This is a genomic window from Ruegeria sp. ANG10 (genome assembly GCF_040705255.1).
In the GTDB taxonomy this organism is placed as follows: domain Bacteria; phylum Pseudomonadota; class Alphaproteobacteria; order Rhodobacterales; family Rhodobacteraceae; genus Ruegeria.
Genome location: NZ_JBFCVU010000001.1, coordinates 801,212 through 889,905, shown reverse-complemented (window position 1 = coordinate 889,905; position 88,694 = coordinate 801,212). Strand labels below are relative to the sequence as shown.

Annotated in this window: 76 protein-coding genes (1 of these 76 cut by a window edge); 31 read left to right on the top strand and 45 right to left on the bottom strand. The window is 58.4% G+C overall.

Going from position 1 to position 88,694, the window contains the following annotated elements:
* The first annotated feature begins 203 nt into the window (after positions 1-203).
* The 4 genes from AB1A64_RS04025 to AB1A64_RS04010 all read left to right on the top strand — a co-directional run bounded on the left by AB1A64_RS04025 (position 204) and on the right by AB1A64_RS04010 (position 4,536).
* Positions 204-1,202 carry a helix-turn-helix domain-containing protein gene (locus AB1A64_RS04025; protein WP_366550232.1) on the top strand — a complete coding sequence of 333 codons (999 nt, stop codon included), beginning with the start codon at positions 204-206 and terminating at the stop codon, positions 1,200-1,202.
* Positions 1,203-1,325: 123 nt separating this feature from the next.
* Complete coding sequence (locus tag AB1A64_RS04020) at positions 1,326-2,891, top strand: DUF4173 domain-containing protein (protein ID WP_366550231.1); 1,566 nt, start codon at positions 1,326-1,328, stop codon at positions 2,889-2,891.
* Complete coding sequence (locus AB1A64_RS04015) at positions 2,888-3,565, top strand: response regulator transcription factor (protein ID WP_366550230.1); 678 nt, start codon at positions 2,888-2,890, stop codon at positions 3,563-3,565. Before AB1A64_RS04020 ends, AB1A64_RS04015 begins: the two co-directional genes overlap by 4 nt.
* Positions 3,562-4,536, top strand: a complete 975-nt coding sequence (locus AB1A64_RS04010) for a HAMP domain-containing sensor histidine kinase (RefSeq protein ID WP_366550229.1) — start codon at positions 3,562-3,564, stop codon at positions 4,534-4,536. Before AB1A64_RS04015 ends, AB1A64_RS04010 begins: the two co-directional genes overlap by 4 nt.
* A gap of 87 nt (positions 4,537-4,623) precedes the next feature.
* Here the strand turns inward: AB1A64_RS04010 and AB1A64_RS04005 are convergent, their stop codons facing one another.
* From AB1A64_RS04005 to AB1A64_RS03995, 3 genes are all read right to left on the bottom strand, one after another.
* Positions 4,624-6,429, bottom strand: coding sequence for a BCCT family transporter (locus tag AB1A64_RS04005; RefSeq protein ID WP_366550253.1), 1,806 nt, complete (start codon positions 6,427-6,429; stop codon positions 4,624-4,626).
* Positions 6,430-6,514: 85 nt separating this feature from the next.
* Entirely contained in the window at positions 6,515-9,637 is a 3,123-nt protein-coding gene (locus AB1A64_RS04000) for an efflux RND transporter permease subunit (RefSeq protein ID WP_366550228.1), read from the bottom strand.
* An 8-nt stretch (positions 9,638-9,645) separates the two neighbouring features.
* Entirely contained in the window at positions 9,646-10,746 is a 1,101-nt protein-coding gene (locus AB1A64_RS03995; protein ID WP_366550227.1) for an efflux RND transporter periplasmic adaptor subunit, read from the bottom strand.
* A 183-nt stretch (positions 10,747-10,929) separates the two neighbouring features.
* On the opposite strand from AB1A64_RS03995, the gene AB1A64_RS03990 reads away from it, so the two are divergent.
* The 4 genes from AB1A64_RS03990 to sstT all read left to right on the top strand — a co-directional run bounded on the left by AB1A64_RS03990 (position 10,930) and on the right by sstT (position 13,761).
* Entirely contained in the window at positions 10,930-11,343 is a 414-nt protein-coding gene (locus tag AB1A64_RS03990; protein ID WP_366550226.1) for a VOC family protein, read from the top strand.
* Between the two features lie 19 nt (positions 11,344-11,362).
* Positions 11,363-11,830 carry a cysteine hydrolase family protein gene (locus AB1A64_RS03985; protein ID WP_366550225.1) on the top strand — a complete coding sequence of 156 codons (468 nt, stop codon included), beginning with the start codon at positions 11,363-11,365 and terminating at the stop codon, positions 11,828-11,830.
* 38 nt (positions 11,831-11,868) lie between these two features.
* Positions 11,869-12,387 (top strand): hypothetical protein, encoded by a 519-nt coding sequence (locus AB1A64_RS03980; RefSeq protein ID WP_366550224.1) that lies wholly within the window; start codon positions 11,869-11,871, stop codon positions 12,385-12,387.
* Positions 12,388-12,531: 144 nt separating this feature from the next.
* A complete protein-coding gene (gene sstT / locus AB1A64_RS03975) occupies positions 12,532-13,761 on the top strand; it encodes a serine/threonine transporter SstT (protein ID WP_366550223.1) in 1,230 nt (409 codons plus the stop codon).
* A 33-nt stretch (positions 13,762-13,794) separates the two neighbouring features.
* On the opposite strand, the gene AB1A64_RS03970 is transcribed toward sstT, so the two are convergent.
* A complete protein-coding gene (locus AB1A64_RS03970) occupies positions 13,795-15,114 on the bottom strand; it encodes an adenylate cyclase (protein ID WP_366550222.1) in 1,320 nt (439 codons plus the stop codon).
* A gap of 122 nt (positions 15,115-15,236) precedes the next feature.
* On the opposite strand from AB1A64_RS03970, the gene AB1A64_RS03965 reads away from it, so the two are divergent.
* The 5 genes from AB1A64_RS03965 to AB1A64_RS03945 all read left to right on the top strand — a co-directional run bounded on the left by AB1A64_RS03965 (position 15,237) and on the right by AB1A64_RS03945 (position 20,971).
* Positions 15,237-15,488: a hypothetical protein gene (locus AB1A64_RS03965; RefSeq protein WP_366550221.1), complete on the top strand. Its 252-nt coding sequence runs from the start codon at positions 15,237-15,239 to the stop codon at positions 15,486-15,488.
* Positions 15,489-15,498: 10 nt separating this feature from the next.
* Positions 15,499-17,136, top strand: coding sequence for a sulfatase-like hydrolase/transferase (locus tag AB1A64_RS03960; protein ID WP_366550220.1), 1,638 nt, complete (start codon positions 15,499-15,501; stop codon positions 17,134-17,136).
* Positions 17,137-17,243: 107 nt separating this feature from the next.
* The gene (locus AB1A64_RS03955) at positions 17,244-18,911 is read left to right on the top strand and encodes a sulfatase-like hydrolase/transferase (RefSeq protein ID WP_366550219.1); all 1,668 of its coding nucleotides are present in this window, start codon (positions 17,244-17,246) and stop codon (positions 18,909-18,911) included.
* A gap of 19 nt (positions 18,912-18,930) precedes the next feature.
* The gene (locus AB1A64_RS03950; protein ID WP_366550218.1) at positions 18,931-20,175 is read left to right on the top strand and encodes a DUF3179 domain-containing (seleno)protein; all 1,245 of its coding nucleotides are present in this window, start codon (positions 18,931-18,933) and stop codon (positions 20,173-20,175) included.
* Between the two features lie 49 nt (positions 20,176-20,224).
* Entirely contained in the window at positions 20,225-20,971 is a 747-nt protein-coding gene (locus AB1A64_RS03945; protein ID WP_366550217.1) for an outer membrane beta-barrel protein, read from the top strand.
* Positions 20,972-20,996: 25 nt separating this feature from the next.
* Here the strand turns inward: AB1A64_RS03945 and AB1A64_RS03940 are convergent, their stop codons facing one another.
* The 13 genes from AB1A64_RS03940 to AB1A64_RS03880 form a co-directional block, all read right to left on the bottom strand.
* Entirely contained in the window at positions 20,997-21,392 is a 396-nt protein-coding gene (locus tag AB1A64_RS03940; RefSeq protein ID WP_366550216.1) for a RidA family protein, read from the bottom strand.
* Positions 21,389-21,796, bottom strand: a complete 408-nt coding sequence (locus AB1A64_RS03935) for a thioesterase family protein (protein ID WP_366550215.1) — start codon at positions 21,794-21,796, stop codon at positions 21,389-21,391. Before AB1A64_RS03935 ends, AB1A64_RS03940 begins: the two co-directional genes overlap by 4 nt.
* Positions 21,796-22,482: an ABC transporter ATP-binding protein gene (locus AB1A64_RS03930; RefSeq protein ID WP_366550214.1), complete on the bottom strand. Its 687-nt coding sequence runs from the start codon at positions 22,480-22,482 to the stop codon at positions 21,796-21,798. Before AB1A64_RS03930 ends, AB1A64_RS03935 begins: the two co-directional genes overlap by 1 nt.
* The gene (locus AB1A64_RS03925; protein WP_366550213.1) at positions 22,479-23,228 is read right to left on the bottom strand and encodes an ABC transporter ATP-binding protein; all 750 of its coding nucleotides are present in this window, start codon (positions 23,226-23,228) and stop codon (positions 22,479-22,481) included. Before AB1A64_RS03925 ends, AB1A64_RS03930 begins: the two co-directional genes overlap by 4 nt.
* A complete protein-coding gene (locus tag AB1A64_RS03920) occupies positions 23,221-24,207 on the bottom strand; it encodes a branched-chain amino acid ABC transporter permease (protein WP_366550212.1) in 987 nt (328 codons plus the stop codon). Before AB1A64_RS03920 ends, AB1A64_RS03925 begins: the two co-directional genes overlap by 8 nt.
* Entirely contained in the window at positions 24,204-25,124 is a 921-nt protein-coding gene (locus tag AB1A64_RS03915; protein WP_366550211.1) for a branched-chain amino acid ABC transporter permease, read from the bottom strand. Before AB1A64_RS03915 ends, AB1A64_RS03920 begins: the two co-directional genes overlap by 4 nt.
* A 52-nt stretch (positions 25,125-25,176) precedes the next feature.
* A complete protein-coding gene (locus tag AB1A64_RS03910; RefSeq protein ID WP_366550210.1) occupies positions 25,177-26,307 on the bottom strand; it encodes an ABC transporter substrate-binding protein in 1,131 nt (376 codons plus the stop codon).
* Between the two features lie 110 nt (positions 26,308-26,417).
* Positions 26,418-28,049 (bottom strand): AMP-binding protein, encoded by a 1,632-nt coding sequence (locus AB1A64_RS03905; protein WP_366550209.1) that lies wholly within the window; start codon positions 28,047-28,049, stop codon positions 26,418-26,420.
* A complete protein-coding gene (locus AB1A64_RS03900) occupies positions 28,049-29,200 on the bottom strand; it encodes an acyl-CoA dehydrogenase family protein (RefSeq protein ID WP_366550208.1) in 1,152 nt (383 codons plus the stop codon). The genes AB1A64_RS03905 and AB1A64_RS03900 overlap by 1 nt, the downstream gene beginning before the upstream one ends.
* The gene (locus AB1A64_RS03895; protein WP_366550207.1) at positions 29,200-30,000 is read right to left on the bottom strand and encodes an enoyl-CoA hydratase family protein; all 801 of its coding nucleotides are present in this window, start codon (positions 29,998-30,000) and stop codon (positions 29,200-29,202) included. Before AB1A64_RS03895 ends, AB1A64_RS03900 begins: the two co-directional genes overlap by 1 nt.
* Entirely contained in the window at positions 29,990-30,457 is a 468-nt protein-coding gene (locus tag AB1A64_RS03890; RefSeq protein ID WP_366550206.1) for a MarR family transcriptional regulator, read from the bottom strand. The genes AB1A64_RS03895 and AB1A64_RS03890 overlap by 11 nt, the downstream gene beginning before the upstream one ends.
* On the bottom strand, positions 30,454-31,185 hold the full coding sequence (locus AB1A64_RS03885) for an SDR family NAD(P)-dependent oxidoreductase (RefSeq protein WP_366550205.1): 732 nt from the start codon (positions 31,183-31,185) through the stop codon (positions 30,454-30,456). The genes AB1A64_RS03890 and AB1A64_RS03885 overlap by 4 nt, the downstream gene beginning before the upstream one ends.
* Positions 31,182-33,476, bottom strand: a complete 2,295-nt coding sequence (locus AB1A64_RS03880) for a bifunctional salicylyl-CoA 5-hydroxylase/oxidoreductase (RefSeq protein ID WP_366550204.1) — start codon at positions 33,474-33,476, stop codon at positions 31,182-31,184. The genes AB1A64_RS03885 and AB1A64_RS03880 overlap by 4 nt, the downstream gene beginning before the upstream one ends.
* A 141-nt stretch (positions 33,477-33,617) precedes the next feature.
* On the opposite strand from AB1A64_RS03880, the gene AB1A64_RS03875 reads away from it, so the two are divergent.
* Positions 33,618-35,579, top strand: a complete 1,962-nt coding sequence (locus AB1A64_RS03875) for a 3-hydroxyacyl-CoA dehydrogenase NAD-binding domain-containing protein (RefSeq protein ID WP_366550203.1) — start codon at positions 33,618-33,620, stop codon at positions 35,577-35,579.
* A gap of 6 nt (positions 35,580-35,585) precedes the next feature.
* Here AB1A64_RS03875 and AB1A64_RS03870 read toward each other — a convergent pair whose 3' ends face one another.
* Genes AB1A64_RS03870 through AB1A64_RS03860 form a run of 3 tightly spaced genes read right to left on the bottom strand, consistent with a single transcriptional unit; the run spans position 35,586 to position 38,744 of the window.
* A complete protein-coding gene (locus tag AB1A64_RS03870) occupies positions 35,586-36,308 on the bottom strand; it encodes an MbnP family protein (protein ID WP_366550202.1) in 723 nt (240 codons plus the stop codon).
* Entirely contained in the window at positions 36,308-37,426 is a 1,119-nt protein-coding gene (locus AB1A64_RS03865) for a cytochrome c peroxidase (RefSeq protein WP_366550201.1), read from the bottom strand. Before AB1A64_RS03865 ends, AB1A64_RS03870 begins: the two co-directional genes overlap by 1 nt.
* A gap of 19 nt (positions 37,427-37,445) precedes the next feature.
* Positions 37,446-38,744 (bottom strand): hypothetical protein, encoded by a 1,299-nt coding sequence (locus AB1A64_RS03860; RefSeq protein WP_366550200.1) that lies wholly within the window; start codon positions 38,742-38,744, stop codon positions 37,446-37,448.
* Positions 38,745-39,052: 308 nt separating this feature from the next.
* Between AB1A64_RS03860 and AB1A64_RS03855 the strand changes: the two genes are divergently transcribed.
* From AB1A64_RS03855 to AB1A64_RS03840, 4 genes are read left to right on the top strand one after another with little or no spacing between them, the layout of a single operon-like run.
* Entirely contained in the window at positions 39,053-41,152 is a 2,100-nt protein-coding gene (locus tag AB1A64_RS03855) for a hydantoinase/oxoprolinase family protein (protein WP_366550199.1), read from the top strand.
* Entirely contained in the window at positions 41,149-42,798 is a 1,650-nt protein-coding gene (locus AB1A64_RS03850) for a hydantoinase B/oxoprolinase family protein (protein ID WP_366550198.1), read from the top strand. Before AB1A64_RS03855 ends, AB1A64_RS03850 begins: the two co-directional genes overlap by 4 nt.
* Positions 42,795-43,877 carry a histidinol-phosphate transaminase gene (locus AB1A64_RS03845; protein ID WP_366550197.1) on the top strand — a complete coding sequence of 361 codons (1,083 nt, stop codon included), beginning with the start codon at positions 42,795-42,797 and terminating at the stop codon, positions 43,875-43,877. Before AB1A64_RS03850 ends, AB1A64_RS03845 begins: the two co-directional genes overlap by 4 nt.
* A complete protein-coding gene (locus AB1A64_RS03840; RefSeq protein ID WP_366550196.1) occupies positions 43,874-44,614 on the top strand; it encodes an Asp/Glu racemase in 741 nt (246 codons plus the stop codon). The genes AB1A64_RS03845 and AB1A64_RS03840 overlap by 4 nt, the downstream gene beginning before the upstream one ends.
* A 9-nt stretch (positions 44,615-44,623) precedes the next feature.
* Here AB1A64_RS03840 and AB1A64_RS03835 read toward each other — a convergent pair whose 3' ends face one another.
* The 11 genes from AB1A64_RS03835 to AB1A64_RS03785 form a co-directional block, all read right to left on the bottom strand.
* Positions 44,624-45,724, bottom strand: coding sequence for an alpha-hydroxy acid oxidase (locus AB1A64_RS03835; protein ID WP_366550252.1), 1,101 nt, complete (start codon positions 45,722-45,724; stop codon positions 44,624-44,626).
* Entirely contained in the window at positions 45,724-46,278 is a 555-nt protein-coding gene (gene comE, locus AB1A64_RS03830; RefSeq protein ID WP_366550195.1) for a sulfopyruvate decarboxylase subunit beta, read from the bottom strand. The genes AB1A64_RS03835 and comE overlap by 1 nt, the downstream gene beginning before the upstream one ends.
* Positions 46,275-46,781 carry a sulfopyruvate decarboxylase subunit alpha gene (gene comD, locus AB1A64_RS03825; RefSeq protein ID WP_170362110.1) on the bottom strand — a complete coding sequence of 169 codons (507 nt, stop codon included), beginning with the start codon at positions 46,779-46,781 and terminating at the stop codon, positions 46,275-46,277. The genes comE and comD overlap by 4 nt, the downstream gene beginning before the upstream one ends.
* Positions 46,782-46,829: 48 nt before the next feature.
* Positions 46,830-47,240 (bottom strand): universal stress protein, encoded by a 411-nt coding sequence (locus AB1A64_RS03820; RefSeq protein ID WP_366550194.1) that lies wholly within the window; start codon positions 47,238-47,240, stop codon positions 46,830-46,832.
* Between the two features lie 23 nt (positions 47,241-47,263).
* A complete protein-coding gene (locus AB1A64_RS03815; protein ID WP_366550193.1) occupies positions 47,264-48,244 on the bottom strand; it encodes an alcohol dehydrogenase catalytic domain-containing protein in 981 nt (326 codons plus the stop codon).
* Positions 48,241-49,002 (bottom strand): SDR family oxidoreductase, encoded by a 762-nt coding sequence (locus AB1A64_RS03810; protein WP_366550192.1) that lies wholly within the window; start codon positions 49,000-49,002, stop codon positions 48,241-48,243. The genes AB1A64_RS03815 and AB1A64_RS03810 overlap by 4 nt, the downstream gene beginning before the upstream one ends.
* Positions 48,995-50,302, bottom strand: a complete 1,308-nt coding sequence (hisD, locus tag AB1A64_RS03805) for a histidinol dehydrogenase (protein ID WP_366550191.1) — start codon at positions 50,300-50,302, stop codon at positions 48,995-48,997. Before hisD ends, AB1A64_RS03810 begins: the two co-directional genes overlap by 8 nt.
* A gap of 12 nt (positions 50,303-50,314) precedes the next feature.
* Positions 50,315-51,643 carry a TRAP transporter large permease gene (locus AB1A64_RS03800; RefSeq protein ID WP_366550190.1) on the bottom strand — a complete coding sequence of 443 codons (1,329 nt, stop codon included), beginning with the start codon at positions 51,641-51,643 and terminating at the stop codon, positions 50,315-50,317.
* 11 nt (positions 51,644-51,654) lie between these two features.
* Positions 51,655-52,167: a TRAP transporter small permease gene (locus AB1A64_RS03795; RefSeq protein WP_170350908.1), complete on the bottom strand. Its 513-nt coding sequence runs from the start codon at positions 52,165-52,167 to the stop codon at positions 51,655-51,657.
* A gap of 111 nt (positions 52,168-52,278) precedes the next feature.
* Positions 52,279-53,424 (bottom strand): TRAP transporter substrate-binding protein, encoded by a 1,146-nt coding sequence (locus AB1A64_RS03790; RefSeq protein ID WP_366550189.1) that lies wholly within the window; start codon positions 53,422-53,424, stop codon positions 52,279-52,281.
* Between the two features lie 24 nt (positions 53,425-53,448).
* Positions 53,449-53,634 (bottom strand): hypothetical protein, encoded by a 186-nt coding sequence (locus AB1A64_RS03785; RefSeq protein WP_170350906.1) that lies wholly within the window; start codon positions 53,632-53,634, stop codon positions 53,449-53,451.
* Positions 53,635-53,772: 138 nt separating this feature from the next.
* Between AB1A64_RS03785 and AB1A64_RS03780 the strand changes: the two genes are divergently transcribed.
* A complete protein-coding gene (locus tag AB1A64_RS03780; RefSeq protein ID WP_366550188.1) occupies positions 53,773-54,798 on the top strand; it encodes a LacI family DNA-binding transcriptional regulator in 1,026 nt (341 codons plus the stop codon).
* Here AB1A64_RS03780 and AB1A64_RS03775 read toward each other — a convergent pair.
* Together AB1A64_RS03775 and AB1A64_RS03770 are read right to left on the bottom strand one after the other, a co-directional pair.
* Positions 54,795-55,766, bottom strand: coding sequence for a LysR family transcriptional regulator (locus tag AB1A64_RS03775; protein ID WP_366550187.1), 972 nt, complete (start codon positions 55,764-55,766; stop codon positions 54,795-54,797). The two genes, AB1A64_RS03780 and AB1A64_RS03775, sit on opposite strands and share 4 nt — an antisense overlap.
* A 90-nt stretch (positions 55,767-55,856) precedes the next feature.
* Positions 55,857-58,292: an FAD-dependent oxidoreductase gene (locus AB1A64_RS03770; protein ID WP_366550186.1), complete on the bottom strand. Its 2,436-nt coding sequence runs from the start codon at positions 58,290-58,292 to the stop codon at positions 55,857-55,859.
* Positions 58,293-58,474: 182 nt separating this feature from the next.
* On the opposite strand from AB1A64_RS03770, the gene AB1A64_RS03765 reads away from it, so the two are divergent.
* Complete coding sequence (locus tag AB1A64_RS03765) at positions 58,475-59,995, top strand: trimethylamine methyltransferase family protein (protein ID WP_366550185.1); 1,521 nt, start codon at positions 58,475-58,477, stop codon at positions 59,993-59,995.
* A 72-nt stretch (positions 59,996-60,067) separates the two neighbouring features.
* Positions 60,068-61,039 carry an agmatinase gene (locus tag AB1A64_RS03760; RefSeq protein ID WP_366550184.1) on the top strand — a complete coding sequence of 324 codons (972 nt, stop codon included), beginning with the start codon at positions 60,068-60,070 and terminating at the stop codon, positions 61,037-61,039.
* On the opposite strand, the gene AB1A64_RS03755 is transcribed toward AB1A64_RS03760, so the two are convergent.
* From AB1A64_RS03755 to gntH, 7 genes are all read right to left on the bottom strand, one after another.
* Positions 61,036-62,016 carry an arginase family protein gene (locus AB1A64_RS03755; RefSeq protein ID WP_366550183.1) on the bottom strand — a complete coding sequence of 327 codons (981 nt, stop codon included), beginning with the start codon at positions 62,014-62,016 and terminating at the stop codon, positions 61,036-61,038. The two genes, AB1A64_RS03760 and AB1A64_RS03755, sit on opposite strands and share 4 nt — an antisense overlap.
* 54 nt (positions 62,017-62,070) lie before the next feature.
* Entirely contained in the window at positions 62,071-63,660 is a 1,590-nt protein-coding gene (locus AB1A64_RS03750) for an ABC transporter permease subunit (RefSeq protein ID WP_366550182.1), read from the bottom strand.
* On the bottom strand, positions 63,653-64,690 hold the full coding sequence (locus tag AB1A64_RS03745; protein ID WP_366550181.1) for a glycine betaine/L-proline ABC transporter ATP-binding protein: 1,038 nt from the start codon (positions 64,688-64,690) through the stop codon (positions 63,653-63,655). The genes AB1A64_RS03750 and AB1A64_RS03745 overlap by 8 nt, the downstream gene beginning before the upstream one ends.
* 77 nt (positions 64,691-64,767) lie before the next feature.
* Positions 64,768-65,718 carry a glycine betaine ABC transporter substrate-binding protein gene (locus tag AB1A64_RS03740; RefSeq protein WP_366550180.1) on the bottom strand — a complete coding sequence of 317 codons (951 nt, stop codon included), beginning with the start codon at positions 65,716-65,718 and terminating at the stop codon, positions 64,768-64,770.
* Between the two features lie 393 nt (positions 65,719-66,111).
* Positions 66,112-67,362, bottom strand: a complete 1,251-nt coding sequence (locus tag AB1A64_RS03735) for a HupE/UreJ family protein (RefSeq protein WP_366550179.1) — start codon at positions 67,360-67,362, stop codon at positions 66,112-66,114.
* Positions 67,359-69,116, bottom strand: coding sequence for a hypothetical protein (locus AB1A64_RS03730; protein WP_366550178.1), 1,758 nt, complete (start codon positions 69,114-69,116; stop codon positions 67,359-67,361). Before AB1A64_RS03730 ends, AB1A64_RS03735 begins: the two co-directional genes overlap by 4 nt.
* Before the next feature lie 129 nt (positions 69,117-69,245).
* A complete protein-coding gene (gene gntH, locus AB1A64_RS03725) occupies positions 69,246-70,574 on the bottom strand; it encodes a guanitoxin biosynthesis MBL fold metallo-hydrolase GntH (protein WP_366550177.1) in 1,329 nt (442 codons plus the stop codon).
* A 210-nt stretch (positions 70,575-70,784) separates the two neighbouring features.
* Between gntH and AB1A64_RS03720 the strand changes: the two genes are divergently transcribed.
* Complete coding sequence (locus AB1A64_RS03720) at positions 70,785-72,095, top strand: tetratricopeptide repeat protein (RefSeq protein ID WP_366550176.1); 1,311 nt, start codon at positions 70,785-70,787, stop codon at positions 72,093-72,095.
* Positions 72,096-72,250: 155 nt separating this feature from the next.
* On the top strand, positions 72,251-73,120 hold the full coding sequence (locus AB1A64_RS03715) for a bifunctional allantoicase/(S)-ureidoglycine aminohydrolase (protein WP_366550175.1): 870 nt from the start codon (positions 72,251-72,253) through the stop codon (positions 73,118-73,120).
* Between the two features lie 174 nt (positions 73,121-73,294).
* Here AB1A64_RS03715 and AB1A64_RS03710 read toward each other — a convergent pair whose 3' ends face one another.
* From AB1A64_RS03710 to puuE, 3 genes are read right to left on the bottom strand one after another with little or no spacing between them, the layout of a single operon-like run.
* A complete protein-coding gene (locus AB1A64_RS03710; RefSeq protein WP_366550174.1) occupies positions 73,295-74,719 on the bottom strand; it encodes a nucleobase:cation symporter-2 family protein in 1,425 nt (474 codons plus the stop codon).
* 54 nt (positions 74,720-74,773) lie between these two features.
* Positions 74,774-75,259: an ureidoglycolate lyase gene (locus AB1A64_RS03705; RefSeq protein WP_366550173.1), complete on the bottom strand. Its 486-nt coding sequence runs from the start codon at positions 75,257-75,259 to the stop codon at positions 74,774-74,776.
* Positions 75,256-76,668, bottom strand: a complete 1,413-nt coding sequence (gene puuE / locus AB1A64_RS03700; RefSeq protein ID WP_366550172.1) for an allantoinase PuuE — start codon at positions 76,666-76,668, stop codon at positions 75,256-75,258. Before puuE ends, AB1A64_RS03705 begins: the two co-directional genes overlap by 4 nt.
* Before the next feature lie 147 nt (positions 76,669-76,815).
* Between puuE and uraH the strand changes: the two genes are divergently transcribed.
* On the top strand, positions 76,816-77,169 hold the full coding sequence (gene uraH / locus AB1A64_RS03695) for a hydroxyisourate hydrolase (RefSeq protein ID WP_366550171.1): 354 nt from the start codon (positions 76,816-76,818) through the stop codon (positions 77,167-77,169).
* Between the two features lie 8 nt (positions 77,170-77,177).
* On the opposite strand, the gene AB1A64_RS03690 is transcribed toward uraH, so the two are convergent.
* Positions 77,178-78,095 carry a LysR family transcriptional regulator gene (locus AB1A64_RS03690; protein ID WP_366550170.1) on the bottom strand — a complete coding sequence of 306 codons (918 nt, stop codon included), beginning with the start codon at positions 78,093-78,095 and terminating at the stop codon, positions 77,178-77,180.
* A gap of 101 nt (positions 78,096-78,196) precedes the next feature.
* Between AB1A64_RS03690 and AB1A64_RS03685 the strand changes: the two genes are divergently transcribed.
* On the top strand, positions 78,197-79,429 hold the full coding sequence (locus tag AB1A64_RS03685) for a urate hydroxylase PuuD (protein ID WP_366550169.1): 1,233 nt from the start codon (positions 78,197-78,199) through the stop codon (positions 79,427-79,429).
* A gap of 58 nt (positions 79,430-79,487) precedes the next feature.
* Here AB1A64_RS03685 and AB1A64_RS03680 read toward each other — a convergent pair whose 3' ends face one another.
* Positions 79,488-80,396: a LysR family transcriptional regulator gene (locus tag AB1A64_RS03680; protein WP_366550168.1), complete on the bottom strand. Its 909-nt coding sequence runs from the start codon at positions 80,394-80,396 to the stop codon at positions 79,488-79,490.
* Between the two features lie 156 nt (positions 80,397-80,552).
* Between AB1A64_RS03680 and xdhA the strand changes: the two genes are divergently transcribed.
* The 6 genes from xdhA to AB1A64_RS03650 all read left to right on the top strand — a co-directional run.
* Positions 80,553-82,016: a xanthine dehydrogenase small subunit gene (xdhA, locus tag AB1A64_RS03675; RefSeq protein ID WP_366550167.1), complete on the top strand. Its 1,464-nt coding sequence runs from the start codon at positions 80,553-80,555 to the stop codon at positions 82,014-82,016.
* A 15-nt stretch (positions 82,017-82,031) separates the two neighbouring features.
* The gene (gene xdhB / locus AB1A64_RS03670; protein WP_366550166.1) at positions 82,032-84,350 is read left to right on the top strand and encodes a xanthine dehydrogenase molybdopterin binding subunit; all 2,319 of its coding nucleotides are present in this window, start codon (positions 82,032-82,034) and stop codon (positions 84,348-84,350) included.
* Between the two features lie 3 nt (positions 84,351-84,353).
* The gene (xdhC, locus tag AB1A64_RS03665) at positions 84,354-85,232 is read left to right on the top strand and encodes a xanthine dehydrogenase accessory protein XdhC (protein WP_366550165.1); all 879 of its coding nucleotides are present in this window, start codon (positions 84,354-84,356) and stop codon (positions 85,230-85,232) included.
* A 43-nt stretch (positions 85,233-85,275) separates the two neighbouring features.
* Positions 85,276-86,877 (top strand): xanthine/uracil/vitamin C permease, encoded by a 1,602-nt coding sequence (locus AB1A64_RS03660; protein ID WP_366550164.1) that lies wholly within the window; start codon positions 85,276-85,278, stop codon positions 86,875-86,877.
* A 64-nt stretch (positions 86,878-86,941) separates the two neighbouring features.
* On the top strand, positions 86,942-88,279 hold the full coding sequence (guaD, locus tag AB1A64_RS03655) for a guanine deaminase (RefSeq protein ID WP_366550163.1): 1,338 nt from the start codon (positions 86,942-86,944) through the stop codon (positions 88,277-88,279).
* Positions 88,280-88,509: 230 nt separating this feature from the next.
* On the top strand, positions 88,510-88,694 hold the beginning of the coding sequence (locus tag AB1A64_RS03650) for a TetR/AcrR family transcriptional regulator (RefSeq protein ID WP_366550162.1). 406 nt of this gene lie beyond the right edge of the window; 185 of the gene's 591 nt are visible here — the first part of the coding sequence; the start codon lies at positions 88,510-88,512; its stop codon lies off the right edge, out of view.

Sequence of the window (88,694 nt, the reverse complement as noted above, 5' to 3'; positions counted from 1 at the left end):
CCGCCGGGATCGATGGGCGTCGACAAATACTGGTCCCCCGTCAACCGCGTCGACAACGCATACGGCGACCGAAACCTCGTCTGCACATGCCCCCCAATGGACGCATACGCAGACGCAGCCGAGTAAAACGAATACCCCCCGCCCAGAAGGCGGGGGGTACACCAACCAAAACAACGCAGCCAAATCAGGCAGAGGGGGGAGCAATGAAACACTATGTCCTCGGCAACAACCACGTACAGTTGGCCCGAACAGCCTCTGAACGGCTGCGAAACATCGACGTTTTTCTAAGCGATCCCGAGGCCGAAGGTTCGGCTGAAATGGTTACCGAGTTTTTTCATGCTCTGAATGATCTTGTCGAAGATCACACCTATGCCGTCACCTTTCGGAATACATCCGAAGCCTTTACTGGCGACCCCCTGTATTGGGCGGGTCGCACTGCGATTTTCTGGGGCGGCATTCACAAACCCTGGAACTGTGCCAGACAGGACAAGACGCGCATTGCACAAATACTGAATCTGGCGTCACGCTCTATTCTGGTCGGGGGGGCTGCTCTGCTGCTGGCGCACAGCGCAAAGGCTGATGAATCTCTCGCCGCCATCCATCCGAATTTCACGGCCGCAGCGCAGGAGATCGGGCTTGCCGACTGCGACAAGTCCACGCACAAATCACCCGATGGTCGTGTACACAGTGCCGCAACCAAACTGAGCGCCCTGCGCCTGCTGGCAGAATTCGTGGCATTGGACCACGGCGAACATCTAGCCGAAAGCCTACGCGGCTATATTGGCCTGACCGAACCAAAACGCAGCTGTGCAAGCCAGTTGGCCAACCGCCTGATCCAACGGTCCGGGGCTGATCCGATGGTTCGGCAGGTGATCGAAAAGATGTTGAACAATGTCGAAGACCCATTGAAAATCTCGGACCTGTCGCAGGCGCTTGGGGCCTCGACCCGGCAGTTGCAGCGACGGTTTCTGAACAAGACGGGTGTCAAATTGTTGACCACCTATCGCGAGCTGCGGCTTGAGCGCGCCTACAGCCTGCTGCGCTATACCGACATGCCACAGCTTGAGATTTCAACAGCAACCGGGTTTTCATCAGCTTCGGCCTTGGGGCGGGCTTTCAGAGCTCAATATTCCACCACGCCCGAGGCCGTTCGCAGCTGCCGATTTGCCGGAGAACTTACGGATCACGGTGCGCTGCACTAACCTGCCAGACACCCCTTGCTGGGCCCGTTGGTCCGGGCCAATCTGCACCAATTCTGCACAACTGCTGCAAAGGTTCTGCGATCTGCCCCTGCAATCTTGAGGAAACTCAAGCAGGAGGCTGATATGCCCAATGAACTTATAATCCGGGGGGTGCCCCACTCGCTTGCCCATGATGGCTGGTGGCTGGCCAGCGAAAGCGGCGCGTCGGTTGACCCAACGCCCCGGCCTGCAACCCCGGGAAACGTGCTGGACGGCGTCCGAAGGTTTCCGCAGGCTACTGCACTGATCCTGCTTGTTCTGCTGGGCGATCTACTGTTCTGGGGTCACAAACCCGGGCTCTCTCTGGCCATTTTTGCCTGGTGCATCTTTGCTGCCGTCTGGGTGAACAAGCCCTCCCGCTCAAGACCGTTGGTGCCCGCAGTAGTGTTGATGCTGGCCACCTTGCCCTTGATAGAACATGTCCAGCTTTTGTCGGTGACCTTCCTGATCGCGGGACTGCTCAGCACGATCGTGTTGTTGCAAATCCCACCAGAGGTCAAATACCGCAAGCTCCTTCCCTGGTTGGCCGGTGGAGTACTGCGCCTGATCAAAAGGGTTCCTACTGCCGGGCTGAAGGAATGCGCAGCGCAGGTTCGGGGACGGTGCCGAAAACCAGTGGCACATGGCGAAACCGGGCGTTCAATCGTTCATGTATTCATCCGCAACTGGGCCTTTCCGTTGGGTGGCTTCTTCGTGCTTGAGGCTTTGCTGATCAGTGCTAATCCGGTGTTGGAACATGCTTTGCTACGAGTGCTTAAGATCGATTTCGATCTGTTTGTGCTGATCCGCCGGATCGCATTCTGGGGCGGGCTGGCATTGTTGATCTGGCCGTTTTTGACAGCCCCCGCGCCGGATGCGCCTATGGCAGCAGCCACGCCAAGCTGGAACATGTCACGCCTGTTGAATGCCGGATCGATTTTCAGAGCATTGGTCCTGTTCAACCTCATGTTGGCGGCGCAGAGCGTCATGGACATCTCAATCCTGTTCGGCGGCGCCGCCCTGCCCGAAGGTATGAGCCACGCCACATATGCCCATCGCGGTGCTTATCCCCTGCTGATGACGGCCTTGTTGGCCGGAGCTTTCGCATTGGCGGCGCGCCCCTTTCTTGGGCAAAGCCCAGCGTTGAAACCCTTGTTGCTTGTATGGCTGGCGCAGAACGTTTTGCTGACCTTGTCCGCAGCGTTCCGGTTGGACTTGTATATCGACGCGTTTGGCCTGACTTACCTACGGATCTACGCGCTGATCTGGATGGGATTAGTGGCAATTGGGTTGGTAATGGTGGCCTGGCAGGTGCAAAGGGGGCGTTCGTCCGGCTGGTTGATGCTGCGGGTCGCCATGTTGAGCGTGGGAACTCTCTATATCTGTGCGTTCATCAATTTTGCTGCGCTGATTGCGACGGATACATTGTCGCGTGCTGTAGATTCGGACAGTGCGACCCGAACCGACTGGGTCTATCTGTGTAGCTTGGGACATTCTGCGGCCAAGGCAATTTCGACCCAGATTGCCAAACAGCCGATCATACACCTTCCCGACTGGGCGCAAAGCTGTGTGCATCCTACTCCAACTCATCCGAACTGGCGCGAATGGGACTTTCGCACCGCACGCGTGAATGGCTATCTTACGGCGAACCCCAAAGGCGAGGCGCAATGAAAATCCTGTTGGTTGATGATGATCCCCGCCTGCGCGATCTGGCTGGTCTGGCGTTGGAACGCGCAGGGTTTCAGGTGATCACCGCCAGCGACGGCCAGATCGCCGTGACGCACGCCACCCGCGAAGCACCGGACCTGATCGTCCTGGATATTGGCCTGCCCGAGATGGACGGGTTCGAGGTCTGCCGCCGCATTCGCGCCCGGTCCGAGGTTCCGATCCTGTTCCTGACCGCGCGCGATGATGAGATTGACCGGATACTGGGCCTGGAAATGGGCGCGGATGATTATGTCACCAAACCCTTCAGCCCGCGTGAGCTGGTGGCGCGGGTGCGCGCGATCCTGAAACGTGTATCCGGGCCGCGATCCAGCCCGACCTTGACCCATGGGCGGATCACACTGGACCCCGGCGCGCATGTCTGCAGGTTGGACGGAAACGCCGTATCATTGACCGCGACCGAGTTCACTTTGCTAGCCACGCTGGTCGAACGCCCCAGTCAGGTACACACCCGTGCGCAGCTGATACAGGCGGTCTGGGGCGCGCTGTCGCAGGTCTCGGACCGTACTCTGGACAGCCATCTACGCAACTTGCGGGGCAAGCTGGCGCAGGCCGGTTGCACCGGAGTGATCGAAACTGTGCACGGGGTCGGCATCCGCATTCAGGACACCGCAGCATGAGGCGCAAGTGGCGCCCCAGCCTTGCCTTCGTGCTGGGCGGCGCCCTGTGCGGCACATTGCTGTTGTCCCTGACCGGGCTGGTTGCGTTTCGGTATCTGGGACCGGAACTGGGCTATCGCAATGCCGCCGTTTTGCTGGCGGTGATCATCACGGCGGCCACGGCTGTTCTAGGCTGGTTGTTGGTCCGCCTGCTGCTGCGACCGATCTTTGCGCTGGAGCGCTTTGCCACACAGGTCGTTCAGCATCCAGCTGGCCCACTGTCGCCGCCCTCGCGTTTTGGCACCAAGGAACTTGGAACCACCGCCCAGCGCGTCATCGACATGGCGGAAACCCTGCGCAACCGCGAAACCACCATCCGCAGTTTCTCGGACCATGTCACGCATGAGCTGAAGACCCCCGTTGCAACACTAAGGGCGGCAACGGAATTACTGCGCGACGATGAAACGCTATCCGCCGAAAACCTGAGGCTGGTGGACCAGATTGCCGGCGCGGGCGTGCAGATGGAACAGCAGATCGACGCCATGCGTCAGGTGGCCCGCGCGCGCGAGTCGCGTCATGAGGGGGTGACCTGCCTGAACGCGGTGCAAGACGCATTGCGCCGCGATTTTCCCACGCTCGATATGCGTCTTGAGGGCGGTGACCTGATAATCTCGATTGGTCCCAATGGCTTGCTGGTCGTCTTGCGCCAGTTGCTCGGCAACGCGCAAGAACATGGCGCGCAAGTTGTGACCCTGTCGGCAACAGGCGACGATACCGAAGTGAACCTGCGGTTTAGCGATGATGGCCAAGGGATTTCCCCCGGCAATGCAGCAAGGGTATTTGATCCGTTCTTTACCACCAAACGCGATCAGGGCGGTACCGGCATGGGTCTGTCCATCGTGCGCAACACGCTGCGGGCACATGGTGCGGATATCTCGTTACTACCGACACATGACGGCGCTGCTTTTTCGATCTGTTTTACGGCCAAATAGGCGCAGATCGTACTTAGGACCGGACAGTGTTCTCGAAGATTCAAACGATGTCCACAGATGCGCCGCTGAAATTTGGTTACATCCAGGTTAGGTTTCAGTCTCGTCTTCTTCGTAACGCGCGCGCCGCAGGTCATTGATCATCGCCTTGGCCAGCGAGACACACATCAGCAACAAGACCACGCTAAAAGGCAGCGCACCAATGATCATGGAATTGGTCAATGCCTCAAGCCCGCCGCCCCCGGCCATCAGCAGCGTTCCAATCACCAACGTCAGCAATCCGCCCCACAAAACGCGGTGCATGACCCCGGTTTTCTCGGCCCCGCCGGACATGATCGTGTTCATCACCAAAATGCCAGAATCCGCAGACGTAACCAGAAAGGTCATTGTCAGCACCACGCACATAAAACTGATGACTATCAGCAGATGCCCCGAGATCATCTCGCTGAGCGTCACAAACAGCGTCGCCGTGGTCGAGGCCGCGAGGATGGCGCCATCGGCGTCTCCGTTCAGTTCCAGATCGATGGCCGAGCCGCCCAGAATGGTCATCCAGGCAAAACAAACCAAAGACGGCGCAACCACCGCGCCAAGGATGAATTCGCGCACCGTGCGCCCGCGCGAGATGCGGGCCAGAAACAGGCCGACAAAAGGGGAAAAGGCAATCCACCACGCCCAGTAGAAGGTCGTCCAACCCGATTGCCAGTCGAACAGCCGCCCCGGCGTACCCGCGTCATAGGCGGCCTGCCTTGTCGTGTCAGGCAGGTCGGCCACGTCCCCGCTTAACCCTGCCAGAAAGCTGTCACTGGTGCCCCAGGCGTCGGTCGCACCGGGGAAAAGTTCGGCCACGAAAGGGGCGGCTTCGGGTGGCAGGGCCGCGGCATACTCGGATTGGGACATCGGGGAATGGGCCTGCAGGCTGAGCGGTATGAAATTGACGATATAGTCCACCAACGCCTGCCCATAGATCCTGATCGCAAAAGAAAACGAACCAAAGAAAATGAACACCGCCAGAAGGATCAGCGACAGGATCAGATTGAGGTTCGAAAGGTATTTCACCCCTCGCCCCACGCCGGACACCGCCGAAAGGGTCGACATCATCATCACCAACGCCAGCGCCACAATCAGACCGACGGTCGAGGGCTTCATGACCCCTTCCATCAACCACTGCGCACTGGTGATCAGAAAGGCCCCGTCGACAAGCTGCGACACCCCATACCCGATGGTCACCGCCACCCCAAGGATGGTCGCCACGACACCCAATATATCAATCACGTGGCCCGCAACCCCATTGGAATACTCGCCCAGCAGCGGCGTCAGCGCTGTTCTGATCGTCAGAGGCATGTCGCGGGTATAGGCGTAATAGGCCAGGCTCAACCCTGTCACCACGTAGATGGCCCAGGCGTGAAATCCGGTATGCAGAAAAGTATATCGGTATGCACCCTGAATCGCCTCGGCGCTTTTCGGGGCGACCTCACCAGACATGGTAAGCGGATTTGATTCCCACAGGCCCAGCGGTTCCGCCGTGGCATATACCATCAGCCCTACGCCCAGCCCGGCCCCGAACATCATCGAAAACCAAGAAAAATTGGTAAATTCGGGCCGCTCATCATCACCCCCCAACCGCATACGCCCGGTGGCAGGAAGGAGAGCAACCACAAACAGAAAGAAGGCAAACAACGCGACCGAGAGGTTGTAGAAGACGTTGAACTCGCTCAGCAGCCCGGATTTCCACGATCTCAGCGTGTCATTCGCGTTTAGCGGCCAGACCAACGCCCATAGCACCAGCAACGAGACAGCGATCTTGCTGACCAGCGCAATCGGCAGGTTGTAGCCCTTGTAAAACCCGCTGTCCTGCCGTTCGATTTTAAGATCCGTAAAGGGGTCTTGCAGCGACATTTTGCGTGGGCCCACCTCGGTTTCCGTGCCGTTCAGCATCCGAGAAACCCCGGAAGACTGCAACAATTTTCAGGTCTTGCGGGAACTACTCGTCGGCAGTTCGCAACCCAACCAGCCATTCCCGGACGGTCTGGAACGCCGCATACAGCACCGGGATCATCAGCAGACCCAGCGTGCTGTCCAGGATCATGCCGAACAGAACCGGATACCCCACCGAGACCCGCGCTGCCGCCCCAGCCCCGCTGGACAGAACCAGCGGCATAACCCCCACGATGAAACACAGGCCCGTCATCGTCACAGGCCGGAACCGAATTTCAGCCGCCTTTAGGGCCGCGTCCTTAATGCTGGCCCCGCTTTCACGCTGCTGATTGGCAAATTCGACCACCATGATCGCCTTTTTCGCGGCCAACCCGATCAGCAGTACCATCCCCACCTGCGCAAAGATATTGCTGGTCAGGAAAGGCAATGCCGCCAGCGGGATCAACGCGCCCAACAGGGCAAAGACCGCTGACGTGATGATCGACAGCGGCAGAATCCAGCTTTCATACAGCACCACAAGAAACAGATAGGCTAAGACCAACGCCGACAGCATGATGAAGGGCACAAGCCCCTGTGCCTTCACCTCTTGCTGGGTGACACCCGACCAGTCGATCCGAAACCCGTCAGGCAGCGACTTTTCGGCAATCGCCTGCATCGCGATGATTCCGTCGCCCGAACTGACCCCTTCGGCCAATTGCGCACTGACCGAGGCCGCAGTGAACAGGTTGTAGCGCGGGATCGTGTCCGGCGCGAGGACCGGTTCGCTGCTGACGAAATTGCGCACGGGCAGCGAGTCTCCGGCGCTGTTTTTGACATAGATGTTATCCACGTCATCCAGCGTCTGACGGAATTCGGCATCCGCTGAAATCACCACCCAATAGACGCGCTCGTCCAGTATGAAATTATCCACGAAATACGAGCTGAGATTGGCCTGCAACGCAGTAAAGATATCCGCCACGCTGACGCCCAGGGTCTCGGCCCGGTCGCGGTCGATGGACAGTTTGTATTGCGGGCTTTGGGCCGAGAAATCGCCATGCGCACGCGAAAACTCGGGCGCGGCATTCAGGGCGATGACAAAGCCGTTCATCACCGCATCCAATTGTGCCCCGTCGCCTTTGCCCAGATCCAGCAGTTGGACCGAGATACCCCCAGTCGAGCCCAGCCCGTGAATGGTTGGAAACGGAAACACGTATGAGACTCCATCGGGCAATGTCGCCAGCTGTCGTTCAAGCCCATGCATGATGGCGTACCACTGCAAATCCGGGCTGGTGCGCTGTTCCCATGGGGTGAGCGTAACAATGGCCATGCCCACATTCGAACGTCCCCCGGCCAGCATAGAATGGCCCGAGACCGTTGTGACCGCTGCAACCCCTGGCGTCTGTTCGATCAGCTCTCCCACCTGCGCCATGAAGACCTGGGTGCGCTGTAACGAGGCCCCGTCCGGCAGCTCCACCGACGCCATCAGAACACCGTTGTCTTCCTGTGGGATCAGGCCGGTGGGTACAGTTTTGAACAGATACACTGTTACGCCAACGGCCCCGGCAAATACCAACAGCGATACCGCCATATAGCGCAGCATCAGCTCCACAAGACGCAGGTATTGACGCCGCAGCCAGAAAATCACTGCCGGAACAATCGCCAGCGGACCGATGGGCTTGCTGTCAGTTTTCAGCATCATCGCGCACAAGACCGGTGCCAACGTCAGAGCATTCACCGCAGACAGGACAAAGGCAAAGATGATCGTCAGCGCGAATTGGAAATAGATCGTGCCCGTCACGCCGGGAAAGAAGCAAACCGGCACGAAAACGGCCGCCAGAACAAAGGTCGTCGCCACGATCGGCCGGTTGACCTGAGACATCGCCTTCAGGGTCGCGTCACGCGGGTCCAATCCCTCATCCCGCAGGATGCGTTCTGCGTTCTCGATGATGATGATCGCGTCATCCACGACCAGAGTAATAGCCAGAACCAAGGCGAACAGCGTGATCATGTTGGCGCTGAACCCGATGGCATAAATCAGCGCCACCGCCCCCAGCAGCGACACCGGGATGGCGATGGCCGGCACGATGGTTGCGCGCAGGCTGGCCAGAAACAGAAAAGTCACCGCAATCACCAGCCCCGCCGTCAGGGCCAGCGTCGTCATGATATCGCGGATCGAAACGCGCACCGCGTCGGTGACATCATAGGTGATCTCATACGACACGCCCTTGGGAAATTTCGCCGACAGATCCTTCATCAAGGCGCGCAGAGAGTCTGAAATCTCAAGCGCGTTGGCCTCACTTTCCTGATAGACAGCGATGGTGGCCGAGTCCTTGCCATTCAGCTTGGTCGACCCGGAATAGGTGGCCGCGCCCAGCTCGATCCGGGCGATATCCTCAAGCCGGGTGACTGACCCGTTGGGGTCCGAGGCGACAATGATCCGCCCAAATTCCTCGGCATCGCGTAACAGTCCCTCAGCCCGCAGCTTGAACTGGAAATCGGTGCGTCCTTCGGCAAAGGGCGGGGCCCCGACCTGTCCAGCGGCGGCGATGACGTTCTGATCCTCGATGGCGTCGGCCACCTCGGCGGCAGTGATATTCAACGCGGCCATACGCACAGGATTGATCCAGACCCGCATGCTGTACTCCAGCTGACCGAATTGCGACACCGTCCCCACCCCCGGCAATCGCTGCAACGGATCATGTAGAAAATCTGCGCCGAAATTGCTGAGAAACAGCTCATCCCGCGATCCATCGGGCGAGGTCAGGTTGATCACCACGATCATGTTGCCCGACCGCTTGGTCACCTCGACCCCTTGCTGCAACACGGCCGAGGGCAGTTCGGAACTGGCCAGCGCCACGCGGTTTTGCACCTCAACAGCCGCCACGTCGGGGTCAGTGCCTAGCTCAAAGGACACGTTCAGCATATAGGTACCGTCATTCGAGCTTTTGGACGACAGCGATAACATGCCCGGAATGCCGTTCACACGCTCTTCGATGGGGGTGGCGACGGATTCAAGAATGACCTGCGCGTCCGCCCCCGGGTAAGACGTATCCACATAGATCTGCGGCGGCGTGATATGCGGGTATTCGGTGATTGGGATCAGGCGTATACAGACCGCGCCGAACAGAACCATCAGGATCGCAATCACGGCTGCAAAATGCGGCCTGTCGATGAAGTAGCGTGCGATCAAACCGGCCCCTAACCCTGACTGTCGACCGCTTTCACGACCAGCCCGTCATGTATTTTCTGAAGTCCCTGCACCACTACACGGTCGCCTTCGCTCAGCCCGGATACCACCTGAGTGCGGGTCGCGGTCTGAGTGCCGATCTCGATATTCTGCCGGTGGGTTTTGCCGTCACCGTCAACCGAAAACACGAAATAACCCTGCTTGTCGAACTGCACAGCGTTGCGCGGAACGGTCAGCACTTTGGGATCCTCTGAACCGGCCAAACCCACGGTCACGAATTGACCGGGGATCAGCACGCCGTCAGGGTTGGCGAAACTGGCGCGCAGCTCAATCGTATCGGTGTTCTGGCTGACGCTGTCGCCCACGAATATGACTTTGCCGGTGGAGGCATAGGATTCCCCATCCGCCAGTTTGATGTTTGTAGTCAGCTTGATGTTGCCCGGCGTGATCCGCCCTTTGCGACGTTCTTGCAGCAAGACCGGCTCGCTGATGTAAAAACTAACCAGTATCGGATCAACGCTGGTGACGGTTGCCAGAACTCCGGTATCGGAGCTTACCAAATTACCCGCATCCACTGCCGACAACCCGATGCGCCCGTCAATGGGGCTGAGGATTTCCGTATAGTCCAGATCAATTTGCGCGATCTTCAGATCGGCCTTCGCCTCATCCACTGCGGCCTGCCCTGCGGCATATGTCGCCAAGGCAGTGTCCAACACGGCTTGCGGAATATCGCCCTTGTCGAACAGAGCCTGTTGCCGATCCAATGCAGCTTTGTCTGCCTGCGCGCTGGCCTGCGCACTTTTCAACGCCGCCTGTGCGCTGTCCACACTGGCCGCGTATTTCTGCTTTTCAATCCGAAATAGCACATCCCCTTTGGCAACAGTTCCGCCTTCGGTAAAATTGACTTCTTCCAGAAACCCTTCGACGCGGGCCTGCAGATCGACGCTTTGATCCGCTACGACCCGGCCAACGAACTGGGCCTTTTTCTGCAAATCCTCCAATGTCACTGGCGCGACCATCACACTTGGCGGCGGCGCGTCGGACTGGGCCGCTGCCGGGCCCGGCAGAAACAAGGGGATCAATGCGCAAACAAACAGCTTGGTAGGGTTCATCAAGGACCCCTGGTAGTTTGTGATCCCTTCACTATCCCTGCATCCCCCAAACGGCGCAACGGTTTTCTGACTGTCACGGCGCACGCATTTCCCTGCTATATCAATCCCTTTGATACAGGGCTTGCCTGTCGCTGGTTCTTGGGATTTTCTGACGCCAACCACCAATCAAAAGGCCGGGCCTTCATGAAACTTGAATTCCATCACATCAACTTTGTCTCTGATGATGTTGAGCGGTTGCACCGTTTCTACACTCAGGTTCTGGGGTTGGCCGATATCCCGATCGAGAATTTCCCGCGGCCCGATGAAACCAACGAAAAGGGCTATAGCGGCAAGATTCGCTTTGCCACCGACGGGGCCATGCAGATGCATCTGGCCGAAAAGAACCTCGACGTCGCGTTCAAACATGGTGAGACTATCAACCCCGTCGAACGCGGTCACATCGCGTTTCGCACCGATGATATCGAGGCGTTCAAAAAGCTGCTCGACGACAACGGCATTCCCTATTCGGACTATGGCACCGCTTTCGCGAAAGAGTGGCACCAACTGTTTTTCCACGACCCCGAAGGCAATATCATCGAAGTTCATCAAGCCGTTTAGCCAGCATCGGAGGCATTGATTGAAACAGGCCGTATTGGTTGTCGATGTTCAGCCCTGCTTTGATCCGCCCCAATGGCTGGTCGAGCGCAGCCGCCTGTTGGCGGCCAAATTCCCCTCGGTCGCTACCGTTGAACGCCATGACGAGGACAAAGTTCCCTTTTTTCGGCAAATTGGGTGGAAGCCACGTTCTGTCGACGACAGCCTTGTTCAGGCAGACCATATTGTCCTGAAATACGGCTACAGCCCACCCCCGGAAGTCATCGCACAATTTCAAAGCTGGAAGATCGACCGAGTGCTGGTCTGCGGCATTCAGGCCGACACTTGCGTTTTGGCAGCAGGGTTCGCCCTATTTGACGCGGGCCTGCAACCGACCATAATTGCAGATACGGTTGTCGGGTCCTCGCTGGATCGCAGCGGCAAGCTGGGTGTGGACCTTTGGCGACATCATTTTGGTCAGGTGATTGATAGGCACTTAGATATTTTGTGAAGGCACAATCCCTGTCCGCATCAGAGAGGAGAGATATTGTGACCTCGAAGCTTTTTCTAACACAAACGGTCATTGCTATTTTTGTGGCTGCTCATGGTGGCGCCGCAAATGCAGAAGGTTTTTCGCTGACCGGCCAATACGAAGGGCGCTATGCCTGTGACAGCACCACGGGTGGCGTGCCCTCAAGCTGGTCCGACCCCATGAGCGCTGGGATCGTTCAGGACGGGGACAGCATTTCCATCGACCTGCGGTATACCGACAAACAAGAGCTTGGGGCCGAATACTCGCTTTATTCCGGTTCGGTTGTTCTGAACCCAGAAGGCACTTTGATCAGCGGCTATTTCGAAGCCTGCGGTGGCACCTTCCCGTCGAAAGAGCTCGCGCGGATTTTTCCCGCTGCTGCAAACACGCCGTTCAGTTTTTCGGTGACCAGTGTCTGGGCTTCGGATCAGGTGCCAAACCTGCCAGGCCTAACTGTTCAGACCTGCACCTGGAGCCTGCAGCGTGTGTCCACGGAAACGCCTACGTTGCGGCCCTGTGAGACGGCAGATCGCTAGGGCGAAATCCCATCTGGATCTATTTATTAAGTCCAGATGTTTAAATTGGATCCAAAATGCCCATATAGCCGCAATCGTACAAATTAACCGTGCCTGAACAGCGACAATTCCCTGTCAGGCCCTCAATCGAACTGGATGGTTCCGATGAATTTTATTCTACGCGGTAGCCTGGTTACGCAAATCATCATCGGTCTGGTGGCCGGTGCCCTTCTCGCCACCCTCTGGCCCGCTGCTGGTTCAGCCGTCGGTCTGCTGGGTGATTTCTTTGTCGACGCCCTGAAAGCCGTTGCACCGGTTCTGGTGCTGATCCTGGTCTGCGCTGCGATCACCAACCACAAGAAAGACAGCCAGGCCCGCATGGGGCCAGTGGTGCTGTTGTATATCCTTGGCACGTTTGCCGCCGCGCTGGTTGCGGTGGCCGCCAGTTTCCTGTTCCCGGTCTCACTGCACCTGACCGGCACGCCTCAGCTTTTGGACGCGCCTGACGGCCTGGCCGAGGTCGTAAAGAACATCTTGCTGAAAATTGTGGATAATCCGGTGAATGCGCTGGCCGAGGCCAACTATATCGGCATTCTCGCCTGGGCCATCGGCCTTGGGCTGGTTTTCCGCCACGCCAGCGACTCGACCAAGACCCTAATGTCCGATCTGGATGGCGCAATCACCAAGATCGTCGCCGCCATTATCCGGGTCGCCCCCATCGGTATCTTTGGCATCGTGGCCTCGACCATTGCCGAAACCGGCTTTGAAACGGTTGCCAGCTATGGCCAATTGCTGTTGCTGCTGATCGGCTGCATGGCGTTCATGGCGCTGGTAGTTAACCCGCTGATCGTGTTCCTGCGCATTCGCAAGAACCCCTATCCGCTGGTCTTCACCTGCTTGAAGGAATCCGGGATCACCGCGTTCTTCATGCGCAGCTCGGCCGCCAACATCCCGGTCAACATGGAACTGTGTCGCCGTATGAACCTGGATGAGGAAACCTATTCGGTCACCATCCCCATCGGCGCCACGATCAATATGGCCGGTGCGGCCATCACCATCACCGTGATGACGCTGGCGACCGTGCACACCATGGGTATTCAGGTCGACTTCTTCTCGGCCCTGTTCCTCAGCATCATCGCCTCGATAGCAGCTACAGGCGCATCGGGCGTTGCCGGCGGGTCCCTGTTGCTGATCCCGATGGCCGCCAGCCTGTTCGGCATCGACAATGCAACGGCCATGCAGGTGGTCAGCATCGGGTTCATTATCGGCGTTCTTCAGGACTCGGCGGAAACCGGCCTGAACTCGTCGACCGATGTGCTGTTCACGGCGGCAGGATCGTACAAGCAAGGCGATCCCTACCCACGCAAACTACCAATGGAGCAGGTCGCCGCGTAAGCGACCTTGATCCCACCCCACAACCGTCAGGTATTACTCGGCGGTTGTGGGGCCTGCACTACCCCACCCGGCTGCGCGCATGGCTGATGTCAATTCGCGCACAGGGGCCGGATCGGCAAACACCCTGGTTTTCAACGCCTCCAACGGAAAGTTTGGCCAGGTCTTGGCGTGTAATTCGGCCAGTCTGCGCGCCTCACCCCGATCCCCGTTTTGCCAATGCGCGGCCATCAGATAGGCAGTTGAAATTGGCCCGAATGGGCCGCCGCGTGCAATCGTTTCCTCATAGGTTCGGATTGTGCCCGCATAGTCGCCTGTGTGAAACTGCGCCGCGCCCAGCGCGTTTCCGGCCACCGACCCACCCCCATCTTCAGCCAGCGCCTGATAGTGCTTTGCCTGTGAAAGTACGCGTTCAAAGTCAGAAGTATAAAGCGATATCAGGGCGTCAAACTCCGCAATGTGCGGATCATTGGGGGCCAACTTGGTTGCCCTGTGCGTCAGACTGACAGCCTGGTCGAAATTACCAGCAGCAAATTCAGACCATGCTCTGGCAGACAAAGCCCAGGGCGCGTCTGGGGCCAGTTCCAGCGCGTGGGCGCTGTTCTTATCGGCGGCACCAAGCAACTCTTCTGCGACAGGATCGTAGAACTGTAAAATGGCCAGCATGGTTTCTACCTGCGCAGCCCCTGCATAGCCGCAATAATACAGCGGGTCCCGCTGGGATGCCGTTTCAAACACCATAAGAGCCGGGCGGAGACGTGGTAAATCCACGACCGGAAAAATCAGGTCCCGACCAGCGCTGCACAGGTTCATCGCCTCGACGCGGGTCGGAGAAACATCGTAGATCGTGGATTGATCGCCGGTGGTCTGTGGCGCATTGCTGCCGCTCAGAAGCGTGGCTGCCACATAGCCGACAAGGCCCAACAGAACCGCTCCGGTTACCGCTCCGACTAGCAACAGATTGCGCTTGCCTCCGATCTCGGCCGCACCCGACCGAAACTCTGGCGCGTAGCTGCCGACGGGCAAGGAAATGACCACCGGGTCCGCCGCGCCTTGGCCCCCGTAATACGCCTTGAGCTTGCGCCGAACGCGACCCGCGTCGACACGCACGACCCCCTCGCGCCGGGACAGGTCATCGGTGCTGTAACCATAGACATCCATGGCAATCGTCTTGGCGCGGATTTCATCCGTACGCCCGGCCAGCGCCTCGGTCACGACATAGGTCAGAAAAGACTGCATCCGCGCCGAACCCTTGAAATCCTTCGACGCAAGCACCCGATCAAGCGCCGACTGGATCTGTTCCTTTGGGAACGATCCTGCATCCCGTTGCTGGGTATCGTCGGTTGCGGCAGTCAAGAACTATCCTTTCAAGGTAAGGACTTGGCAGCATGCTGCTACGGTAGCATGCGCCTTAATACGTTCAAGACATATTCTTGGACAGGCATGCTTGGTGGGCGAATCCAACGGATGCCGTTTCCATGACCGATGAAGACTTCTTTGCAGCACAATTCCCGGGCACGGCACATCAACTGCAGGCTTTGCGCGCCCGGGACAAGGAGTTTGACCAAATCTGCGCCGACTACCACGAGGTATTCCGCGAGTTGGCGCTAGCCCCGCAATCCGCAAGCGGCACGCAGGCCCGCTACCTCGCGGATCTGGCCGAAAGCGTCTCGGATTTGCGTAACAGCATTGAAGTACAGTTGCGCGCCCCTGACTGCACAAATGAGTGAAAGGTTGACCATGAAACTTTGTACCCTTCTGCCCCTGCTGATCCTAACTGCCAACCCGGCCATTGCTCAGGACTCTCCGATCATCCACGATGGCGAGTTCGAATACTTGCGCGCGCAGTTCGGCACGGCCTGGGACGCACAGGATGTTGAAATTGACGCCAAGCTTGCCGAAATCCGCGATGCGAATGGCGGCCAACCACCCAATTTCCTTTACATCCTGATCGATGACGTGAGCTTCGGTCAGATGGGCGACCGCAAGATGAACTACGTGATGGGGATTGAGACGCCGAACATCAACCATCTGGCGACCGAAGGCTTGTCGCTGATGCGGATGTACACAGAGCCGTCCTGTACGCCCACGCGCACGGCGATGTTGACGGGTCGCCATCCGGTGCGGGCCGGGGTGGAAGAAGTCAAGGTGGCGTTGGTAGGTGAGGGTCTTCCGGCCTCAGAGGTCACCCTGCCGGAGATTCTGAAACAGGCGGGCTACAACACCACGCATATTGGCAAATGGCATCAGGGCGACATCGAAGAATCCTACCCACACAATCAGGGATTCGACTGGGCCGCCTTCCCCCTGCACCAACAAGTCCAGCTGAGCCTCATGACCCCCGAGGCGATGCGGGCCAACAACATGCTGGGTTATGTTTCTGAGGGACAGAACAATCAGTTCCTCCTGGACGAGCGGTTCAAGCCCTACGGTCTGGTAACAGGTGTCGAGGCCCAAGCCGGGGGAGTGGCCCGCGAAGTCGACATGGCGGCGGGTGAGGTTTGGACCCAAGGAAAATACGAAGACATGAACCTGCGGTATCAGCAACAGGTGTTAGAACAGTTGCAACGCGTCGCGGCCGAGGATGCGCCGTTCTTCCTGCAGTACTGGCCGCTTTACCCGCTCAATTTCGTGTATCCCGATCAGGCGATTTCACGGAATGGAGGGTTTCACGCGGACAAACTGCAATTGTTGGACGGCTGGATCGGTGATCTGCTGGGCGTGCTGGAAGAAAGCGGCAAGGCCGACAATACGATCGTGATCCTGATGGCCGATAATGGCCTGATGTATCACTACGAAGGCACCTCGGGCCTGAACCAGTTGATCTATCGCGGTGGCAAGACCCAACACCTTGAGGGTGGCGTGCGCACCGATGCCTTCATACGCTGGCCTAACGTGATCGAAGCAGGTAGTGCGGCGGGCGATATCTTTCACGTCTCAGACATCTACACCACAATGGCCCGGATCGCCGGGGCGACCGATTACATCCCGCGCGACCGCGTGATTGACGGCATCGACCAGACTGCGCTTTTGCTGAACGGCGAAGGTCACGGACGGCGGGATTATGTCTATGTCTACGAAGGCCCGGTGCTGCGATCTGTGGTCAAGCAAGAGTTCAAGATGCACCTGCCCGCCCCCGGCCAGCCCGGCGCGGCGGCGCCGACCTACAACATCTATCGTGATCCACGCGAAAAACACCCGCTGGTCGGATATTCTCTTTGGGCCGGGGCATCGTTTCAGGACATGGTCAAACGCCATCAGAAAATGATTGCGAAATACCCGCATTCCGAGATTGGTAAAGGCCTGCCTTACGAAGGGATCGAAAACCTGCGCCCGGAATCAGAACTGGCGCGCGAAACCTTCATGAGCTGGCAATGAAGCTGGCCCGTAGAAATTTGCTATCAGATATCGTAATGTTTCAATGTGATAAAAATACTGCGCCTTCGACCATTGGTCGCGTCACGCTTGTTTTTAGGGGGTAAGGAATGAAACTGACATGCTCGATCATTCTGTTCGCGGGCTTGGTTGCCGCAACGGCGAATGCGCAAGAAGATCCAATTCAACACGACGCCGAGTTCTACATCCTGCAGGCCCAGCATGCAGAGCAATGGATGCAGGATGATGCCGCCGTCGACGACGCCCTGGCCACGTTTCGGGACGGCAATGGGGGCAAACCACCGAACATCGTCAGCGTGCTGATCGACGATATGGGCTTCGGCGACATGGGCATCCCCGAACTTAACGCGGTGCGGGGCTATGAGACACCGAATATCAACGACTTCTCGGATCAGGCCATGAGGATGGTGCGCATGTATACCGAACCTTCTTGCACACCGACCCGCGTGGCGCAGATGACTGGGCGGTTACCCGTACGCATGGGTATGGGCGATACAACAGTGGATATTGCCGGATTTGGATTGCCGGAAAACGAGGTCACCTTGGCCGAGGTTCTGAAACAGGCGGGCTATGCGACCAGTCATGTCGGCAAATGGCACATGGGCGATATCGCTGAAAGTTGGGCGATGAATCAGGGGTTTGACTATGCCCAGCACGCCATCCATCAGCAGGGTCAACTGACCATCTTCAACGACGATGCGATTAAAGAACAGGTCTCGGTCGCGATCCGCGACTATGATGACAAATACACGCTAGATGGTTGGTTCCGACCGGACTCTGCCGCGATGATGACGGTCATCGAAGGGGAAACCGGCGGTCCGATCCGTGAAATCCGAATGGAGACCGGTGAGCGCTGGAACGCTGCAAAATACGATGAGATGAACCAGGCCTTTCAGGACAAGACGCTAGAGGAACTGGACCGCCTCGCAGGCGGCGAAGACCCGTTTTTCCTGCAATACTGGCCGATGATCCCGCTGGACAACACCCGCGCCGGACGGTCGGGGCCAGAGAGCGTGAATGGTGGTCTGTATGTGGACAAGATGCAGTTGCTGGATCAGTGGCTGGGTGACTTATTCACGCGGCTGGAAGAGCTGGGGCTGACTGAAAACACTGTGGTTGTCGTTATGGGTGACAATGGCCATTTCACCAAGTACGCGCCGCAATCCGGGTTCACTCCGCTGATCTATGCGGGGGGCAAAGGCGACACGACCGAAGGCGGCATCCGCGTCGACGCCTTCATTCGCTGGCCCGGCATAATCGAGGCTGATGGGTTGCTCAACAGCATTATCCACGTCTCGGACCTCTATACGACGCTGTCGCGCTTTGCCGGGGCCGATCAGTATATCCCGCGGGATCGACTGGTGGATGGTGTGGACCAATCCGCCGCCCTGCTGTTTGCCGATGAATCCAAAGCGCGGCGCGATCACGTCATCGTCTATTCGGTGAACAAACCCGAGGCGATCGTGAAGGACCAGCTTAAGCTGAAACTGCCGGGCGCCGGGGAAAGCGCTATTTTGGCTAAGTTCTTTGATCTCTACCGGGACACGCGCGAGGAATATTCAGTCTCGACCGAGGTTGGCGCCTGGGGCGGGCAGGAATTCGCACGCATTCTTGGTCGTCACATGGCCCGTAAAGAGAAATTTCCCGACACCCCTCCCGCCTATGGCGTACCTTACGAGGGGATCGAGAACATCCGCCCCGAAACCCAACAGGCCGTCGAAGCGTTCATGACCAAGCGCGCCTCGCCGCAGCAATAACGCGGACCCGGAGGAGCCTATGATCGGAAACATCCTCTTCGCCCTCGGCTTGATCGTCTCGCTTGGGATCGGCTTTGTCTATTTCCGCGATCTGGGCGACATCTCGCAAATGCTGCTGAAGGTGAAACGCGAAAACATGGTACGGTTCATCCGCCATGAATACCGCCTGATCGGTATCGGGTTAGGAGCATTTGCCGTCGCAACATTAGCGTTTCTTCTTCTGGGTGGTGGATCGTTTTGGTTGTGGGCCCTGTCTGCATTGCTGGTCCTGTTCTTTTTCGGCTTTCCGTATGTCTGGGTACATCTGGGTCTGCGTAATCAGTTGAACGACGCCGCTTTCTTTCCGATCAGCGAAGCCCGCAAGTATGTCGGCCCCACCGCACCGGTCATCGTGATGGACCACAACGGACATGCCCGCGCGCACCCGGATGCGCAGATCATGCGGCCTCATCTGGCCGGTGACGTAGACGGGTTGGGCGGCGAAGACGTGGTGATGACCTATTGCGCGATGGCCAACCTCGGCCAGGGATACACCCCCAGGATCGAGGGTAAGCGGCTGGACCTTGAGGTACTGGCCCAACACGGCAACAACCTGATCTTGCGCGACAATGAATCCGGCGAGCCGATCCAACATATCTATGGCTTTCGCGAGGCCGACCGCGACCCGAACGCAGATGGACCCGCCTGCCCCCTGCGCCCCGAGGCGCAGATGAAGCCCTGGCCGACTTACCGGATGACGTTCCGAGGATTCCAAAAGGCCTTTCCCGACGGCGAAGTCTTTCTGAACAAACCCTCGTCCAATCCGCTGCTGCGGCTGCTGGACATGGTGACCGAGATCACCTTTGGCTGGGGGATCAGCCGCCAGCATCAGGAAGACGCACCGGTGATGGACAATATGGATCGTTCCGACGACAGGCTGCCCAACAAGACCCATGTTTGGGGGATCACCATCGGCAAGGACGCCGCCTGCTGGACGGATGATTTCGTCATAGATAACAACTGGATCATCAACGCCACCGTCGGCGGCCGCGATGTCGTAGTCAGCCTGGACCCGAAATACGAAAGCTTGGGCGTGTGGTATAATGACAGTGGTCGGCTTGTTTCACATTGCGATTTCTGGGGTGTGTCGGACCAAGGTCAATTGCAACGGGTGGAAACCCTGCGCGCCGGGATTTTTTGGCACGTCTGGTCCGAGTTTTTCCCGGACACTGACATCAATCGGATAGGCAAAGGCGCGACGGATACTGAAGACGTAGCGGCATAGAACCCATTTCAGAAACACATAATTTAAGACAGAAATAGAGAGGGACAGAATGGCACAATCACAAAAAACAAAGCTCGGCATCGTCGCAGCGGCCCTACTGGCATCCGTGGCAGCACCCACCTCGGCGCAGCAGTCCGATTGGTCCTATGAGGCCACGATCTATCTGTTCATGCCCGAGACCGAGACCAGCATTGAAACCCCTAGGGGTACGCTTGACGCGACACTTAGCTTTACAGACGCGCTGGAAAACCTCGACTTTGCGTTCATGGGCGCGCTGGCGGCAACAAACGGGCAATGGAGCGTGCTGGCCGACTATAACTATACCAACCTGTCCTTTGGCGATACCGGGCCCGGCGGTGGCGACCTTGAAACTTCGGTCAAGACACAGTTTCTGACGGCCTTGCTGGGTTACCGGGTGCGCAATGACCCAACCGTCAAAGTGGATCTTGCGGGCGGCTTCAGGTGGTACAGCACCGACACCGATTTCTCGCTGACACCTGTCGGAGGTCCCGCCTTTACTTCTACCGCCGACGAAAGCTGGGTCGATCCGGTCGTCGGGGTCCGGGCGCGGTTCACACTATCTGATTCATGGACCAGCACCGCCTATGTGGATTACGGAGGGTTTCGCAGCGGCAGCCAGACCTGGTCGGTTCTGCTGACTGCCGACTACATCATCAACGACAGGTGGATGCTGCGGGGTGGATACCGTTACATATCTTTCGACCACGATATTGACGGCAATGATTACGAATTCGATCAATCCGGCCCGCTGATTGGTGCCACTTACCGGTTCTAAGGGCGCAATCTTTAACAACCGGAGGTCACGACAAATGCGCCGTGGCCTCAATCTCAACCATGGCTTCGTCTTCGACCAAACCGGCAACGATGATCATCGACATGGCGGGGAAATGCCTGCCAAACACCTCGCGATAGGCTGCGCCGACCTCTGCCTGTTTGGCCAGGTATTCGCTTTTGTCGGTGACAAACCAAGTCAGGCGGGTCACGTCGGTTGCCTCACCACCTGCGGCTTCGACAATGTCCACGATATTTTGCAGGGCCTGTTTCATCTGGCCAATAAAGCCGCCGTTGACGAATTCCTTGTTCGCGTCCCATCCGATCTGGCCGCCAATTTGCAAGGTTCCGTCCTTGGTCAGAACGCCGTTCGCATAGCCTTTGGCCGGAAGCCAGCCGTCGGGCTGAATGATCTTATGGCTCATGTCGCGTCCTTTCTGAATGTTTCCAATTTACTGCGGATGGTGTCCGGCCAGGCCTCGGGGCGGCCATCGGCGTTGATGTGAACCAATGTCGCCGAAGTTGCCAGCCGCACCTCGTCCCCACAACGGGCGGTCATCCTGTACCCCGCCGAGCTGTTGCCGAGCTGTGTGATTTCAAGTTGGAAAACCAATTGGTCGCCATGGCGACTGGGCGCAGGAAACTGAGTTTCGATTTGCGCGGTCGGCACGGCACCTGCGCGGTGCAGATCGTGGAACGGTGCATTCAGACCCTGATCAAAGAACGCCTCGACGCAATCATTGATCATCTCGAAATAGCGCGGGAAGAACACGATCCCGGCAGGGTCGCAATGTTTGAACAGCACCTTTTGATGAAACTCGAACACCATCAGACCCCTACATATTTCTCGGAAATTTCGGGGGTCAGGTCAGTGATGGCACCGGCCCAGACAGTGCGACCCCGTTCCAGAATGACCGCCTTGTCGGACACCGCCGCCAACTCCTTAAGCGATTTGTCGATCAGCAGGATCGCCACGCTGGTCTCTTGCCGCAGGCGGTGCAGCGCTGCCCAGATTTCCTGCCGGACGATCGGGGCAAGCCCCTCGGTGGCCTCATCCAGGATTAGCAGTCGGGGGTTGGTCATCAGCGCGCGGCCTATCGCCAGCATCTGCTGCTCTCCTCCCGACAGGGAAACTGCCCGTTGCCCCTGCCGTTCACCCAACCGGGGAAACAACTCAGTCACGCGGCGCAGGGTCCAATCCCCTGGACGTGCCGCCGCAATCAGGTTTTCTCGCACGGTCAGATCGGCAAAACAGCGGCGGCCTTCGGGCACCAGCCCCACGCCTTTACGCGCGACCTTGTGACTGGGCAGCGCATGCAGGTCCTGACCGTCCAGCGTCAGCGTGCCGTCTGACCGGATCATCCTGCAAATGGCCTTTACCGTGGTGGTCTTACCCATCCCGTTGCGCCCCATCAGGGCGGTGACCTCGCCCTGCGCCATCTCAAGATCAACACCAAACAAGGCCTGACTGACACCGTACGTGGCTCTGAGGTTTTCTATCCGCAGCAGACTCATGCCTCGTCCCCCAGATAGGCGTCGCGCACTTCGCGGCTGGTGCGGATTTCGTCCGCCGTGCCCGTGGCGATGACCTTGCCATAGACCAGCACGCTGATCCGGTCGGCCAGCGCAAAGACCGCATCCATGTCATGCTCGACCAACAGAATGGGTGCTTCTTGCCGCAACCCGTCAAGAAAACCCGTCAGCCGTTTCGACCCTCCGGCACCAAGCCCGGCCATTGGCTCATCCATCACGAAGGCTTTTGGGGACAAGGTCAAAGCAACTGCAACCTCCAACTGCCGCCTTTGGCCGTGGCTGAGGTTGGCACAGCGCGTTTCGCGGTCATCGCTGAGGCCCACGCGCTCCAACGCCGCCTCGGCCCGCTCGCGCAGCGCGGGCCGTTTCAGGGCAGGTCGCCAAAACCGCCAAGCCATATGTTCGGCGCCCATCGCGCCCAGCACGGCGTTTTCCAGAACGGTGTCTTCCATGCACAATTGGGAAATCTGAAATGTGCGCCCCAACCCGGCCCGCGCCCGCGCCTGCGTGCTATGCCCCGAGACATCCCGACCATTCAGCAGAACCCGCCCGGAATCTGGTTGCAACCCACCGCAAATCTGTTGGATCAGCGTCGACTTACCCGCCCCGTTGGGGCCGATGATCGCATGGATTTCGCCGGGTTTCAGGTCAATCGACACATCGTCGGTGGCCTTGAGCGCGCCAAAGCTTTTGTTCAGTTTCAGCGTGGAAAGAACGGTATCAGACATGTGCCCCCTCTTTCCCGGTCAGCAGACCGATCAGCCCCCCACGCCCGAACAACACAATGCACAGCAAGACTACGCCTAGGTAGACATGCCAGAAATCGGTAAGCTCGCCCAAGAAATGTTCCAGCGCGACAAAGACGCAGGCCCCGATCACCGGTCCCATAAGGCGCCCAACCCCGCCGATGATGATCAGCACGATCAATTCACCCGACAACTGCCAACTGAACATCGTGGGGGAGACAAAGCGGTTCAGGTCTGCAAACAGCGCGCCCGCCAGCCCGGTGATTGCCCCTGAAAGGACAAAGGCCAGCAGCTTCAACCGCATCGGGTTCAGGCCCACAGTCTCAACCCGAGTGGGTGTCTGACGCGCCGCGTTCAGCGCCAATCCGAAGGGCGAGGCCTGAAAGCGGGCAAACAAAAACAGCACCACACAAAGCAGCGTGAAACAAATGGCGTAAAACTGGATCGGTGCCAGTGTGTTCAGACCGGGAAAGTCGTTGCGGACATAGATCGACAGCCCATCCTCACCCCCGTACTGCGCCCAGGAGATCGCGAAGTAGAAAAACATCTGCCCAAAAGCGAGCGTGATCATGATGAAATACACCCCAGACGTTCGAAGCGACAGCAGCCCGATAAAGAACGCCACCAACCCGGACAGGATCATCGCCACCAACCAGATCACCGGCATGGACTTGGTGCCGCCGGTGGTGAGCAGCCCCAGATCCAGCGCCGTGTAGGTCTGCGCGTGATAGGCAAGGATGCCCATCGCGTACCCTCCGATCCCAAAGAACACGGCATGACCAAAGCTGACCATACCGCCAATCCCAAGAATGATGTTCAGCCCCACCGCCGCCAACGCCAGGATCACCGCCCGCGTCACTAGTGTGATCGTAAAGGGCTGGTCTGCCATAACAGCCCAAAGCGGCAATGCCAGCAGGCCCGCGATCATTGCGGCATTAAGGTATTTCTCATTCAGCCTCATGCGCGGGCTCCGAACAATCCGGTGGGCCGCCAGATCAACACCAGCCCCATCAACACATAAATCCCCATCGAGGCCAGCGCCGAACCGCTTTTCTGCGCCGCGCCATTGTCCATGAACAGCTTGAACAATTCGGGCAGGAACACCCCGCCCAGCGTGTCGGTCAGACCGACCAGCAGCGCGCCGATAAAGGCACCACGGACCGAACCGATGCCGCCGATGACGATGACCACAAAGGCCAGGATCAGCACCGGCTCGCCCATCCCGACCTGCACCGACTGGATCGCACCGACCAGAGCGCCCGCCAGCCCAGCCAGCGCTGCGCCCAACGCAAAGACCAGCGTGTAGAGTTTCGAGATATCGACGCCCAGTGCCGCTATCATCTCACGGTCATTTTCGCCGGCACGAATTTGAATCCCCAATCGGGTGCGTTCAATCAGCGCCCAAAGCCCCACGGCCACAGCCAGCCCGATACCGATCAGAGCTAGACGATACAGCGGGTATTCGATCCCACCGGGCAAGGTCACAGGCCCTGACAGCGCGTCGGGAATGTCCAGAAACAATGGAAAAGAGCCAAAAACCCAGCGTGTTCCTTCGGAAAAGATCAGGATCAGCGCGAAGGTGGCCAGCACCTGATCCAGATGCGGCGCGTTATACAATCGCCGGATCACCACCATCTCGACAATCGCGCCAGCTAGCGCCGCAGCAGCGAGCGCGGCAACCAACGCCAACAGGAAAGACCCAGTTGCGCCCGCCACAGCCGCCGCCGCAAAAGCCCCGACCATATACAGCGAGCCGTGCGCCAGATTGATCAAACCCATCACGCCGAAAATCAGCGTCAGGCCAGCCGCCATCAAAAACAGCATGACGCCGAACTGCAGCCCGTTGAGGATCTGCTCGATAATCAGGATCGAGGACATGGGAACTCCGGTGGCCTGCCCGCCCCGCAAACAGGGGCAGGCAGAAGGTCAGTTACATTTTGCACTCGACCGCGTAAGCGTCAGAGTGGTTTTCCAGCGCAACGCCGAGGATCTTGTTGGTGAATACGTCACCTTCCTTGATCACTTCACGCGCATAGATCGTCTGAACAGGGTGATGGTTCGGGCCAAAGCTGAAGTCACCACGGGTACTGTCGAACTCAGCCGCTCGCAGTGCCTCGCGGAAGGCATCGGCATCTGAAGGGTCGGCCTTGTCCAACGCCGACAGCAACAGGTTAGCCGTGTCAAACCCCTGGCTGGCATAGAGCGAGGGCAGACGTCCGTATTCCGCCTGGAAACTTTCCACAAACGCCGCGTTGGTCGGGTTGTCGATATCCTTGTTCCACTGCGAGGTGTTCACCACACCCATTGCCGCATCGCCAACCGCCTGCAGGATGCCCTGATCAAAGCTGAAGGCCGGGCCGACCACGGGCAAGTCAATCCCACTGTCAGCATATTGCTTGAGGAAGGAAATGCCCATGCCGCCCGGCAGGAAAAAGAACACGCTGTCTGCATCGCTGGCCCGGATCTGGGCGATCTCGGCAGCATAGTCGGTTTGGCCAAGCTCGGTATAAATTTCACCGGCCAAATCGCCTTCGAAGAACCGCTTATAGCCGGTCAAGGCATCCACGCCAGCCGGATAGTTCGGGGCCAGAATGAAGCTGTTCTTATAGCCCGCACCGTTGGCATAGGCCCCGGCGGCCTCGTGCAGGTTGTCGTTCTGCCAGGCGACGTTGAAATAGTTCTGGTGACAACCTTTCCCTGCCAAAGGTGACGGGCCTGCATTAGGCGACAGATAGAACACGTTCTGATTTACCGCCGCAGGCACAACCGCCATGGCAAGGTTGGACCAGATGATACCTGTCATCACATCGACCCGTTCTGATTGGATCATCTTGTCCGACAACTGCACGGCGATATCGGGCTTGCGCTGATCGTCTTCGATCACAACCTCAATATCGTCGCGGCCCGATTGCGCGATGGCCAGCATGAACCCGTCCCGCACATCGATGCCCAACCCGGCGCCACCACCGGACAGCGTGGTGATCATCCCAACCTTGACCTCGGCCAGCGCACCGGTGGCGCACAGCGCGGAAACCGCAGCGGCCGCTAGAAACTTTTTCATCTTCATCTCCCTTCGTTGGTCTTTCGAACGCGCCTTTTGCCAATCTTCCCCGCGTTCAGCCTATGCCCCTGACAGGGCGTTCTTTTTTGTTATGTCGCTATTCACACCGATCACGCCCCGTTCGTCGAGGGGGATTTCAACCTGAACCGCTGAATTTTTCCCGTCGCCGTCTTTGGCAACGCGTCGCAGAACCGGATCGAGCGTGGGTATTTGTAGGGCGCGATGACGGATTTGACGTGGGTCTGCAGCGCCTCGCGCAGAGCATCCTCTGCCACAGCATCTTCGGTCAGCACGACATGCGCCTCGACAATTTCGCCCCGATCCGGGTCTGGGGCACCGATCACGGCGCATTCCAGAACAGCCTCGTGCGCTAGCAGCGCTGCTTCGACCTCGGGGCCGGCGATGTTGTACCCGGCCGAGACGATCATATCGTCATTGCGCGCCGCGAAATGGAAATAGCCGCCCTCGTCCTGATAGAAACTGTCGCCGGTGATGTTCCAGCCATCGTGAACATATTCCTTTTGCCGGTCGTCATTCAGATACCGGCATCCGGTCGGGCCGCGCACCGCCAGACGTCCAATGTCCCCGGTTTTAGCCTCGGACCCGTCGCGGTTCAAAACCTTCGCTTCGTACCCTTTGACCGGTCGTCCGGTGCAAGCGGGCCGGTGATCATCGAACCGGTTCGAGATGAAGATATGCAGCAATTCCGTGGCCCCGATGCCATCGAGCATCGGCTTGCCTGCGCGTTCCATCCAGTCGTCATAGACGGGTTTGGGCAACGTCTCGCCCGCCGAAACGGCAGCGCGCAGGCTGGACAGATCGGCCCCATCCTCCATCGCCTGCAACATGACGCGATAGGCGGTTGGAGCCGTGAAACAGACGGTGGCTTTGTACTTTTCGATGATCTCGATCATGCCGGGAGGCGAAGCTTGTTCCAGCAAGGTCGCCGTTGCCCCAAATCGCAGTGGAAACACCGCCAGACCACCCAGCCCAAATGTGAAGGCAAGCGGAGGAGACCCCACAAACACGTCCTCGGGCTGCACATTCAGAACCTCGCGCGCATAGCCATCAGCGATGATCATAAGATCACGGTGGAAATGCATTGTGGCCTTGGGCTCTCCGGTCGAACCTGAGGTGAACCCCAGAAGGGCAACGTCATCGCGACCTGTTTGCACGCAATCGAACTGAACCGGTTTCTCTAACGCCAGACGATCAAGCTCGGCATCGTGGTTCGAGGTGCCGTCGAACCCCACCACGCGCTTTAGGAACCGGCTGTCCTGCGCGCAGGTTTCCATTTCCTCCATCAATCGTGTGTCGCAGAGGGCGAACTGGATCTCGGCCTTATCCACATGTTTGGTCAATTCACCTGCGCGCAGCATGGGCATGGTGTTGACGACCACGGCCCCAGCCTTGGTCGCGGCCAGCCAGCAGGCCACCATGGCCGGGTTATTCGCCGACCGGATCAACACCCGATTGCCGGGCTGTACCCCCAGATCTTCGACCAGCACATGCGCCAGACGATTGGTCCAGTCGGTCAGCTCTTTATAGGTCCGCTGCCGCCCATTTCCGATCAGGGCGATATTGTCGCCAAACCCTTTGTCCACCATCGCATCGGTCAGCTCATACGCCGCATTTAGAAGGTCGGGATAGTCGAACCCGTCCAACAGGAAATCGGGCCACTGCTCCTCGGGCGGCAGGTTATCGCGGCTGAACGTATCGATATGCGCGGACGGTCCCAACATCACTTCCCCTCCCTATGCGCGGCCATTGCCTGACGGGCGATGACGACTTTTTGCACGTCCGAGGCACCCTCGTAGATGCGCAAGGCGCGGATTTCACGATACAGCGCCTCAACCGGCATGCCCGATCGGACACCTTCACCGCCGAACAGCTGCACCGCCTTGTCGATGACCTGCTGCGCGTGGTCAGTGGCGAAAAGTTTGGCCATCGCGGCCTCGCGCGTGATGCGCTGCGCGCCACTGTCTTTGGTCCAGGCAGCGCGGTAGACCAGCAGCGCCGCCGCATCAACATCCAGCGCCATATCGGCGATTTGACCTTGCACCATCTGCAGGTCGAACAGCGGCGCACCTTGCACATGGCGGATACTGACCCGCGTCAACGCCTCATCCAGCGCGCGCCGGGCGAACCCCAATGCCGCTGCTGCCACGGTCGAGCGGAACACATCCAGCACCGACATGGCGATCTTGAACCCGGCACCGGACGTGCCAATCATCGCAGATGCCGGTATCCGCATGTCAGAAAACCGCAGCGTCGCCAGTGGATGCGGGGCGATGGTGTGCAGCCGCTCGGCAACCTCGAACCCCGGCTGATCAGGTGTTACGACAAAAGCAGACAACCCCTTGGCACCCGGCGCTTCGCCGGTGCGGGCGAACAGGGTGTAGACGTCGGCAATGCCCCCGTTCGATATCCAAGTCTTTTCGCCGTTCAGGACATAGTGATCGCCATCACGTGTCGCGGTCATGGTGGAATTCGCCACATCCGATCCTGACTGCGGCTCGGTCAGCGCAAAGGCCGAAATCGCCTGCCCGCTGCGCGTTTTAGGCAACCATGCGGCCTTTTGCTGGGGCGAACCGAACAGGGAAATCGCACCAGTGCCAAGACCCTGCATGGCAAAGGAAAAATCAGCCAACCCATCATGCCGGGCAAGGATTTCCCGGGTCAAACACAAGGTCCGCACATCCAACTGGCCGTCTTCGTCCGCAGTTGGTTGCAGCAGCCCCGCTTCGCCCAAATCACGCACTAACGCACGGCAGGCGGCATCAGTGTCCGCGTGGTCGACCTTTAGCCTCTGCGCGACCTCTTCGACTTGCGCCGCCCAGTCGCGGTGACGTGGCTCGAAAAATGGCCATGAAAGGAAACTGCGATCTGCCATCAATCCCCCTCGAACTCTGGTTTTTCTTTGGCCACAAAGGCGTTGTAGGCGCGTTCAAAATCACCGGTCTGCATGCAGATGGCCTGCGCTTGAGCCTCGGCTTCGATGGCCTGCTCAATCGACATGGACCATTCCTGCGCCAACATGGTTTTGGTCATCATATGCGCAAAGTTCGGCCCCGCAGTGATACGCCGGGCCATGTCCCGTGCCGCGTCCTCAAGCTGACCCGCCTCAACCACGCTGTTGTAGAATCCCCAGCCAAACCCCTCCTCGGCGCTCATAGACCGCCCGGTATAGAGCAGCTCTGCCGCCCGTCCCTGCCCGATGATCCGAGGCAGGATGGCGCAGGCCCCCATGTCACAGCCAGCCAAGCCAACCCGCGTGAACAGAAAGGCGCATTTCGCCTGTGGTGTGGCGATACGCAGATCGGACGCCATGGCGATGATCGCCCCAGCCCCAACGCAGATACCGTCCACTGCCGCAATCACGGGCTTGCCGCAATTCACCATCGCCTTGACCAGATCTCCGGTCATGCGGGTAAAGGCCAACAACTCTTTCATATTCATGCGGGTCAGCGGGCCGATGATATCATGCACATCCCCGCCCGAGCTGAAATTGCCACCATTCGACGCAAAGACCACGGCGTCCACATCATCGACATAGACCAGATCGCGAAACCAGTCGCGCAGTTCAGCATAGCTGTCGAAGGTCAACGGGTTTTTCCGCTCTGGCCGGTCCAGGCTGACCGTGGCAATGCGGTCCGTCACCTCACACCGGAAATGATTGACGTCACGGGTCATTGGGTTCCTCCGGCAGGCTGAATTCGGTGGTGAGAGTCCTTGCATCCTCGGCCGAGAATTGACCCAGCATATCGGCGATCCATGCCTCATGCGCGGCGGCTTGGCGGGCGAATTCCGCACGGCCCTTCTGGGTCATACACACACGATGGGCGCGGCGATCCCCGGGCACCGGCACCCGCACCAACAACCCGTCATCGGCCAGCCGATCCACAATCCCGGTCACATTGCCATTGGAGACGCGCAGCACGCCGGAAATCTCGCTCATCTTTAGGCCGTCGTCATAGCGCGACAAGGCGGCCATCACATCGAACCGAGGCAAGGTCGTGTCGAACTCAGCCCGGAAATTCTCACGCAGCTTGGCCTCGATGCCACGAGTGGTTTTCAACAAGCGTAACCACAGACGCAGCCGTTCTTTCGAGGCATCTTCGAGCGGAGGGTGCGCAAGTGTCGGGGTCATATTTCACCTCCGGAAAGGCTAAGCGTGTGACCATTCACGGATTTCGCCGCGTCCGAGCATAGCCATTTGACCGCGCTCGCGACCTCATCCGTTTCAATGAACCGGCGTTGGGGGTTGCCTCGGTGCAGTGAAGCGGCGGCGTCTTTGGCGCTCATCCCCGTTTTTTCAACGATGGTGTTGATCGAACGCTCCAGCATCGGCGTGTCTACAAATCCAGGGCACACGGCGTTGACAGTGATCCCGGTTGGGGCCAGTTCAATTGCCAGCGCGCGGGTCAGTCCCACAACCCCGTGTTTCGCGGCGCAATAGCCTGAGACATAAGGGTAACCTTTCAACCCGGCGGTCGAGGCGATGGCGATCAGACGCCCAGCGCCCGCTGCCTGCATGTCTGCCAACCCGGCCTGCCAGACGTTGAATACACCTACTAGGTTGACCTCGGTCATGGCACGCAGGTCATCCGCCGTCATCTTGAAAAAAGGCATTGAGTGCGCTGCGCCTGCATTGGCAATAACTGCCGTAACCGGGCCACGTTGGGTGCGGGCCACGCTGAAGGCTGCTTGCACCTGCACCGTGTCGGTCACATCGCAGACTTCGAAAGGTAGCCCCTGCTGCTGCAAGGTGGTCTCGGTCCGACCCAAAAGAGTGATCGCGGCGCCACCCTCAGCAAACGTCTTCGCAATCGCCGCCCCGACCCCGGTGCCGCCACCTGATATGATCACGTGACTCATACCTTACCTGCCATTTCTGCGTCGCGGTCGGCCAGACGCCAGGCCTGATCGCGCCCAGCCTCATAGGGTTTCGGCCAGACCTCCTGCCGGTCGCCCAACGCGGTGGCTGCGTGCAAGGTCCAATAGGGATCGTTCAAATGCGGTCTGGCCAAACAGACCAGGTCGGCACGCCCGGCCATCAGGATCGAATTGACATGGTCAGCTTCGTAGATATTTCCAACAGCCATTGTCTTGATGCCACGTTCATTGCGGATACGGTCCGAGAACGGGGTTTGAAACATCCGCCCATAAACCGGCTGCGCCTGTGTCGAGGTCTGGCCTGCGGACACATCCACGATATCCGCCCCCGCCGCATCAAACAACGCTGCGATTTCAACGGCCTCTTCCGGGGTGATACCGTTTTCGCCCGCCCAGTCACTGGCCGATATGCGCACCGCCATCGGCTTGGCTTCGGGCCATACCGCACGCATGGCCGCGAACACCTCAAGCGGATAGCGCATGCGGTTTTCCAAACTGCCGCCATAGTCGTCATCGCGCATGTTCGATAGCGGAGAGATAAAGGACGAGATCAGATACCCATGCGCCGCGTGCAGTTCGATCATGTCGAATCCGGCACGATCAGCCATCTGGGCGGCTGCTACGAAATCGACGGTGACGCGATCCATGTCCGCCCGATCCATCGCTTTGGGCATGGCGTTTTCGTCTGACCAGGCAATGGCCGAGGCGGACATCAGAGGCCAGTTGCCTTCCTCCAACGGCTGATCCATGCCTTCCCACCCGATGCGCGTCGATCCCTTGCGCCCGGCATGGCCGATCTGGCAGCAAATCTTGGCGTCGGTCTCAGTGTGAACGAAATCGGTCAGGCGGCGCCATGCCGATTCGTGCTCGGGTGCGTACAGCCCGGGGCAACCTGGCGAGATGCGGCCATCGGCACTGACACAAGTCATCTCGGTATAGATCAGCCCTGCCCCGCCCTTGGCGCGTTCACCATAGTGGATCAGATGCCAGTCGGTCGGGCAGCCATCCACGGCCTTATACTGAGCCATGGGTGAGACCACGATCCGGTTCTTCAACTCCATGCCCCGCAAACGGAACGGTGCGAACATGGGCGCGCGAGCGGGGGTGTTGATCCCCACCCCGGCTTGCGCCATGAACCACGCCTCGGCCCGGCCAAGCCACCTGGCATCGCGTTCACGCAGGTTTTCATGGCTGATCCGTTGCGACCGGGTCAGCATGGAATAGTTCAGCTGTACGGAATCCAGATCCAGATAGCGTTCGACATCCTCGAACCACTCCACCGAATTCCGCGCCGCTGACTGCAGCCGCAGCACTTCGAGCCGCCGTTCATCTTCATAGCGGGCAAAGGCGGCCTCAAGCGTGTCTTCGGTGTGGATATACTCGGCCAGCGCAATCGCGCTTTCCAACGCCAATTTGGTGCCCGACCCGATCGAGAAATGCGCCGTGGCGGCTGCATCCCCCAGCAGAACGACGTTCTTATGGCTCCACTTCTCGCACAGCACACGCGGAAACCGCAGCCAAGCGGAGCCGCGGATATGGTTGGCATTGGTCATCAGGGAATGACCGCCCAGATGATCCTTGAAGATGTCCTGGCAAACGACAATCGAGTCCTGCTGGCTCATCTTGCCAAAGCCATAGGCATCGAATGTCTCTTGCGTGCATTCGACAATGAAAGTCGCGGTGTCTGGGTCGAATTGATAGGCATGGGCCCAGAGCCAGCCCTTGTCGGTTTTCTCGAAAATAAAGGTAAAGGCGTCGTCGAATTTCTGATGCGTGCCCAACCAGACGAACTGACACAGGCGCTGGTCGATATCCGGTTTGAACACATCCGAAAACTCGGCGCGGGTCTTCGAATTCAGCCCATCTGACGCAATGACGACGTCATAGTTGGCCATGTAGTCCGAGGCCGACGTCGCTTCGGTTTCGAACCGCATCTTCACATCCAGCTCGCGGGCGCGGGCCTGCAGGATCAACAACAGTTGCTTGCGCCCGATGCCGCAGAACCCATGCCCGCCAGAGACAGTGCGCTGGCCCTTGTGAACCAGCGCCACATCATCCCAATAGGCAAATTGTTCCCGAACTCTCTCAGCGCTGACCGGATCGTTGGCCGCCAGATTGTCCAGCGTTTCATCGGACAGAACGACGCCCCAGCCAAAAGTGTCATCGGGTCGGTTGCGTTCTATTACCTCAACCTCGGCCTCGGGGTTTCGAAGTTTCATCGAAATCCCGAAATAAAGACCCGCCGGTCCGCCGCCAAGGCAAGCAATGCGCATCGCTAAACTTCCCTTCATCCGTCTGAATACCTGAAACGCTAGACCGAGTCGCTCATCCCTTCAAGTTAAAATATTTTATGCTTGAAGTTATTTTGCGGGAAGCTACGCTTTGAGATATTCTCTAAAACGTCGGGTGGCCGGATGGTGGTGCGTGTCGAAACAAAGGACGATCTGGCGGTTGTGACGATCGACAACCCGCCTGTGAACGCGGCCAGTCAGGCAGTGCGCGCGGGGCTGTTGGCCGCCATTGCTGAGACCGAAGCGAACACCACAGCCAAGGCCGTCATACTATGCGCTGAAGGTCGGACATTCACTGCTGGTGCGGATGTACGCGAGTTTGATAAGCAACCGATGCCCCCTCACTTGCCGGATGTCATCCAAGCGATTGAAGACACAACAAAACCCTGGATCGCTGCGTTGCACGGCTCTGTCCTAGGCGGCGGGCTTGAGATCGCGCTTGGGTGCAGTCACCGCGTGGCGCTGCGCAGCACCAGGTTTGGCCTGCCCGAAGTAACGCTGGGCCTGATCCCTGGCGCGGGCGGCACCGTTCGATTACCGCGCCTGATCGACCCGCTTGAGGCTCTGAACATGGTGACCAGCGGCAAGCCGATCTCGGCCGCGACGGCGCTGAACCTGGGTTTGATTGACGACATCGCAGATGGTGACGTGATGGCCTGCGCTATCGCGCTGGCCCGAAAGACCGCAAATGCTCGGACCAGAACAGCATTGCGGCACCGCGACGCCAAACCTGTCGAGGATCCGGCCGCCTGGGAGGCAGCGAAGACCCGCATCATAAGCAAAGCGCGCGGCGCACTTGCGCCCGTCGCGGCGGCAAGGGCTGTGCAAACCGCGCTCGACCTGCCCGCGGATCAAGCTCAGATTCAAGAGCGTGAGGCGTTTCTGACCCTTAAATCCGACCCACAAAGCGCGGCTTTGCGTTACATCTTCTTTGCCGAAAGATCGGCGTCAAAACTGCCCGAACTGAAGGGCGTGGAACCCCACCAGCTCACAAGCATCGGCGTGATTGGCGGGGGCACCATGGGGGCTGGGATCGCCGCTGCCTGCCTGCTGGCAGGGCTGCCAGTAACCTTGGCTGAAAGGGACGAAGCTGCCCGTTCTGCCGGGCAGCTTCGCATCACAGCCATCCTAGAAAACAGCAGAAAGCGCGGCCTGATTGACCAAGGCAAGCTGGATGCTCTGACCGCTGCTTTATCAACCACCACCACATTCGAAGCCCTGACCGAAACCGACCTGATCATCGAAGCTGTATTCGAAGACATGGACGTGAAAACGCAGGTACTTCAAGAGCTTGATAAGCATATCCGGCGCGACGCCATTCTGGCCAGCAACACGTCTTATCTGGATATCAACGCCATGGCCGCCCGAACCAAACACCCCGAACGTGTGATCGGCCTGCACTTTTTCTCACCCGCCCATATCATGAAACTGGTTGAGGTCATCATTCCTGACGAAGCCGCCCCATCCGTAGTGGCCGCAGGATTTGCATTGGCGCGGAAACTTGGAAAAATCGCCGTGCCCGCCAGTGTATGTGACGGGTTTATCGGCAACCGCATCATGTCTGCCTATCGACGTGAATGCGAATACATGGTCGAAGACGGCGCCCTGCCCTGGGACGTTGATCGGGCGATGCGTGATTTTGGCTTTCCCATGGGTGTGTTTGAAATGCAGGACCTTGCCGGCCTCGACATCAGATGGGCCAAGCGCAAAAGCCAAGCTGCGACCCGCGACCCCGCCCAGCGCTATGTTCACATCGCCGACAAGCTTTGCGAAGCAAGACGTTTCGGGCGCAAGACCGGTCAAGGCTGGTACGATTACGCGGGCGGCAAAACTACCCCGTCGCAATGGGTGGAAAACCTTGTTCTGGCCGAATCCGCGCGCAAGAAGATCGCGCGCACTCCGATATCCGACGCCGAGATCGTCCAGCGCATTCTATCCACCATGCAGGCCGAGGCGCAGGCTCTTTTGACAGAAGGCATCGCGCGCCGCCCCGAGGGTATCGACGTGGTCATGGTCAACGGTTATGGCTTTCCACGCTGGTGCGGTGGCCCGATGTTCCTGAAAAATCACCCTTCGGTGGATTAAACACTTTCAGAAACTCGGCGCGACCATGGTGGCGTAGTTGTTGGCCAGCACCTCGGCATCTGCGCGGTTGAACTTGACTGATGGCAACGCCTGCATATCGATCTGTGCCGCATTGTCGAATAGTTTCGCCAGATCGACGGTCAGATGAACCTCTTGCTTTCCGCCCACTAAAATCTCTGCCGGAACTGTAAATTCGACCTCGCGCGCGTTCTCGGAAAACCCCACATGATAGACCAGGGGGGACACGTCTTCACCCACTTGCAGCGCCCCTTCGAATACGACGAACTTATACCCGACCTCCCAATTCCAGGCCATCTGACTGTTGGGGTCCAGGTCCCCGCGCACCTCAATCGAGGTATTCGCCGCCGGGTCGACACCGATCAGAAACCGCACAGTTTCAATCGATGGCAGAGGCACGGCAGGCAGAGTGATCGAATGCGCGCTGTCCACATTGTCAAAGCGCAGCAGGTGATAGCTGTCGGGCTCGGCATAGGTTTCACCCGCATGGCCGAAAGACAGGTTGCTGAGATAGAACCTGAAGTCGCGCACCCTGAACCGACCCTGCCCGCCCGGATTGTCATAGATGAATTGATCATAGATCAGGGGCTCATCCCCCATCTGAGCGTGGAAGGTAAGCGTGATCGGCGTGGCTTTGTTTTGCCCCGAGTTCAGAACGAACCACCCCGCGATCAGAGCAACCAAGACTGAAATTACAATGATCGGACGCATCACGACCCTCCCTCGAACGGGTTGGAAAACTGCGGGTTGGTCAGAAACCTCTCATCCGTCAGAGTGTGCAGAAAGGCGATGATGGCTTGGATTTCATCTGGCGTCATGCGCAGACCTACCGTGTCTTGCCCAGCCCCCGGTGCGTTGTCGGCTTCAAGGATCAAGGGGCTGAGCGTATCGCTGACCACGATCCCGTCGTTATAGTGATCCATCACGTCCTCCAGCGTGTCGAACCGACCGTCATGCATATACGGGGCAGTAACCGCGATGTTGCGCAGAGTTGGCACCTTGAAAAACCCCTTATGCGCCGGGTTGCCCGTCACCGACATCAGACCGTCGGGCAAGGTCTCATCCGGGTCCAACCCATTGTTAGAAAACCCGTCCAGCGCGTCACGAAACCCCGATGTCAGGAACTGACTGTGGCAATCGATGCAATTGCCGCCCCGCAAAGAGACCTTGGTATCGGGATGCGCCATGAACAGCTTGCGCCCGTGTTCTTCCTGCGCGGTCAACCGGACCTCACCCCGCAGGTATTGGTCGTATTTCGAATCTGACGAGATCAACATACGCATGAACGACGCCAGTGCTTTGGCCGTATTCTCGGGCGTGACCGCACCATAAGCCTGATGGAACATCTTGCGATACGCCCCTGAGGCCCGAAGCTCCTCCATCAGAGCATCGATATCCTGCCCCATCTCGTCCGGGTGCTGGATTGGCATCAAAGCCTGCTCTTCCAACGAGGTCGCACGGCCATCCCAGAAGAACCTCTCCTGCCCCCATAACAGGTTGGCCAGGCTCATCGAACTAAAGTCTAGCTCTCCCCCGGACAATGTCGGCGACTTTGCCAACCCATCGGTGAACGCCAATTCCTGCACATGGCAAGTAGCGCAGGACACCTCGTTGTTGCCGGACAGGATGGGGTCATAGAACAGGTGCCGGCCCAGCGTGAACGCCTCTTGCGTCAACGTGTTGTCGGGCGGAACGGCAAACCGCCCGAACACGAAAGGGGCTGAAAAATCGGCAATCGGTGTCGCCGTCGGGCCGCGCACCCGATCCCAGACCATCCAACCGGCCACCGCGATCCCTGCGGCGGTCAGGATCAACACAACCCAACGCATTCCACCCCCCAAAAGGCCGTCAGTGGTGGTGAACAAAGCCTGAGCCGAACAGCCCTTCGAGGTTATCCACCCCCTTGTTGTAGCGCTCTTTGAAGTCAATCGTAGCCAGACGTTCGCCGGTTTCCAAATCATGAACCGAGATCGTATGGCTGGCCAGATCAGCAATGAAGTCCACATCCGTCGGATCATCATCAGCGCCGTTGCCCAGATTTAGCAGGTTGTTCTGAACGGCGATCAAGTCCCGCCCCGAGGCCGACGTGTAAAAGATCATGTGATGCGCGCCCGGATCGGCGACGATATCCGGCCCGCTGGATACCAGTTCCGGCAGCGCGGCCAGTTCATAGCGTTTCACCACCCCCGGCAGCGCATGTGAGATGAACAGCTCATCCTCGGTGCCATAGAATTCCAGAGGCACGGCGGTTTCATTAGCAACACCGCTATAGATTACTTCGGCCTCACCAAAACTCTTGGAACTGGCGTCATAGGGCACTTTCCACGTCTCGAACCCGAACATGGTATTGGCCAGAATGGCCGGTTCGATATCAGGATGCATGCCCGGGCGGGCAAACAGCACCTCGACCGGAGAGGATGGGAAGTCCAGCGGTTTTTCCTTCTCGACAAGAATGTTTTCGATGGGTTCCAGCGCGTTCAGATCAATGATTGTCAGCATATTGCCAACGCCGGTGGCCAGGTCCGGATGCACGGTCGAGGTCACGACCATACGGTCTTCAAAAGCCGAGATACCATGCGGATACATGATATAGGGAGCGCCCTCACCCACCTGACTTTTGCGCGCTTCGATCACTTTGACGACTTCGTTCGTCTGAGGATCAAAAACACCAACCGAACCGCCATCATCACCGCCGGTTCCGCCCATGAAGGTCACAAACATATATTCCTGACCGTTGGAATTGGTCCACATGATGTCTTCACCCACCATCTGCCCCTGCGTGTCCAGACAAGTGAATCCCGATATCACCGGCGCGCCGCCCGCATCGCGGGCCAGCCCGATTTCGGCCAGGCTGCACGAAGGATCAAGCCCCGTGGCATACAGCCTGCCATTCGGGCTGTAATACAAATGGTGCAGAGGATGCTCCATCTCTGGCTGTTCAACTTCACTCAGGATCTCTCCGAACCGATCGGATTCCGGGTCTAGTTCGACGATCGCGATGCTGTGTTTCGTATCCAGCGTCGGCAACCCGCGCAGCAGCACCATGCCCTGGCTTTCCTCGCGATCTTGCGCCAACGCCGGAGACAGACCTGCCAGTACCAGGCTTGCACCAATCAGAACGCTATGTGCAATATGATTGAATTTCATGACTTACCCCCTTGTGATGAAATTTCGGAACATTTCTGAGTGGGATGCGCCTTACCCCACGTCATATCACAATGTTGGAATGGAACCAAATCTGCGCGGACCTCGAAAGATGTGTTGACGGACGGGGTATTCCTCACTCAATGTCCTGCCATCAAAGGACGAGGAACCGAAGCTGTGAAAGCCACCCTTCGACAACCAATGATGCGTCGCGACACCGGGTGCGATCTGGTCGTCTGACCCGCATGGGACAGACCGTTATCATCTGACCCGGCTTCGGGTCTGTTCCACTCTTTCAGGCTGATACCCAAATGATCCAACCAGATGGATTGCGCATGGCAATCGACATCGGCGGTACGTTCACCGATACTGTTCTGCTGAACGGTGCATCTCAGGTGCTGGCGACCACTAAAACACCCACCACACCACATCGCCCTGCTCTTGGCGCAGTTGCAGGCGCCACGCACGTCCTTGAAGCCGCCGGTACCGACTGGCATCAGGTGAGCGGTTTTATCCACGGCACCACGCTGGCCACTAACGCGCTGATCGAACGGCGCGGGGCGGCGACCGCCACCATCACCACGCGCGGATTTCGCGATATCCTGGAAATCGCCTATGAGCGGCGCTACAGCCAGTATGCGATTGATCTGGTCAAACCCGACCTGATCGTACCGCGCACCCATTCGCTGACCATCGGCGGGCGCATGGACGCCAACGGGCAAGCGCTGGATCCGCTGGACACGACCGCCATCGCGCCTTTGGTGGATGAACTGACGGCACTAGGGGTCGAGGCCGTGGCCATCTGCCTGCTGCACGCCTATGCCAACCCCGCGCACGAATTGGCCCTGCGCGATCTGCTGGCGCAGCATATGCCCGATTTGGTCATCTCTCTCAGCCATGAGGTCAGCCCCGAAGCGCGCGAGTTTGACCGGTTGTGTACCACCATTGCCAATGCCTATGTGCAGCCGCTCATGGCCGGATATCTGCAGGATTTTGAGGCGCGGCTCCGTCAGATGGGGCTGACCTGCCCGATCCTGATGATGACGGCAGGTGGCGGCATGACCACGCTGGACACTGCTGCCCGGCTGCCGATCCGCCTGGTCGAATCCGGCCCGGCAGGAGGTGCCGTTCTGGCCGCCCGCATCGCCGAAGCGACGGGTGAGGCGGACGTGCTGTCCTTTGACATGGGCGGCACCACCGCCAAGCTGTGCCTGATCGACGAATATCGCCCCCAGACCGCACGCAAATTCGAAATCTCGCGGGCCGAACGCTTTATCAAAGGCTCGGGCATGCCGGTTCGGATACCGGTGATCGAAATGATCGAAATCGGCGCCGGAGGTGGTTCCATCGCCAGTGTCGACCGTCTGGGCCGCATTCAGGTCGGCCCCCACAGTGCCGGATCAGACCCCGGCCCAGCGGCCTTTGGCAAGGGCGGGGAAAACCCCACGGTCACCGATTCCGATCTGACGCTGGGCCTGATCGAACCGGGGCGTTTTGCCGAAGGACGGCTGCAGCTTGATGAAATCGCTGCACAACAGGCGATGGCGAAGGATGTCGGCGACCCGTTGGGCCTGAGCCCCGATCAGGCCGCCTTTGCGGTCAGCGAGATTGTCGACGAAAGCATGGCCAGCGCAGGCCGTATGCACGCGGTCGAATCCGGCAAGGACCTTGGCAACCGCCTGATGATCGCGTTTGGCGGCAACGGTCCCCTGCACGCCACCCGTGTGGCCCGTCGCGCCCAGATGCGACGCGTACTGATCCCGCGTGATCCGGGCGTCGGCTCGGCGGTTGGGTTTCTGTTCGCGCCGGTTTCGTACGAGGTCATCCGGTCGCGCTATGCCCGTCTGGACAGTCTGGATATCGATGGGCTGAACCGGTTCTTCGACAGTATGCAGGCCGAGGCGGAACAGGTTGTCCGCGCCGGGGCGCCCGACGGGGCGCTGCTGCAACGCCGGATCGCCTATATGCGATATCACGGCCAAGGGCATGAGATCGAAATCCGCCTGCCCGATCGCGCCTTGGTGACCACGGATCTGGATGCGCTTAGACAGGCTTTTGAAGCGGAGTACAGCCGACAGTTCAGCCGGATCGTACCCGGCATGACAATCGAGATTCTGAACTGGGGGCTGTCCGTATCATCGCCAACACCGGCCCATGAGCCCTATCCTGAGAGCTCAGACCATCAGCAGGCAGAAACCACCGAACAGCGTCAGATACTGTGCGACGTCACCGGAGAATGGCGCACCGCAGGCGTCTACAACCGCACCGACCTGACACCCGGAGCTGCACTCAGCGGTCCGGCGCTGATTGTCGAGGCTCAAACGACCACATTTGTCAGCGCAGATTTCAACGCAACCGTGGATGGTCAGGGCAATATCTGGCTGACGCGGCAAGAGGAGGCCAAGGGATGATCCAATCAGATACACGCCTGCAAGTGATGTGGAACCGGCTCCTGGCCGTGGTCGAAGAACAGGGTCAGGCGCTGATCCGCGCGGCTTTCAGCCCGATCGTGCGCGAATGCGGCGATATCTCGGCCGGGATATTCGATACGCAGGGCCGGATGCTGGCCCAGGCCGTCACTGGCACGCCCGGACATATCAACACCATGGCCGAGGCGGTCAAAACCCTGCGCGCCAGATTTGCCCAGACCGATATGAAACCCGGCGATATCTACATGACCAACGATCCGTGGATCGCCTCGGGCCACCTGAACGACTTCTTGTTGATGATGCCGGTATTCTATGGCGATACTGTTATCGGCTATACGGCCTGCACCTCGCATCTGGTCGATCTCGGTGGGTTGGGTATGGGGCCGGAAGGGTCGGATATCTATGACGAAGGCCTGCTGATCCCGCCCTGCAAGCTGGTCAGCCAGGGTGAGGTCAATGCCCTGTTGCTTGAGATCGTCAAAGCCAACTCGCGCGAACCCATCGCGAACGAAGGCGACATCTACGCCCTGATCGCCTGTTGCGAGGCCGGATCAACACGGCTGGTTCAGATGATGCAGGAATTCGGCATCACCGACCTGAACTCGCTGTCGGAATACATCATCGAAACGTCACGTCGCGGCACGTTAGAGGCCATCGCCGACCTGCCCAAGGGCACATGGCGGCACGTGCTGAAAGTGGATGGTTACGATGAAGAGATCGAGCTGCACGCGGCGCTGACCATCGCCGATGATCACCTGCTGCTGGATTTCGACGGCACAGCAGCCTGCGTGGGCAAAGGGATCAACGTGCCACTGAACTATGCCACGGCCTATTCCGTCTTTGCGCTGCGCTGCATCATCGGGGCGGATATTCCGAATAATGCGGGTTCGCTTGACCCGTTTCGGGTGACGGGCCCCGAGGGTTGTATCCTGAACGCGCAACCTCCGGCACCGGTGGCGATGCGGCATACGTTGGGGCAGATGACGCCCGATCTGGTCTATGGCTGCTTGACGCAGGCCCTGCCCGACAAGGTTCCTGCCGAGGGGGCATCATGCATGTACGACCTGCCCCTGCGCCATGTGCCCGAAGCGATCGACCGAGGCGATGACCAGTTTGCGCTGGAGCTTGTGTTTAATGGCGGCACAGGCGCACGCCCCCGTCTGGACGGGCTGTCGGCCACGGCCTTCCCCAGCGGCGTATGGGGCAGCCAGGTCGAAACCACCGAGGCGGTTGCCCCTGTGTTGTTTCACCGCCGTGAACTGCGCCCCGATTCCGGTGGCGCCGGGCGTCTGCGCGGCGGTCTGGGGCAGCATATCGAACTCAGCGCGTCCAAGGATCAGGATTTGATGCTGTTCCTGTCGGTCGAGCGGATCAAGAACCCCGCCAGCGGCCGAGAAGGTGGGTTGGACGGCGCGCCCGGTCGCATCACCGTAATGCCGGAAAACCGCCAACTGCCGGGCAAAGGTGAGGTTCGGATCAAGGCCGGTGAAACACTGATCTTTGAAACTCCGGGCGGGGGCGGCTTTGGCCTGCCCGATGAACGCTCAGATGACGCGGTGCAAAGCGACGTCCGCGCGGGTCTTGTCAGCGAGGCTATGGCCCAAACCCAGTATCGGAGGCAAACATGACCCAACCGCACCCGCATATTGCGCGCATGTCCCCCTATGCGCTGGCCAACCTTGACGCGCCAGAGGGCAAAACCCTGATTTCGCTGTCGCAAAATGAAAGCCTGCGCCCACCAAGCCCCAAGGCGACCGAGGCCGCGGCGCAGGCGTTGGGCAAGTCGATGCTCTACCCCGACCCGGACTGGACGGACCTGCGGCACGCACTGGCCGAACTGCACGGGATCGATCCCGATGGTATTTTGTGTGGCAACGGATCGCTCGACCTGATCGGATGCCTGGCACGTGTGTTCGCGGGGCCAGAGCGGGCGGTGCTGGCGCCCGCCCATGCTTATCCGTTCTTTCAAACGGCAGCGCGGGTGGCCGATGCTCGGTTCGACCCCGCCGCCGAAGTAGATGCCGTCGTCAGTGTCGACGCCTTGCTGGCTACGGTCCAGCCGGATACCGGGATCGTTTTTGTTGCGAACCCGGGCAACCCAACCGGCACGCGCATACCAAAAACTGAACTTGTCCGCCTGCGTCAGGGCCTGCGGCCTGACATCCTGTTGGTGATCGACGAAGCCTATGGTGAATTCGCCGATCATCTGGGCGAGCGGTGTTTCGATCTGGTTCAGGGCGGAAACACAGTCGTTTTACGCACGTTTTCAAAAGCATACGGCATGGCGGGGTTTCGTGTCGGGTGGGGTCTGTTCCCACCTGGCATCGTCGGAGAGCTGCGCAAAGTGATGAACCCGAACAACGTCCCGGCCAACGCTCAAATAGCGGCCGCTACGGCCGTGCGGGACGATGCCTATATGCGCGAAACCTGCGCGATTACGGTAAGCTTGAGGGATCAGGCAGTGGCCAAACTGAAACGGGCCGGGTTCGCGCCTTATCCCAGTTTCACCAACTTTGTGCTGATCAACATAGGCAGCGCCGAAGCGGCGGCAAGCGCAGACCAAAGGTTGCGGTCCGAGGGCGTATTCCTGCGCCCGCAAGGCGGCGCGGGCCTGCCTCATACCCTGCGCATGACCGTCGGCCCGCAGGCGGCGATGGACAAGGCGATTGAAATCCTGACGCTATTGAAACAGGAGAGACAGACATGACCACGTCCCGAGGGCGGGCCCGGTTCGGCCTGCTAGTGCCCTTCACCAATACCAATTTTGAACCCGATCTGGCCTTGATGGCCCCTGCGGGCATTTCGCTGCACGTGGCCCGCATGGGTGGGTATGACGAGGATGAGATTCCCGACGAATCCCAGATGCATGATCTGGGGGCGGCCGATCTGGACGAGCCGCTGTGCCTGCTGATGGGGGCCAAGCCGGATGTGGTCTTTTACGGCTGCACCTCGGCCACGCTTACCCATGGCCCCGAATTCGACCGCGACCTGGCCAACCGCATCAGCGCCGATAGCGGGGCCAAAACGGTGACCGCTGCGGGGGCGTTGGTGCATGCGTTGTCCACCTTGGGCGCCAAGCGCATCGGTTTCGCCTCGCCCTATGTTCCGGCGATCAACGACATGGCGATTACTTTTCTTGGCAAGCTGGGGTTGGACACGATCCAACGCTCGGAAGTGTCTGAACCCCTTGGCAATGAAGGCCAAGGGGCGCTTGATCCGGACGCCGTATTCGAACTGGGCCGCGTGGCTGATCACCCCGCGGCCGACGCGCTGGTTCTGTCCTGCACCGACATGCGCAGCGTTGAGGTCATAGCCCGGCTGGAGGACGCTGTTGGGAAACCCGTGATCAGTTCAAATCAGGCGATGTTGTTTCAGGCGCTGCAACTGTTGAATATCGCTGAACCCATCTCTGGGTACGGACAGTTATTGGAACGCGAAAGGTGATCCGAGCGGTCAATCCTTCAGATCACCAACGGATGTCACCCCGATCTGGGCCATCGTAATGCTGAACTCATCGCTTAACACGTCCCAAAGCTGCTGCAGGCCCGCCTCGCCTGCAGCGGCCATGGCAAATTGCAGGATGCGCCCAAAGAACACAAAATCCGCGCCGGCTGTCAGGGCCTTGATCGCATCCTCGCCCGATTGCAATCCGCTGTCATAGAACAGCGGATACTCGTCGCCCACGGCTGCCCGTATCTCTCTCAGTGCCTCAATTGCCGCTGGGGCACTGTCCAGTTGCCGCGCGCCGTGGCTTGAGACCTGAAGGGCGTCCGCGCCCGCTGCTTTCACGGCCTTCGCATCCTCGGGGTCCAGCACCCCTTTGACGACCAGCTTGCCCTCCCATTGATCGCGCAGACGGGCCAGCGTCTCCCACGTTGCCTTTGCGCGGCTTTCGGTGCGGTCGAACTCGTAACCCTCGGTCAAAAAGTTCGCCATCTGAGGTTTACCTGCCATCAGGGTCGAAAGGGACCACCGCGGATGCAGGGCAAAGTCCACGAACTGGCGCGGGCCGATCCGGAAAGGCATCTTGAACCCGTGGCGCAGCTCACGCGGGCGTCGCCCGACCTCAGGTACATCCACGGTCAGTACCAGCGTCTCGTAACCCGCAGCCCGAGCCCGGTCGACCAGCTTGAAGGTGCCCGAGCCGTCGCCGCTGAAATAGAGCTGGAACCAGGCGTTCCCCTCGGCTTCGACAATGATCTCCTCCATCGACGTCGACGCCACGGTAGAAACGCCCAGCGGCACCGAATACCGCGCGGCCAGACGGGCCAGCATCAGATCAGCACCGGGTGCGGACAGGTTACACATGCCCATCGGCGCGATGCCAAAGGGGCGCTGTGCAGGTTGATCGAAAACCTCGGTCGCCAAAGACCGTTTGCTAACATCCTTCAGGACACGGGGGCGCAGTGTCATGGCGTCCAGGGCGGCACGGTTACGGGCCGCACCAGTCCCAAGCCCCGCCGCGCCGTCAATGTAGTCGAATACCATCCACGGCAGACGCCGCCGCGCAATTCGGCGGGCGTCTTCGGCGCTGTGGATGGTATTGCTTGGGATCAAGCCTGAACGGCCTTCATAAAGCGGTCACGGATCACCACAGGATCCATGGTGATGACTGGCATCTTGGCATTTCCGCTTTCACATTTTGCAATGATGATGGTCATCTGTTTGGCATCCAGCGCCTCTTGCAGCACGCGACCGGTGTCTTCGGCCTGGCATTCGATCACGCGATCACACCCGGCCGCCTCGGCCATTTTCGCCAACGAGGTTTTCTGCCCCGCATAGGTCGGCTGATCCCCGGTTGAGCCATAAGAACCATTGTCGACAATTAGCAGGATATAGTTGTCGGCCACGTTGTTGGCGATCGTCGGTAGCGTGCCCAGGTTGGTCAGGATCGAACCATCCCCATCAATCACGATCACCGGTTTCGGTTGCGACAGCGCCAAGCCAAGACCAATGGAGGAAGCCAGCCCCATCGTGCCCAGCATATAGAAATTAGTCGGCTGATCATCGATGGCGTGCAGTTCCTGGCTGGGGATGCCGATGTTGCAGACAACCAGCTGATCACGCAGGATCGGAGCGATTTCTTTCAGAATCTCAGAACGGATCATTGGTCGCCGTAGCCTCCCCAGAAATTGGCATCGGTCAGGATTGCGACCGGCTTGTTGCACATGAAGGTGTATTTCAGGATTGCATCCAGTTCCTCGACATCCGCCTGATGGTGAAAGTGGTAGGTCGGGATGTTCATCTGCGCCAACAGGGCCTTGGTATGCACCGCCATTTCCACCTGACAGGCAACGGGTTCGCGCAATTCTCCACGGTATGAGATCAGCATGGGCAGCGGCATGCGATAATACTGGATCAGCGTTGCCAGCGTGTTGATGGTCACGCCAATCGCCGTGTTCTGCATGATGATGGCCGGGCGCTTACCGCCCATCCACGCGCCTGCGCACAGGCCCATCCCTTCGTCTTCCTTGTTTGACGGGATGTGGAAAATCTCGTCCCGCGCGTCGATCTCCTCGATCACGCCAGCAAGCTGCTTACACGGGACGGTGGTCACGAACGAAATATCATTCGCAACCAGATCGTCAGTGATCTTTTTGTCTATGTTCATTTCCGGTCTGTCAGTCCTGTTTGGGGCGCCTGAGGCGCGATTGATGGTTCAGATGCCACGATGCACATGCACCGCGCATCCGGCATGACGGACGACACGCGATGCGGTCGATCCCAGGAAATAGTCGCTGAGGCCCGGCTTGTGCGAACCGATGACGATGCAATCGAAATCGTTGTTATTGGCGTAATCAATGATGGTTCGGGCGGTGTGACCCTTGACGATCTCGGGCTGTATGCCCTCAAGATCCTCAGTCTTTTCTCTCAACACCCTGTTAGCGGCCCGAAAGCCTTCGGCGACCATATCTTTGTCCAGATAGGCACTGACCGAACCCTGCGGCATCTCATAGACATGCAGCGCAACGATCTCGCCGCCCTCGGCGGTCAGCGCGCGGGCGACCTCTAGCGTGTGTTGGGAAATATCGTGATCCAACGCCATTGGAACCAGAATTTTCTTATACATGAATCCCTCCGTTTCTTCCGGGCCTATGCCCACGGCATGAGGATGATTTTCGGAGCCGCAACAACCCCATTGCGCAAGTCACGAAACGCCTCGGCGCCTTCAGAGAGGGCCCGTTCTTGAACCCAATCCAACCCACCCAATCGGCCATCGAAAATGGCCTGCGCCGTTTGCCGGAAATCCTCGACCGTATATGTATAGGTGCCGATAAATGTGATTTCCTGCAAGGTCATGCGACGTATATCCAGCCCTCCGGTGTCTTCACCCAACCCGACATGCGCGATGACACCGCCCGGCTGAACCAGACCAGAGGCCATGGCACGTGTGGCGGCATAGCCAACTGCGTCGATCACCAAAGGGAAATCACCTGTCGCCTGTGTGACCACGTTGAATGCGCCGGTGCCCTGCAAAAAAGCGCGCCGAGCGTCGCTGGGCTCGACGATCACCACGTCCTCGACCCCCATCGCAGACAATGCCAGCGCGGCGGCCACACCGATGGTGCCGCCACCAATCACCAGCGCCTTGCGATCCATCGCAGGATGCAGCGCCTCAAGGCTCAACCGAACCGCGTGCCAACTGACTGCCAGAGGCTCGGCCAGCGCAGCCTTGGCAAAGCTCACATGCGCCGGAACTTCGACCAGATTGCTGGCGGGCATGGCGACATATTGGGCAAAGGCCCCTTCGCGCGGCGGCATTGAGATGATCTGTCGGTCCGCGCACAGGTTCTCGCGACCCGACGTGCAGGCGCTACATGTTCCGCAGGTCACCAGCGGGTTGATCGTCACGCGCGCACCGTCGCGTGCGCCGCCTACAATCGTGCCTGATGCCTCGTGCCCAAGGATCAGCGGTGCGGGACGGCGTGCATCATGACCCAGATAGGCGTGCATGTCCGAGCCGCAGATGCCGACGGCCTCAATCCGGATAAGATGTTCAGCGTCACGCGGCGCGGCATCCGGGACGTCCCGGAAGGCCACCTGTTCTACGCCTTCATAAACCAGAGCTTTCATTTCGCCGTGAACCCCCCGTCGACCATCAGCACCTGCCCGGTGACGTAATCCGAGGCTTTCGAGCACAAAAACAGGATCGGACCGTCGATATCATCGACCCGCCCATTGCGCCGGGTACAGGTCTGGGCCGCGTTACGAGCGGCACGTTCGGGATCATCGAACACAGCTTGCGTCAGTTCGGTTGGGAAGAACCCCGGCCCGATGGCATTGGCGGTGATCCCGTGCGGAGACCACGCCTCGGCCATGGCGCGGGTCAACTGCCCGATACCGGCCTTGGTGGCGCCATAGGCAATGCCCCCCGGAAAAGCACGCGTGGTTTGCAGCGACGCGAAATTCACAATCCGTCCCCAGCCGCGTTCCTTCATGGCAGGTACCATCGCCTGGCTTAGGAAAAACGGCGCGCTGAGGTTCAGCGCCAGCGTCGCATCCCACCCTTCTGCGGTGACATCATCCGCTGCTTCGCGCGTGTTTACCCCGGCCGCGTGAATAACGATGTCCGGCGACCCGAATTTCGATCCGATCTGTTCCACCAATGCATTTGTCGTCGACCGGTCGGCCACATCGGCAACCACGGTTTCGGCGCGCTCACCGATTTCGCGTTTCAAATCTGCCAGCGCCTCGGCCCGACGGGCCACGCCAACCACCTGGGCACCGGCGGCGGCCAGAACAACCGCCACCCTGCGACCAAGCCCCGAACTGGCCCCGGTCACGCAGGCCACACGCCCCGTCAGATCAAATAGAGATCGAGGGTCATCCATCTGAGGTCAGGTCAAACTGTTCATCGGGGAAATACTTGGCCAGACGAACATCTGCCGCCCGGGCGTGCCCCTCCATCCCTTCCAGACGAGAAATCCGGGCAGTTGCCACAGCAATAGGCTTTGAACCTTCACGCGTGGCCCTCTGCCAGGTGACGATTTTCATGTACTTGTGAACACTCAGCCCGCCGGTATAGCTGGCTGCGCCGGATGTCGGCAGCACATGGTTGGTTCCGGTCGCTTTATCGCCGTAAGAAACCGTCGTTTCCTCACCCAGAAACAACGAGCCATAGCAGGTCAGCCGATTCAGCCACCAATCCAGATCCTCGGCCTGAACGGTCAGATGCTCGGGCGCGTATTCGTCCGAACAGGCCGCCATTTCTTCACGATCCGAACAAACGATCACCTCGGCATAGTCACGCCACGCGGCCGAGGCGTTTTCGCGGTTCAATTCCGGCAGGTCATCAATAAGCGTCGGCACCAACTCCATCACTTTTTCGGCCAGGGCACGATCATCGGTGACCAACCAAACCGGCGAGTTGTAGCCGTGTTCAGCCTGAGAGACCAAATCAGTCGCGACCACATGCGCATCGGATGAACTGTCGGCAAGGATCAGGCTGTCAGTAGGCCCTGCGATCATGTCGATGCCGACCTTTCCGTACAAGATACGTTTGGCTTCGGCGACAAACTGATTGCCAGGACCAACAAGGATATTGGCGCGCGGCAATCCGAACAGGCCATAGGTCATCGCGGCCACACCCTGCACACCGCCCATGGCCAGAATGCTGTCGGCCCCGCAGATATGCGCCGCATAAACAATCGCCGGGGCAACCCCTGCGCCGGGACGCGGAGGGGAACAGGCCGTGATATGGCGGCACCCGGCAACCTTGGCCGTCGTAACCGTCATGATCGCGCTTGCGATATGACTATACCGGCCACCAGGCACATAGCACCCCGCCGCATCCACCGGGATCGCCTTTTGACCAGCGACGAAACCCGGTACGATCTCCATCTGAACATCGGACACGGTTGCCTTTTGCGTTTCCGCAAAGCGGCGCACGTTATCATGGGCAAATCGGATGTCAGCTTTCAGCTTTTCCGGCACCAGCGCTATGGCGGCGTCAATCTCGTCCTGCGTCATCAGGACATTCCCGTCGTATTTGTCGAACTTGGCCGCATATTCCATGGCCTTGGAATCACCACCCGCCTCGATATCGGCAAGGATGGTTTTGACCGTTTCATGCACTTCTGACGCATGAGATTCAGGGGTCAACGTCGCCTTTTTCAGATAGTCACGAGGCATAGTCAGCAAGTCCTATTGGTAGATTTCAGGTAGCAAAGTGGTCGACACCGCCGGGACATACGCGATCAGCAGTACCACGATCAGCATCGTTAATACGAAAGGCACGGCACGAGCGGCAATCTTCAGAATGGACTCGCCTGTAATGCCAGATACGACAAACAGGTTCAGGCCCAGTGGTGGAGTGATGAAACCCACACCCAACGCAGTGATCATCATGATACAGAACTGAATTTCGTTCATGCCGATATTGTCCGCCAACGGTTTCAGGATGGGGGCAAGGATCACGATATTCGGTGTCGTTTCCATGACGCAGCCAGCGGCGATCAGGATGCCGATCATCAGCAGGATCAGCAGATAGGGGTCATCGGTCAACGATGTGATCGAGGCCACGAAACCCTGCGGCACGCCCATGATAGCCAGCGCCTCGGCCAAAGGTGCTGAGAAAGCGATGATGGGCAGGATAACGCCGTTCACCTTGGCCGAGCTGACCAGCATCGAGGGGAAATCGGCCAGCGACAGCGTGCGCAGGATGAACCCCATGATGATGGTGACAACAACGGCGGTGGCGCCGGCCTCGGTCGGCGTCAGGCGGCCCGAGAAGATGCCGTAGAAAATGATGCCCGGCACGATAAAGGCGTACCAGCCGGATTTCAGCGCCTTGCCCAGATTGGCCAGCCACTCGCCCATGGTCATCATGCCGCCGCCCTCATAAGCATAGAGGCGGTTCATGATGATGTTGGTGACCAGGATCGACACCAGAATGGCCAGACCGGGGATCAACGCCGCCAGAAACAGGGTCGAGGCGGAAATGCCCAGAACCAGACCGATGATGATATAGGCGATGGATGGCGGGATCAGGATGCCGGTACAGGCCCCAGCGGCGACCAAGGCACAGGCATAGGGACGCGGATAACCGCTTTCGACCAGACGATTGATGGTCATGCGGCCCACTGCGGCAGCCCCCGCCGCGTCCGAGCCGGAAATGGCCGCGAACATGCCGCAGACCAAAACGGTGGCGGATCCGAACCCGCCCTTGGCGAAACAGGTCAGCGCTTCGGCCACGTCCAGAAACTTGCGTGACAGCCCGGTGCGCACCAGCACGTCACCAGTCAGGATAAACAGCGGCACAGCGGTTAAGGCAAAAGCGTCGATGCCGGTGAACAGGCTTTCGCCCACAAGGCTCAGCGGCAGGTCGCCCGACATGATCAGCATGACGATCGCCGCCGTGCCAATCGCGGCCCAAACCGGAACCGCAAGCGCGATCAGGCCAACGAACATGATTACGGGCAGATAGAAATCCCAGCCCAGCTCGACCGTTTGATTGAGAGAATTCCAGAGCATCCTGTTTCTCCTCAGTCAAACAGCTTGTCGCCTTCGAAAACGGGCGTGCCGTCACGAAGGGATTTCAAATCGCGCAGGAAGGATTGGATCAGTCGCCAGATCATCAGCGCGAATCCGGTGGGCACCGCCATCAGGAACCAAACCTTGGACACCCGCAGCCCGTCCGTCACAGAGCCGAACTTGGCCGAAACGTGGACCGCCTCGAACGACCAATAAAGCGCAATGATCGCCACGACGAACATCACCAGATCACCAAAGATATACAGCAGCGCTTTGGGGCGTTGCGGCAGGTAATGCATGATCACGTCGATGCGGATATGGGCGCGTTCCCGGACCGCAGCAGCCGCTCCGATCCACGCAAGATAAATGAAGGAATAACGGACGATTTCCTCACCCCATATCGAGGAGAACGCGAAAATCTCTCGCCGAAGAACCTCGATGGCCATCGTAATCACCAGCATCACGTAGAACACCAGCAGCAGCCAGCGCTCGGCGTTGCGGTCTATGTTTTGAAGAACGGTCATCGTATCCCTCGACAAAAGAGCAGTCAGGCGGTGGCCTTCTGTTACGGGCCGATTTCGGCCTGACTGCTAAGGATGATTGCGGGCACATTGGCTGCGCCCGTCGGCTTGGTATTACGCGTCGTGGACGTAGTATTTGCCCTGCGTTCCGGCCGCTTCGACCAGCTTTTCAAAGTTGTCCATTGATCCGGCCAACTCGGTCTTGAAGGGATCCCATTCCGACCGTTGGTAGCCGCCGACATCCTTCCACTCGGCCAACTGATCATCTGTCAGCGACTGGAATTGCACGCCCGCCTTGTTCAGTTCAGCCATGGCAAAGGCGCGGGCCGAGGGCACTTTGGACAGGTTCTGGTGGCTGGTCATTTCCGCGCCCCACATGATGCCTTCCTGCACATCTGCGGGCATCGAGTTGAACCATTCAAGGTTACAGGAATAGACCTGACTATCTGGCACCGCCTGTGTGAAGGTCACGTTGCTGAGGATGTCCTTAAACCCAAAGACATAAAGCGCGCCGACCGACGGATCGAGCGCATCGGCCACACCCTGTTTAATCGCCGAAGGAGTCTCTCCCCATGCCACCGGCGTCGGGTTCGCGCCGACCATACGGTAGTACTGCTGCAGCATCTTCGAGCCCGGAACGCGAAACTTTACGCCGCTCATATCGCCCGGCGTGACGATGGGATTGCCGCCCTGGCGCACCGCTACGACGCGCGGGTCGATCACCACATAGAACAGCGCCTTGAACCCGGCAGCTTCGACCTTGGGGTGGACTTCGTTCTTCCAGGTATCGGAATGCACCAGATTGGTGAAACGCTGGTTCGAGCCGCACAGATACGGCATGTTGATCAGGTCAACGGTGGACGCAAAAGGCGCGAAGTTCGACAGCGAATGCTGCGCGGCCTGAATGGTGCCGCCCTGCACTTTCTGCACCAGTGATCCGCCCGCACCCAACTGACCACCCGGTGCCAGCTTTACATAAACCTTGCCGTTAGTGGCATTCTGGATGTTTTCCTTCAGATCCAACTGCATGATCGGATAACTGCGCGACGCACCAAGCACATAGGCCGTGGCGATCGTCATCACATGATCCGCTGCGTTTTCGCGCTCTTTTTCCTCTTTGGCGGTCTGTGCTGCGGCCTCGGACGACCACAGGACGCCACCCGCGCCGGCGACCAGTGCAGCCGTGAATGCACCGCTGGCGCTAAGCTTCAAGAAATTGCGGCGCTCTGCCGAGGCCAGTTCTTTTTTGTCGTTGTTCATTAATTGCCCTCCCAAGCAAAAAAGTCAGCCGTCGCTTTCTGCGTCGCGGTCAGCTTCCCTTTTCAGAATTGCGACAACGAACAGGATCGACGCCGCGAACAGGACCAACATCTCTCCTACGTCCCCAAGAAACGCGCTGCCCGCAAATGCCCCCATGGCTACGTTCGCAAAATAGATGACGAACACGATGATGGATGCGGTCAGAAACATTTCTCAGGACTCCCTTTGGAATCGGCCCGATCTCTTTTGTAAGCGCTTACATGAAAAATGCAAGCGCTTACATAACGACTTTCCTTGAGGCCCGGTTAAGTTTAGACTTATTGGCAAAAGTGAATTGCGGGTTTGAAAATGTCGAAACTTGGATCGGCGCCAACATTGGATGATGTGGCCAAACTGGCCGGTGTTTCGACAGCGACCGTTTCCCGTTGCCTTAACAACCCCGATCAGGTGGTCAAGGCGACGCGCCAGCGTGTGCAATCCGCCGTGGACGCGTTGGGGTATATGCCAAACTTTGCCGCGCGCGTGATGGCCGCCAAGCGGTCATCGACAATTGGCGCGATTATCCCCACCATGGAAAACGCCATTTTCGCCCGTGGCCTGCAGGCATTTCAGGAAGAATTACACCAGCACGGTTATACATTGCTGGTCTCAAGCTCGGCCTACAAACCCGAGATCGAGGAAGAGCAGATTAAAACGCTGGTCGCACGTGGCGCGGATGGCTTGCTGTTGATCGGACATGATCGCAATCCGCAGATTTACGAAAACCTTGAGCGATGGAATATTCCGGCTCTGGTCGCCTGGTCCTACCTGCCCGATGGGCAGCTGCCCTGTATCGGCTTTGACAACCGTGCGGCAATGGCCGAACTGGCAAACCGTGTGATCGGCTTGGGCCACAGACGGATTGGTGTGATTTCAGGCATCAGCGCAGGCAATGATCGCGCACGCCTGCGGATCGAAGGTGTACAGGATGCGGTCAGACAGAATGATCTGGCCTTGTCAGACCTGACTATCATCGAAACCCCTTATGAGATTGAAAACGGGGCCGCAGCCTTCTCGGGCTTGATGGCGCAGGATATGCCGCCTACCGCGATCCTGTGCGGCAACGATGTTTTGGCCGTGGGCGCCCTGCATCGGGCGCAGGAAATGGGATTGAATGTGCCCGGGGATGTCTCAATCACCGGATTTGACGATATCGAGCTGGCCCGGATTGTCACGCCCCGCCTGACAACCGTACACGTCCCGCACCGGGAAATGGGCCGCAGGGCCGCATCAGAGCTGATCGGAATGCTTGAAAACCAGGCAGGTGGCAGCGGCAAGCGGCTGGACACACGTATCGTTGAGCGTCAATCCCTCGGGCCGCCCGCTGACAGCTAGGCGGCTTCGGCCTCCATGGTGCGGAAATCGTCCTTTAGCCAGGAATGACTCGCACTCATGGGGTCAGTGAAATGCTGCCGTATCAGCGTCGCCATCACCCTTTGGATCAGTTTCGAGGTTGTTTCGGGATACACCTCGGTCGTGAACAGCGACACGGTGCGCACAAAGTTCCGCCCCGGAAACGGGATCGCCCTGAGACTGTCGTGGAACCTCTGAGCGCGGTGGAAACAGGCGGCCGTCGTAATTGCCCAGCCGCTGCCCTCGGCAACCAGCCCGATGATCGAGTGATTGCATTCCAATTCGAACCGGTTGGGCAGGTTGTATTTGCTGCGGGTCAGCTGAATCTCGATCTGTTTGCCGATCATAAGGTCGCGGGAATACCGCAGCAAAGGCAACTCTGCATCAGGCGTCAGCAGGTCTTCGGGTGTACCCTGATATCCAATGGGCAGGATCACAATAAACGGATCGCGCATCAGCGGGTATTCGATCAGCCCCTCGGTCCGTTCCGAAGGCCGCGTGGCGACGCCAGCATCCAGCTTATGCTCTTGCAAATTGGCGATGATCTCGTGACTGGGGCGCGTGTAGTGGCGGAAACTGCATCGCGGCAGCGCCTGAGCCAGAAAGCGGAATAAGTCCGGCGCGATCTGATTGTCGAAATCGTCGATCAGGGCCAACCGCAGATCTGTCGCATGCTGCCAGTTGCCGGAACGGATTTCAGCCTCGCCCCGTTTCAAAACAGTCAGCCCATCGCGTACGTACCGTGCAAAGACCTCACCCGCAGGGGTTAGACCCATTGGGCGGCGTCCGTGATCGACCAGATCGACGCCCAGCGCGCCCTCAAGGCTGCGCAGGTGGTTCGAGACGGTGCTGATCGACAGCCCCGTCTCGGATGCGACCTGTTGGATCGATCCCGATTTGGCCACCAGTCGGAAGACTTCCAGCCAGCGAAGGCTCAGAGATTTCGACACCGCGCACACCCATTGTTTCGGTTTCTTCGAAACGAACCCAAGCAAAGTTTTGCGCTGGCGGCAATGGAGAAGTTGGCCGATGGATCGGAATTATCCCCGCATCCGCTCAAATCCCGGATCGTAGGGTGACGGCGGTATGACCGTGGCGCGCACGCGATGACCACAGGAATCCAGTTCCATCTCAGCCCCGATATCGGCCAAGTCAGGATCGACAAATCCGTGCGCCAGATTAAGCCCGGTGCGGTGCCCCCAATCGCCGGAGGTAATTGTGCCCACAACGCGCTCACCTTGCATCAACGATGCGCCTGGATGCGCAGGTTGCTGCTTTGCGTGGATCTGCAAGACAACCAGTTTTTTGCGTGCCCCCTCTGCCTGCCGTTTCAACAACGCGTCGCGCCCGATAAATTCGCCTTTGTCCAGTTTCACAAAGCGATCCAGCCCCGTCTCAAAAGGATCAAATTCGGTGATCAGATCGGCCTTCCAATGTAGAAAGCTCTTCTCCATGCGCATGCTTTCCACTGCGCGCGCGCCGAACAGTTTCAGCCCGTGCGCATCCCCGGCCTGACGCAACGCCAGATAAGCCGCATAAAGCGAGGCGTTGGGCACATGGATTTCATAAGCCAGCTCGCCCGAGAAACTGACGCCCATAACCGTTGCCGGGGCGATCCCGACAAAACATTCCCGCACGCTAAGCCAAGGAAACGCCGCGGCGGACCAATCGCCACGCGCGCAGGCGGACAGCACATCGCGCGCTTTTGGGCCAGCCAGCACCAGAATGGTCTGATCATTGGTCAGGCTGCGCAGGTGCACATCCTCATGGGCTTGTACGTGCTGGGTCAGCCAATCCATGTCGTGAAACTCGCTGGCGGCGGCCGAACCATACCACAGACGGGCAGGCCCCCGATCGCTGGCAGGCAAGTTGGCAACGGTCGCTTCAGCCTTGACCATGCCGTGATGGTTCAACAAATACCCCAACCCCACCCGACCCTCGCGCCGGGTAACGGTGCCGCAGAACATCCGATCCAGAAAGGCATGCCGATCCGCACCCGTAATTTCGATCCGGTTGAAACCGTTCACCTCGGCCAGCCCGACGCCGGTTTGCACATTGGCCACCTCAGCCGCGACCAGATCAAAGGTTTCGTCAAAATCGAAACTAAGCGTCGGAGAAAAGCTGGGGGACGGCTTGATGTATTCCACCCTTTCCCAGCCATTGACCACAGTGAATTCCGCCCCTTCTGCCGCCAGTACCGGTGTTAACGGCGTCGTCTTGGCCGGTCGTCCGGCAGGACGGTGTTCATGGGGGAAGTGAAACCGGAATTCGTTCTGATAATCTTCAATTGCTTTCAGTGCTGTCAGTTCCACATTCGCGTGGCCCGTGTACCGGCGTGGGTCCAGACACCAGGTGTCGTAACAGGCCTCGCCATGCACGATCTGCTGAGCCAGCAGCCAGCCGTGGCCACCGCCCTCGCCTAGCCCTGCGCGCAGCCCGATGATGCAGAACGCATTGCGTTTGCCCGGGATCGGTCCGACCAGAGGCGCACCGTCAATGGTATAGGTGATCGGCCCGTTGACGATGGTATGAACCCCGACCTCCATCAATGCAGGCATGCGGGCAAAAGCCCCTTCAAGCACATCTGTCACCCGGTCCAGATCATCCGGGCATAAGGCGTTGACAAATTTCGGGTCGATCCCGTCCATCCCCCAGGTCTTGCAATCCTGCTCATAGAAACCCAGCAGCAGCCCGTTCTTTTCCTGGCGGCAGTAGTAGTCACTGATCGGACAGCGCAGCAACGGCATACGGTGTCCCGCATCCCGGATGGCGGGGATTTCTTCGGTCAGGAAATACTGATGCTCCATCGACGCGACCGGATGGTGAACCCCCATCATCGCGCCAACCTCGTTCACCCTGTAGCCACAGGCGTTCACCACAATATCGCAGTCGATGTCGCCATGTTCGGTATGCACGGTCCAGGTGTCGTCGCTGTGTTGCGTCAAGGCCGTAACGGGGGTGTTGCGATAGACCTCGGCCCCTGCTTTGCGCGCCCGGCGCGCCAGCGCCTGACACAACTGGGCCGGGTCGATATCGCCGTCCATCGGGTCCCACAGCCCGCCGATCAGGTTCTCGGTCGAGATCAGCGGGTGGCGACGGGCGCATTCCTCGGCGTCGATCACTTCGAATTCCACATCCATCCCGCGCGCCATTGATGCGAAATGGCGATAGCCTTGCATCTGCGCCTGCGTGTTGGCCAGACGGATACCACCGTCGCCATGATGATAGTTGATCGGATAATCCGGGTCCTCGGCCAGTTCCTTATACAACCGGATCGAATGAGATTTCAGACCAACCATTGTCTGGTTCATGCCGAAATTCGTAACTTGTGCCGCCGAATGCCATGTCGTGCCCGAAGTCAGTTCGTTCCGCTCGACCAGAACCACGTCCGTCCACCCCTCTTGCGTCAGGTGGTACAGCGTTGAACATCCGGCGATCCCGCCGCCGATGACAACGACCTTGGTGCGCGACTTCATGGCTCTGCTCCCTCTTGTCCCCGACAAGTCTTGCGGAAAAAAGGGCTGAGCCGACAACAGGGGCATCGACTGTATTGAAAAATCGAAACTGCGATTGAGGATTTTGAAATTCGCAATTCCCCTTTGCCGCAGACCGGATTTGCCAATTAGGGTTTCCGAAAGACGCACGGGAAAGGAAAGGGATGTCCTCGGAAGGTGCCAAACGAAGCGGTCGGCGGGCCCGGCACGCGCAGCGCGCGGCCAAGCCCGTGATCGATCCCTGCCCGCCCGGTCAAAAGGGCGGCGCGTTCAAGCCATTGACGCAGCCCGAGATCACACAAATCTACGACACCGCCCTACGCCTGCTGGAAACATTGGGCATGGGCGAGGTGCCGGATCGGCTGGCCACAGATCTGCAGGCGGCTGGCGCGCAGCCGGGTGAACAAGGTCGGTTGGTGTTCCCACGTGAAATGGTAGAGCGCGTAATTCAGGACGCCGCCAAGACATTCACCTTTCATGGTCGGGATGAAACCCGGTCCATCGAGGTTGGCGGCGACCGCGTGTTCTTTGGCACCGGGGGGGCCGCCGTACAGACACTGGACATGGATACCGGCCTGTACCGGCCGTCGACACTGGCCGACCTCAGCGATTTCGCGCGGTTGCAGGACACATTAGCCAATGTCAGTTGGTTCACCCGCTGCTGTGTGGCAACCGACCTGCCGGATGTTCGTGATCTGGATGTCAACACGGTCTATGCACTGGTGCGCAACACGACCAAACCAGTGGCAACCTCCTTCACACTTGCCGAACATGTCGCCCCGATTGTCGAGATGCTGGATATCGTGGCCGGTGGGCCGGGTGAATTCGCAAAGCGCCCCTTTCTGAAGGCCCATATCAGCCCAGTAATATCTCCGCTGCGTTATGGCGAAGATGCTGTGGACGTGGTCTATGAATGTATCGCTCATAACATCCCCATGTCCTGCATCACCGCAGCACAAGCGGGCGCAACGGCCCCAGCAACACTCGCGGGGTTTCTGGCGCAATCCCTGGCCGAGACACTGGCCAGCCTGGTCATGGTCAACGCGATCCAGCCCGGTTTTCCGATGGTGTTTTCCAACTGGCCATTCATCGTTGACCTGCGCACCGGCTCGTTTGCCGGGGGCAGCGGTGAAACCGCCATCCTGAACGCCGCCTCGGCGCAGATCACAAACTGGCTGGGCTTGCCCTCGGGTGTGGCGGCGTCGATGGCCGACGCAAAGGCCATCGATGCGCAATACGGCGCGGAAAAGGGGATGACATCGCTGGCTGCCGCACTGGCCGGGGGCAACCTGATCTATGAAAGCTCGGGCATGACCGCCTCGCTGCTGGGTGTCAGTTTCGAGGCTTTTGTGTTGGATAACGAAATGCATTCGCACACCTACCGGGCGCTGCGTGGGATCGAAGTGACCGAGGAAAATCTGGGCTTCGACGCGATCTGCCATTCGGTTCTGGGCGACGGCCATTTTCTGGGCAGTTCGCATACTTACGCGGCGATGGAGCGGGATTACTTCTACCCGGATCTGGCCGATAGGAACGAGCCGCGCACGTGGCAGGAAGAAGGCGCGACTGATGCCTGGTCGGCTGCACGCGAAAAGGCCAAGGAGGTGCTGACCACGCATCATCCGAAGTATCTGACCGACGCGCAGGACGCCGAAATCCGCAAACGCTTTCGCATTCTGATCTGAACGCGTCAGCCCATTTCCAACCGACAATTCTGCCGCTAGGCTCGCCCGCAACCTAAAGAGAATGGGGACCTCATGACCAATACGTTTTTTCAGCCGGTCTCGGCGATGGAGCTTGCCCGGTTTGCCGGCATTCCCACCTTCATGCGGCTGCCCAGTATGACACTGGATCACGAACGCATTGCCGAGGTTGAACTGGGCCTGGTCGGCATTCCTTGGGACGGCGGTACCACCAACCGCCCCGGCGCGCGGCATGGGCCACGCCAGTTGCGGGATTTCTCGACTATGATTCGCGCGATGAACCCGGTCACCGGGGTCGCGCCATTCTCGCTGGTCAATTGCGCCGATCTGGGCGACGTCGCGCCAAACCCGGTGGATATCGGGGACACGCTGGAACGGGTGACTGCGTTCTACTCGGATTTGCAGGTACGCGGCATTACCCCGCTGACCGCCGGAGGGGATCACCTGACCACCCTGCCCGTCCTGCGCGCGCTGGCCAAACCCGGCCCGCTTGGCCTGATACAATTCGACAGCCATACCGACCTGTTCGACACTTATTTCGGTGGTCACAAGTTCACCCATGGCACCCCCTTCCGCCGTGCGGTCGAAGAAGGGCTGGTCGACCCGAAGCGCTTTGTTCAGGTCGGCATTCGCGGCACCGCCTATAACACCGAAGATATTGAATGGGGCGAGGCGCAGGGCATCCGCTTCATCCGCATCGAGGAGCTGTTTGATCGCGGTATCGACGATGTCATGACCGAAGTGCGCAGCATTGTTGGAACGGCGCCGACCTATTGCACTTATGACATCGACTTCGTCGACCCGACATATGCGCCCGGCACCGGCACGCCGGAAATCGGCGGGCCGAACAGTTTTCAGGCGCAACAGGTCATTCGCAAGATGGCTGGCGTAAATCTGGTCGGTGCCGACCTGGTCGAGGTCGCGCCGCCCTTCGATCCCGAGGGCGGCACAGCCTGGCTTGGTATTTCGCTGATGTTTGAACTGCTCTGCGTTCTGGCGCAGGCGGTGGATGCGCGGCGGTCTTAGGCCGCGCTCACGTTCTCAGCAATCATCGAGATCATCTCGAACATCACCGCTGCTGCTGTCAGGGCGGTGATGTTGTTGGGGCTGTCCTTGGTGGGCATCATGCAGACGACGTCGCCGCCCACGATATTCAACCCGCGCGCGGCGTGCAGTATGCCGACGGCTTCGTCAATATCGAACCCCTTCTCGCCGGGCTCCAGATTGGACACCGCAGGCGCAACCGTCGGATCAAGGCAATCCAGATCGAAGGTGATATAAACCGGGCGATCGCCCAGAACTTCTTTGGTCTGTGCCACCACATCCGCAAGCCCGCGCTGGCGGAATTCGCGCATGGTGACGATGTTATAGCCATAATCGTATGAGGGCTGCAGCCAGTCCAGGCTGCGCGGATGGCCACGAAGGCCGATCTGCATGGAACGCGTCGGGTCGACCTGCCCCTGATCGGCCAGATACGCCCCCCAATGCGCCGCCGATTTCTTGGCGCCCAAAAAGTGATCGACCTTGGTGAACACATCCGTGTGGGCGTCCAGATGCAGAAAGCTGATCGGTTCACCGCCCGCCAGCTTGCCCCGGCCCAGCGCCTGCACGATGCCACCCGTTATGGAGTGATCGCCACCGACCGAAACCGGCCGCGCGCCCGCCGCATCGATATCTTTGTAGAACTGCGTGATGCGCTCGATGCAGTCCTCATTGTCATTGGCTTTGGGGAACGGCACGTCGCCAACATCGGCAATCCGCGCAGTGTTCCAGGGGTCGATCCCGAACAGTGAATGCACCCGGCGCTGCACGGCCGAAACATGGCGCAGAGCGCGCGGGCCTAGATGCTGATCCCGTTCGGTCGTGCCATTGCCAGTCGAATGGGGCACGCCGGCCAGTGCGATATCCTGCCCTTCAGGCCCAACATTCGGGCAGCGGAAAAGGGTGGGCACCCCCCACCAGTAAAGGTTTTCCATCATGGATTGTTCATAACGGTCGGTCATAGTTTTCCCCGGTAAAAGAAAAACGCCCCCGGCGGAAACCGGGGGCGGGTTTGTTTAGAGTTTCTCGTCTTCTCGCCGGAAGGCACCTTGCACGATCCGGTCCATGACCATGGCCAGGAACAGGATTGCAAAGCCACCCAGTAGGCCCGGACCCTTGGCAGCGTATTGTAGCGCCTCAAGGATTTCCTTGCCCAGACCACCGCCGCCGATCAGCGAGATGATCACCACCATCGACAGACACATCAGGATAGTTTGGTTGACCCCAGTCATGATCGACGGCAAAGCCAGCGGGATTTCCACATCCTTCAGCAACTGCCACTTGGACGCGCCAAAGGCGACGGCTGCTTCTTTGATGCTGTCAGGAACCCCGCGCATCCCCAGAGCGGTCAGGCGGATCACCGGTGGCATGCCAAAGATGATCGTGGCCAGAATGCCCGGCGGGTTACCCGTACCAAAGAAGGCGATGATCGGAATCAGGTAAACGAATGCCGGAAGCGTCTGCATCAGGTCCAATACTGGTTCTGCCGCGCGATAGGCGCGTTTGGATTTGCCGAACCAGATGCCCAGCGGGATGCCGAACACAACGCACAACAGCACGGCTGCACCGACCAGCGCCACCGTCTCCATCGCCACATCCCAGTAACCCAACAAGGCGATATAAGCCAGCGAAGACGCGGTGAAGATTGCCACGCGCGGCCCCGCCGCACGCCATGCGGTCACGCAGATAACCAGCATAACAACCGGCCACGGAGACCCGATCAGCGCAATGGTCAGCGCATCCAGAACGGTGCGAACGCCGCTGACAATCCCATCAAAGACATCGCCCCCCGCAGCTGCGGCGGCATCGATCTGCGCCTCCATCCAACTGGCCAGGTTCGAGAACAGTGTTCCTTCGCCTGGGCCCAGAATGATCTCGGAAACCTGATCTTCGGGAAACGCGTCCAGCAAGGGCAGCGATGCGTTCACTGTGAACTTGTAGACGATCAATGGCGCAATCGCGGCCACCAGAATGGCACCCATCACTGTGTTGCGCGTGGACCGGCCGCTTTCCGTACTGGCCGGATCCGTCCGCCATTTGGAATACTGCTTTTCATAGACCCGATCCGCGTAGACTCCTTGAACCAGTTTGAAGAAAAGCAGCATCAGAAGACCGGTGATCATGATCCCTGTCGCCTCGGACTGCATTGCCTGCGCCTGCGCCAAACTGTTATCCGCGGCCTTCTGGATGTTCTCTGCCAGACGGTTGAAGCGGTCGATATCGGCTTGCTCCGTGGCATCGGCCGCCCGCCCCAGCAACTCGTTCGCGCGGGCCTGCTGGCGTTCGGCCCGTTCGGCCAAGTCGGCCCCGGGATTGCCCCAGGCCCCGCGTCCGATCTGAACCCACGCGATGATTTCCAGGATCAGGAATGTCCAGAACATGCCCCAGATCGCCCGCGACGCCGACCAGAACGGCCCCAGCACCGCTGCCCACAGGTTGAACGTGTTCGGAACCGGGCTGGTCGCATCATGGATTTTGTGGAAGGCATTGACGTAGTAATCACCGCTCGGCCCGACGAAATCGTGAATGGACTGGTCCAGCGCCTCGCGGTCGACCTCGATATCTGAGGCGGCCGTTACTTTGACCTCTGTGGTTGCATCAGTCATTTTTGCCCCCCTGAATTCCGCGCAGCAGGCGTGGTTTGGTCACAACGCCCACATCGGCACCCGCGTCGGTGATGATCACTGGCATATCCGTATTGACTGCCAGGTCGATCAATTGATCCAGATCCGCCCCTTCGTCTGCACGTGGCGCGCCCTCGGTCGGGCCCGAATAGCTTTCCATCGGTTCCATGATCGAATGCGCCTTGACCAGTTTGAGCTTGGAGATGCCCTGCACAAACTCGCGCACATAGTCGTCCGCTGGGTTCATGACGATGTCTTCCGGCGTTCCGATCTGAACGATCACGCCGTCTTTCATGATCGCAATCCGGTGACCGATGCGAATAGCTTCGTCCAAATCGTGAGTGATGAACAACGTCGTCTTCTGCAACTGTGCTACCAGCGCCTTGAACTGATCCTGCAATTGCAGGCGGATCAGCGGGTCAAGAGCCGAAAACGGTTCGTCCATCAGCAGAATTTCGGGGTCCGAGGCCAGCGCCCGGGCAATCCCCACCCGCTGCTGCATCCCGCCCGACAGTTCTTTGGGCAGGCGATCCTCATATCCGGTCAGGTCCACCAGACCCAGCGCGTGATCGGACACCGCCCAGCGTTTCGATTTGGAAACCTTTCGAATTTCAAGCGGATAGGCCACGTTATCGCGCACCGAACGGTGCGGCATCAGCGCCATATGCTGAAACACCATCCCGATCTGCTGTGCCCGAATGCGCCGCAGTTCGTTTTCGGAAATCTTGGACACGTCGTGCCCAAGAATTTCGATCTTACCTGCGGTCGGCTCGATCAGGCGGTTCACGTGCCGTACCAGCGTCGACTTGCCCGAGCCCGACAGGCCCATGATGCAAAAAATCTCACCCCGAGGCACTTCGAAGGTGGCACCCTGCACACCCACGACACAATTGTATCTTTCCAGAACTTCGGGCTTTCCGATGCCCTCGTTCCGCACTGCGGTCATGGCTTCTTCGGCCCGTGCGCCAAAGATCTTCCAGACATCCGTCAGTTTTACGACTGTTTCTGTCATTTTTGTCCCTTCGATGCAGAACAGGCCGCCGGTCAACTCCGGCGGCCTGTCCGAGTTTCAGCCCTGATTGGCGTCACTCACTGTGACATCCAGCCCAAAACGGCATCTTCGTTGGCTGCCACCCACTCTTCCGCATAGGCTGCAGGCTCTTTGCCTTCGATCACCAGCGCATAGGTCATGGCGGAAACCGAGTCGGTATCCAGCTTCATGTTGGCCAGCAATTGGGCAACCTCGGGATATTCATCCTCAAGAGCCTTTGCATAGTGCAGGTGCAGATAGGCCAGATCCCAGGCTACACCGGCCTCGGATTTCTCAAGCCAATCCGGATCGTCGGTGGGCTGAAGCACGTTCCACTTGGACGCGTCATAAGCCGGCTCTTCCAGAATCTGCATGTCATGCAGGGCAAACACGTAGTGTGGCGTGTAGCAGAACCCGACCCACGGGTCGCCTGCCTTGATCGCATTGTCGAGATTCGCATAGGCGACGGTCTCGTCAATCTCGGTCAGCTCCATAACCTGATCGTAGCCGTATGACTTGGCCCGGATTTTCTCGACGTTGGTCGAGGCCCAACCCGGCGCACCGATCCAGACCTCACCCTGGCCGTCACCATTGCTGTCGAACAGCGCGGCAATGTCGGGGTTGGTCAGATCGTCGATCGAGCGGATATCGTTGGCATCCGCAGTGGCCTTGTCGACACACATGCCCTGGAACGCTTCAACACCATTGGGGTTGAACGCAACGGTGCCTTTGTCGGTCACATAGGTGTCGTGCAGGTTCTGCTGGTTCGGCATCCAAACCTCGGGGTGAACGTGCATCGCGCCCGAATCCATCGCTTCGAAAACGATTGGGTTGGTACCGTTCTGCAGTTCGACCTCAAGCCCAAGGTTCTGTTCAATCGCTACCTTCAGGATATGCGCTGTCGCATTCACCGAGGGCCAGTTCGGCACGCCGATCACGATGTCCGCAGCCATAGCAGGCCCGGCGATCGCCATTGATGCGCCTCCCAGTAGCGTTGCAAATTTTTTCATCTGATATCTCCATGTTGGTCGTCTTTAGTGCTTATTGTTGTTCCCGGTCTGACCGAGACGCACCTTTCGAACAAATGCCGGAAAGCCGAATTACCTATGTTTCGGGTAATCGACCTGCTTCTCCGGGATTGCCCGAAAATTCAAACATGCCAGCACGCCGCCCATCAAGAGCTTCGCGCAACAATTTTCTTTATACGACATTATCGTAGGTTAGTTTCGCTTTTTTGCAAATCGGTTGGCTGTGACGCCCGAAGTTTTCGCATGAAGGCTTCTGGCATAGCTTTGTCGATTTTGTTTCGGAAGAAAACCACCGTAACGATATCCACGAAACGGTTGCGTTTCACACTGTTGATCCCTTGGCGCTGTGCATCGCGACCGCTAGGGAAATGCGCATCACAGGAAAAATTCTGCCCGTTCCACGACCCAGACCATCGCGATCAAGCTGGCACAGACTGCGACTGCAGCACGAGAGCCTATCCAGACACGACCCGGCTGTTTGCGCAAAAACAGAACCAGCGGCCAAACCAGCACAACAATCATCAACTGCCCAAGCTCGACACCGACATTGAAAGCCAGCAAGCTGTGCCACACGTTTGGCGCGTCCACCCGCAAGATCTGGTGCAGCATGAAGGAAAATCCGAATCCGTGCAGCAGGCCAATGCCCGAAGTGATCGCAAAAGCCTTCAGGTCCCCGTGTTCCTGGTCAGGAGGTCGAACAGCCATCACAGCCGCGTAGATGATCGACACTGCAATCGCCAGCTCGACGGTCGGGATGAACCACGCGCCACTGGGGGCGATACCAAAAAACCCAAGGATCAGCGTCACCGTATGGCCAAGGGTAAAGCCGGTAACGCGCGCCAACAGACTTTTCAGGTTCAACGCGCCGATGATCATGCACAGCACGAAAAGCACATGATCGGGACCTTCCAGAATATGCCGGATACCTTCGACCACAAAGGTCGAAGCCGCAGCGGTGGCCGACCCAGACACAGAGACCGGATCATGCATCAGTCCGGTTGCCCGGAAGGTTCGGATTTGCCCGTTATTGTAGTCGAGGATCAGGTTCGCTGTTTCGTCTTGCCCCGGCAGACCAGGGTTTGATCTGTGGGAAAGGCTGTAGGTGCCCACAGGCCCAGCGGCATAGCGTATATGCAGGTCCAGCATGACGTCGCCTACGTAGGTCTCGCCAACTGCTGTTGGATACACGTCCCCTGCGGTGGTCGCATCTTGCGCCTCTGCGAGGGTTGCAAAGCCCGGCTCGGACCCCAGCGGGTACAGGCGCATGGACATTACGGTTGCGGGTTGGAGCTGCCCCATGACGGAAAGATTAACTGTGTCAGCCGCCAGAATGGCCAATCCATCAGGATCTCTCAGCAATGCGGCTTGATCCAAGTAATGCATCAGCGCGCCGTCTTCGATCTGATTGTAGGTATAGGGCGCAGGAACACGCAGCCTGTCCCGCCCTTCGGGCCCGGCTAGTTCCGCCACCAGATAAGACAAGGGCATGCGCAGATAGACGTCCAAACCGTCCTCAGAATGCGTCACGTGATGCACCCGCACGTTCTGATTCAACTTGAAATGCGCAAGCACCGGGTGACTAAGAAAACCGAAAATAGCCGCTAGAAAAATGAAAACAGGCCTCATGAGTTGCCTCCCGCCGATAAGGGTTGGGGGTCAATTCGGGCTTCGAGAATGGTCAGGCCTGACAAAAACCACGCGTCGGCATCATGTTCGACATCCATCAACGCGCGATACGACACGGTGCGGCGATGCATGTGCCCCCAATGCCCGCCAGTGACCAAGGCATCCCAACGTGCCAGAATTCGATTACCGCCACCCGCCAGGGGTTCGATGCGTTCCACGATCAGCCCGTCGGTCGATTCTATCTGAGCCGTCGCCCCCGATGGCAGAGTCACGGACAATCCCCTACGGATTTCCGTTTCGACGTCTTTCAGCGTTTCTGCCATGGCAAACTTGCGCAATGCCTTCGACATCTGCGGGTTGTGCGTTTCCAATCGCGCAATAGCCAGGTTTGAAACGATTGCTCCGGTGACTTGCGCTGCCGCGGTTTTATCCGAAAGAGTTTTGGTCGGAGTTGTCACCTCGACCGTCATTGTTTTCAGAGCGCCGGAGGCGAGACAGATTAACAGGGCGGCAGCCGCCCACCCCTGCCAGTGATGCGAACGGTTTCGCCAAGCAAACACCGCAAGAAACGCCGCGACAATAACAAGACCGAATGACAAAAGCGGCACTGAAATGGAATGCATTGCGGCGACTGTAACAGGCTGAGTTCTGGGTTCGCTCCACTTAAGGATATAGTTCTTCCAAGCGATGTCAGGTGCATCGCGGGTCACTTGGCCGGGCACGGCACCGGCGGGATCTGTGAATTGAACCGGAATTTTGTCTGTCTCTTCGGTGAACAATTCCCATTTCAGGGAAACATTATTGGGCAACGCATTGCGCGGGTATGACAGAACAATGCCCAGAATGGCGGTGGCACGGTTTGTTTCCGACGGGTTTTCCAGAACTTTCAATCCTTCGACACCGACCGACAGCTGCGCAGCTTTTGCCGAGCTGGGCAACGCAACCGAACCGTCAATTGTCAGCGGATTGCTGTGCGAAAACAGATTGATAGCCTGTTGCTTGACCTTTGCCATGGCGTTGGCATCAAGTAGCGTTTCTTCGCCTAGGTTGAGATCAAGCCAGCCCTCCAGATCGCGCAGGCGGAAGATCACTTCGTGCCGAACCTCGCGCGGTTCAACGGACACGAAAGACATCAGCGCTGATTGGTGGTGCCGGGTCAGGTTCGGATTCTCGAACCTGCTGTACCAGGGATCGTTCCAGTTAGGGTAAAAGACCTCGGACCGGGACAGGTAACGGTAATCAGTCACAGCTACGCCAAGGTGATCGAAAATCACCCCGATGGCCGCAGTTGGAATTCCGTCAGACGTGAGCGGCGGCTTAAAGGTTATTTCCGCTGGTTTGTGATCAAAAGGATAATCAAGAACAACATACACAACCTGGGCAGAACGCTCGTCTTGCGGGGCCAGGCCATAGCTTGGCCGGAAAGCCGTTACTCGGGGTTGTCTTGACTGAACCTCAAGGTGAACCGTTTCAGGCTTAAGCGCATCGCCATCGGCAAATACCGCGAAGGCCTTGCCTGTACGTTCAGACAATTTGCTTGCCGGATCTTCACCCTGCGGGGCTTGCGCCAGAAATCCATGCACATCGCCCAAATCAATTTCCAACGCGACCCGGACCCGATCTTTCAGCACCGAGATTTCTGCAAAGTTTGCCGCGGTTTCTGCACCGTTCGCCGGCAACAGGTCGGCGCGCGTGATCAGCGGGTGCGAGATCAGAAAAACCGTCAGTATGATCAAACGCTTAAGGTTGGTCATCAGAGGGGCCTCCTATGCTGGATCCGCTCTGTGCTTCTTGCTCCAAACCCGAGGTTCAGCCTGAAGAAAAGAAGCACAGAGACCGGCGCCAAATGGCAACGCCTACAAGCGCCGGTTGGTCTTGAGGGATTATTTGGGTTCTGATTTTTCCGGGTAAGGGAAGTCCTGTCCCAATACTTCGCTGGCTTCTTCGTAAATCGGTCGCAAAACATCTTCGACGTTCCAGACACCACCGGCGACAAAGTCGCTAAAATCCAGCGTCTCTACACCCAGCTTGTCAGCCATCGCGGTTTTGTCTTCCACATTTGGCGGCTCTGCCGGGGCGGCCAACGGGGGGGCCCATGTCCGCTCCTCGGTCGCGGCCATACGAACGACTATGTCGTCCTTGGTCACGTTCCAGACCATAAAGTCCTCTGACAGGCTAAGCGGGCCGTCATAGGTGGACCGGATGCGTTCATACACGCCGTTGACCGTGTCGAAGTCATTGAAGAAGTGATAGGCGACGGCCATGCGGGGCTTGATCTCACTCATGACCTTACCGAACGCCTCGGGAGCGGTGTGCACCTGCGTGCCAACCTGCAGGGCTGATTCCGGTGTGAACTTCATCTTGCTGACCAATTCGGGCACAGCGATAAAGCATTCATGGATGACCAGATCCGCATCCCTGGCATATTCGACGAACCATTTGTTGGGGTAGGTATCCGAGCTGAATACGAACTTCAGATCATTCCACTCCAGCGCATAGCTGACCGAGCCATCAATGGAATGGATTGCAGGAAACGTACGGATGACAACGCCGTTTTCCTCGTAAATGGGCTCATTCTCAAGTTTGTAGTCAAACTCGGTTACATCCATGACATAGCCACGGAAGTCCACGTTTCCGGCCCGGCCCGCCAGGTCCCACGATAGCATTTCCTGCATACGGTCCAACGCATAGGCCGTGCCAAGTTCCGGCACCGCGCCACTTGGCCCCCACACCCGAAGGGGAACATTGCGCCCCATCAAGGCACCACCGATGAACAGGTCATGCAACGCCCCGAAATGATCGGTGTGCAGATGCCCTATGAACACTTTATCGAGATAGTTGTACGGGATTTGCAGCGAAGAAATTCGCTCGGCTGAACCCGACCCGATATCGAACAGGAACTTGTCGCCATTCCCAAGCTCGACCAGGAAACAGGCTGCGGCTTGCGCGGCGCGGGTCGTTGGCATTCCGGTTCCACAGGCAATCACCCGCATTTCGTCCGGTTTCAGGTCCTCACTGTTTGGGTAATACGTATCTCTCTCCCTCGCCTTGACCGACGACACCTCGGGTGTCTCCTGCGCCAAGGCTATGGAAGGGCCGAACGTGTCACCAAGGATTTTCAGCCCTCCGTTCGGGGCAGCCAGCCAGAACCCAAACGTCACCCCAGCGGCCAAATAGACCGAGTACTTCAATAGCCGTTTTCGTCCATTCATGATTTGCACTCCCTTGCTGAAATCGCCCACAGCTTTGGCGTAAAAGAAAAATCGTCGTCGGCAGGGCATCGCGTGCGATGCAAGGTCAGTGTCCCGCAGGTTTTTCTTCGAGGTAACGGAATCACGGTGACACAGGGGTGACTCACGCAGATTTCAGGTGCATTATTAAATTTGAATACGATCTGAAAACCTTGCAAACATAGGGGTTTAATGGCGTCAGATATTCGAAACACCGAAAAGACCAACGCAATGCAAGCGGTTTGCGACAGTGAACTTTTCACCCATCTGGACCGCCTTTGTGCCTTTCTGAAATATATCGTCACAGAGGAACTGGAAGGCCGCGGCGCGCTTATCATGGGCAAAACCATCGCCCAGGATGTCTATGATCGGGACCCTGCCGAGGAAGGGGACATAAACAATGTCGTCCGGGTGGACGCGCGACGCCTGCGGCAAAACCTAGAACATTACTACGACACGGCAGGATGCACTGATCCCGTCAGGATTTTCGTCGACACAGGAGGGTACAGGCCGCGCTTTGAACGGGTTGCGATTGCCTCGTCTGATATGGGTGAGAACCCTCGTCGTACCTTCGGGTGGGCGGCACTGTCCTTTGTTGTCGGAACCGGGATCGGTATCGGTATTGCACTCATCGGTCTGGGGGAAATTTCCGAACCTCAGGTTCAACAGAGTACTCAGATTCCTACGAAGGACTCGTTGAGGCGTCAGGCCGTGATCGAACAATCGGCGTCTTCTCTGCAGGCCATGAACTTGGCTGATCAAGCCAGAAGCATGATGTTTCCCATCTTTGACCGCCCGCGCCAACAATTGGTGACAGAGGTATTCCGCCGCGTCATCGAGTTGGGCCCTGACTATTTCGGGGGCTATGCGGGGGCAGCTCAGGCGCTTGCGACCCTTGCCATAATGACACCGCCGGGGCCTGAAAAATCCGCGCTGACCAGTGAAGCCCTGGCCATGGCGGATAACGCGCTGCGTCTGGCACCCGCTGACCCGTGGGCCCAGTCCGCCCAGGCATGGGCCAAATTCGCGAACAGAGAATATGATGAGGCCATGAGGATATCGAAAAGGGCCGTGGCATTAGCGCCTAACGATGAACATGTTCTGGACATTCACGGCTCGATCGCGCTGTTCTCCGGTCACTTTGCCGAAGCCGCGCGCCATGCGGAAAAAGCCATGAACGGTGGCCGAAGCAACCAAAGATTTGCGAACCGCAATATATTTGGCGCCGCGAATTTCCATCTTGAAAACTACCAAACATCCCTGGATGCCTTTTCGGCAGCCGCGAGTTACGGGGACCCGATCAGCGCCCCCTCATTCGCCTATCAGACCGCCGCTCTTTACGAATTGGGTAAAACCAAAGAGGCCGCGCGCAAATATGCCGAGTTAAAAAATTCATGGCCCGATGCAGATGTGGAAAAAATGCTGACCGGCATTTTCAAAGACCCGTCACACGCAGAAAAGGTCATCAAAAGCATGAAGGCTTTAGAAAGCAATCCAAACTGATCCATTTGTCCAAAGGCAACTGCCTTTGGGCGAGGCAGGCTTTGACAGCGGGCACTTTCAAATCTTTTCGAATAGAGCTGTCGCCTCTTTGCGGGTGGTCCATGGGTGTCACCGGCGCATATTTTAGAGCAAACGGTTATTCTTCAGGAGCATACATGAACACCAAGTATTTCGCGCCGCACGGGGGCCATCCCGGGCAGGACCAACTGTTGACTGACCGCGCTGTTTTTACGGACGCTTATGCCGTCATTCCCAAAGGCACCATGCGGGACATCGTGACCAGCTTCCTGCCGTTTTGGGATGACACGCGCTTGTGGGTGATTTCTCGCCCATTAAGCGGTTTTGCTGAAACGTTCTCGCAATATATCATGGAAGTTCAGCCAGGTGGGGGCTCTGACCGGCCGGAAGTCGACCCCGAGGCCGAAGGCGTTTTGTTCGTTGTCGAAGGAACAGCAACGTTGAACATCGAAGGCGAAACCCACGAATTGACCCCTGGTGGCTATGCCTATCTGCCCTGTGCAAGTGAATGGACTCTGCGCAACCACGCTGAAGAAACGCTGCGGTTCCACTGGATTCGAAAAGCCTATGAGGTGGTCGAAGGGCTGGATAAGCCTGATGTTCTGATCCTTAACGAAAACGATATCGAACCAACAACCATGCCTGGCACGGATGGAAAATGGGCGACAACGCGCTTTGTCGACCCAAGTGATTTGCGGCACGACATGCATGTCACGATTGTCACGTTTGAACCCGGTGCGGTCATTCCATTTCTTGAGACGCATGTAATGGAGCACGGCCTCTATGTGCTCGAAGGCAAAGCTGTTTACCGGTTGAACAATGACTGGGTCGAGGTTGAGGCCGGCGATTACATGTGGTTGCGCGCGTTTTGTCCCCAGGCTTGCTATGCAGGTGGCCCGGGTAAATTCCGTTACCTTCTTTATAAAGATGTGAACCGTCACATGGCGCTGAGACCAGGATCTGTTGCCTACCCTCAGCATAAGCGCCTCAGTACGGCGGCTGAATAGCAACTAAATAGTCAGGAACATAGATGGGCCGTCTCGATTTCGGGGCGGCTTGATCGTTCGGCCTATGGATCCTCAAATCTGACCCGGGCAGTGGGATTTCCGAACAAACAAAAGCGGCGCGCCTTGGCACGCCGCTTTTTTACTGTGTCACGTGGAATGCCATTTCAGGCATCATTAGACGTGATCGTCATGTCCAATCGACCCCTGACCGTGCCCCGCCATACCACCTGAAACCTCTTCCGTTGCCTCGTCTGAAAGTTCCTCGGGCAGAATCAGGTTCAAAACAATCGCGATGACAGCGGCGGGGAGGATGCCCGATGTGGCCAAAACTTTGAATGTGCCAGGCAGATATTGAAGGGCGCCGGGCTCTAGCTGCAATCCAAGGCCAAGGCTCAGCGCAATCGCAAAGATCACCATGTTGCGGCGGTTCCAGTTCACGTCCGACAACATCGATACACCGGCCGCGACCACCATGCCGAACATCACGATCACGCCACCGCCAAGCACTTCGATCGGGATGGATGAGATAATCGCACCAATTTTCGGGATCAGACCACAAATGATCAGGAAGAGCGCACCTATGGTGACGACCATACGGCTCATGACCCCGGTCATGGCAATCAGACCGACGTTCTGGCTGAACGATGTATTCGGCAACGCACCAAACAGGCCCGAGATCGCGGTGCCGACACCATCGGCATAGGTCGCGCCCTGAATTTCCTTGTCCGTCGCTTCGCGCCCGGCACCCCCCTTGGTGATACCGGACACGTCGCCCACGGTTTCAACCGCTGATACAAAGGACATCGCGCAGAAACCGATGATCGCCGCGACCGAGAATTCGATGCCAAAATGCAGCGGGTTCGGCAGTGCAAAGGAGGCCGCGTTGCCAACATTGCCCAGATTCACCTGACCAAGTGCGAAGGCCACCGCGTAACCGACCAACAAGCCGATCAAAACCGCCGACACAGACAACATGCCTCGCGCAAAGAACTTCAGGCCAAGCGTAACCACGATCACAGTGCTGGCCATGAACCAGTTCAGGCCCGAGCCGTATTCTTCGGTACCGATGGCGGGCACACCCCCGGCGGCGTATTGAACGCCGACCTTCACAAGCGCCAAACCGATCATTGTCACCACAAGACCCGTCACCAGTGGCGGCAAAGCGAACCTAATACGTCCGATGAACAACCCCAGGAAGGCATGGAACAGACCACCGACAACAACGCCGCCCATTAGGACAGCAATGGCATCAACACCCTTTCCAACCACCAGCGGGATCATGATCGGGATGAAGGCAAACGATGTACCCTGCACGATGGGCAAACGGGCACCAACAGGACCCACGCCAATGGACTGGAACAACGTGGCGACGCCCGCAAAGAACATCGACATCTGGATCATATAGATCATCTGCGGAAAATCCGGGCTGTTCGAGCCGAACCCAAATCCAGCCGCGCCGCAAACGATGATGGCTGGCGTAACATTCGAGACGAACATCGCCAGCACGTGCTGAATGCCCAGTGGGACCGCTTTGATAAGTGGTGGTGAGTAATTCGGATCGCGGAGCTGCTCCGGCGTTCCGATGGTTGCATCTGACATTTTGTCTTTCCTCCCTTAAGAGACGTTGACCGGCTCCTCTTCCGGCCACGTTTCTCATTCCGTGATTGTGAAGGGCTCCTCGAACCAATGCTCTTCGAGGTTGGGCCCGGTTCCAATTCGGTCGACCACTGCAAAAAGCCCGGGCGCGTGAAGAGGGGTCAAAACCCCATGCCACGTGTTGCGGTGGTAATTCACGCCCTGCCCCGGTGCTGTTTTGAATGCGATAGGCTGTCCGGGGACTCCATCTTCGTCGGGCGCCACGACCACAACAAAGGGTTTGTCCGACAAGGGCAGAAAGGCCTGACTTCCATCCGGGTGTCGTTCGACCATGTCCAGTTTGATCGGCAGGCTGAACGCCTCGGACTGAAACACGCTGATCCCGGCGCGCCCGTCATGGAAATCCAGCGCGGCGCGGTCATGATACCGCGCGCACTTGCCCTGATTGATGTATTTGTCCACATCACCAGCCACTTCGATGACATCGCCGAATGGCGCAAAGGCCTCGGACGTCAGAGGGCTGAGCTTCAAAGCAGCTATCATACCGCGAACTTCTCGATCAGGCGCAGTTCCGCGATCCGTTCGACCTGGCGGCAGGCCTCGGCAAATTCGGTGTCGCGGTCGCTGTCGATACGACGGTTGAAGGCGTCCAGAATGCTGGCTTTCGTGTTGTCCTTGACCGCAATTATGAAGGGAAACCCGAACTTGGTTGTGTAGGCCTCGTTCAGCGCGGTGAACGTCGCGCGCTCTTCGTCGGTCAGCATATCCAGACCGGCCCCGGCCTGTTCGGCCGTGCTTTCCTTGGTCAGACGACCGGCTGCGGCAAGCTTGCCCGCCAGATCCGGGTGGGCAGTCAGAACACCCAGACGTTGTTCGGCAGAGGCCGTACGGAACACCCGCGCCAGCGCGTTGTGAACTCCGGCAGCATTGTCATGGGTCGGCCCAAGCTCCAGATCATACGCGCCTTCAGCAATCCACGGGCTGTGTTCGAATATGCCGCCGAATTCGGCAACAAAGGTGGGCTGGTCCATTTCGGACGGTGTGAGGCGTTGCATCGGGGGGTGTTCCTTTGCCCAGTGGTCGGCAATCTGTTCGCGCGTCGCGAACCAGACACCGTCATGTTTCATGAAATGCTCCAACGCGCGTTTCAGTGCCATGGCGCGGCCCGGTCGACCAATCAATCGGCAGTGCAGACCAATTGAGAGCATTTTGGGCGCACCAGCTTCGCCTTCGGCATACAGCATGTCGAAGCTGTCTTTCAGATAGCTTTCGAACTGGTCGCCAGTGGTGAACCCCGCCTGAATCGCAAAGCGCATGTCGTTGCAATCCAGCGTATAGGGCATGATCAATTGGTCCTTGCCACCCGCCTTTGTCCAATAGGGCAAATCGTCGGCGTAGCTGTCCGCGATATAGGCAAAGTCGCCTTCCTCGGCGGCCAGATCGACGGTGTTCATCGAACAGCGGCCCGTATACCAACCGCGCGGCGGCTGGCCCGTGACCTCGGTATGCAGGCGGATCGCTTCGCGGATTTGCGCGCGCTCTTCCTCCGGGGTCATGTCTTTGTGTTCGATCCACTTAAGGCCATGGCTGGCGATCTCCCACCCTGCGTGTTTCATCGCTGCAAGCTGCGCCGGTGCACGGGCCAAAGCAGTGGCAACGCCATAAACGGTTATAGGAGTGTCCTGCAAAAGCTGGTGAACCCGCCAGAATCCGGCGCGGCTGCCATATTCGTAGATCGTCTCCATATTCCAGTGTCTCTGACCGGGCCAAGGGGCGGCACCGGTGACCTCGGACAAAAACGCCTCGGACGCGGCATCACCATGTAAGATGTTGTTTTCACCACCCTCTTCATAGTTCAGCACAATCTGAACAGCGATCTTGGCATCATTGGGCCAGTTGGCTTTGGGCACTTGACCACCATAGCCGGTCATATCTCGTGGATAACGCGTCACATCAATTTCCTTCTTCTTGAAATGATGAATACCCCAGATAATCGACGATGTTTTTCAAAAAATACAACAAAGAGTTTCGGCCAGTCAGCCTTTGCCTCTTGGGGAGTATTCGGATTAGTAATTTCCAAGTTTTATAGAGAGGCGCAAATGTCAGGTTACCTAACTACACATGTTCTGGACACGGCGCGGGGGTGCCCTGCCGAGGGTCTGAAAATCGAACTTTTTCGAATTGAGGGGACTGGCCGTACATTGCTGAAAACCCTGGTCACCAATGACGACGGCCGCACGGATGAACAAATCCTGCCCGTAGCCGAGTTTTCATTGGGCGAATACGAATTGATTTTCTACGCCGGAGAATACCTGGACGCATCTGGCACTCCGCCCGAGGATCCACGTTTTCTGAACGTAATCCCAATCCGCTTCGGGATGTCCGAACAGTCGCATTACCATGTGCCGCTGCTTCTTTCGCCCTTCGGGTACTCAACCTATCGCGGCAGCTGAGCCGCCTTTTAGGGCGTGTTTGTCTCAGCAATCGTTGAACCAATACGCTCGATTATGAACTCCATGAACAGGCGTGTCTTGGGGTCCTGCATACGGCGGTGGGTAAACAAACACGCCATTTGAATCGGTTCCGGTGGTGTTTTAACCGCGACCGGAACCAAGGTACCGGCGCTGAGATACTTTGAAATCTCAAACACCGGCTTTAACGCGATGCCGTGCCCGGCCAGGGCCCAATCCGTCAACACGTCGCCATCGTCTGACTCGTACCGCCCTGAAACACGGAATCGCTTTGGTCCGGTATCGGTTCTCAAAAGCCACTGGAATTCAGTTGCACCGGGAAACCGCAGGCTGAGGCATTCATGCCCATTGGCGACAATATCGTCGCCACTTTCTGGCATCCCATGTTTCTTGATGTATTTCGGGGATGCACACAGAACCCGTTCCACGTCAGCAATCTTTCGAATGCGCAAATTGCTGTCTTCGGGCTGGCCAAGGAAGAAAGCCAAATCCAGGCCTTCGGTCGTGATATCCACGTTTCGGTCAGTTAATCTGAGCCGAACATTCACCTCAGGGTATTCAGCCAGAAATTTTGGCACCTGCGGTGCTATCAGACGCCGACCAACCCCTAAGGGGGCCGCGATATACAGCGATCCTTTGAGGTTCTCAGTGATATTGACGATTTGCGCTTCGGCGTTCTGGACGGCTTCAAGAATTTCTGTCGCACCCCGATAAAACGATTTTCCTTGCTCTGTCGGCGTCAAACTGCGCGTTGTACGTTGAAACAGACGTACACCTAGATGCTCTTCTAGCTGAGAGATTCTGGCCGACGTTACAGCCGGTGAAACCCGCAAATCGCGGCCCGCAGCAGACATGCTGCCCAATTCATAGACGCGGACAAAAGTGCGGATGTTATCGAAGTAGGACATTTTTTTGCATTTTTTGATACTGCTTGGTCTTTCGTAGCAATACCAGAGGAAAACTCTATCGCATAGAGTGCCGAAGAACTTAGAATCTTAGGAGCAATGCCATGTACGACTTGGCCGTAATGTGGGAGTGGATCGCCTTTTCTGTCCGCTGGCTGCATGTGATCACCGCGATGGCGTGGATTGGCGCGTCATTCTATTTTATCGCGCTGGACCTCATGCTGAAGCCGAACCCTGCCCTGCCGGACGGGGCTTATGGCGAGGAATGGGAAGTACATGGCGGCGGGTTCTATCACACCGTCAAGTACCTTGTGGCGCCCACCCGGATGCCGGAACACCTGACCTGGCACAAATGGCAGAGCTATACGACATGGCTGTCTGGTGCGGCTCTGCTGATGATCATCTACTGGGTCGGCGGTGAGCTGTTCCTGCTTGATCCAACCAAGGTGGACCTGTCGCTGTGGCAGGGCATCCTGATCTCAGGCGGATCACTGACCATTGGGTGGCTACTGTACGATCAGATGTGCAAATCCAAGCTAAGCGACTACCCGACCCTGTTGATGCTGTTGCTGTTCGTGATCCTGGTGATCATGTCCTGGGGCTATAACCAGATCTTTACCGGTCGCGCTGCGCTTTTGCATCTTGGCGCGTTCACCGCGACAATCATGACGGCCAATGTGTTCTTTCAAATCATGCCTAACCAGCGGATCGTGGTCGAAGATCTCAAGGCTGGTCGCACGCCGGACGCCAAATACGGCAAGATCGCCAAAGTGCGCTCGACGCACAACAACTACCTGACCTTGCCGGTCGTGTTCCTGATGTTGTCAAACCACTATCCGCTTGCCTTCGGAACCGAGTATTCATGGATCATCGCCAGCCTGATTTTCCTGACAGGCGTGACCATCCGCCATTACTTCAACACGATGCACTCAACCGGTAAGGGCCCGCACTGGACCTGGGCTGTCACGGTTATCCTCATGATCGTCATTGCATGGCTGTCTTCGGTCAGGCCAACTGAGACATGGGAAGATGCCGAAGCGCGCGAACTGACGCCATATGAACAGAAATATGCGTCAGCCGCCAGTTTCGAGGCCGCGTATGACACGGTGCTGGGCAATTGCTCCATGTGTCATGCGCGCGAGCCGGTCTACGGCACCATGAAATGGGCTCCTAAGAAGGTTTTCCTAGAAACACCCGGTGACGTTGCCAGGCAGGCCGACCAGATTTATCTGCAGGCCGGGATCAGCCACGCGATGCCGCCGCCATCAGCGGTTCAGATGGACGAAGAAGCACGCCAGACAATTGTTGCATGGATCAATGAGGTCAGGGATCAATAGCACCAACAGGTAAATTGGTGACAGGCAAACTGGGTTTTCATGCCCAGTTTTTTGTTTTTCAGCCCGGCACAAAAAAGCGTTTGCTGTGCTGCGCGATATGTTCGACGAACAGGCGCACCTTGGGATCCTGAAGCTTTTTATGTGGGTAAAGACACCCGAAAATCGTCGGCAATGGGGGTGTCTTCGGCAGGACCTCGACCAGCCTCCCGTCCTCAAGATAGTCCCGCACGTCAAAGCGTGGTTTGTTGACGATCCCCTTGCCCGCCAGCGCCCAGTCCGTCAGCACGTCCCCATCATCCGCATCGTATTTACCGTGAACTTCCAGCTTTCGCGGCCCCATGTCGGTGTTGAGGGTCCAGAAATATTCCGGCGACCTAGGATACCGCAGCAATAGGCAGTTATGGGGTGTGTGCAGCAGGTCATCCGGCGTATTGGGCACGCCAAAGTTCGACAGGTATTCCGGAGACGCACACAGCACGCGATCGCAATCCGCAAACTTCCGCAGTTTCATGGTGGAATCACCGGGCTCACCGATAAAGAACGCAATGTCCAAACCGTCGGCCATTATGTCCACCTTGCGGTCTGAAAGACGCATGCGAATCTCTGTTTCGGGGTAGAGTTCCGAGAATTCCGGCACCAGAGGCGCAACGATTCTACGCCCGACACCCAGCGGTGCGGTGATGCGAATGGCCCCTCGCGGGGCGTCGGAAAAGCTGGCAACGCGTGCTTCGGCGTGATCGATCGCCAGCAGAACGGCCTTGGCCTCATCGTAGAAAACCGATCCGACTTCGGTAGGAGTCATCGACCGGGTTGTTCTATTGAACAGCCGCACGCCCAAATGGTTCTCAAGCTCTTTCAACCGTTTGCTGGCCACTGCCGGGGTTAACCGCAGGTCGCGCCCACCGGATGTAATGCTGCCCAGCTCCATCACTCTGACAAAAACACGCAGGCTTTCGATGTACGACATTCGATCCTCTCCTCGCGGAAAGACTGCGCCATGACATTTTCTTTTTCAACGATATGTTGAAAGTATTTGCCGTTTCCGGTGATTTTAAGACTCAATCGTTGCGCCTATGGTCCCCCCGATCACCCACCTGAGAGGCAGGGGCATAGGGAGAATACCATGACGCATCGCACCGACATCCAATTTGTCCTGAATGGCAAGGATGTGTCCGTTCCAAACGTATCCGCAGACCAGACCCTTTTGGATTTCTTGCGGTTGGAGCGTCGGCTGACAGGCACAAAAGAAGGCTGCGCCGAGGGTGACTGCGGTGCATGCACCGTGCTTGTCGGGCGGCTGGGACGCAAAGGTTTGGCCTATGTCCCGGTGAATGCCTGCATCCGGTTTCTTGCCTCGGTCGATGGCTGTCATGTTGTAACAGTGGAGCACTTGTCCGGCCCGGACGGTCGATTGCACCCGGTTCAACAAGCGATGATCGAACATCACGGCAGCCAGTGCGGGTTCTGCACCCCGGGATTCGTCATGGCACTTTATGCACTGTGGATGCAGACACCGGAACCGACCGAGACACAGGTCGAAACCGCATTGCAGGGCAACCTGTGCCGCTGCACCGGGTACGAGCCGATCATCCGCGCCGCCGTTGCCGTCAGCCGCTATGGCACCCCGGCATCGGACTACCTGAATACCGAACGTGAAACCATGACCACGCGTCTGGCCGCGCTCAAAGACGGTCGGCGCGTGGTGTCTGGAACGGAAGACAACCTGAGCATTATCCCCTCCAGCGTAGATGATCTCGCCGAGTGTCTGCAGACCTATCCGAATGCCACGATCGTGGCCGGGGCCACAGATGTGGGCCTTTGGGTCACCAAATTCCTGCGCAACATCGGGCCTGCCATCTTCACCGGTCATCTCGAAGACCTGAAAACAGTCGAAAGACAGGGTTCCCTCCTCCTGATTGGTGCTGGCGCCAGCTACACCGATTGCCAGGAACTCCTGTCTGAACACCTGCCACACCTGTCCTCCTACTGGGATCGCATCGCAGGGTGGCAGGTGCGGAATATGGGAACAGTTGGCGGGAATATCGCCAACGGCTCGCCCATCGGGGATACGCCGCCGGTTCTGATCGCGCTTGGTGCAGAAATCACGCTGCGGCGCGGGTCTGAAAGCCGGACGCTGCCTCTGGCTGATTTCTTCATCGATTATGGCAAGCAAGATCGCCAACCCGATGAATTTGTCGCGAGCATCCACGTGCCCCTGCCCGGCCCCAACGATCTGAACGCGGCCTACAAGATTTCCAAGCGGCGTGACGAGGACATCTCCTCCGTCGCTGCCGGTATCCACATGACGGTCACGGATGGCACGATCAGCAATGCGCGCATCGCATTCGGCGGCATGGCCGCTACGCCCAAGCGAGCCGCAGCTGCCGAGGCCGCGCTAAACGGTCGACCCTGGTCGCGCGAAAGCATTGAAGCTGCCGCTGTGGCGCTGGCACAGGATTTCTCTCCTCTGACCGATTGGCGCGCATCCTCTGACTACCGGATGCTGTCCGCCCAGAACCTGCTGCGTCGGTTCTTCCTTGAGAACGACACCAAAACCGACACCCCCGTTCAACTGGCTTGCGCGTAATTAGGAGACGGCAAAATGAAAGATAACGTTTCCATCATTGGATCAGCCCACACCAACGTCAAACATGACAGCGCGATCAAGCACGTCACAGGACGGGCCGACTATACCGACGATATTGCCCAGCCCGAAGGCACGCTGCACGCGTATCTCGGTGTCTCTGACGTTGCTCATGCCAAGCTGTTGGACATTGATTTCTCCGATGTTCTGGCCACACCCGGTGTCGTCGGCGTACTGACCGCGGACGATGTGCCTGGGGTCAATGACATCAGCCCAACACATCTGAATGACGAGCCGGTTTTCCCCACCGATGCCATTCAGTTTCACGGCCAGCCTCTGTTTGCCGTGGTTGCCGAGACCCGCGACATTGCGCGCCGCGCCGCAGAACTGGCAAAGATCGAATACGAAACCCTGCCTCACGCGCTAGACCCGATTGCCGCGCAGGAGGCCGGATACCCGCATGTCACAGCCCCCCTCAAGCTGGAACGCGGCGACGTCGCCCCGGCGCAGGAAACTGCTCCGAACCGGATCAAAGGCCGCATGAGCGTTGGCGGTCAGGACCATATGTACCTCGAAGGTCATATCGCCTTTGCCATACCGGGCGAAGACGACGATGTGGTCGTGCATTGCTCGACCCAGCACCCGTCCGAGGCGCAGCATATGGTGGCGCATGTCCTGGGCGTGCCGTCCAACGCCGTTGTGGTCAACGTGCGCCGCATGGGTGGCGGATTTGGCGGCAAGGAAAGCCAGATGAACCTGTTCTGCGCGGTCGCAGCCATGGCTGCCAAAAAGTGGAACCGCGCCGTGAAAATCCGCCCTGACCGGGATCAGGACATGACGGCAACCGGCAAACGCCATGACTTCGTGATCGACTATGACGTCGCCTTTGACGACGATGGCCGCATTCAGGCAGTCGAAGGCAGCTTTGCCGCGCGTTGCGGCTTTTCGGCAGACCTGTCGGGTCCCGTGACCGACCGGGCGCTTTTCCACGCGGATAACGCTTATTTCTATCCGAACGTGCGCCTTAACAGCCGTCCGATGAAAACCAACACGGTGTCGAATACCGCGTTTCGCGGGTTTGGCGGCCCGCAAGGCGTAATCGCGGCTGAGCGGATGATCGAAGAAATTGCCTATGCCACGGGGCAGGACCCGCTGGATGTGCGCAAGGTCAATTTCTACGGTACCGAAGACCGCAACATCACCCCATATCATCAGGAGGTCGAAGACAGCATTCTCGACCGACTGATCGGAGAGCTGGAAGAGACATCGGAATACCGCAAGCGCCGTCAGGACATCATCGAGTTCAACAAGACATCGCCGATCCTGAAAAAAGGCATCGCGCTGACACCGGTCAAGTTCGGCATTTCCTTTACAGCGACCTGGTACAATCAGGCCGGTGCTTTGGTGCATGTCTACAATGACGGTTCGATCCACTTGAACCACGGTGGCACTGAAATGGGCCAAGGCCTTAACACCAAGGTTGCGCAGGTTGTGGCCGAGGCGTTTCAGGTTGATTTCAGCCGGATCAAGATCACCAAAACGACGACCGAGAAGGTTCCCAACACGTCGGCCACGGCTGCCTCGAGCGGGACCGATCTGAACGGTATGGCGGCGTTGAACGCGGTTGAGCAGATCAAGGCGCGTCTTGTGAAGTTCGCCGCCGAAACCTGGAATGTTGCCCCTGAAGAAGTCGCCTTCCATGCCAACCAGGTGCATATCGGGCAAGAGGTTCTGCCCTTCGACACATTCATCAAACAAGCCTATCTGGCGCGTGTGCAGCTGTCAGCAGCCGGGTTCTACAAAACCCCCAAAATTCATTGGGACCGGGCTAAGGGACAAGGCCGCCCGTTCTACTATTACTCCTATGGCGCGTCGTGTTCGGAAGTGACGATTGATACCCTGACAGGTGAATACCGGATAGAGCGTACTGATCTTTTGCACGACGTTGGACGTTCGCTGAACCCTGTGCTGGACAAGGGCCAGGTCGAAGGCGCATTCATTCAGGGCATGGGTTGGCTGACCACCGAAGAGCTTTGGTGGGACGACGCTGGCCGTTTGCGCACCCACGCGCCGTCGACCTACAAGATCCCGCTCGCATCGGACCGCCCCCGTATCTTCAACGTGAATCTTGCCGATTGGTCGGAAAACCGCGAGTTGACTATTAAGCGCTCCAAGGCTGTTGGCGAGCCGCCGTTCATGCTGGGCATTTCGGTATTCGAAGCGCTGTCAATGGCCGTGGCCTCTGTCGCTGAGTACCGCGAATGCCCGCGCCTTGACGCGCCAGCCACGCCCGAACGTGTGCTGATGGCTGTTTCGCGGCTGCAGGAGACGCTCTGAGCCATGGCTGTCCCCGGTTCCCTCAGCGAATTTCTGTCCACGCAGCACAGCGTAATCCGCGTTGCGCTGACACGTGTGCGCGGGTCGTCGCCGCGCAACGAAGGGACCGAGATGTTCGTGGCACCCGGGGCATTGTGTGGAACCATCGGTGGCGGCCAATTGGAGTTCATGGCCATCAACGCCGCGCGGGACATGCTGCGCGACGGGGTGCTGCATCAGGATCTGGATGTGCCGCTTGGTCCGGAAATCGGGCAATGCTGCGGTGGTCGCGTGGAATTGCAACTCTCCCGCATGCGCGCGTCGGACAAATGGGCCGCCACAGAACGCGCAACCCAGCGCGACGAGGCTTTGCCCCATGTCTATGTCATGGGAGCGGGCCACGTGGGGCGCGCTTTGGCCAATCAGCTTCAGCATCTGCCGGTGCGCTGCATCCTCGTCGACACCAGACCCGAAGAGGTCGAACTTTGCACAGCCAATGTCGAAACCCGCGTCAGCGCGATCCCCGAGACGGATATCTGGGGTGCGCCTGCGGGCAGCGCCTTTATCGTTCTGACTCACGATCACGGGCTTGATTTCCTGCTGACATCCGCCGCGCTGGAACGTCAGGACGCCGCTTATGTGGGGATGATTGGGTCCGCCACCAAGCGGGTAAAGCTCAGGAACTGGGCGCACAAACACTGTGACGGACAGTCTATCGAACACTTGAAATGCCCCATTGGGGCAAGCGGTAGCCGCGACAAGCGGCCCAGCGTCATCGCCGCCTTCGTGGTGGCCGAGGTGATGGCTGAATTGACCTCTGAAACTGCCGCGACCGCCCCGACCGGGGCAAACCAGGCGCCCCTGCGGGGCCACCATCACGACCGGAAAGGGAGATCGGCCTGACATCCGTCGGGCTATTCCGGTCACATCAGAGGAGGAGACCGTCATGGACGGGAGGACCTACGAATACAAGCTGTTTACCCGCAGCGACTTCAGCGCATTCTGGGCGCTATTTACTGACAACCTCGTGAATCTGCTGATCCTTTCCGGGGTCTGTCAGTTCGTGTTTCAGATGCCCGCCGAAATCGTGTTTGGCCGCATCGTTCCCGGTGCTGCCGTCGCGATTCTGGCCGGGGTTGCGGTTTATACTTACCTCGCCAAATGGGCCGCAAACAAACGGGGTGAAGACGTCACCGCCCTGCCCTACGGCATCTCGACGCCGGTTATGTTCGTCTACCTGTTCGGTGTGATCGGCCCCATCTACTGGGCAACCAATGATCCCATGCTGGCATGGCAAGTGGGCATTGGCGCCGGGTTCATGGGCGGCATCGTTGCAGCTTTGGGTGCCATTATTGGCCCATACCTCAAGCGGATCACGCCACGCGCCGGGATGCTGGGCACGCTGTGTGGTATCGCGCTGGTCTTTATCGGCTCGGTACCGTTGGCCGAGGTGTTCGAAAACCCAATTATCGGCTTCACGTCGCTGCTGTTTATCCTCTGGGGTCTGATCGGTCGTTTCCGTCTACCGGGTAATGTTCCAGCCGGTCTGGTCGCGATTGCTGCCGGTACGGTAATTGCTATCATCCTGGGTGAATCAAAAATCGACGTCAGCGGCATCGGCTTTTACCCGCCGGTCCCCTATTTCGGTGACCTCATCGCCGGTGTGCAATACCTGTTCGCCAACCCCGAGCTGTTCCTGGTGCTGATCCCGGTACAGATCTACAACTTCATCGAAACCATGAACAACGTGGAATCGGCCGAGGCCGCAGGCGACCACTACCCGGTCGGATTGTGTCAGGTGACGGATGGTGCAGGCACAATGCTGGGCGCGCTATTTGGCTCACCCTTCCCGACCACCGTTTACATCGGTCATCCGGCTTACAAACGCCTTGATGCCCATGCTGGTTACATCGTTGGTGTGGCTGTTGTGATCGCTGCGGCCGCCTTCCTGGGCTTCCTGTCCTTCCTTGCGGGCCTGATCCCAATTGCCGCCGCGGCTCCGGTCCTGGTCTTTGTCTCGGTCAGCTTGATCACCAACACGGCCTGGGCTGTAAAGCCGATGCACATGGCTGCCGTATCCTTTGCGATCCTGCCTCATATCTCAGCCTTCCTGATGGTCAAATGGGGATCGCTGATGAACGCGCTGCGCAGCACTGGTGTCGAGGGACTGCCGTCGCTGGGCGACGAAGGCCTGACCGCAGCACTACTGATGGAAGGTGCCCATTACGAAGGACACCTTGCCCTGAGCCAAGGCGCGATCATCACTGGTCTGATCTGGGGTGCCATCGTGGCCGACGTGATTGACGGTCGCTTCCGGATGGCAGGTTTGTTTGCTGTCGCGGGCGGGTTGATGTCAGCAGTGGGGATCATCCATTCCTACACGCTGCAGATGCCTCAGTTCGACGGGATCACCATTGGTTACTTGATCATCGGCGCGTTCCTCTACGTCTATCCGGTGTTCGCACCCAAAGAGGATCTTGAGCATCGTGTGATCGTACCGGATGAGCCGGATCTGATCGACGACGACTCACCTGCACAACAGGCCTGATCCATAGCGGGGCAGTCGCAGGGCTGCCCCCACCTCTTTCCTTATCCTACAAACGAGACCTTTCATGACACAGAGATTGCTTCGCGGTCGTCTGCTGACCTTTCATCGCGAACCCCTGAGCGGCGAAGATTCCGGCGCGTATACATATCTTGAGGACGGCGCCCTGCTGATCCAGGACGGGATCATTCAGGATACTGGCCCCTTCGCCGAGATCAGCGCGAAAGCCAGGGATGTGCCTGTGACAGACCATCGCCCACACCTGATGATGGCGGGTTTTATCGACACGCATATTCACTTCCCCCAAGTGCAGGTGATCGCCTCGTGGGGGGCGCAGCTTCTGGACTGGCTCAACAATTACACTTTCCCAGAAGAAACCCGTTTTGCCTCGGATGCGCACAGCGCGAACATGGCGCGGGCGTTCTACGATCAACTTGTCACCCACGGCACCACAACCGCAGTCGCCTATTGCTCAGTCCACAAGACATCGGCGGATGCGTTTTTTACCGAAGCGACCAGACGAAACATGCGCGTGCTTGGCGGCAAGGTCCTGATGGACCGCAATGCGCCCGAAGGTCTGCAGGACACGCCGCAAACCGGGTACGATGATACCAAGGCGCTGATTGCGGACTGGCACGGCAAGGGCCGCAACGGCTATGTCATCACCCCTCGGTTCGCGATCACATCAACGCCGGAACAGATGGCAATGGCTCAGGCGCTTGCGCAGGAGCATCCGGATTGTCACATCCAGACACACCTGTCTGAAAACAAGGACGAGATCGCCTTTACCAAGCAGCTTTATCCGCAGGCGCGCGATTATCTGGACGTCTACCAATCCTTTGGTCTGCTGGGGCAAAAGACTCTGTTGGGGCACTCGATCCATCTGGAAGCGCGCGAGATCGACGCGCTTGCCGAAACGGGCGCGCATCCGGTGTTTTGCCCGACCTCAAATCTGTTCCTGGGTAGCGGCCTGTTTGATCACGGCGGGCTGAGCGCGCGCGGTATCTCAAACGGGATCGCGACGGATGTCGGTGCTGGTACCAGCTATTCGATGCTGCAAACCCTCAACGAAGGCTACAAGATTTTGCAATTGCAAGGGCTGGCCCTGCATCCGCTGCAAGCCTTCCACTGGGCGACACGCGGTAATGCCTGCGTTCTGGGCCTGGAAGGCAAAATCGGCAATCTCGATCCCGGAACCGAAGCGGATGTCGTTGTTCTGAACGCCCGCAGCACCCCCGCCATGGCCCTGCGCATGGATCGCGTCGGCAGTCTGGCAGAAGAATTGTTCGTGCTGCAGATGATGGGCGACGATCGCGCTGTTGAAGAGGTCTACGTGTCGGGTACGCCCAGTAAATCTGTGACCGGCCAGACCTCCGAAACCAACTTTGCGTTCGATCCCGCGTAAATAATAGCTGACCTGTGTTTGGCCGTGCCGTGACCGGTTAACGGCCAAGCATTTCAACGAACTGCAAGTGCAGCTCGGTGCGGCCGGGCGCGCCTGACAATCATTTCCGCTTTTCATCATTACTAACCGAGATCGGATTTTCACCGCTCTCAGTTCGAAAAATAAATTGTCATGGTTGACAAAGTATATTTCTCGATTATTTGTCATTCGTGACAATAAACGAGGCCATGATGCCCAGACCTTCGCTAAAAGACCAAAGATCCCATGAAATACTCGACGCCTATCTGACCTGCGTGGCGCGGTTCGGGCTGGAAGGCGCGACCCAGGCGCGGATTGCAGATGAAGCCGGCGTCAAGCGCCCGCTTTTGCGCCATTACCTTGGAAACAAGGACGAAATGATAACGGCTCTGGCCGA

Excerpts from the sequence above, each read along its gene's own strand:
- AB1A64_RS04025 (WP_366550232.1), top strand. The coding sequence starts at position 204 with ATGAAACACTATGTCCTCGGCAACAACCACGTACAGTTGGCCCGAACA.
- AB1A64_RS04020 (WP_366550231.1), top strand. The coding sequence starts at position 1,326 with ATGCCCAATGAACTTATAATCCGGGGGGTGCCCCACTCGCTTGCCCAT.
- AB1A64_RS04015 (WP_366550230.1), top strand. The coding sequence starts at position 2,888 with ATGAAAATCCTGTTGGTTGATGATGATCCCCGCCTGCGCGATCTGGCT.
- AB1A64_RS04010 (WP_366550229.1), top strand. The coding sequence starts at position 3,562 with ATGAGGCGCAAGTGGCGCCCCAGCCTTGCCTTCGTGCTGGGCGGCGCC.
- AB1A64_RS04005 (WP_366550253.1), bottom strand. The coding sequence starts at position 6,429 with ATGTCGCTGCAAGACCCCTTTACGGATCTTAAAATCGAACGGCAGGAC.
- AB1A64_RS03995 (WP_366550227.1), bottom strand. The coding sequence starts at position 10,746 with ATGAACCCTACCAAGCTGTTTGTTTGCGCATTGATCCCCTTGTTTCTG.
- AB1A64_RS03990 (WP_366550226.1), top strand. The coding sequence starts at position 10,930 with ATGAAACTTGAATTCCATCACATCAACTTTGTCTCTGATGATGTTGAG.
- sstT (WP_366550223.1), top strand. The coding sequence starts at position 12,532 with ATGAATTTTATTCTACGCGGTAGCCTGGTTACGCAAATCATCATCGGT.
- AB1A64_RS03965 (WP_366550221.1), top strand. The coding sequence starts at position 15,237 with ATGACCGATGAAGACTTCTTTGCAGCACAATTCCCGGGCACGGCACAT.
- AB1A64_RS03960 (WP_366550220.1), top strand. The coding sequence starts at position 15,499 with ATGAAACTTTGTACCCTTCTGCCCCTGCTGATCCTAACTGCCAACCCG.
- AB1A64_RS03955 (WP_366550219.1), top strand. The coding sequence starts at position 17,244 with ATGAAACTGACATGCTCGATCATTCTGTTCGCGGGCTTGGTTGCCGCA.
- AB1A64_RS03950 (WP_366550218.1), top strand. The coding sequence starts at position 18,931 with ATGATCGGAAACATCCTCTTCGCCCTCGGCTTGATCGTCTCGCTTGGG.
- AB1A64_RS03945 (WP_366550217.1), top strand. The coding sequence starts at position 20,225 with ATGGCACAATCACAAAAAACAAAGCTCGGCATCGTCGCAGCGGCCCTA.
- AB1A64_RS03940 (WP_366550216.1), bottom strand. The coding sequence starts at position 21,392 with ATGAGCCATAAGATCATTCAGCCCGACGGCTGGCTTCCGGCCAAAGGC.
- AB1A64_RS03935 (WP_366550215.1), bottom strand. The coding sequence starts at position 21,796 with ATGGTGTTCGAGTTTCATCAAAAGGTGCTGTTCAAACATTGCGACCCT.
- AB1A64_RS03930 (WP_366550214.1), bottom strand. The coding sequence starts at position 22,482 with ATGAGTCTGCTGCGGATAGAAAACCTCAGAGCCACGTACGGTGTCAGT.
- AB1A64_RS03925 (WP_366550213.1), bottom strand. The coding sequence starts at position 23,228 with ATGTCTGATACCGTTCTTTCCACGCTGAAACTGAACAAAAGCTTTGGC.
- AB1A64_RS03920 (WP_366550212.1), bottom strand. The coding sequence starts at position 24,207 with ATGAGGCTGAATGAGAAATACCTTAATGCCGCAATGATCGCGGGCCTG.
- AB1A64_RS03915 (WP_366550211.1), bottom strand. The coding sequence starts at position 25,124 with ATGTCCTCGATCCTGATTATCGAGCAGATCCTCAACGGGCTGCAGTTC.
- AB1A64_RS03910 (WP_366550210.1), bottom strand. The coding sequence starts at position 26,307 with ATGAAAAAGTTTCTAGCGGCCGCTGCGGTTTCCGCGCTGTGCGCCACC.
- AB1A64_RS03905 (WP_366550209.1), bottom strand. The coding sequence starts at position 28,049 with ATGTTGGGACCGTCCGCGCATATCGATACGTTCAGCCGCGATAACCTG.
- AB1A64_RS03900 (WP_366550208.1), bottom strand. The coding sequence starts at position 29,200 with ATGGCAGATCGCAGTTTCCTTTCATGGCCATTTTTCGAGCCACGTCAC.
- AB1A64_RS03895 (WP_366550207.1), bottom strand. The coding sequence starts at position 30,000 with ATGACCCGTGACGTCAATCATTTCCGGTGTGAGGTGACGGACCGCATT.
- AB1A64_RS03890 (WP_366550206.1), bottom strand. The coding sequence starts at position 30,457 with ATGACCCCGACACTTGCGCACCCTCCGCTCGAAGATGCCTCGAAAGAA.
- AB1A64_RS03885 (WP_366550205.1), bottom strand. The coding sequence starts at position 31,185 with ATGAGTCACGTGATCATATCAGGTGGCGGCACCGGGGTCGGGGCGGCG.
- AB1A64_RS03880 (WP_366550204.1), bottom strand. The coding sequence starts at position 33,476 with ATGCGCATTGCTTGCCTTGGCGGCGGACCGGCGGGTCTTTATTTCGGG.
- AB1A64_RS03875 (WP_366550203.1), top strand. The coding sequence starts at position 33,618 with ATGGTGGTGCGTGTCGAAACAAAGGACGATCTGGCGGTTGTGACGATC.
- AB1A64_RS03870 (WP_366550202.1), bottom strand. The coding sequence starts at position 36,308 with ATGCGTCCGATCATTGTAATTTCAGTCTTGGTTGCTCTGATCGCGGGG.
- AB1A64_RS03865 (WP_366550201.1), bottom strand. The coding sequence starts at position 37,426 with ATGCGTTGGGTTGTGTTGATCCTGACCGCCGCAGGGATCGCGGTGGCC.
- AB1A64_RS03860 (WP_366550200.1), bottom strand. The coding sequence starts at position 38,744 with ATGAAATTCAATCATATTGCACATAGCGTTCTGATTGGTGCAAGCCTG.
- AB1A64_RS03855 (WP_366550199.1), top strand. The coding sequence starts at position 39,053 with ATGATCCAACCAGATGGATTGCGCATGGCAATCGACATCGGCGGTACG.
- AB1A64_RS03850 (WP_366550198.1), top strand. The coding sequence starts at position 41,149 with ATGATCCAATCAGATACACGCCTGCAAGTGATGTGGAACCGGCTCCTG.
- AB1A64_RS03845 (WP_366550197.1), top strand. The coding sequence starts at position 42,795 with ATGACCCAACCGCACCCGCATATTGCGCGCATGTCCCCCTATGCGCTG.
- AB1A64_RS03840 (WP_366550196.1), top strand. The coding sequence starts at position 43,874 with ATGACCACGTCCCGAGGGCGGGCCCGGTTCGGCCTGCTAGTGCCCTTC.
- comE (WP_366550195.1), bottom strand. The coding sequence starts at position 46,278 with ATGATCCGTTCTGAGATTCTGAAAGAAATCGCTCCGATCCTGCGTGAT.
- comD (WP_170362110.1), bottom strand. The coding sequence starts at position 46,781 with ATGAACATAGACAAAAAGATCACTGACGATCTGGTTGCGAATGATATT.
- AB1A64_RS03820 (WP_366550194.1), bottom strand. The coding sequence starts at position 47,240 with ATGTATAAGAAAATTCTGGTTCCAATGGCGTTGGATCACGATATTTCC.
- AB1A64_RS03815 (WP_366550193.1), bottom strand. The coding sequence starts at position 48,244 with ATGAAAGCTCTGGTTTATGAAGGCGTAGAACAGGTGGCCTTCCGGGAC.
- AB1A64_RS03810 (WP_366550192.1), bottom strand. The coding sequence starts at position 49,002 with ATGGATGACCCTCGATCTCTATTTGATCTGACGGGGCGTGTGGCCTGC.
- hisD (WP_366550191.1), bottom strand. The coding sequence starts at position 50,302 with ATGCCTCGTGACTATCTGAAAAAGGCGACGTTGACCCCTGAATCTCAT.
- AB1A64_RS03800 (WP_366550190.1), bottom strand. The coding sequence starts at position 51,643 with ATGCTCTGGAATTCTCTCAATCAAACGGTCGAGCTGGGCTGGGATTTC.
- AB1A64_RS03795 (WP_170350908.1), bottom strand. The coding sequence starts at position 52,167 with ATGACCGTTCTTCAAAACATAGACCGCAACGCCGAGCGCTGGCTGCTG.
- AB1A64_RS03790 (WP_366550189.1), bottom strand. The coding sequence starts at position 53,424 with ATGAACAACGACAAAAAAGAACTGGCCTCGGCAGAGCGCCGCAATTTC.
- AB1A64_RS03785 (WP_170350906.1), bottom strand. The coding sequence starts at position 53,634 with ATGTTTCTGACCGCATCCATCATCGTGTTCGTCATCTATTTTGCGAAC.
- AB1A64_RS03780 (WP_366550188.1), top strand. The coding sequence starts at position 53,773 with ATGTCGAAACTTGGATCGGCGCCAACATTGGATGATGTGGCCAAACTG.
- AB1A64_RS03770 (WP_366550186.1), bottom strand. The coding sequence starts at position 58,292 with ATGAAGTCGCGCACCAAGGTCGTTGTCATCGGCGGCGGGATCGCCGGA.
- AB1A64_RS03765 (WP_366550185.1), top strand. The coding sequence starts at position 58,475 with ATGTCCTCGGAAGGTGCCAAACGAAGCGGTCGGCGGGCCCGGCACGCG.
- AB1A64_RS03760 (WP_366550184.1), top strand. The coding sequence starts at position 60,068 with ATGACCAATACGTTTTTTCAGCCGGTCTCGGCGATGGAGCTTGCCCGG.
- AB1A64_RS03755 (WP_366550183.1), bottom strand. The coding sequence starts at position 62,016 with ATGACCGACCGTTATGAACAATCCATGATGGAAAACCTTTACTGGTGG.
- AB1A64_RS03750 (WP_366550182.1), bottom strand. The coding sequence starts at position 63,660 with ATGACTGATGCAACCACAGAGGTCAAAGTAACGGCCGCCTCAGATATC.
- AB1A64_RS03745 (WP_366550181.1), bottom strand. The coding sequence starts at position 64,690 with ATGACAGAAACAGTCGTAAAACTGACGGATGTCTGGAAGATCTTTGGC.
- AB1A64_RS03740 (WP_366550180.1), bottom strand. The coding sequence starts at position 65,718 with ATGAAAAAATTTGCAACGCTACTGGGAGGCGCATCAATGGCGATCGCC.
- AB1A64_RS03735 (WP_366550179.1), bottom strand. The coding sequence starts at position 67,362 with ATGAGGCCTGTTTTCATTTTTCTAGCGGCTATTTTCGGTTTTCTTAGT.
- AB1A64_RS03730 (WP_366550178.1), bottom strand. The coding sequence starts at position 69,116 with ATGACCAACCTTAAGCGTTTGATCATACTGACGGTTTTTCTGATCTCG.
- gntH (WP_366550177.1), bottom strand. The coding sequence starts at position 70,574 with ATGAATGGACGAAAACGGCTATTGAAGTACTCGGTCTATTTGGCCGCT.
- AB1A64_RS03720 (WP_366550176.1), top strand. The coding sequence starts at position 70,785 with ATGGCGTCAGATATTCGAAACACCGAAAAGACCAACGCAATGCAAGCG.
- AB1A64_RS03715 (WP_366550175.1), top strand. The coding sequence starts at position 72,251 with ATGAACACCAAGTATTTCGCGCCGCACGGGGGCCATCCCGGGCAGGAC.
- AB1A64_RS03710 (WP_366550174.1), bottom strand. The coding sequence starts at position 74,719 with ATGTCAGATGCAACCATCGGAACGCCGGAGCAGCTCCGCGATCCGAAT.
- AB1A64_RS03705 (WP_366550173.1), bottom strand. The coding sequence starts at position 75,259 with ATGATAGCTGCTTTGAAGCTCAGCCCTCTGACGTCCGAGGCCTTTGCG.
- uraH (WP_366550171.1), top strand. The coding sequence starts at position 76,816 with ATGTCAGGTTACCTAACTACACATGTTCTGGACACGGCGCGGGGGTGC.
- AB1A64_RS03690 (WP_366550170.1), bottom strand. The coding sequence starts at position 78,095 with ATGTCCTACTTCGATAACATCCGCACTTTTGTCCGCGTCTATGAATTG.
- AB1A64_RS03685 (WP_366550169.1), top strand. The coding sequence starts at position 78,197 with ATGTACGACTTGGCCGTAATGTGGGAGTGGATCGCCTTTTCTGTCCGC.
- AB1A64_RS03680 (WP_366550168.1), bottom strand. The coding sequence starts at position 80,396 with ATGTCGTACATCGAAAGCCTGCGTGTTTTTGTCAGAGTGATGGAGCTG.
- xdhA (WP_366550167.1), top strand. The coding sequence starts at position 80,553 with ATGACGCATCGCACCGACATCCAATTTGTCCTGAATGGCAAGGATGTG.
- xdhB (WP_366550166.1), top strand. The coding sequence starts at position 82,032 with ATGAAAGATAACGTTTCCATCATTGGATCAGCCCACACCAACGTCAAA.
- xdhC (WP_366550165.1), top strand. The coding sequence starts at position 84,354 with ATGGCTGTCCCCGGTTCCCTCAGCGAATTTCTGTCCACGCAGCACAGC.
- AB1A64_RS03660 (WP_366550164.1), top strand. The coding sequence starts at position 85,276 with ATGGACGGGAGGACCTACGAATACAAGCTGTTTACCCGCAGCGACTTC.
- guaD (WP_366550163.1), top strand. The coding sequence starts at position 86,942 with ATGACACAGAGATTGCTTCGCGGTCGTCTGCTGACCTTTCATCGCGAA.